A 113,641-nucleotide genomic window follows, 5' to 3' on the forward strand; every position below is an offset into this window, starting at 1 on the left:
GGAAGTTGCACCTGGCGAGCATAAAACTCTTCCCGCTCTCCCCGGGTACGCGGGCCCCATACTGGCGTGCCTCGGACCGGAAGGCGGGGTCGGCGATCCCGCGCGCAGCATCACCGAATGGCGCCTGCCCCTGCCCGAGCCGGAGGAGCGCGCGGCGCTGTGGCAGGCTGGCTTCGCCGACGCCGAGCTTTGCGCGGAATTGGGGCGTGAGCATTTGCAGAGCGCCGGGCGGATCGCCGAAATCTGCCGCCATGCCCGCTCGCAGGCTCTGATCAGCGGCAAGGCCGAGCCTGACCGGGAGGCGTTGCGCGCGGCTATCTGGTGCGCCGATGGCCCCGGCCTCGGCGCGCTCGCGCAGCCGGTCCATGACGTGATTTCAGACGACAGCATGATCACTACCGCGGGATTGCGGCGCGATCTCGGCCATCTGCTCGCCCGCTGCCGTGCGCGCGAAAAGCTGACCGCCAACCTCGGCGGGGCGATGCAGGCGCGCTACAAGACCGGGGTCCGCTCGCTCTTCGCAGGGCCTTCGGGGACCGGCAAGACGCTGGCGGCGAGCTGGCTGGCCGGGCAGCTTATGCTGCCGCTCTACCGGGTCGACCTGGCGGCGGTCAGCTCGAAATACATCGGCGAAACCGAGAAGAACCTCGCCACCCTGCTGGCCAAGGCCGAGGAGCAGGATCTCGTCCTGCTGTTCGACGAGGCGGACTCGCTGTTCGGCAAACGGACCGACATTTCCGACAGCAACGACCGCTTCGCCAACGCGCAGACCAATTACCTGCTGCAGCGGATCGAGACCTTTACCGGCATCGTTCTGCTGACCTCCAACGCCAAGAACCGCTTCGACGAGGCCTTTACCCGCCGGATCGACGCGATCGTCGATTTCAACCAGCCCGAGGTCGAGGAGCGCTATGCGCTGTGGCTGGCGCATCTCGGCACGGCGCATGTCCTGACACCGTCCGACCTCGGGCGGCTGGCGGCCTTTGCCGATCTCACCGGCGGACATATCCGCAATGTCGTGCTGATGGCGGCCGTGCTGGCCCGCTCGCAATCCGGTCAGGGCGGCGGGGTGATCGGCTATGGCGAAGTGCTCGAAGGCTTGCGCTCCGAGTATCGCAAGCTCGGGCTGACTGTCCCGCCCGAATTGATCATGCGCGGGCAAGCGGCATGAGCGCGCGTCCGCACGCGCCCACGCGGCACAGGGGGCGGCGCAAGGGCAAGCGCGGGAATGCGAGCGAACAGGGGCCGTCGCGGTCGGGGATGGGCCGGGGCATGCCGCGCTATCTCGCCCGGCCCAAGCCGAGCGAGGCCGACATCTCGTCGTCATCCGAACACGAAGCGCGCAGCGGCGATGTCCGGCAAGTTAGCGAAGCGCCGGTCGCGACCCCGATGGGCCGCGCGGCCGCGAGTGCGATGCAGGCGGGTGAGGAGCGGGGGCGGACGCTGGGCGAGGGCGAGCGCGCCCCGACGGAAAAGCGCCTTGGGATGGATTTCGGAGACGTTCGGGTGACCGAAAACAGCGAATTGGTCGCTGCTTTCGGAGCCAATGCCATGACTTTTGGCAACGCGATCCACTTCGCTCCGGGTTGTCGTCTATCCGGCGAGCTGCTCGGGCACGAGCTGACCCATGTCGCTCAGCAACGCCGTTTCGGTGCCGAGGGTGCGCAGTTCGATGTCAGCATCGGCGCGGCGGGCGAGGAAACCGGGCTCGGCCTGATGGATATCTCGCTCGTCACTGCAACCCAGGGCAGCGGGGCTTCGATTTCCCACGGCATGCTGGCCGATATCGAGTTCATGCCCCACACCACGGCGCCCTATGCCAACCGCATCGGCTTCATCCAGACCGCCGATCTGGAACAGACCTCCGTGCCGGGCGACCCGGATTTCACCTGGACCGGCGCCGAGGCCAATCGCGAGCACGTCAAGAATTCCGAAGGCAGCTTCGTCGATATGCTGCACGGCAATCTGCCGGCCGATCGCAACACCGAACCCTGGTACTGGCAGGGCTTCACAGGGAATGATGCCGAGGACCCGAGTTCGCGCCATCGGTTCGGCTGGAACAGGGCCGACAACGACCAGCATTCGGCGCATCTCGGCGACTTCCCGCGGGCCAATTTCCCTGGACGATTCTCATTCGAGACGGTCGCCTACGGGCGGGACAGCCAGGTGGCCTACGGTGCGGTGCGCTGGGGTTTCGAGACCGATGGCACCACCGGAACCAGCAACGAATGGTTCGATGTGCAGGAGATCACCACCTCGGGTGGCGACGAGAGCTTCCGGTCGGAGGCTTTCGACGAGGCACTGGGCAACTTCCGCGCCTTCTACGTCCACGATCCGGTGATCGTCTATTTCGGCTACAACGAGTCCGTCGCGACCGAAAGCGAAATGGGCAAGCTGAGCGACGCGGCCAGTTACATGACCGAGAACCCGGAAGTCGACATCACGCTCACTGCTTCGGCCGACATGCAAGGGGGGGGTGGCGCAAGCAATCGCAGACTGGCGCTGGAACGGATGAATTCGGTCCACACGCAGCTGTTGTCGATGGGCGTCCCGGCCGACCGGATCCACCGCGACGAGACGGGCGCGAATGCCTCGCGGGCTCGCGGCAGCACCGATCCGACCCTGCGCGACACGGAAGGCAGCTTCCACGCCAACCGGCAGGTCACGGTGACATTCGAGAATGTGCGGAGCCTGCCGCCATGAGTGCGGCCGCGGCCCTGAAGAAGAAGCCGGCGGAAACCAGCGAGCAGGCGGGCAAGGCTGCAAGGCCGGACGCTGACCCGGTCGCCAACGTCGGCATGCCCGCCTATCTGGGCGGCATCGCGGGCGGAGGCGGCGCGCCGGCCTTCCTCCAGCGCGCTCCGCTCGACGGCAAGCCGGAGATCGAGGAAGAGGAGCCGCTACCCGACGCGACGATCCAGCGACTGCCGCAGGACCCTTTCCCTGCCGAGGATGAGGAAGAGGAGCTTCAGGACAAGGCGGGTGCCCCGGTCCAGGCCAAGCTGGAGATCAATACGCCCGGCGACAGCTTCGAGCAGGAGGCGGACCGCGTTGCCGCGGCGGTGATATCAGGGGGGCCGTCTGCGCCTGTCTCGAAAGGCAGCGCTGCACCCCCGGTCCAGCGCAAATGCGCCAGCTGTGGCGGTGACAGCGAGGACGGCGGCACTTGCCCGTCGTGCGCGGCCAAGGTCCAGCGCAAGGAAAGCGGCAGCACCACGCCCAAGCCGACCGCAAGCGTCGTTCAAGCGGTGGCCAGGCCGGGATCGGGCTCGCCAATCCCAGACAGCACCCGCGCACCCATCGAAACTGAGCTGGGCCAGGACCTCGGTCATGTCAGGGTCCACGAAGGTGGCGACGCGGCGGCAGCGGCCAGCTCCATCGGTGCCAAGGCCTTCACCCACGGCAACCACATCTGGCTCGGTCCGGGCCAGAGCAGCAGCGATACGGCGCTGATGGCGCATGAAGCCACTCATACCGTTCAGCAAGGCAGCGGTGGAGGGACCGGCCCGGCGCTGGTCCAGCGGGCGCCGGCCGACTATCGCCATCCGGAGGACGGTGCCGCCCCGCAAGCACGCATCGATGGCGAGCTCGAGTCCGAGCGCGAGGATCAGGGTGAGCGCGACGAGGACGAGCCTGTCCCCGAGATCGATCCAGCGGAAAAGCGCGCCAAGGCAGCACCGCTCGAAAGCCAGGCCAAGCCCGATACCGACCGCGCCACGCAGGAGGCACCCGGCATCGCCCAGGCGGCAGGCGAGGTCCAGGCCGAAGTCGACAGCCCGTCCGAACCGATGGTCGAAGGCCAGAGCGAAGCCCCCGACGCTTCCTCTGCCGAAGCTGCTCCCCCGCCCGCCGCCGCCGATCCGGTGGGCGAGGCCGTGGCGCAAGTCGCCAGCCTGCCCGAGCCCGAAGCCCCCGAACCCGTCGAAGCGCCGCCGATTGCCCAGCCGGTCGATGGCGACGGCAACCCGCTTCCGCCCGAGGCGCAGGCCGAAGCGATGGTGCAGGCCACTGCGGCCATGCTGCAAGTCTCCCGCGAGGCGGCCTATGGCCTGCGCCGCAAGGCCAAGCAGCAGCGCGCCAATGCCATCGTGCTGCGCGGCAATCTGGCGCTGGTCGACCAGCATGTCGCCGAAGCGGAGACGGGGCTGACCACTGCGCACGGCCATATGGAGGTCCGCCACGAAGCGCTGAGTGAAGCCGACAATGCCCATGCGACGTCCGAAGCCAAGGCGCAGACCGTGGCTGCCGAGGCACCGGGCGTGCAGGCGCAGTCCGAGGAAGCGCAGGGCGAAAGCGGCCCGATGGCCTCGGAAGCGTCGGACACGGCGGCGCAGGCCTCGGCCAACCAGTCGTCCGATCCCGATGCCGCTGCCGAGCAGCAGCAGAACAGCGGCCAGATGAATTCTGTCGCGGGCGATGCCGCCTCGATGGATCAGGCCACCACCGGGACCCAGCAGCGCGCGGTACAGTTGCAGGACGACGCAGCGCAGGCGTCCGAAAAGAACGCCGAGGCCCGCGCGACCATCGACGAGGCGCGCTCGTCGGCGGAGCAAACTGATGCCAAGCTGGTGGAGATGGACGGGCAGGCCGAGCAGGCGCGCGGCGAACTTGCTCCGCTCACCGGCACACCCGATGCCGCCGAGGCCGAAGCACAGCGGCTCGACGATGCTGCTGCCGCCGCCGACCAGCGAGTCGACACCATGGCCGCGCGGCTGCTCCAGGTGCAGGACCAGTATGTCTCCGACATGGGCCGGGTGCCAGGATCGGAAACCCTTGCCGAACAGAACCAAGGCCAGGCGCAGGGAGCCATCCAGCGCACCGAAGATCCGGCAGCGCCTGCTCCCGCCGCTGCTCCGGCAGCCGCTGCCCCGGCCTTCGCCCCGCGCGGGTACGAAGGGCGCCGCAAGGTCGAACTGCCGACCTTCTCCATGGGCCCGCCGCTGACCGAGGCGCAGCGCGCCGAACAGGCCGCTGCCGCTGCCCGTGCGGAAGAGGCCCGGCGCAACCGCATCCGTGCGATCCAGGACGGTACCTACGGCAATTTCAACGAGATGGACGGGCTCGACAAGGCCGGCCTTGCGCTCGATTTCATGATGCAGGACGCCTTCGCCAGCGCCTCCAATATCAAATGGCCTGACTTCTCGGCAGGGAGCGTCGGCACGGCGTTGCTCAACATCATCGATCCGCGCGGGCCGCTCAACGGGATCATGGGCGGGTTGTCGCGGGTCGCTTCGGGCACGCTTAACCTGTTCGATATGGACCAGTGGTCGCGCGATCCGCTCGGCAATCTGCTCAAGTCGGCGGCAGATATTGCCACCGGGATTACTGTGATCCTCGGCTCGATTGTGGCGCTGCTCGGGGTCGCGGTGGCGATCATGGCGGCGGCCATCGTGCTCAGCTGGTTCACGCTCGCGCCGGCGCTGACGCCGATCATTGCGTGGTGTACCAGCACCGGCATCACTGTCGGCGGCTGGACCATTGCCGTCGGCAAGCTGGCGCTGCTGTTCCAGGGTCTGTTGATCATCAAGAACATCGTTGATGTGATGACGGCAGAAACAGCCGAGGAACTGGTCGTCAACACCGAGCAATTGGGCAGCGATTTCAGCCAGGTGGGCGAGATCGGGATGCAGATGGGCACGGCCTATCTGGCGGCCAAGGGCGGACCCGGCATGCTCGATGATATCGCCACCAATGGCATGCGCACCGTGGCCCAGCAGGAGGTGCTTGAGGGGCTCAAAGGTGCGGCCATCGAGGTCGTCACCGGGCCTGATATCTCAGGCGTCATTGGTGTGGCGAGGATGGCCCACGGCGTCCACGCCCATGCCACAGGGGGAGGGGGTGGGAGCACACCGCGAGCGGAGGACGGCAGCGCGCCCCGGCCTGCCGATGCCGACGCCGCTCCCGCATCCCCCGCTCCCGACGCGGCCCCGCGTACGGATGCGGCGGCACCCGAAGCGCCTGTGGTCAGGGACGATGGCGGCGCGCCGCCGCCTGACACGCCGACGCCCGACGCGCCGACTCCCAATACCGATGCTCCCGCCGCTGAAGTCCGCCCGCCCGCGCCGGTCGAGGGTCCGCCGCCCGAGCCCAGCCGACCGCTGGACACGACACCGCCTGAACCTCCGCAGCCGCGCTCCGACGCGACCGGCGACAGCGACGCCAGTGCAAGGACCGATCCGGGTGAGCCGACCGCCGCGCCGACCCCTTCGCCAACGGTCGATGGCGGCGGTGCGGTCGCGCGGCCCGATACGCCCGAGCGCGTGCCGACGGCCGACGCCGAAGGTGGCCGCGCGCCGGTTGGTAGTGATCCGGCAACTCCACGCCCCGATGGCGAGAGCGGCCCTGCACCTCGGCCCGATGGCGAGGGACCTGCTACCCCCAGACCCGATGGCGAAACGGAGGGAGCGCGGCCGCAGGAAGGCTCCGACCCCGCCGCTCCGCGTCCCGACGGTGAAGACCCCGCGTCGCTGCGCGAGAGCGCGGGCAGCAAGCCGATGGAGGATATGTCCCCCGCCGAACGCCGCGCCGAGGCCGATCAGGCCAACAGCGCCCCGCGCGAAGATGTGACCGACCCGGCGCTGCGCGATGCGGGCTTCGACGACATCACCCGTCTCGACAACGACATGGCCTACATCCGCTCCGAAGAAATGGGCTCGGCCTGCCGGATCTCGAACAACACCTGCGGCCCGACGGATGGTGACGGTACCATCCCACCTGAGGGGCTGGCAGGCGACCCCAAACTCGAAGCAGAGGTCGACGCGGTGCTCGCCGGCGGCGACGGCACGACGCCCAAGACCGGCGGCGAGGATGGCCCGGAAGCCAACCCGCCGCGCGGCGACTCTGGTGAGGAAACCGCCCCGCCCAAGAACGGCACAGATGGCGAAACCGACGTCAACCCGCCACGCGACGGGGCCGAGGAAAGTGTTGTTCCGAAGCCTGAAGGCGAGGTGGAACCGGCAACGCCGAAGCCGGAGGGCGAAGTGGAGGCTTCGACACCCAAGTCGCCGGAAGATCAGGTTCGGGAGACCGCCGATGCCATCGCACGGAGGATCGACGAAGCCAAGGACACCGGGAATCAGGATGCCTTGATCGCTGAACTTGAGGCGTTGGGCTACACCGTGGTGCGCAAGGGTGGAGGCGACACCGGACCGATCGCGCGGGTCGACCGGCCACGTGGGGCAACCGAGACATTGCCGCCCGTCAATGTGCGCGGCGGCACGATTGTCGGGGTCGAGGGCACGACACCGCGCCGAATCGATGTCGATCCGGAGAACATGACGCCCTTTACCGAGCGCTATCTGAGGGAAACCGGAGGGCGCTGGGGCAACGCCGAAACGCGTCGGCAAAACTATGATATCTCGCAGGCCTTGGCCGGTGAAAACTGCACCTTCCCCGAACGCTGCGGTGGCGGTCTCGGACCCGAAGAGTTCATTCCCGGTATCGGCGATGGCTCCGCAACGTTCGTTGATATCACGGCTATCGACTCCACCGGCAGAACAGTTAGGGTTCAGACGGTCGATACGACTGATGGCAAGACACCGACTGATCGCGAGAGTGCGGCAGCAGACCGGATACGGGAAGCCTTCCCCAACGATGTGCTGATTATCGTGCCCAAGGGTGGCCGCTATCCACAGGATGCCATCAGGATCGAGCCGAAAGGAGATGAATGATGAAGGTGCATTTCTTTGCCACCCCGGCAGATATCTCCCCGGCGCTGGCGGAGTTCGAGAGCAAGCTCGATGTAAAATTTGTCGAGATGGGCGTTACAACCACCCCCAATCGCGCGATCTATCTTGAGTCGGATGAAATCCCCGAGCCGGGTCTTGCCACCCACGAGACCGCCAGCCGCTCCAAGGCCTATCTTGTTTCTCGCCGTGATACGAAGAACAACATCCGCAGCGACGCCGCCCCGGACGGTCAAAAGCGCTGGAACCTGGTCAGCGCCGACAATGAAGAGGCCGTTATCCTGAGTCTTGGCGGCCTTTGGACGACCGGCACACTCCTGCCCGGCCTGATGGACAGCATGCATGACAACCCAGTCGTCAAGGAGCTGCTGAAATCCTTCGCCGCAGCGTTGAAGAAGTCAGGCTTCAAGAAAGTGAAGCAGTGGTGGGTGGGACCGGAAGCCATGGAAATGCTCAAGGCGGGCAAGCGCCTCGCTACGACCGCCGAACAATCACCCCCTGCATACGACCTGAAACTGCCCGAAAAATGACCCCCCGCAAACCCATCCACACCCGCGACAAGGACGGGCGACACCGCATCGACCTGCGGCAACTGCCTCCGTTCCCACGCTATGCCATCGCTGTGGCGGTGGTGATCTTCGTGTTCGGTCTTGTCGTTCGCGTCGGGGGTGGGGATCGCGTCTCGTCCGAGGATGTAGCACCGTTCATCCCCTGGGTCGGAGGCGGGGTTATCCTAATCGTGGCCGTGGCAGTGGTGCTTATCCTAAAGGACCGCCGCTGACCGGCGCACGGCGCGACACACCTCTGGCATTTGTTGCAATGGCCATGACGGGGGCGATGCCCTAGGGTCCAGCCATGTTCGATCAAGCCGACGCGCTGGTGCTCGCCCGGATCCAGTTTGCCTTCACGGTAAGCTTCCACTTCATCTTCCCGGCTTTCTCGATCGGGCTGGCCAGCTTTCTGGCGGTGCTCGAGGGACTGTGGCTCAAGACCGGCAAGCAGCTCTATCTCGACCTGTTCAAATACTGGCTCAAGATCTTCGCCATCGCCTTTGCCATGGGCGTGGTGAGCGGGATCGTGATGTCCTACCAGTTCGGTACCAATTGGTCGGTGTTCTCGGACAAGGCCGGGCCGGTGATCGGGCCGTTGATGGCCTACGAGGTCCTGACCGCCTTCTTCCTCGAGGCGGGCTTTCTCGGCGTGATGCTGTTCGGGATGAACAAGGTCGGGCCCAAACTGCACTACATGGCGACCCTGATGGTGGCGGTCGGGACCTTCGTCAGCGCCTTCTGGATCCTTTCGGTCAACAGCTGGATGCAGACCCCGACCGGGTTCGAGATGGGCGCCAACGGCCAGTTCCTGCCCGGAGAGAGCTGGTGGGACATCGTTTTCAATCCCAGCTTCCCTTACCGACTGCTGCACACGGTTACCGCTGCTTACCTGACCACCGCCTTCGTGGTCGGCGCGGTCGGGGCCTGGCATCTGCTGAAGGACTGCGCCAACCCGCATGCCCGCAAGATGTTCTCCATGGCGATGTTGATGGCCGCGCTGGTCGCCCCGTTGCAGATCTTCCTTGGCGATATGCACGGTCTCAATACGCTCGAGCATCAACCGGCCAAGGTCATGGCGATGGAAGGGCATTTCCAGAGCCACCCCGACGGTGCGCCGCTGATCCTGTTGGGGATTCCCGACAGCGAGGCCAAGACCGTCAGATACGCCATCGAGATTCCAAAGGCTTCGTCGCTGATCCTCAAGCATGATCCCGACGCGCCACTGGCCGGGCTCGATACCATTCCGGATGACGAGGAACCGCCCGTCGGGATCGTGTTCTGGGCCTTCCGCATCATGGTCGGCATCGGCTTTGCGATGCTGGGCATCGGCCTGTGGAGCCTCATCGCCCGCTGGCGCGGCAAGCTCTATGACTGGCGCTGGCTGCACCGCGCCGCGATTGCGATGGGGCCGTCAGGTTTCGTGGCGGTGCTCGCAGGCTGGATCACCACCGAAGTCGGCCGCCAACCTTACGTCATCTACGGCCTGCTGCGCACCGCCGATGCGGCGAGCCCGCTCGATGCACCGGCAGTGGGCGCGTCCCTGATGGCTTTCGTGGTGGTTTACTTTGCGGTCTTCGGTGTCGGCACTTGGTATATCCTGCGTCTGATGAAGAAGCCGCCGCACTTTGGCGAGCTGGGGGTCAAGCGGACCGAGAAGGGACCTGTCCGCACGGCGGGCATCACCCCGGGGCCAACCCAGAATCCCGGCCATGATCCCGATGTCCTGCCCTCTGGCAAGAAGGAGGCGACCGATGGCAATTGATCTCACCGTCGTCTGGGCCTTCATCATCGCCTTTGCCGTGTTCGCCTATGTGGTGATGGACGGGTTCGACCTCGGCATCGGCATCCTGTTCCCGACCTTCGAGGTCGGGCCGGAGCGGGACAAGGCGATGAACTCGATCGCCCCGGTGTGGGACGGCAACGAGACCTGGCTGGTGCTCGGCGGCGGCGGCTTGTTTGCAGCGTTTCCGCTGGCCTATGCCATCATCCTGCCCGCGACCTATCCGCTGATCACTGCCATGTTGCTGGGGCTGGTATTCCGCGGGGTGGCGTTCGAGTTCCGTTGGCGTGATCCGGGCCATCGGGCGATCTGGGATTTCGCCTTTACCGCCGGATCCTTCATCGCCGCCATGGCGCAGGGAATGACGCTTGGCGCGCTGCTGCAGGGGATCGAGGTCGTGGGCCGCGCCTATGCCGGCAGCTGGTGGGACTGGCTGACGCCCTATACGCTGCTGACCGGACTTGGCACGGTGGCAGGATATGCGCTGCTCGGCAGCACCTGGCTGGTGTGGAAGCTCGAGGGCGAGGGACAGGCGCATGCCCGCAAGCTCGCCGTACGCGCCGCCATCGCCACGTTGGCGCTGCTGGGAGCGGTAAGCCTTTACACGCCGTTCCTCGAGGCCGAATATTTCGCCCGGTGGTTCACAATGCCCAGCATATTGTTCGCCAGCCAGGTGCCGCTGCTGACCGCCATCGCCAGCTATTTCCTGTTCCGCGGGCTGGCAAAGGGGCAGGACGCCATCCCGTTCCTGATGAGCCTCGCGCTATTCCTGCTCGGCATGGCCGGGCTGGGGGTCAGCATGTGGCCGCATGTCGTGCCCGACAGCGTGACCATCTGGGACGCTGCCGCGCCCTATCGCAGTCAGGTGTTCATGCTGATCGGCGTCGGGCTGACCCTGCCGCTGATCCTCGGCTACACCGCGTGGAGCTATTGGGTGTTCCGCGGCAAGGTCGGGGTGGAGGGTTATCATTGATGGAGCAAATCGAACCACAAACGCCGCTCTGGAAACGCCTCGCGTGGATGGCGGCGATCTGGGCCATGAGCGTCGTCGTGCTGGGAGCTGTCGGATATATCCTGCGGTTGTGGCTGGCACCGTGAGCGGACAGGCTCTAGGCACCTCGCATGGAGAGCTTGGGGCCTTGGCGTTTCGCGATTGATCGCGGGGGGACCTTTACCGACGTCGTAGCGGTAACCCCGCGCGGGCGGCTGGTAACGGACAAGCTGCTGTCGGAGAACCCCGGCCGGTACGATGACGCCGCCAGCGAAGCCGTCCGCCGCTTGATGGCGGCCCATGGCGCAGGGCCGATTGCGGAGCTGCGCATCGGGACCACGGTCGCCACCAATGCCCTGCTCGAACGCAAGGGCGAGCGGCTGGCGCTGGCGATCACGCAGGGCTTCGGCGATGCGCTGCGGATCGGGACTCAGGCGCGGCCCGAAATCTTCGCCCGGCATATCATCCTGCCCGAGCAACTGCCCGAAAAAGTGGTCGAAATCGCCGAGCGCGTGGCGGTCGATGGCGAAGTGCTGTTGCCGCTCGACGAAGATGCGGCGCGGGCGCAATTCGCGGCGCTGAAGAGCGATGGCTTCGATGCCGTTGCCATCGTTCTGATTCATGGCTGGCACCATTCCGCGCATGAGGCGAAATTGGGGGCCATAGCGCGTGAGTTGGGCTTCGCGCAGGTCAGCGTCAGCCATGAAGTCGCGCCGCTGATACGTCTGATCCCGCGCGGTGATACCACGGTAGTCGACGGCTATCTTTCGCCGGTGCTGGGTCGCTATGTTGCCGGACTGCAAGCGAACCTGCCGCCGCATGAGCGGCTGTTCTTCATGCAGTCCAACGGTGGGCTGGCCCATGCCGGATCGTTCCGTGGCAAGGATGCGATCCTGTCGGGTCCGGCGGGCGGGGTGGTCGGCATGGTGGCGGCGAGTGCGCCGCTCGGTTTCAACAAGCTGATCGGCTTCGACATGGGCGGGACCAGCACCGATGTCGCACATTATGCCGGCGAATACGAGCTGACCGGTGACAGCATTGTCGCAGGAGTCCGCGTCGCCGCGCCGATGATGCAAATCCACACCGTGGCGGCGGGCGGCGGTTCGATCTGCCGCTTCGACGGCACCCGCTTCCGCGTCGGGCCGGAGAGCGCCGGGGCCGATCCGGGGCCGGCCTGCTATCGCAAGGGTGGGCCGCTGACGGTGACGGACTGCAATCTGTTCCTGGGGCGGATCGACCCGGCGCTGTTCCCGGCGGTGTTCGGGCCCGGCGGTGACGAGCGGCTCGATCCGGCGGCATCGCGGGCAAGGCTCGAAGCGGTCGCAGACTCGCTGCCCAACACCATGACTCTGGAACAGATTGCCGAAGGCTTCCTCGCCATCGCGGTCGACAACATGGCCAACGCCATCCGCAAGATCAGCGTCGCGCGCGGGCATGACGTGACGCGATATGCACTGGCCTGCTTTGGCGGGGCTGGGGGGCAGCACGCTTGCCGCGTCGCCGATGCGCTGGGGATGTCGACCGTGCTGGTGCACCCGCTGGCGGGCATGCTCAGTGCCTATGGCATCGGCATCGCCCCGGTGAAGGCGATCCGCGAACAGAGCGTGGTGCAGCCTTTGGGAGCGGACTACTCTGCAGTGCTCGAAGCGCTGGAGGCGCAGGTCCATGCCGCCATGGCGGAACACGGGCTTGACGCCGCGCAGGTCGATCTCGCCCGCCGCGCCCGGTTGCGGCTTGCCGGCAGTGACAGCACGCTGACGCTCGACCTCGATGACGATACCGCGCTTGCGGAGCAGTTCCGCGCCGAGCACCGCCGCCGCTTCGGCTATTCCGATGCCGAGGGGCAGATCATCGTCGAGGCCCTGAGTGTCGAGGCAAGCGGCTTGCCGGGCGCGTTCGATGCCGATGCGCTGGTGCTGGACGAAGGGAGTGTCGCGGCTTCGGGCGAGTGGCCGGTGTTCCAGCGCGGCCAGATCGGCGAGCCGGTCCCTGGACCCGCTCTGGTAGTCGATCCCGGTTCCACCACCGTCATCGAACCGGGCTGGTCGGCGTCACGTGCAAGGGACAACAGCCTGGTTCTCATTCGCACCACGCCGCTCGAGCGTGCCCATGCCGATGGCACGGCGGTCGATCCCGTCCGGCTTGAGATCTTCAACAATCTGTTCATGGCGATTGCCGAAGAGATGGGCGTGGTGCTGCAATCGACAGCCACGTCGGTGAACATCAAGGAGCGGCTCGATTTCTCCTGCGCGCTGTTCGATGCCGGGGGCGCGCTGATCGCCAATGCGCCGCATATCCCGGTGCACCTCGGCAGCATGGCCGACAGTATCCGGCGTATCCTGGAGGCACGAGGCGATGGAGCGGACGGGCGCGGGATCCGGCGCGGCGATGCTTATGTCCTCAATGATCCCTATCGCGGCGGGACGCATTTGCCCGATATTACCGTGATCGTGCCGGTGTTCTATTCTGACGTACGCGAAGCGCCCGACGCCTTCGTCGCGGCCCGCGGGCACCATGCCGATATCGGCGGGATCGCTCCAGGCTCGATGCCGCCCGAAAGCGCGACCATCGAGGAGGAGGGCGTGCTGCTCGACAATCTGCTGATGGTCGATGAAGGCACTTTCCGCGAGGCTGAAATCCGCTCCGCACTGGCGTCAGGCCCATGGCCCACGCGCAAGCCCGACCGCAACCTGTCCGACCTGCGGGCGCAAGTCGCGGCCTGCACGCGCGGTGCGGAACTCCTGACCGGGGCCGCGCGCGACAATGGCGGGGACGTTATCGCCGCCTACATGCGCCACGTCCTTGCCAATGCCGAGGAGAGCGTACGCCGACTGCTTGACCGGCTCGAGGACGGGGAGTTCACCTGCGCGATGGACAATGGCGCGCAGGTGACGGTCGGCATCCGCATCGACCGCGGGAGCCGCTCCGCCGTGTTCGACTTCACCGGCACCAGCGCGCAGCAACCCAACAATTTCAACGCCCCGCGCTCCATCGCCCGCGCGGCCTCGCTCTACGTGCTGCGTACGCTGATCGACGATGCGATCCCGATGAACGACGGCTGCCTGCGCCCGGTCGAACTGGTGGTGCCTGAGGGCTCGATGCTTAATCCGGCGCCGCCTGCGGCGGTCGTGGCGGGCAATGTCGAGACCAGCCAGGTCATCACCGATGCGCTGTTCGCCGCCACCGGCAAGCTCGCGCCGAGCCAGGGGACGATGAACAACTTTACCTTCGGAAATGCGGCGCACCAGTATTACGAGACGATTTGCGGCGGCTCTGGCGCGGGGCCGGACCATGACGGGACCAGCGCGGTGCAGACGCATATGACCAACAGCCGCCTGACCGATCCCGAGATATTGGAGACTCGCCTGCCGGTTCGGCTCGACAAGTTCGCCATAAGGCGCGGGTCGGGCGGCGAGGGCAGGCATTGCGGCGGCGACGGGGTCGAGCGGCGGATCACCTTCCTTGAACCGATGCGCGCCAACATTCTCGCCAACCGCCGCGCCATCGCGCCGAGCGGGCTGGCAGGCGGCGGCGACGCGCTGCCGGGCCGCAACTGGGTCGAGCGGGTCGATGGCACTATCGAGGAATTGAGTGCCACCGCCTCGGCGCAGATGCAGCCGGGCGACGCGTTCGTGGTCCTGACGCCGGGTGGCGGCGGATTTGGAATTCCTCCCCAGAATGGGGAGGGGGACCATTCGAAGAACGGTGGAGGGGCGGATAATGCGTGAATGCACGCATAGTGCCGGGTGGATGGCGGCTCGCCCCTCCACCCCGAGCCTGCGGCTCGCGGTCCCCCTCCCCGGTTCGGGGAGGAAAGCATGAACTACTGGCCGCTGGCGGGGATCGCCATTGTCGTGGTCGGCTTTGCCTTGCGGTTCAATCCGCTGCTGGTGGTGGTCAGCGCCGCTGTGGCGACCGGCCTGCTCGCCGGTCTCGATATCGTCGCGGTGGTCGAAGCGCTGGGCAAGGCGTTCAACGACAACCGCTACATCTCCGTCACCTGGATCATCCTGCCGGTGATCGGGCTGCTGGAGCGATACGGCTTGCAGCAACGTGCACGGGCGGTGATCGAGACCATGCGCGGGGCGACCATGGGGCGGCTGCTGGTGGCCTATCTGGCCTTTCGCCAGATTACGGCTGCCATCGGCATGAAGGATATCGGCGGTCACCCGCAGGCGGTCCGCCCGCTGGTCGCGCCAATGGCCGAAGCCGCGGCGGAAAAGACCCACGGCACGCTGCCCGAGGACGAGCGCCAGAAAGTGCTCGCCATGGCCGCGGCGACCGACAATGTCGGGCTGTTCTTCGGCGAGGATATCTTCTTCGCCATAGCCTCGATCCTGCTGATCCAGGGCGTGTTCGAAAGCGCGGGCTATCCGCTCACCCCGCTGCAGCTGTCGGTCTGGGCTATCCCGACCGCGATCTGTGCCTTCCTGATCCACGGCTGGCGCATCACCGCGATGGACCGCCGATTGGGGAGAATTCCTCCCCTGACCGGGGAGGGGGACCATGCAAAGCATGGTGGAGGGGCGGCAGATCTCGCAAGGCCTCTCCACCCCTCGCTGCGCGAGCGGTCCCCCTCTCCCAAGGGAGAGGAATGATGATCACCTACGAATGGCTCTATATCCTCGCCGGGATGTTCTTCGCTGCTTGGTCACTGCTGAGCCTGCGGGACAAACGCTGGGGCAACGCCGCCTTCTGGGGCGTGCTGGCGGCGAGTTTTTTCCTCGGCAGCCATATCGGTGATTTCGCCAATGGGGTGCTGGTGCTTGCCTTGGTCGGCATTGCCGGGTTCGGTGGGCTGAGGCGGAGCGATCCGCAGACGACGACGGCGGAGGAGCGCTTCAACTTCTCGGCGTTGCTCGGTAACAGGCTGTTCCTGCCCGCGCTGATCGTGCCAATCACGGCGGTCGCGGGCACGCTGCTCTATAACTACACTCCGCTCAAGGAAACGGGTCTGTTCGAGGAGCGGCGTGAAACGCTGCTGCTCTTCGCCGTCGGCGTGCTGCTGGCCCTGGCCTATGCCTGTGCATGGCTCAGGCCGCCCGCGCTCGCGCCGATGCAGGAAGGACGGCGGCTGCTCGATTCCATCGGCTGGGCCGCGATCCTGCCGCAGATGCTGGCGGCGCTCGGCGCGGTCTTTGCATTGGCCGGCGTCGGTGACGTGATCGGCGCGCTGGCAGGGAACATCATCCCGCAAGGCAATGTGCTGGTGGCGGTGGTGGTTTATGCGCTGGGCATGGCGCTCTTCACCATCATCATGGGCAACGCCTTTGCCGCGTTCCCGGTGATGGCGGCCGCGATCGGCATCCCGCTGCTGGTCGAGGGCTATGGCGGCAACCCGGCGGTGATCGGGGCAGTGGGCATGCTGGCGGGTTTCTGCGGCACGCTGATGACCCCGATGGCGGCGAACTTCAACATCGTCCCCGCCGCCTTGCTGGAGCTCAAGGATCAGAACGGGGTGATCCGCCAGCAGATCGGTACCGCAGTGCCGTTGTGGGTCTGCAACGTCGCGATCATCTATGTCGGGGCGTTCCTGCTGTGGAATTGACGGAAGAGATCGCAGGCAACTTCGCCCGGATCGCGCTGGGGCATGTCGCGCGGCCGTACCCGTACAAGGATGACCACGTCTTCGAGAGCGAGCAGGATGTCCGCGCCCCGCGCGCAGCACATCCGGTATTCTTCGGCAGCTTCGACTGGCACAGCTGCGTCCACGGCTGGTGGACCCTGCTGACGCTACGGCGGCTCTTTCCGGATATGCCCGAAGCGGCACAGATCGAGCAGCTGGCAGAGGCGACCTTCACGGAAGAGAAGCTGGCAGTCGAACTGGCCTATCTCGACCGGCCGACCTCGCGCGGGTTCGAGCGGCCCTATGGCTGGGGCTGGCTGCTCTATCTCCAACTCGAAGCAGAACGGCACGGCGACCGGCAATGGGGCGAGCGGCTGGCTCCGCTGGCGCAAGCCTTCGCCGCACGGCTCGGCGATTATCTGCGCGTGCTGACCTATCCGATCACCGTCGGCACGCACTTCAACACCGCCTTCGCGCTGACATTGGCGCGGGCGTGGGCCGAAGCGCATGATGCCCGGCTGCTCGCCACCATCGACCATTGGGCGCTCACCGCCTTTGCGGGCCGCAGCGACTATCGCGGGTGGGAGCCGGGCGGTGATGAGTTCCTCTCGCCCGTCCTCAGCGTGGCGATGCTGATGGGCCGGGTCATGCCGCAGCTGCAATTCGCGCCGTGGTTCGAAGCGCTGGTGCTCGCCAATAGCTGGGTCGAGCGTGAGTGCCGCCCGGTCACCGTGTCCGATCGCAGCGACGGCAAGATTGCCCATCTCGACGGGCTCAACCTCAGCCGCGCCTGGTGCCTGCGCGGCGCTGCCCATGCGCTGGGCGAACATCCGGCCCTGCCGCTGATCGAAGCGCGCGCCACCGAGCATCTCGACGCCGCCATGCCGCATGTGGCGGGTGACTATATGGGCGAACACTGGCTCGCCAGCTTCGCACTTCTGGCCTTGCTGTCCGCGCTGCCGGGTGACACAGTTGCCGAATAAAACCTGTCGGAGAGGGCAGCCATGAACATCGATTTCGCGCCCGAGCTGGAGGCCTTCCGCGCCGAAGTGGCGGAATTCTTCGCCACCGCGCCGACGCCCGCCATCCGCGAGGCCGGGCGCAAGACTACCAGTGTCTTCGCGCCGTTCGACCAGTGCATGGAATGGCACCGGATTCTCTATCGCAAGGGCTGGGCCGCGCCGCACTGGCCGGTCGAATATGGCGGTACCGGCTGGAGCGTGGAGCAGCGTTTCATCTTCGCCGAGGAATATCGCAAGGCCGACCTGCCGCCGCTGCTGCCGCAGGGCCTCGGCATGGTCGGGCCGTTGCTGATCGATCTCGGCACGCAGGAACAGCGTGATCGCTACCTGCCCGGTATCCTCAAGGGCGAGGATTTCTGGGCGCAGGGTTACTCCGAACCCAATGCCGGGTCGGACCTCGCGTCGCTCAGCTGCCGGGCCGAGCGCGACGGGGACGACTACATCATCAACGGCTCCAAGATCTGGACCACTTATGCCCACCACGCCAATCGCATGTTCATGCTGGTGCGCACCAGCAACGAGGGCAAGAAGCAGCAAGGCATCACTTTCCTGCTGCTCGACCGGTCCGACTATCCGGGCATGGAAATTCGCCCGATTATCGGCCTCGACGGTTTCCCGGAGCAGTGCGAGGTGTTCTTCACCGACTGCCGCGTGCCGCAATCGGGCCGGGTCGGCGAGGAGAACGACGGCTGGAGCGTCGCCAAGCACCTGCTCAAGCACGAGCGCGGCGGCGGTTCGGCGGCGAGCCCGACGCTGATGCGCTATCTCGAACGGGCGCGGCAGGCGGCAGCGGAAACGCCATCGCCGTTCGGCGGGACTATGGCCGAGGACCCGGTGTTCCAGCGCGACTTGGGCGAGCTTGAGGCGGACGTTGCCTCGATGGCGCATTTCGAGAAGCTGGCGATCAGCGGCCATGAGATCGCCCGCGACCCGGCGTTCCCGTCGATGAACAAGACGATGAATTCGGAGCTGGTCCAGCGTGCTTCGGTGCTGATGACAAGAGTCTCAGGGCTCGACGGGATGGCGCGGCAGCTTGAAGCGCTGCGGGTCGGCTCGAATATCGCGCCGCTAGGAAGCGAAATCGACCTGATCTCCATGCCGCTTTACCTCAACAGCCGCGCGACGACGATCTACGCGGGCGCAAACGAGGTCCAGCGCGACCTGATCTCGCGCACCGTGGTTGGGGGCTGAGGCGATGGATTTCGGCTTTACCGACGAACAGCAGATGCTCCGCGATGGTGTCGCCCGCTATCTGGAGAAGGAATACCACTTCGACGCCCGGCAGAAAATCGTGCGCGGTGAAGCGCCATGGTCGGCCGAGGCCTGGGCGCAGTATGCCGAATTCGGCCTGCTGGCATTGCCCATTTCCGAGGACGCAGGCGGGCTTGGCGGTTCGATCAGCGACTGCGTGGCGGTGGCCGAACTGTTCGGCAAGCATCTGGTGGTCGAACCTTATCTCGGCAGCGTGATGCTGGCAGGCGCGGCGCTGGCGGTGGGCAACTCCGGTAACGAATGGCTCGACAGGATCATGGCGGGCGAGGCTGTTGCGGCTTTTGCGTTCGAGGAGGGCAAGGGCACGCCTTCGCTGGATCACGTCACCATGGTCGCGACAGCACAAGGCGATGGTTTCGCCATAACGGGCGAGAAGCGGTTGGTGCTGGCAGGCAAGCAGGCTGACGTTCTGGTTGTTGCCGCACGCAAGGGCGAAGGTGGGCCGGTTGGTCTGTTTTTCGTGCAATCGGATGGCGTCGAGGCGCAGGACTTCACCACCATTGACGGGTACAGTGCGGCGCACCTCGCCTTCGAGAACGCCGCTGCCACCCTGCTGACCGAAGACCGCGCCATGATCGACCGCATCATGACCCACGCGATCATCGTCCAATGCGCCGAAGCGGTCGGGGCGATGGAGGCGCTGCTGGCGATCACCGCCGACTATGCCATGACCCGCAAGCAGTTCGGCACGCCTATTGCCGCGTTCCAGGTCGTGGCGCATCGCCTCGCCGACATGAAGATCGCCTGCACCAAGGCGCGCGCGACGCTGCTCTACACCACGGCGCTGGCGGAGGCAGGGCAGGTCGGACCGCGCGAACTGGCGACACTCAAGGGTCAGACCGGCAAGCTTGGCCGCATGGTCGGTGAGGCGGCGATCCAGACCCATGGCGGGGTCGGCATGACCGACGAACTCAGCGTCAGCCATTATCACAAGCGGCTGCTGGCGCTCGATGCCCGGTTCGGCAGCCACGAATACCACCTGCGCACGCTGGGGGCGCGCTGAGCCGGTGCGGCTGCTCGGCGCGATCCTCGCCGGCGGGCAGTCGCGGCGGTTCGGCAGCGACAAGGCGCTGGCGCTGGTGGATGGCGAGCGGTTGATCGACCGGGTGGCGACGGCGCTGGCTGAGCAATGCGAAGCAGTCGTCGTCTGCGGTCGCGAGGAAGCAGACTTTGCTTGTCTTGACGACATGCCGGAGCAGGGACTTGGTCCGCTCGGCGGCCTGAACGCGGCGCTGCACCACGCCCTTACGGCCGGTTACGACGCGGTGCTCAGCAGCGGTTGCGATGTCCCCAACCTCCCTGCGGACCTGGCGCAGCAATTGGCCGGAGACGGCGCAGCCCATGCTTCCGAGCAGCCCGTCGTCGGGCTCTGGCCGGTCGCGCTGGCCCCGCAGTGCAACGCGTTCCTGCAATCGGGCGGACGCTCGCTCTACGGCTTCGGCGAGCATGTCGGGGCGCGGCTGGTGGCGGTCAGCCCGCCCTTGCGCAACGTCAATGCACCTGAGGATCTCGGTCTGCCGGAGATTCAGTAGCAATCGAAAACTTGGGGGCGACAAACCCCGCCGCGCCCTGCTATCCCGCGACTCAAACGAGAGGAGAGACCCATGGCAAAAGACTATACCAATCTGATCGATGGCGAATTGATCACCAACGGGCAGTGGATGGACGTCGTCAATCCCGCCAACGAGGAAGTGATCGGCCGCGTCCCGGCTTGCGGCAAGGACGAGCTCGATCGCGCCGTTGCAGCCGCCCGCCGCGCCTTCAAGACCTGGTCCAAGACCAGCCCGGAAGAGCGCCAGAAGGTCGCCCAGGGCATCGCCGCCGCGATCAAGGACAATGCCGACGAGCTGTTTCGCCTGCTCACCGCCGAACAGGGCAAGCCGCATGCGCAGGCCCAGGGCGAGATCTACGGCGCGGCCGGGCTCGCCGCGGCGCAGTCCACTCTCCGTCTGGAAGAGGTCATCAACCAGGACGATGACGAGCGCCTCAGCCGCACCCGCCGCGTGCCGGTGGGCGTGGTCGGCGGGATCGTGCCGTGGAACTTCCCGGTCATGATGGCGATCCAGAAGATCGTCCCGGCGCTGATCTCGGGCTGCACCATCGTGCTCAAGCCGTCCCCCTTCACCCCGCTGACGACGCTGCGGATCGCCGAACTGATCAAGGGCGTTGTGCCTGCCGGCACTGTCAACATCATCACCGGCGAGGACAGTCTCGGCCCGCTGATCACCCAGCACCCCGATATCGACAAGATCACCTTCACCGGCTCGACCGCTACGGGCAAGAAGATCATGGAAGGCGCCAGTGCCGACCTGAAGCGCATCACCCTCGAACTCGGCGGCAACGACGCCTCGATCGTGCTGCCCGATGCCGATGTGCAGAAGGTCGCCGAACAGCTGTTCTGGTCCAGCTTCACCAATGCCGGGCAGATCTGCGTCGCGGCGAAGCGCATCTATATCCACGAGGATATCTATGACGAGCTGAGCGCAGCGATTGCCGAATATGCCAAGACCGTGAAGGTCGGCGACGGTTCCGAACAGGGCACCGGCGTAGGGCCGATCCAGAACAAGAAGCAGTACGACCGCGTGCTGGAGTTGATCCAGGATGCCAAGGACAACGGCTACAAGTTCCTGGTCGGCGGTGAAGTCGATCCCTCGGGCTCGGGCTATTACGTGCCGATCACCATTCTCGACAATCCGCCGGAAGACGCGCGGATCGTGGCCGAGGAGCAGTTCGGTCCGGTCATGCCGCTGATGAAGTTCTCGACCGAGGAAGAGGTCATCGCCCGCGCCAACAATTCCGAATACGGCCTCGCCGGCGCGGTCTGGACCGGCAACCCGGACAAGGGCGTCGAGATCGCCGAGCAGCTCGAAACCGGCACGGTCTGGGTCAACGAGTATCTCCACCTCTCGCCCTTCGCGCCGTTTGGCGGGCACAAGCAGTCGGGCTTCGGGGCCGAGTACGGAATCGACGGTCTGAAGGAATTTACATATCCGCAGGTGATAACCGTCAAAAAGAACGCTATGGCATAAGTCCTCAAGGGTCGTTGAGGTCAGCAGGGGCGGGGGTGCGAACCTCCGCCCCTTTGCTTTGGGCCGTCAGGCTTGCACCACTTGCTGCTCGATCGCACCGAAGATCGAGTGGCCGTGATCGTCATCCATCCAGATACGGACAGAGTCGCCGGGGGCCATGAAGCGGGTCTTGGGCTCGCCGCTGGCGATGGTCTCGATCATGCGGATTTCGGCGATGCAGCTGTAGCCCAGTCCGCCTTCGCTGCACGGCTTGCCCGGCCCGCCGTCGGGGTCGCGGTTGGAGACGGTGCCCGAACCGATGATCGAACCCGCGCCGAGATTGCGGGTCTTGGCCACATGGGCGACAAGATCGGCCAGGCTGAAAGTGGCATCGACCCCGGCATTGGCGCGCCCGAAGGGCTGGCCGTTGTAATCGACCTTGAGCGGCAGGTGGATGACATTGCCCTGCCAGGCGTCGCCCAGCTCGTCCGGCGTCACGCAGACGGGCGAGAAGGCGGTGGCAGGCTTGGACTGGAAGAAGCCGAACCCCTTGGCCAGCTCGCCCGGGATCAGCCCGCGCAGGGACACATCGTTGACCAGCATCAGCAGCTTGATGTGCTCAGCCGCCTGCTCCGGCGTCGTGCCCATCGGCACATCGTCGGTGATGCAGGCGATCTCGCCCTCCATGTCGCAGCCCCAGGCGGTGTCCTTCAGCGGAATGGGGCTGCGCGGCGGCAGGAAGTCGTCGCTGCCGCCCTGGTACATCAGCGGGTCGTGATAGAAGCTCTCCGGCACCTCGGCCCCGCGTGCCTTGCGCACCAGTTCGACGTGATTGATGTAGGCGCTGCCATCGGCCCACTGATAGGCGCGGGGGAGCGGCGCATGCGCCTCGCGCTCGTGGAAGCGCTCGCACGGCACGACCTGATGCTCGACATCGGTGTAGAGCGCTTGCAGCTGCGGCGCGATATGCTCCCAATCGTCCAGTGCGGCCTGCAATGTCGGAGCGATATGCGCGGCCGAGGAGTAGCGGGTGATGTCCTTCGAGACGACCACCAGCTGACCGTCGCGGGTGCCATCGTTCAGTGTGGCAAGCTTCATCCTTTGTACTCCGGGCTGTCAATCTGGTTGTCGGGATAGGCGCGCTGGAACGCCGGCAGCGCCAGGCAGGCGGCCTCGATCCGGGCGATATGCGGCTTGTCGTCGAAGCCATAGGCGAACTTGCGGGCGTTATAGACCTGCGGCAGCAGCACGATCTCGAACAGGCCGGGCCTGTCGAACAGGAAGTCGCCCGTCCCGATCTCGGCCAGTCGCCGCTCCAGCGGGTCGAGCGTGCGAGCCAGCCAGTGGCGGTACCACACGTCGATCTCGTCCTGCGAATGGCCCAGCGGATCGGCGAGGTACTTGAGCACCGGCAGGTTGTTGACCGCATGGATCTCGGTCGCGACAGCATAGGTCAGCTCGCGGCAGGTGTAGCGATCCTCGATATCGCGCGGCAGCAGTGCTGGCTCGGGATAGGCCTCGTCGAGCCATTCGAGCAGTGCCATCGACTGCGCCCGGTCGCGGCCGCCCGCCTCCAGCATCGGCACGCTGCCATAGGGATTGCGCGCGGTGAAGCCCGCGTCCTTCTGTTCCGAGGTGCGCAAGTCGACCGGGATCACCTCGTAGTTTAGCCCCTTGAGATTCAGCGCGATTCTAAGGCGATAGCTGGTGGAGCTGCGGAAGTAGGCGAAGAGGCGGATCATTGCCCGGGTCGCCCCATGTCACACTTGTCACACTGTCCTGGAGCAAAAATGCGGGGCACTGAAATGCCATCGTTCGGCCGCACGAAGAAGCACAAAATCATCATGCCGCCGTCATGCCACAATGACGCCCTGTAGGACACCCGGCTCGCCATCGATCGGTCAGAATGCCGCAATCCCCGTTACTGCCCGGCCCAAGATTAGCGCATGGACGTCGTGCGTGCCTTCGTAGGTGTTGACCGTCTCGAGGTTCACCATGTGGCGGATGACCTGATACTCCTCGCTGATGCCGTTGCCGCCGTGCATGTCACGGGCGTGGCGGGCGATCTCGAGCGCCTTGCCGACATTGTTGCGCTTGACGATGCTGATCATCTCCGGCGCGAAGGTGCCTTCGTCCATCAGGCGGCCGACCCGCAAGCTGCTTTGCAGGCCCAGCGCGATCTCGCTCATCATATTGGCGAGCTTGAGCTGGTAGAGCTGCTTCGATGCCAGCGGCACACCGAACTGGTGCCGGTCGAGCCCGTATTGCCGTGCGGCGTGCATACAGAACTCCGCCGCGCCCATCGCGCCCCAGCTGATGCCGTAACGGGCGCGGTTGAGGCAGGAGAAGGGACCCTTCAGCCCCTGCACATCGGGCAGCAGAGCGTCGGCCCCGACTTTCACCTCGTCCATCACGATCATGCCGGTGGTGCTGGCCCGCAGCGAAATCTTGCCTTCGATCTTGGGCGCGCTGAGGCCCGGCATGCCCTTTTCCAGCACGAAGCCGCGAATGCCGCCGCCATGGGCCTCGCTCTTGGCCCAGACCACGAAGACATCGGCGAAGGGGGCGTTGGAAATCCAGGTCTTGGAGCCGGAGATGACGTAGCCGTCGCCATCCTTCTTGGCGACGGTCTTCATCCCCGCCGGATCGCTGCCGGCGTCGGGCTCGGTCAGGCCGAAGCAGCCGATCAACTGGCCCGAAGCGAGGCCGGGCAGGTACTTGCGCTTCTGCTCCTCAGAACCGAAGGCATGGATCGGGTACATCACGAGGCTGGACTGGACCGAGGCCATCGAGCGATAGCCCGAGTCGACCCGTTCGATCTCGCGCGCGATCAGGCCGTAGGCGACATAGCCCGCACCCGCGCCGCCGTATTCCTCCGGCACCGTCGCGCCCAGCAGCCCGGCCTGGCCCATCAGGGGGAACAGCTCGGGCGCATCGATCTCCTCGGCAAAGGCCTTGATGACGCGCGGTTGCAGTTCGGATTGCGCGAAGCCGTGCGCGGCATCGCGGATCATCCGCTCTTCTTCGGTCAGTTGTTCGTCGAGCCGGAACGGATCGTCCCAGGCGAAGGGGGTCATGCCCGAATTGGCACCTGCCATGGTAACTCCTGCTTATGGCCTGCTTGGCCTTGCAGGTGCTTTGTCAGGACTGGCACGAGGCTTCAAGCCCGCTCTTGGCCGTGGGTCTCCAGCACCCTGTGAACTGTCGCCAGCAGCGCGCTCGGCGGACAGGGCTTTCCGACCATTACCGCGTCGGGGAAACGCTCCTGCACCTCCTCCGAAAAATAAAGGGCCGAATGGAAGATCACCTTCACGTCCTCGGCCAGCAGTTTCTCTGCCAGGGGGTAAACTTCTTCGCGGCCGAGGTTGATATCGAGGATGGCGAGGTCCGGCTTGCGCCGCTGACAGGATAACATGGCGGAGGAAACATCCGGCAGCGGCCCTTCGACCTCGCAGCCGGCTTCCTCGACCGTAAGGCACAGGTCGTAACCGATGATGGGCTCATCCTCGGCAATCATGACAAACGGTTGATCCACTGCATCCTCTCCCAAGGAATTCCCCAACGGAACAAACGGAAGAGGGCAGGATTGGTTCCCGCCTGGGGATCAGCCTTCGAGCTTGCCGAACCGGGCCTCGTATCCGGCAGTATCGCCGCTGGCGAGCAGCTTCGCCTGTGCCACCCAGTCGTCACGCCGGATACGGCCCTGGAAGCGACCGAGCTCGGCATCGATCCGGTCGATGTCGGCATCGCTCCAGTCGGCAATCTGCTGGAAGCTGGTGACGCCCAGCCCGCGCAGCATTTCGACCAGCTTGGGGCCGACGCCCTTGATCCGCGTCAGGTCGTCACCGCTGATTGCCTCGACCGCCGCAGCCTGGGCGGCAGCGACCGCGGTTCCGGCCCCTGCGACCCCCATAGGCGCGATGGGCATGACGGGCGCAGCAGCAACCGGTGGCGCGTCGATCAGGGCCTGGTTGCGCGCGGCAGGCTTGCCTTCAGTGTCATCGCTTTCGCGCAGGACGGTGGTCCGCCGGCTGCCCTTGAACAGGAACCAGGCGACGGCAAGACCGATCAGCAGGGCAACGAGGAACAGCGGCCAGTTGGCTTCGACCAGCTCGATCATTTGGCGGAGTCTCCCAGAGGTTCAGGCGCAGGTTCGGCAGGGGCGGCAGGGTCTCGTCCCCACAGCAGCCAGCCGATACCTAGGCCCACTGCATAGGTGAATAACATCAGCAAGACGAGTTCGAACCAGATCGGTATCATCGGCAATCCATTACCTGGGACCCGGCGTATCGATGGGGCTTGGCTTGACCTGTAGGCGAGCCACGACCTTGAATTCGATCCTGCGATTGGCGGGATCGGACGGATCAAGGCCAGCCACAGGGACGGATGAACCGAGACCCTTGGTTTGCAGGCTGGCTTCGGGAATGCCGCGCGCGACGAGGGCGCGCTTCACCATGTCCGCGCGTTCCAGAGAGAGGACCTTGTTGGCCGGTTCATCGCCGGAGCCATCGGTATGCCCGGTAATCGCGATCCTCGCCCCGAAGCACGGGCGCAATGCGGCAGCGACCTCGTCGAGCAAGTCGGTGCCGCCGGCAGCAAGTTCCGCGCTCGATTCTTCGAAGCGGATGGTGCGGGCACCGAGGATAGCGGCGACATCGTCCTGGCATTGCAGCGCCTCGAGCGGGACTTCGCCCGCATCGGCCAGCATGGTGCCATCGGTCCAGTGGACTCCGCCCACGCCGGGTATGGCGGCGACTGCCCCGGCCACTTGGGCGCGGATCTTTTCCGGCACATCACCGCGCGGGGTCAGCATGGCATGGCGGCTGGGCGAGCCGCCTTCGGATGTAAAGCGGGCGGTGACCGGGCGGCCGTCGATCGCCGCCTTTGCTTCGGCCGAAAGCCGCTCTGACAGCTCCTGCGCACTCATCCCCGCACCTACTAGGGCGAGAGCGACGGTGAGCAAGGCACCGGCAAGGATGGCGATGGCAGGGCGGAACATGACTCCGCCCCTCTAGCCAAGTTGGTGCGGATTAGGAAAGGGGGCTACTGGCCGCCCTGTCCCTCGTCACCACCCATCGTCCTCAGATCGGTCATGCCGCCGGCAACACCAGCCAGCTTGACGAACTCCTGGCGATAGAAATCGTCCTGCTTGCCGGCGAGGCTGGCGAGCTGGTCATAGCTGAAGCCATTGAGCAGCGGATCGCCGCGCAGTTTCTGCCCGAACCCGGCGACCGCAGCGGCAAAGGCGAAGTCACCTTTGGGCGCCCCGGCAGCCTTGAGCTTGCTCGCGGGCAGGACGAAATCGATCAGCTTCGACGTCTCGCCATCGGGCAGCTTGTAGCGCAGCTTGACGTAAGCCGCTTCATCGGCCTGGTCGAGCGCGCTGGCGGGCAGCTTGTCGCCATAGCGGCGATCGGGGATCCAACCCTTGCTACCGTTCAGCACGACCTCGTAGATTGCGGTGACCTGGTGCCCGGCACCGATATCGCCGGCATCGACCGCGTCATTGTCGAAATCCTCGTTGCGCAGAGCGCGGTTCTCGTAGCCGATCAGGCGGTACTGGCTGACCACGGCGGGATTGAATTCGACCTGGATCTTCACGTCCTTGGCGATGGTGAAGATGGTCGAGCCCATTTCCTCGCCCAGCACCTTCTTCGCTTCGATGGCGCTGTCGATATAGGCGTAGTTGCCGTTCCCCTTGTTGGCGAGCTGCTCCATCAGCGCTTCGTTGTAATTGCCCTGGCCGAAGCCGAGCGTGGTCAGCGTAACGCCGCTCTCGCGCTTCTTCTCGATCATTTCGATCAACGCATCGGTGTTCGACAGGCCGACATTGAAGTCGCCGTCGGTGGCGAGGATCACGCGGTTGACCCCGCCCTTGATGAAATTGGCCTCGGCCACGCGGTAGGCGAGCTCGATCCCGGCCCCGCCCGCAGTCGAACCGCCGGCTTCGAGATCGTTGATCGCGTTGCGGATTTCGGCCGGGTTGCTGGTCGCGTCGAGGACGAGGCCTGCCGCGCCGGCGTAGACCACGATAGAGACCTTGTCCTTCTTCGTCAGCTGGTTGGCGAGGCCGATCAGTGCGGTCTTGACCAGCGGCAGCTTGTCGGCGGCGAACATCGAGCCCGAGACATCGATCAGGAACACCAGATTGGCCGGCGGTCGGCTGTCTTCGGGCAATGTGTATCCGGCCAGGCCGATACGGACGAGCCGGGTCTCGGCGTTCCACGGGCTCTGCGCGGCGTCGAAGCTGACGCTGAAGGGCTGCGCCTCGTCCGCCGGACGGGTGTAGTCATAGCGGAAGTAGTTGATGAACTCCTCCGTCCGCACCGCATCCTTGGGCGGCATCTGGCCCTGGGTCAGGAACCGCCGGGCGTTGGCATAGGCCCCGGTGTCGACATCGACCGAGAACGTCGAAAGCGGCTCGGCTGCGGCAATCTTGACCGGCGAGACTTCCTTGCCGTCGTAGCGCTCGGTGCCGGGATCGGTCGGGACGATCACCGGCGGAACATAGCGGTAGTCGGACTTGGCCTGTGCCTGCGAGGCATCGACGACCGATACCGGGGAAGCCCACTCCTGCACTGCGCCTGCCATACGCGATCCCGTTACGACGATGCCAGAGGGCGGAGGTGGCGGAGCCATCACCACGGGCGGCGGGGAAGGGGCGATGACGAGATCTTCGGAGGCGGGAGAGCTCTGGCACCCGGCGACCGCCACGGCGAGCACACTTACGACAGCAAATCCGGCAACACGCATGGCAGTCCCTCCAATCACTTCAACCCCTGCTCCAGCATCGACCAAACGCGTGAACACCTTCTGAATGTATGCGTCAGAGTGTCGTCAGGATTGGGGGGTGGGGGGTACCTCCGGGGTCGCATCGCCGCCGATATTCTTGCGGAACAACACCCGGTCCTCCGGTCCGAATCCGCGATGCCAGATGACATAGCCATAGGTGCCGAGGATCAGCGGAATCCCCACCACCAGTTCCACCCATTCGAACGAGCGCGGCAGCCGGGTAATCAGCCACCCTACAACGACGGCCGGGGCGGCCGCCCAGACCAGCGCCCAGCGCCAGTTGTTGATCGGATGGCCGAGGATGCGGCCGAGCAGCAGCGCCTTGATGATCGAAGCCAGTCCCAGCGCCGCCATCAGCGAGATCGCCGCCCCTGCGGCCATGTAGCCTGCTCCCCAGTCCAGCCGGTCGATGGTCGTCAGAACCGTTACCGTAAGCGCGCCTTGCAGCAGGATCGTGCCGATGGAGATCCAGAAATTGCGGATGCGGGCGACATAGACCAGCGCCGCTTCGGAGACGACGGCGGTTGCCGCCACAACCTCGGCGGCGAGCAGGAAAGCCAGCGCCCCGGTTCCGCCGACGAATTCGCCGTCACTGCCGAACAGGCCCATCAGTGCTTCGCCCGGGATGCCCAGCGCCAGCGCGATCCCGGCCTGCGCGGCGATGATCCAGAAGCCGACCTGGCACACCTGAGCGGCAATGGCGGCGTAGTTCCTGGTCTGCAGGTTCTTGGTGATCACCGGGCCCAGCACCGGTTCGAAACTGGTTTTCAGCTTCTGCGGCAGGCTCGCGACCTGCTGCGCCATGTAGTAGATACCGACCGCCACCGGCGAGGCGAACAGGCCGAGAATGAAGATATCGAGCCGCCGCGTGCCCCACTCGATCGCATCGGCGGTCGCCAACGGCAGCGCGCGGGCAACCAGCTTGGCCATGTAGACCGGGTGCGGCCGCCAGCCCTGCGGCGGGCCATAGGTCTTGAGGAAAGGCCATAGCGCCGTCACCAGCCCGGCATAGATCGAGGCGAGATAGGCCATGGCCAGCCCGCCGTCCGGGTGCACGAAATAAAACACCCCGGCCATGATCGAGATCGTCCACGGTTCCACCACGGCGCGGGCGCGGACGGTGGTGGCGATGTCGAACTTGTAGGCCTGCGCAGCGAGCGCGATTTCGGTCAGGGCAAAGCCGGGGATGGCCAGCACGAGGAAGATATCGAGCGGGCTGCTCATCCCGTTGGGAAACATCGGCGCGGGGAAGAACCACAGCACGGCAGCTGCCATGCTGGAGAAGACCAGCGCCAGCAGGAAGCCGTCGAGCACCAGGTTCGATTGCGGGCCTTCGCCTTCTGTAAGCCGCTGGGCGAGGCCACGCTTCTCGCCCATCGAACAGATCATGGCGAGCAGTTCGACCACCACCAGCGCCGAAGCGAAGCGCCCGATGGCTTCAGCACCGTAGAGCTGGCCGGCAATGAACAGGAACGGGATGCGCGCCAGCAGGCGCAGCAGGAAACCGATGAAGTTGGTCCGACCGCCCTTGGCGAGCGCGGCCATGTCCTCGGCATCGTCGCGCGCCGGGGGCTCGGCTGGTGGCAACGTGCTCAAACGCCGGTTGCCTGTTCGGCGCGCAGAGGGCGAGCCAGCAGCTGCTGCACGACCCGTGCTGCGGGCTCGCCGCCCAGCAGCGCGCCAACCGCCTCGACTATCGGCATGTCGACGCCGTGGTCTGCCGCCAGCTTTGCCAGAACCGGGGCAGTATGCGCTCCCTCGGCCACGGTGCGTCTGTCGGCCATCAGTTCAGCCGCCGAACGGCCTTCACCCAGAGCCTTGCCGAGCGAGAAATTGCGGCTCGAGGTAGAAGAGCAGGTCAGGACAAGGTCCCCCAATCCGCACAGCCCGGCGAGCGTTTCCGGACGCGCGCCCAGCGCTTCGCCAAAACGCAGCATTTCGGCATAACCGCGCGCGATCAGCGCGGCGCGGGCGTTCTGCCCAAGGCCAAGCCCGTCCACCACCCCGCAAGCGATCGCGAGCACGTTCTTGACCGCGCCGCCGATCTCGGCCCCGGTCACATCGTCGCTGTAATAGGGGCGAAAGGAAGGCCGCGCGATGACGGGCTTCAAACGCTCCCACTGGCTCCGGCCGCCACCGCAGGCCAGCGTCACGGCGGTCGGCAGGCCAGCGGCGACCTCGTGCGCAAAGGTCGGGCCCGACAGGACCGCGACTTCGCTGCCGGGGCAGGCTTCGCCCGCGACATGGTTCATCAACCGGCCCGAGGCCTGCTCGATGCCCTTGTTGCAAAGTACCAGGTCCTGCGGCGGGGCTGGCAAGGTCGAGAGCACGCCCGCGCTGTGCTGCGCCGGGCTGACCACCAGCACCACGGGAACGCCTGCAAGCTCTGTAATATCGCCCGTCGCGCGGATAGCGGCTGACAGTTCCGCGCTCGGCAGGAATGGGGTGTTGCGGTGGCTGGCGTTGATCTCTTCCACCACCTCCGCCTCGCGCGCCCACAGCAGCACGTCGCGCCCGTCGCTCGCCAGCATCTGGGCGAGCGCGGTGCCCCATGCGCCTCCGCCGATCACTGCTACCGAGTAACTCAAGCCCACCTCGTCACGCCTTGTACCCCGCGCCGCGCACCGGCTCGGCCTCCGGATCGAGCGGCCAGCGCGGCCGTGCCTGGAAATCGAGCGGATCGTCCTGCCCGCTTTCTAGCCGCTCGCATCCGGCCCAGCCAATCATCGCGGCATTGTCTGTGCACAACGCCAGCGGCGGGGCGACAAAGTGCATCCCACGAGCGGCGGCGAATTCCTCGAGCGCGGCGCGGATGGCCTGGTTTGCCGCGACGCCCCCGGCCACGACCAGCGAAGGCATCGCTGCGGAGTTGTCGAGCGCCACCTGCAGCCGGTCGAGCACACAATCCAGCGCTGCCTGCTGGAAGCCGGCAGCGATATCGGCGTCGCTATGCCGGCCGCTATCCTTCGCTCGCAGCACCGCGCTCTTCAGTCCTGCGAAACTGAAGTGCGGCTCGCCACTGCCCACGAGCGGGCGGGGCAAGGGCACGGCCATCGGATCGCCCTCGCGCGCCAACCGCTCCACCGCCGGACCGCCGGGATAGCCGAGGCCGAGAATCTTGGCAGTCTTGTCGAAGGCCTCCCCCAGCGCATCGTCGATGGTGGTCGCAAGCCGCCGGTACTGCCCGACGCCCTCGACCCGCAGGATCTGGCAATGGCCGCCCGATACCAGCAGCAGGGCATAGGGGAACTCCAGATCGCTATCGGCCAGTCGCGGGCTCAGCGCATGCCCCTCGAGGTGGTTGATCGCCAAGAGCGGCTTGCCCGCCGCCATCGCCAGCGCCTTGGCGCTGACCAGCCCGACCATGACCCCGCCGATCAGGCCCGGGCCGGCGGTCGCGGCAACGGCAGCGAGATCCCGGTATCCGAGACCTGCATCGGCCATCACCGTTTCGATCATGGGGGCCAGCCGTTCGGCATGGGCGCGGGCGGCGATCTCCGGCACGACCCCGCCATAGGGCGCATGCGCCTCGTCCTGCGAGGCGATCCGCTGGGCGAGGATCTGCCGATCCGTGGTCACCAGCGCCACCGCCGTCTCGTCGCAGCTCGATTCAATTCCGAGGACAACCGCCATCAAGGCTCTCTGAAGCCGCCAGTCGTAAGCATGGCTTCCCCTTAGACGAAGCCCCCGCTAGAGCAAGCAAAGCCGATGCCTACTATGCCCATCCTGAAACTAGGGACCCGCAATTCCCCGCTTGCCATGGCGCAGGCCGAGGAAACCCGCCGCCGCCTGTGCGATGCCCACGGCTGGCCTGACGGCGCGGTCGAACTGGTCCCTGTGGTGGCCAGCGGCGACAAGGTGCTCGACCGTCCGCTGGCCGAAATCGGCGGCAAGGCGCTATGGACCAAGGAGCTCGACGGCTGGCTCCACGAAGGCCGGATCGATGTCTCGGTCCATTCCATGAAAGACGTCGAAACCATCCGGCCAGACTGGCTGACCATCGCCGCGATCCTGCCCCGCGCCGACAAGCGAGACGTGCTGGTAGGGGCAGAGAGTATTGCGGGGATCCCGCAAGGCGCGGTTGTCGGCACCAGCGCGCCGCGCCGGGCCGCGCAGATGCTGCATCACCGGCCCGATGTGACCGTGGTAACCTTTCGCGGCAATGTCGCCACCCGTCTGCGCAAGCTGACGGAGGGCGAGGCCGATGTGACCCTGCTCGCCGCTGCGGGTCTGGAACGGCTGGGCCAGAGCGAGATTGGCGTGTTGCTGGACGAGGAAGCATGGCTGCCTGCCCCCTCGCAAGGGGCGATCGGGCTGGAATGCCGGGCCGGCGATGCGCGCGTGCGGGAACTGCTGGCCCCGCTCGACCATGCGCCCTCGCGCGCGGAAGTGATGGCGGAGCGGGGATTGCTCGAGGCGCTGGAAGGCACCTGCCATAGCCCGATTGCAGTCCTGGCTTCGGCGCAGCGAGGAACCATCCGCATGCGCGCCGCGATCTACAGTCCCGACGGGCGCGAACGGATCGAGGCCGAAGCAACGGTCGCTCCGGGCGATAATGCGGCATTGTCGGCCTTGGCAGCGGACCTGCTGTCGAGCGCAAGCCCCGCTGTCCGCGCCGTGTTCGGGGGCGGCGATTGAGCAAGGCGGTTTACGTACTGCGGCCCGAACCGGGGCTGACGTCCACCCTTGTCGGAGCCTTCGGGCACGGCATTCCTGCACGCGGTATGCCACTGGCCAAGGTCGAACCGGTCGCCTGGAAGGCCCCCGCCGAACCGTTCGACGCGATCCTGATCAGCAGCGCCAACGCGATCCGCCATGGCGGCAAGGAGCTCGACAAGGTACGGCACTTGCCGGTGCTGGCGGTTGGTGGGGCGACCGCGCAGGCCGCGCGCGAGGCGGGTTTTCGCGTCGATTGCGTGGGGGAAGGCGGGTTGCAGCGTCTGCTCGACAGCCTCGACGATGCGCCACGCCGGCTATTGCGTCTCGCTGGCGAAGCCCATTTGCCGGTGGATTCGCCTGCATCGACCACAACAGTCACTGTCATTGCCTATGCCGCGCATTTTTTGTCGCTGACCCCTGCGCAAGGAGAATTGCTGGAGCAGGGTGGAGTGGCGATGCTCCATTCAGGCGAGATGGCACGCCATTTTGCAGAGCAATGTGAATGGCTTGGCATCGACAAGGTGAAGATCGCGCTGGCCGTGCTGGCACCACGCATTGCCGAAATGGCGGGCGGAGGCTGGAACTCTGTCCACATCGCACCGGCCCGCAGCGACGCAGCACTGTTGGAAATGGTCGCCGGACTGTGCCAGAAACAGCACTGGTAAATATTGATTGCGCGAGAAAGCGCGACAGCGGGTCATGAACAAGACGGGACGGACGGTTTGACAGGCGAGTCGACGGCTAGTGGATCCTTCAAGGGCATCCTCGGGATAGCCCTCTTGGTGCTCCTGCTCGGCGCATCGGTGGCGGGCTATATGTGGTGGCGCAGCGGTTTTGACGGCGCGCAGGATGGGGCTGGAGCGCTGCAGGATGTGCCACCGCCCGAACAGCAGGCGCTGGCGGGTGCACCGGCGTCACCCACTCCCGAAGCCTCGGCCTCTGCGGCGGCCGAGGCAGTCGAGCGGGTTGCCGAGCAGCAGGGCGGCATCGACGCGCGCCTGGCGGCGGCAGAGCAGCGACTGACCAGGCTCGACCTTCAGGCGCAGGCAGCGGCAGGTAATGCGGCCCGGGCGGAAGGCCTGTTGATCGCTTTTGCTACCAGGCGGGTGATCGAAAAGGGTGGGGAGCTGGGCTATCTCGCTGACCAGTTGCGGCTGCGGTTCGGTGATGGCTGGCCCAATGCGGTCGAAACGATCATCTCGATGTCGCGCAATCCTGTCACCCTGGATTCCTTGATAGCCCGGCTCCAAGGGCTTGAACCCGACCTCCGAAATGCCGAAACCGAGCCGAGTTTCGCCTGGTTGCGTCGCGAAATCGGCGAGCTGTTCATTGTCCGCCGCGAGACTTCGCCATCCCCGCAACCTTTGCGGCGGATGGAGCGAGCGCGGCTATTTCTCGAAAGCGGGCGCTACAATTCGGCGATCCAGGAGGTGGAGGCCATGCCCGGGGCGGCTGCGGCCAAGGGGTGGCTCCAGGATGCCAAACGTTATGCCGCAGCCCAACGTGCGCTTGACCTGATCGAGACTGCGGCGCTGGTGGAACGCCGCCGCCTGCGGGACGGGGTGGGCAATCCCATCGGCCAGCCGAGCCCGCTCGACCAGGTGCCGCAGACCGAGGTACCCGCCCGGCGCTGACCCTTAATGCCGGAGCAATTCCGGCCGCTGACCGGTTACACCGCGCGCCTCGTTCATGAAGAAATCCTTCAGCATCGGCGTGCGCTGGACCGCACCCATGCCCAGCCGCCGCACCGCGCTGGCCGCCTTGCCCGGCACGCCGAACAGGCGGGTGAGGCCATCGGTCGCGCTCATCACCATCAGCGCATCGAGCGCGCGCCAGTCCTCGTATTTCTTGAGCATCTGCGCATCGCCCGGATCGAGCCCGAGCCGCCGCCCCTCGGTCAGTACCTCGACCAGCGCCCCAACATCGCGCAGCCCGAGGTTGAAGCCTTGCCCCGCAATCGGATGCATCCCGTGCGCCGCATCGCCCACTAGCGCCAACCGCTCGCCGACGAGCTTGGAGGTATGCTGGAAGCTCAGCGGATAGGAAGACCGCTTGCTGTTGAGGGTGATCGTGCCGAACAGCCCGCCCATGCGTTTCTCGACCTCGGCGAGGAATGCACGATCGGACAGTTTGAGCACACCGGCCGCGTCGGATTCGTCCACCGTCCACACCAGCGCGCTGCGATGCCGGCCATCCGGCCCCTCGAGCAGCGGCAGCAGGGCGAAGGGGCCATCGGGATAGAAGATTTCCCACGCGACATTCTCGTGCGGCTTCTCGTGATCGAGCCCGACGATGATCGCGCGGTGGCTGTAATCCCACTTGGCGAGGTTTAGCCCTTCCTCGTCCCGCGTCGGCGAGCCGCGCCCTTCGGCAGCGATCATGAGGCGGCCCTTGAGCATCGTGCCATCTGCCAGCGTGGCCGAAACGCCGAAGGCATCGCGGTGCCGCTCGATCACCTGCACCGGGGCGTGCCAGGCGATGTTCGTTTCAGCGCGTGCGGCTTCGAACAGTGTAACCCTGAGCGTGCGATTGGCGAACATCCGCCCGAGCGAATCCTCGTGCGGTTCGGGCCGGAAGTCGATCCGGCCGGGCTTCATCTGGTCGGAGACGGCAATGGCATCGATCGGGCAGCCATGCGGCTCGAGCGTATCGGCAAGGCCGATATGGCGGAACAGGTTCCAGCTGGCGGTGGAGATGGCCGTGGCGCGTCCGTCGAAGCCATCGGCGGTCACGTTTGCCGGATCGGCATTGTCGACCACGTGGCAGGTAAAGCCGCGCCGCGCCGCAGCCAGCGCCAGCGTCATGCCGACCAGCCCGCCGCCCAGGATCAACAGATCGCGTGTCTCGGCCATGGATTCCCTTTGCTTAGCCATCTACAGGGCGCGATAGGACCTTATTGATGCTCTCCGCAAGATCGACCTTCAGCCGCATTGTTGCCCTGTTCGCCCTGATGCTCGCGGCATTGATCGCAGCGCAGCCTGCGCAGGCGCAGGAAACCTATATCCGAGCTTCGCTCCTGGTGGAGGGGCCGGTTGCGCCCGGCGGCGAGGTGATGCTGGCGCTGCGGTTCCAGCCGGTCGCGCCCGAATGGCACGGATACTGGAAGAACCCGGGCGATGCCGGGCTGGGGATGCAGCTCGAATGGGACCTGCCCGATGGCGTGACGGTGGGCGAACCGCTCTATCCGGTGCCCAAGCGGCTGCTGATCGACGGGCTGATGAACCACATCTTCGAAGGCGACTATGCGGTGCTGGTTCCGCTGAAGCTGGCGCAGGACTGGCGCGGCGGGGACCGGCTCAATATCGGCGTCGAGGCCTTCTACCTCGCCTGCACCGACGAAATCTGCGTGCCGCAGGATGCCAAGCTTTCGACGACTGTCCCAATCGGCATTAGCGACAGCGACAGCAGCGACTTCACACAATGGCGCAGTGCGCTTGCTCCTCTGATCGAGAGCAAGGGCACCTTTGAAGTGAAAGGCGAGCTGCTGCGGGTTGCGATCCCGGTCCCGGCCTCGCTCGATGTCGGCATGCCGCACCTGTTCGTCGGCGCGCGCGAACTGGGCGATGGACTGCAACCCGCCTATGCCGCGCCGCAAGGCTTTGCCCGCAAGGGCGACTGGCTGGTGGCGGAAGTGCCGCTCAACCGGTTGGTGCTGCCCGCCGGGTCCAGCGTGGAGTTTGCGCCCGCACCGGATCAGATCGACGGCATCATCGCGTGGAGCGACAGCGAAGGCCTGCGCTTCGTTGCCGAACGCGGCAAGGTGCCGGGCGGGGGCACGCGGCTGATGGCGCGAGACAGTGAAACCCCGGCCCTGTGGCTGCTGCTGGCGGGGGCGCTGCTCGGCGGACTGTTGCTCAATGTCATGCCCTGCGTCTTCCCGATCCTGAGCCTCAAGGCGCTGAGCCTCGCCTGCGCCGGAGAAGGCGAGCGCGAGGCGCGGATCGAGGGGCTCGCTTATACCGCCGGGGTGGTACTGGCCTCCGTCGCGCTGGGCGCGATCATGCTGGCGCTGCGGGCGGCAGGCGAGCAGGTCGGCTGGGCCTTCCAGTTGCAGGAACCGGCGGTGGTCGTCGCACTGCTGGCGCTGGCAGTGCTGATCACGGCCAATCTGTGGGGGCTGTTCGAATTGCCGGGGCTGGCCATTTCCGGCGGCAGCACGCCGCGCGGGGCATTCACGACGGGGCTCCTGGCAGCGTTTGTGGCTACGCCTTGCACCGGCCCCTTCATGGCGGCGGCGCTGGGCGCGGCGCTGTTGCTCCCGACGCCTGTGGCGCTCTTGCTGTTCGCGGCCCTCGGGCTGGGGTTGGCGCTGCCGTTCCTGCTGCTCGGCTTCGTCCCCGCGTTTCGCAACCGCTTGCCCAAGCCGGGGCTGTGGATGGTGACCTTCCGCAAGGCACTGGCGGTGCCGATGGCGTTGACGGCGCTGGCGCTGATCTGGCTGCTGTGGCGGATGGGCGGCGCGATGTTTGCTGGAGCAGCATTTGGCGCGGCGCTCGGAGTTGTCCTCACAGTTGTTGCCATTCAGAAAGGCCAGAGGCCTCTAGCTGCAATCGAGCTGGCTGGTGCATTGATCTTCGCATCCATTGCGTACGTGCAGTTCGCACCGACGGCACCATCAGCCAACGAAAGCGTGCTCGAATCCGCTTCTTTCTCCCAAGATGCACTCTCTGAAGCCCGCGCCACCGGCCAACCCTTGTTCGTCTATTTCACCGCCGACTGGTGCGTCAGCTGCAAGGTCAACGAGAAGGTCGCCATCGAACGCGAGGCGACCCGCGCGGCGTTCGACAAGGCGGGCGTCATCACGCTCCGCGGGGACTGGACCCTGCGCCAGCCGGAGATTACCGAATTCCTCAGCGAACGCGGGGCGGCCGGCGTGCCGCTCTACCTGTGGTACGAGCCGGGAGCTGCTGAGCCGGAGCAATTGCCGCAACTGCTGGGGCCGGACAGCCTTATCGAGCTGGCTGGGCGGGAGCGGTAGCTTCCGCCCCGCTGCGGCAGGCATCGATCAGTTCGCGGGTCAGCGGGCTGGGGGCCATCACCAAAGTTCCTGCGCCCGGTACTGTCGCTTCGACTTCCCGGGTGCCGGTCAGCGCTTCGAGGTCAGGATTGTCGGCCGCAACCGATCCCTGCCACAGCCATGCGCGACCGTTCCAGGTCGAATCCACCGGCAGGCGCAAGGCATGGAAGTTTCCGACCAGCGCCATCATCGCCTGCGCCTCGCGGTCGGCCCGGACGAAGCGGGTGAAGGTGAGCTTGGCCTTCTCGCCCGTCCCCTCGCACTGCATGGCGAGGAGCGGCGTTTCCCCCGGCACACCGAACAGCAACCGCTTCGGCTGCTTGGCCGGGGCCCAGATCGCTTCGGTGGTGTCAGGCGAGGGAATAGGGGCCGAGGCTTGCGGCAGGTCGTCCTTGGCCAACCCGCGCTCCAGATAGTCGTCCGCCGCCGGCGGCTGGCACGCGGCGAGCAGGAGCAGCAATGCGGGGGCAATCCTCATGGCTGCGAAATGCGCGGGGCTGCATCCAGATGCAAGCCGTGTGTCCGCGCTGTCCTCAGCCCCCGCGAATGAACGCGCGGATATCGCGTGACAGCTTGGCCCGGTCTTCGTCGCGGACATACATCATGTGGCCCGCATCGTAGTAATGCCACTCGACCCGGTCCTGCGGGATGCCGGTCCGCTTGAGGGAATATTCGGCCCCGAAGAACGGCGTGGCAAAGTCGTAATAGCCCTGCGCCACGAAGGTCCGCAGGCCCGCATTCTGCCGCATCGCCTCGCCGATAAAGGGTGCGACATTGAGATAGGCCCCGCGGCCGCCGCCCGACAGCGACCATTCCCAATACCGCCCTGGCTCGCGCCCGATCGACTGGTACTCGCGGTCCGTCTGGAAGCCGAGCGTCTCGCGCGCCCAGCTGTTGATCGCGGCGGAATAGCCCGCGTCGATGCCGTAGAAACTGGGGTCGTTGTCCGGCGTTTCCCCGGCATTGTCGAAATCGCGCCCGGTGTAGCGGGAATCGAGCCGCCCGATGGTCAGGCCCCGGTCGCGCAGCAGTTCCTTGTAGAAGCGCTCCGAGGTGACGCGCAGGTTCGCCTGGTCGAGATAGGTTTCGGAAAGGCCGGTCAGCCGCGACAGTTCCTTGCGCACCGCAGCACGCTCGTCGGCAGGCAGGTCCTGCCCTTTGAGGAGCGCAGTGGCGAAGGGACCTATGGCGAACTGCCGCGCCTCCTCGACAATGGCTTCGACCGACGGAGCCTCGACCTTGCCGTGATAGTATGCGGCAGCGGCCATATTGGGCAGGGTGACGATATAGGCCAGCTCGTTGCCCGGCGTCGGCTCGCGCCCGGCGAAATCGAGAATGGTCGAGATCAGGATCAGCCCGTTGAGGCCGACATCATTGTAGGTGTTCCCCTCCAGCTCCCGCGCGACCATGGCGGTGCGGGTGGTGCCGTAGCTTTCGCCGCCGAGATACTTCGGGCTGTTCCAGCGGCCGTTCTGGTTGAGCCACAGCCGGATGACCTTGGCCACCGCGCGGGCATCGGCTTCGAGGCCGTAGTACTTCTTGGGATCGGTCCCCTCGGTCAGATAGCTGAAGCCGGTGCCCGGCGGGTCGATGAAGACGAGGTCGGCGACGTCGAGCAGGCTGTCGGGATTATCGAGCAGCGGATAGGGCGGCGCACCATCGTCGCGCGCGTCGCTGGGAATCGCCACCCGCTTGGGTCCGAAGGCGCCCATCTGCAGCCAGACCGAACCCGAGCCCGGCCCGCCGTTGAAGAGGAAGAACACCGGCCGCGACGGATCGCGCCCGGCCTTCACATAGCTGGTGGTGACGATCACAGCTTCGGGCGTGCCGTCATCGCCGGACAGCAGGTTTTCCTGGATCGTCGCCCGGTAATCGACCCGCTGCCCGCCGAAAGTGCCTGACATGTCGCGGGTGCGGGTCTGGAGTTCGGGGGTGGCGGGCTTGGCCTTTTCGGAAGCTGGCTTGTCCTGCGCGATAGCAACGGACGCGGCGGTGGTCGCAAAGCTGGCCGCGGCCAGAAGCGCAATTTGGCGGACGGATTTCATTCGGATAACTTCCCCTGATCTGACCCAAGAATGGCAGGGTCGCGCGGTCTGCGTCAACGCCTAGCTGGCCGCCCAATGAGTCTGTGAGCTAGCGGATTTCAGGGACAACCCCCGCTTCGGCGAGAAGCGCAAGATGATGATCCGACAGGAAACCATTGAACAGGTCTGGTTGGTCGACCGTTACATAAATGATGCCCCTCTCACCGCGCTCGACCCCGCCGGCTCCACACAACGATTGATCAACCGTACGCAGTTTGAGCTTCGCTCCGGTTCTGGCATCTCCGCGCAAAACCTTGAGTATCCTGAATTTCGCCTTTGAAACATTTGCTCCTGAGGTCGTGAGCGCCTGAACTTCCAGCACGAGAACCGCTGACCGCACGCGCTCGACGAACTCCCGGTCTTTCTGCAAAGCAAGCGCGGCCTTCTCCTCTGCCGTCATGGGCGGCGGAGGCGGTATGGTGCAGGCAGCGGCGGGGACAGCAAACGCCGCCGCCAAGACCAGCAGGACGGGGACAAGAAACCTCATGCCGGATGGCGTAGCACCGCAGGCCCGCAGGTCAATCAACGCATCTTCCGCTGCGTCCGCCCGTACCGCATCTTCCGCGTCCCCGGCTTGCCCTCGTTGCTCCGGCCCACCAGTGGAGCCTTCTTCTCGCCATCGGGGATGCCAAGCTCGTCGGCTTCCAGCCGCCTGATTTCGTCGCGCAGCCGCCCCGCCTCTTCGAACTCGAGGTTCGCCGCTGCATCGCGCATGCGTTTTTCGAGGTCTTCGATGTAAGCGCGAAGGTTATGCCCGACGAGGTTGTTGCGCTCGTCGTCGCCGGTGTCGACCACCACCGCGTCGCGGCTGGCGGCGTGGGCGACGATGTCGGCAATGTCGCGCCGGATCGTCTCGGGCGTGATGCCGTGTTCTTCGTTGTAGGCGCGCTGCTTCTCGCGGCGGCGGTCGGTTTCCGCAATCGCACGCTCCATGCTCCCGGTGACCCGGTCGGCATAGAGGATCACCCGGCCATCGACATTGCGCGCGGCGCGGCCGATGGTCTGCACCAGCGAGGTTTCGGAGCGCAGGAAGCCCTCCTTGTCGGCATCGAGGATGCACACCAGCCCGCATTCGGGAATGTCGAGCCCTTCTCGCAGCAGGTTGATCCCGATCAGCACGTCGTAGACGCCCAGCCGCAGGTCGCGGATCAGCTCGATGCGTTCGAGCGTCTCGACGTCGGAGTGCATATAGCGCACCCGCACCCCGGCCTCGTGCATGAATTCGGTCAGATCCTCGGCCATCCGTTTGGTCAGCGTGGTGACCAGCGTGCGGTAACCGAGTTTGGCCGTGGCGAGGCATTCCTGGATACAGTCCTGCACCTGATCCTCGACCGGGCGAATCTCGACCGGCGGGTCGATCAGTCCGGTGGGGCGGATGACCTGCTCGGCGAAGACGCCGCCCGATTGCTCCATCTCCCAGCCGCCCGGCGTGGCGCTGACGGCGAAGGTCTGCGGGCGCATCGCATCCCATTCGTTGAAGCGCAGCGGGCGGTTGTCGATGCAGCTCGGCAGGCGGAAACCATATTCGGCCAGCGTCAGCTTGCGGCGATGGTCCCCGCGCGCCATGGCCCCGATCTGCGGCACGGTCTGGTGGCTTTCATCGACGAACAGCAACGCGTTTTCGGGCAGGTATTCGAACAGCGTCGGCGGAGGCTCGCCGGGCAGGCGGCCGGTGAGGAAGCGGCTGTAGTTCTCGATACCCGCGCAGCTGCCGGTGGCGGCGATCATCTCGAGGTCGAAATTGGTTCGCTGCTCCAGCCGCTGGGCTTCGAGCAACCGGCCTTCGGCATGGAGCTCCTTGAGCCGTTCCTCGAGCTCGAACTTGATCGCTTCGGACGCCTGTTTCATCGTCGGGCCGGGGGTGACATAGTGGCTGTTGGCGTAGACCCGCACTTTCTCAAGCGTGTCGCCCTTCTTGCCGGTCAGCGGATCGAACTCGGCGATGGCCTCGATCTCGTCGCCGAAGAAGCTGATGCGCCACGCGGTGTCTTCCAGATGACTTGGGAAGATTTCCAGGCTGTCGCCCCGCACGCGGAAGTTGCCGCGCGCGAAGGCGGTATCGTTGCGCTTGTACTGCAGGGCGACCAGCTTGCGGATGATCTCGCGCTGGTCCTCGCTCGCCCCGACCTTGAGGTCGAAAATCATCGCCGAATAGGTCTCGACCGAACCGATACCGTAGAGGCACGAGACCGAGGCGACGATGATCACGTCGTCGCGCTCGAGCAAGGCGCGGGTGGCCGAGTGGCGCATCCGGTCGATCGCCTCGTTCACCGAGCTTTCCTTCTCGATATAGGTGTCGGACCGGGGCACATAGGCCTCGGGCTGGTAGTAGTCGTAATAGCTGACGAAATACTCGACCGCGTTGTTGGGGAAGAAGCTCTTGAACTCTCCATAGAGCTGCGCGGCGAGGATCTTGTTGGGGGCCAGCACCAGCGCGGGGCGCTGCAAGGTCTCGATCACCTTGGCCATGGTGAAGGTCTTGCCGCTGCCGGTCACCCCCAGCAGGACCTGGGTCTGTTCGCCGTCGCGCGCGCCCGCCACAAGCTCGGCAATCGCGGTCGGCTGATCGCCTGAAGGTTCGTAGTCGCTGACCAGCTCGAACCGCTTGCCGGGGAGCGATTTTTCGGGCCGCGCGGGGCGGTGGGGGACGAAATTCTCGCCGGTCTCGGGCTCGTCCAGCCCGCGCCTGATCACCAGTTCTGCCATGCGGTACATATGGAGAACCAAATCGCCCGCCACAAGGACCGGAATTGCGCATGTTACAGCTTCGCAGGTTCCCTTCTGCAGGAAAGGCTCTATCCTGCCGACAGTGGGCTTGAAGGGAGATGTGCGATGCGCAGGATTATTTCATGTGTGGCAGCCGGGGCAATCGTTTCGGTTCTGGCGGCGTGCTCGTCGGAGGCGGATAGCAACAGCGATGGCAAGATAACCGCCGAAGAGGCTCGGGCGGAGATGGCGGACGCGTCAATCAAGCCACTGCCGGGACAATACAAGATGACGATGACCTTCAAGTCGGCCAAGATCCCGGGTGCTCCGGCCAGCATGATCGACATGATGGGCAAATCGATGTCCCAGACCATGGAATATTGCCTGACCAAGGAAGAGGCCGACAAGGGCTTCCAAGATGCGCTGAGCAAGGGGCAGGATGACAACTGCACGATCGAGCGCATGGACATGGACGGCGGCCAGGTCGACATGGCGATGAAATGCAACGATCCCGCGTCGGGCCCGATGGACATTGCTTTTACAGGAGAGGTTACCCCGACCAGTAGCGACCTTTCGATGAAGATGAAGGGCAAGCTGGGCAACCAGTTCGACGCCGACATCGAGATGACAATGCAGCAGGAACGGCTGGGAGATTGCGCCAAGTGATAGCGGTGAGAGCTATCGCGACTGGCGTTCTGGTGTCGGCGGCGCTCGCCGGGTGCAGCGAGCCTGCCCCCATGACCGATGCGGACGTACTGGCCGAAGCAGGCAAGCTCGCAAATCCCGGACCGGGTCTGTATCAGCAGACCACTGAGATTGTGTCTGCCGAGGTCCCGGGTGCGGCGCCGGAACAGGCCGACCGGCTGCGCGACCAGTTGTCCGGCATCGAGAAGAAATCGGCGCGCCTGTGCGTGACCGAGGAACAGGCTGCGGCGGGTTTTCAGCAGCTGCTCAAGGAAATTGCCGATGGGCTCAACGGGATGGAGTGCGGTTTCACGGCGTTCGAAGCCAGCCCGCCGCGAATGAATGCAACCCTGGCGTGCACGGGTGCCGGGGAAGCGAAGGCCGGCCTCAAGATGGCGGGCACGACGTCTGCCGACGGCTATGACGTGACGATGGACCTCGATGCCAGCGGCCCCCACATCGCCGGCGGTTCGATGACCATGCGCATGAAAGTGGTGTCGCAACGAACGGGAGATTGCCCGTCGCCCGGCAGCACGGAACTGCCTCCAGAAGTCGAGCGGTAAAGCCCGCAATTATTCGGCTTGCGTTCAGCGGAACCGTCGCAGAGTGTGACGGTTGCATGACCATGACCGCCCCTCTGACACCAAAACTTCGCATTCCGCTCGATCGGGCGGAGCTTGCGCGGCGCGTTGCCCTGGCACGCGAGGCCGAGGACCAGGCGACGCCGCGCCCGCATATGCGCCATCTCTTGGGCGAGTTCTCGGCTCTCTCTTATCCGTTCCGCAAGCTCTACGCCCGAAAGGTGCAGCGCTATGCCTTACCCAAGGCCAAATCGCCGCAGACGGTCATGTTGCTGCCCGGTTTCGCCACCCATCCGGAGCGGATGCGCTATTTTGCCGAGACGCTCGAAGCGGCGGGACACACCGTCAAACGCTGGGGTCTGGGGTTCAATTTCGGGCCTAGCGAAGAGAATTTCGCCGCGCTTGAGCAGCGGCTGCTCGACCTGCACCGGCGGGCCGGTGAGCCTGTCACCCTCGTTGGCTGGAGTCTCGGTGGCCTGTTCGCGCGCGAACTGGCCAAGTTGCACCCTGATGCGGTGGCCAAGGTGATCACCATGGGGACGCCGTTTTCCTATTCGCCGCGCGCCAATAATGCCTGGCGGATCTACCAGTTTGTCGCCGGTCACCGGGTCGAGGCACCGCCAATTGCCAAGGACATCAGGGCGAAACCGCCGGTCGAGACCGTCGCGCTGTGGAGCGCCAATGACGGCATTGTCCATCCCCGTGCGGCTTGCGGCAAACCTGGCGAACGCGATCGGGCGGTCGCCCTTCGCTGCCGCCACATGGGCTTTGCCCATTCGCACGAAGCCATCGAGGCAGTTGCAAGGGAACTCGATCGGAGCTAGCCCATTGAGCGGGAGAGACAAGGCGACCGCCTTGCGACTTCCTTTGGGGATCCGATGCCAGAAGGGCGCGACTATTTCGATGAGCGCAGCGATAGCGAAGGCGCGATCCGCCCCGCTTACCGCGATTATGACGCCTGGTACCAGTCGCAGGACAATGGCTATCTCCGCCGCAAGCACCTCGAGGCAGAGGGGCAGTTTCGCCGCACCGGGATCACGTTCAATGTCTATGGCGAGGACGAGGCCGAGGAACGGCTGATCCCTTTCGATATGGTGCCGCGCATCATTACCGCGCCCGAATGGCGTCGGCTGAGCCGCGGGATCGAGCAGCGCGTTCGGGCGATCAACGCTTTCCTCTATGATCTCTACCACCGGCAGGAGATCGTCCGCGCCGGGCGCATCCCTGAGCGGCTGTTCCGCAACAATGCGGCCTGGTTGCCGGAAATGGTCGGCTTCACGCCGCCGGGCGGCGTCTATACCCATATCGTCGGGATCGACCTGGTCCGGACGGGCCCTGACGAGTGGTACGTGCTGGAAGATAATGCCCGCACGCCCAGCGGCGTCTCCTACATGCTGGAAAACCGCGAAACGATGATGGGCATGTTCCCCGAGCTGTTCTCCAGCGTCGGGGTCGAGCAGGTTTCCAACTATCCGCGCCGGCTGGCCAAGAGCCTGGCCGATTGCGCTCCCGATTGCGCCAGCGGCAAGCCGGTGGTCGCGGTGCTGACGCCGGGTATCTACAACAGCGCTTACTTCGAACATGCCTTCCTCGCCGACCAGATGGGGGCGGAACTGGTCGAGGGCAGCGATCTCAGGGTTATCGATGGACGGGTGCAGATGCGTTGCACGCGCGGGTTCCACCCGGTCGATGTCATCTATCGCCGCGTGGATGACGAATATCTCGACCCGCTGACCTTCAATCCCGCCAGCGCGCTGGGCGTTCCGGGAATCATGGATGTCTATCGCGCGGGAAAGATCACCATCGCCAACGCCCCTGGTACAGGCGTGGCGGACGACAAGGCGATCTACAGTTTCATGCCGGAGATCGTGGAGTTCTACACCGGCGAGAAGCCGCTGCTGCCCAACGTCCAGACCTGGCGCTGTGCCGACAAGGACAGCCTGAAATACGTGCTCGACAACCTTGCCGAACTGGTGGTCAAGGAAGTCCACGGCTCGGGCGGCTACGGCATGCTGATCGGGCCGACATCGTCGAAGCGCGAAATTGCTGCCTTCCGCAAGAAACTGGAAGCCAACCCGACCAACTATATCGCCCAGCCCACGCTTTCGCTGTCGACCTGCCCGATCTTCACCAAGCAGGGCCTCGCTCCGCGTCATGTGGATCTGCGGCCTTTCGTGCTGGTTTCGCCTGACCGGATCGACATCACCCCGGGCGGTCTCACCCGCGTGGCGCTCAAGAAAGGATCGCTGGTGGTCAATTCCAGCCAGGGCGGCGGGACCAAGGATACGTGGGTGCTGAAGGAATGAGCGACGCTGAAGGCAAGAGGGGGGCGAAAGCGTGCTAGGCCGGACAGCTCACAGCCTGTTCTGGATGTTCCGCTATCTGGAACGGGCAGAGAACACCGCCCGCATCCTGCAGGCAGGCCTGCGGATGGCACTGACCCGCGATATCCAGCTGGCCGAAGCCGAATGGCGCTCGATCCTCCAGACGACCGGCCGGCACGAAGCCTATGAGCTGCACAACGGAACCTACACCGGGATGCAGGCATGGAACTTCATCCTGCGCGACAAGGGCAATCCGTCGAGCGTGATGGACATGCTCGATGCGGTCCGAAACAACGCCCGGACATCGCGCAACGCGATCAGCAGCGAGCTGTGGGAAGTGATCAACGAAAGCTGGATGCTGGTGCGCGACATGCTGGCGCGCCCTGTCACCCAGGGGCAGGTCGGCCATGTCCTCGCCGCGATCCGCCGGGCCGGAACGCTGGCGCATGGCGCCATGGCCGGCTCGATGCTGCGCGACGAGGGCTATCATTTCGCTCGCGCCGGGACCTTTCTGGAGCGGGCCGACAGCACCGCCCGCATCCTCGATATCAAGTACTACCTGCTGCTGCCGTCGCTGTCCTATGTCGGTTCCAGCCTCGACACCGGGCAATGGGAGAACATCCTGCGTTCGGTCTCCGGCGACCGCGCCTATAGCTGGCTCAACGCCGGGCAGATCGAACCGCGCGGGATTGTGCAGTTCATGGTGCTCGACCGACGTTTCCCGCGCAGCCTCGCTTTCTGCCACGACGCTCTGCGTGACGAGTTGGCAGCGCTGGCCAGGCTGCATCGCGAGGAAGGGCGCAGCAACGAACTGATGCGGCAGGCGGATATGCGGCTGACCGACCTGACCGTCGATGCAATCTTCGAACAGGGTCTGCACCAGTTCCTGATCGATTTCATGGCCACCAATGCCGATATCGCCAATGCGATCGGCGAAGACTATCGGTTCCTTGTCTGATGCGCCTCGCTGTTCGCCATACCACGCACTACACCTACGATGTTCCGGCCATACACGGGCTGCAGCGCTTGCGGCTGACACCCAAGTCCACCCAGGGGCAGCAGATCATCGACTGGCAAATGCGTTACGAGAACGCGCGCGAGGAGTTGTCCTACGAAGACCAGCACCACAACACTGTTACCCTGGTGTCTGTCGCGGAGGGGGCTCGCCACGTCGCCATCGAATGCACCGGCACGGTCGAGACCGAGGACAAGGCCGGGATAATTGGCCGCCATTCCGGGCATCTTCCGCTGTGGAGCTTCATGGGCCAGACCCCTCTGACCAAGCCGGGGCCAAGGTTGCGCGGCTTGCTCCGCGAAACTGGTACGGTCGGCGATGACCGGCTCGACTGGCTCCACCGCCTGTCCGCCGCCGTGCGCGAGGGTGTCGCCTACCGCATCGGCGAAACAGGTGTCACCACCACCGCCGAACAGGCGCTGGAGCAGGGCAGCGGTGTGTGCCAGGACCATGCCCATGTGTTCCTTGCCGCCGCGCGCTTGGCCGATGTTCCGGCGCGTTATGTCAGCGGCTACCTGATGATGGACGACCGGGTCGAGCAGGATGCAACCCACGCCTGGGCCGAAGCGCATGTCGACGGGCTGGGGTGGGTCGGGTTCGATATTTCCAACGGGATCAGCCCCGATCGCAGATATGTCCGCGTCGCCACCGGGCGCGACTATCGCGATGCAGCCCCTGTGACGGGCATCAGCGTCGGAGGACGGCAGGCGGGGATGGAAGTGCAGGTGGCGGTGGCACAGCAGACCGCCGAACAGTAGGGCAGACCTGCGGGAACGATTCGGGGAAGCGGACAAATGACCTATTGCGTGGGCATGGTGCTGGACAAGGGACTGGTGTTGATGAGCGACACCCGCACCAATTCGGGGGTCGACAACATTTCCACCTTTCGCAAGATGTTTCACTGGACGGTGCCCGGAGAGAGAGTGATCACCGTCCTTTCCGCCGGCAACCTCGCGACCACGCAGGCGGTGGTGAGCAAGCTGGAAGAGCGGACCAAGCTGCCCGGGGATCGCGAAAATTCGCTGCTGGGCATGCCGACCATGTTCACTGTCGCGACGGAAATCGGCCGCCTGTTGCGCGACACGATCGACACGCGGCAGAAGGCCAATGGCGACACCGCGCGGACCCGGTTCAACGCCTCGATCATCCTTGCCGGCCAGATCGCCGGGATGGAGCCACGCCTGTTCCTGATCTATCCCGAAGGCAATTTCATCGAGGCGAGCAGCGACACGCCCTTCTTCCAGATCGGCGAACTCAAATATGGCCGCCCGATCATCCTGCGCGCCTATGACCGGGGGATGAGCTTCGAGGATGCGGTCAAGCTGCTGATGGTCAGCTTCGATTCCACGCTCAAGGCCAACCTTTCGGTCGGTATGCCGCTAGACCTTATGGTAATCGAACGCGACCGGTTCGAGCCGAGCCATTCGCGCCGGATCACTCCAGAGGACCCCTTCTTCCAGGAAATCTCCTCGCGCTGGGGCGATGCACTGAAAGATGCCTTCCACTCGCTCCCGGCGTTCAGTTTCGACGAATAGGTAAAGTCCCCTAGAAATTCCCCTTATCCGGTCAATTACGATCCGATTCTATACTTAGAATTCGTCCATTTCGGATGGAAAAGCTCGCTGGCTCGCCACTGGCGAATTGTAAAATCATGGCGTCCTAATAAATCGGTTCCGGTTGGAACCCCCGTTCCGTAGCTCGACGTGTTGCGACAACTTGATGTCATGATACGTCGACTGATCCTCCACTGCACCGATCATGACAGCCGAACCCGAGCCGAGTTGTCACGGGCTGCGTTCGCCCTTGGCCACCATGCCGAAGTCTATGGTTCGATCGAGGATCTGGCCGAGTACCATCCGCGTGACGGCATCATCCTGGCACGCGACAATTCGGCCGATGGCGGAATCGCCCAGTTCATTGCCGCGCTGGCCGATGGCGGCATCTGGCTGCCCGTGGTGGCAACGGCTACGCATCCCACCACCGCGCAGATCGTGGCAGCGGTGAAGGGCGGCGCGCTGGATTACTTGACGCTACCTGTCGAGACCGAGCGGCTAGCCGCGATGCTGGAACGCATCGCCGATGATGTCGAACGCGTGCAGGCCGAGCGCCGCCGGATGCTGGAAGCGCGCGGGCGTATCGCCTCGCTTTCGGCCCGCGAGCGCGAAGTGCTCGAATGGCTCGCGGAGGGCAGCAGCAACAAGACCATCGCCCGGGAGCTCGAGATCAGTCCCCGTACGGTCGAAATCCACCGCGCCAACATGATGAACAAGCTGGGCGCACGCCACGCCGCTGAAGCGGTGCGGCTGCGGATCGAAGCCCGAATCGATCCTGCTCCCTTTGACTGACTCCGACCCGAAGTGTGTGCGCGGCTGGCAAGAACCGGTCACCTCCTGTCCCCATGCGGGGTGGCCTGCTCGCAGCATCAGCGGCAGAAGCTGGACGGACCCCATTCCAGGTGCAGATGGTCGTGGTGTGCGGCGTTGTATTCCGGGCTCAGCACGGTGCCGAACCGCTTGCAGGCGCTTTGCTGCACGACGCGAAGGAACTCGCGCTCTTCCCTGCTGCCTCCATGCCAGTGGTCGAGCACACTGATCCGGCGGCCATCCTCGAGAACGAATGCTGCGACATCGACTGCTTCGGCGCGGGCGTGGGCGGAGCGCTTGGAACTGCCTGCGACATTCCGGCAGGCATAGCTGCCCATGGTTTCGATCCGGCGTAGCGGGCTGCCGAGGATCTTTCGCGCCGCGCGATCCACACCGAAGCGAGCCCAGCCGCTCAACGCCTCTGCCGTCGGGCAGGTCACCGGGCCGATATTGGCCAGCTCGAGCGATGAACGGTCACCGGCGAGGCTACTGAGAGATACGGCGTTGATGGCCGAGCAGCCGGCGCCGTAATATTTGTCGGGCAAGGCCTCGAAGCGCGAACCAGTCGCACTCAGCTGCGCGAGGCATTGTTGGCCCTGCGGGCTGATTGCGATGGCTTGCGATCGCGCCGGAGCTGCGGTCGTACGCTGTGACTTGCCGTCGGGCACGAGATTGCCGCAGGCGGCGAGGGCCGGAGCCAGAAGCAAGAGAACGACAAGACTGCGCATACGCGCATTGTCGTGAAAGATGGTTAACAGCGTCCTAAAGCACGCCCGCCCTGCCGCAGATGCGCTTCGTCAGGGCGCTTCCATCTGCTGCCAGAGCTCGATCTTGACCCCGTCAGGGTCGAGGATCCAGGCAAACCGGCCGTAGCCTTCATCGGCATAGCCAAGCACCTCTACGCCCTTGGCCTTGAGCTGTTCGACGATGGCCACGCAGTCATCGACCCGCAGGTTGATCATGAAGCCGCCCTTGCCGGGCCGGACGTACTTGTCATCCGCGAAATGGCTGATGAGCGAATAGGGCTTCTCAGCGGTCTCCTCCGACCAATCGAGCTGTGGGCCGTATTCGCCGTCGATGCCCAGCACCTCACGGTACCATGCCCGCGTCGCTTCGGGGTCTTTCACGACGTAGAACACCCCGCCCAGGCCGGTCACCTTCGCCATGACGTCAGCTCCTTTGCATGGCCCCCGATACCAGCCAGATCGCCAGCCACGAAGCGATGAAGCCGGGGATGATCTCGTACACGCCGGGTCCGCCCATGAAGGCGGCATTCCAGCCGAGCGCAATCCAGACGATGACCACCACCGCGCCCGTGACGAGGCCTGCCAGCGCGCCATCGCCGGTCATGCGGTCCCATGTCAGCGACAGGATGATCAGCGGCCCGAACGCAGCACCGAACCCGGCCCAGGCGTTGGAGACCAGGCCCAGCACCTGGCTGTCCGGATCGCCCGCAATCACGATCGCCACCAGCGCGACTGCCAGCACGCTCAGCCGCCCGATATTGACGCTCTCGCGCTCGGTGGCGTTCTTGCGCAGGAACAGGCGGTAGAAATCCTCGGTCAACGAACTCGAAGCGACCAGCAATTGCGAGCTGATGGTGCTCATCACCGCTGCCAGCAAGGCAGCAAGCAGGAAGCCGGTCACGAGCGGGTGGAACAGCGTTTCGGCCAGCAGGATGAAGATCGTTTCCGGATCCTCCAGCGTCATGCCGTTGCGTTCGACATAAGCACGGCCCGCCAGGCCTACGCCAATGGTGCCGATCAGGCACACGCCCATCCAGCTCATGCCGATGGCGCGCGCCTTGGGCACGTCTGCAACGCTGCGCAGCGCCATGAAGCGTACGATGATATGCGGCTGGCCGAAATAGCCGAGGCCCCATGTCACCGCACTGAGGAACCCGATGAAGGTCAGCCCGTGGGTCAGGCTGAGGAAGCCTTCCTGCGGCACCGCCACGATGCTGGCGCCGGAAGCGCCGCCGGGGCCGAACATCACCACCAGCGGCATCACGACCAGCGCTGTGACCATGATCAGGCCCTGCACGAAGTCGGTCAGGCTGACGGCCAGGAACCCGCCGACCATGGTGTAGGCCAGCACCACGCCGGCAGTAACCCAAAGCCCCGTGGCATAGTCGCTCATCCCGCCGATATTGCCGAACAGCCCGGCAAAGCTGGTCTCGAACAGCTTGCCCCCGGCGACGAGGCCCGAAGCGGTATAGACGCTGAAGAAAGTGACGACGATCACCGCGCTGATCACCCGCAGAGCGACCGCGCGGTTGGGGAAACGGTTGGCGAGGAATTCGGGGATGGTCAGCGCATTGCCCAGGTCCTCGGTCTGCTGGCGCAGCCGCGGGGCGACGACGATCCAGTTGACCAGCGCGCCCGCAAACAGTCCGATCCCGATCCACGCCTCGACCAGCCCGGCTGCATAGAGCGCACCGGGCAAGCCGAGCAGCAGCCAACCCGACATGTCCGACGCCCCGGCAGAGAGCGCCGCGACGGCGGGTGAAAGGTTGCGGCCACCGAGCAGATAGCCTTCGCTGTCCTCGGTCGATTTGCGCCAGGCATACAATCCGATGCCGAGCATGAGGATGAAATAGACGGCGAGTGAAATCAGGGTTCCGGTCTGCATGGGGCAGACGGGTAACAAACCGGCGAACGCTTGGCCACCGCTGTCGTCGGAACCGGAAAGAGGCGGACTTCAGGGGAAGTCCGCCTCTCGGGTTGGGGCCTGCCATTCTTGGAGGCGTGACCGGCAGGCCCGGGGAGCCCGTTACTTGGCTTCGGCAGGGGCGCTTTCAGGCATCGAGCGGGGACCGCTGGCCGCTTCGCCCTGCGCTTGACCGGCGACCAGCGCATTGCCGCTGGCACTGAACATCCCGGCCGGCAGTGTGCGGGTAACCTTGCCCTGCTTGACCACAACTTGCTGCACCTGGCCGCGGCCATCGGCGATCACTTCCTTGACCTTGCCCAGCGAAGCACCGTCGGGTGTCATGACCGGCATGCCGGGGGTGACCGTCGCCGCTCCATTGCCTTGGCCGGCTGCGCTTCCTGCGACTGCAAGCGGCGCCGCCATCAGCGAGCCCGTGGCCGAGCCCGAGCCTTCACCGCCCGCGTTGGCGCCGCCGAGCGCGGGCAGGCCGGGGCTGGGAACCCGGGACAGCGCGCCCTGGGCGGTCGAAGTGGCCCGGCCGCTGGCGTTGCCGGCAACCGTCTGGGCCCGGCCGGCGACGGGGGCGATGGCGCCGGTGACAGCGTCGGTGCCGATCAGCTGCGCACTGGCATTGCCATCGGCCGAGCCGGTGCCACTGGCGGAACCGCTGAACATCGAGGGGATGGGCAGGTCGGCGAGGCTGGCGGTCGAGGCGCTGGCCGAGCCCTTGGCGCTGCGGCGAGCTTCGACCTTTCCGCTCTTGGTGTCGACCGACTGGTTGCCTTCGGTAGACACGCTGTTGTCCACGGTGCTGCGGACACTGCGGGTGGTGTTGTCGACGGTCGAGCCGATGGTGCCGCCGATTTCGCCGCCGAGTGTTCCGCCCAGCGTTCCGCCGATGCCGCCACCGCCACCAAGCAGCTGGGCGCTGGCGGCAGAGGGAACGAGGGCGAGAAGGCTGGCGGTAAGGAGGAGCTTTTTCATGTCGGTTTCCTTTCGTCTGTTCGCAACCGGACGATGATCGTTCGCTTGCTCGAAAGGAAAACGGGCGGGCCTTCGGGTTTAATTCACGGTTCGCGAAATTTTCTCGCTTTTGCTCATTTTTTCCGGGCGCAGGTGCCGCACAGCAGCCCGCGACCATAGGTGGTGTCAGGGCCCTTCTTGCCCAGATCCCTGGCCTCGGCATCGAGCGTGCTGCGCCAGTTTCTCCCGCGCGAAAGCGCAGCGGCAAGCCTGGCGGCGGCGAGCGGCGCGGCGAACGATGTCCCGCGCCATTTCACCCGCTTGCCCCTGGCATCGAGCGCATAGATATCCGCCCCCGGTGCCGCGTAGTCGAGGTTGAGCGCGCGCCCGGCTTCGATCAGGGCGCGGTTGCGTCCGTCCACACCCGTGATGGCGATGACGCCGTCGTAGGAAGCGGGATAGGCAGGTGGCGCGGCCGGACCATCATTGCCGACAGCCGCGACGATCACGACGCCCTTCTTCTGCGCGGCGGCGACAGCCTTCTGGACGACGCTGTTCTTCGGCCCGACCAGGCTGATCGTCACGACCTTGCTGCCGCTCGAAACCAGCCAGCCGAGCGCTTTGGCGATCGCCAGCGCATTGCCGCCCGCCGCATCGGTACCATAGACATCGGCCACCCGCACGCGCGCAACGCCCGCGCTCTTGAGTAGCGATGCCACTGCGCTGCCATGGTTGGCCGCCTTGGGTGCGCCCTTGGCGAAACCCCTGGTGGCGACGGTCGAAACACTCGCGCCCGGTGCGCTGTCGATCACGCCGACTTCGGTGCCGATGCTTGCGCTCTGCAGAGCCATCGGGGCGATCACCGTGCCGGCGACTGCGCCGGACTGGTAGTGCAGATTGTCGGCGCTGATCTCCGCCCCGGGTGCCAGCTCGCGGGCGAGGCGCTCCGCCTTTGCCAAGGGCAGCCGCTCCGGCACGGCGAGCCGGGTGACGATGAAATCCAGCCCCTCGATCTGTTCGCTCGAAAGCACGCTGAACCCTGCTTCATCAAGCACCGCTAGCTGTGCCGCGGTCGCACCATCGACCAGCAATTCGCCGCGCCTGGCAAGATCGCCCCGCGCATCGGCTTCGATGGTCTCGCGGTTCTGGCGCAGCAGCTTTCGTATCGTTCGCTGGCGCAATTCCAGCAGCCTCGCAGCTGTGCGCTGGGTAGTGGCGTCTACGTCCTCGAGCGCAATCCCGACCGTGTCCGTCACGTCGCCCACCACCCCGCCGGGATCCGGCAGCTGCACCTGCGGCAGGGCCAGCTGCGCTGCCAGCGGGCTGGCCAGAATTGCGGCAGCAAGGATGGTGGGGAGAATCCGGCGCATCATTGTTTCTATCCTGTTTTTTGCATTAAGCGTGGATGAAACGCGTAGCCGCGTTCGTTTCATCCATCGAAAGGCACGAAAACTGGGCCAGACGTTCGAACAGCAGGTGCTCGCGCTGCTGCCGCGCTTGCGGCGGTTCGCGATCGGGCTTGCCGGTTCGCCGTCCGATGGCGACGATTTGTGCCAGATGACAATCGAACGTGCGCTGACCCGCCGCGACCAGTGGCAGGAGGGAACACGGCTCGACAGCTGGATGTACCGTATCATGCGCAACATATTGATCGACGAGAAACGCAGCAATGCCCGCCGCAGCCGGACCTTCGTGGACGAGGAGGCGGGCCTTGCCGTGGGTGCGGACGGCGCGCAGGAATCGCAGGTCGAACTCTCCATGGTCGACCGCGCCATGCAGCGTCTCCCTGACGAACAGCGCGAGGCAGTGCTGCTGGTGATGGTCGAAGGCTATGCCTACAAGGAAGCGGCCGAGATCGTCGGATGCCCGGTCGGAACGCTCAATTCGCGGCTGGTACGCGGGCGTGATGCCTTGCTCGAAATTCTGGAGGGCGCGCAATGACTGTCACTCGCGAACAGATTGCCGCCTATGCCGATGGCGAGCTGGGAGGAGCCGAACTGGCCGACGTCGAGGCGGCGATTGCCGCAGACCCTGCGATTGCGGAGCAGGTGGAGAGGCATCGGGAGCTCAAGAAACAGCTGGGCGCTCATTTTGCACCTTTCGCTGAGCAGCCCGTTCCCGAAAGGCTGACGACGCTTCTTCAGACAGGCGCCGAATCCGCCGAGGTCGTCAGCTTCGCCGCAGAACGGCGCCAGCGCGGGCTGGCTCCGATGGTCCGGCGCTGGGCGCCGATCGCCGGTCCCGCGCTCGCTGCTTCGTTGGTATTGGCCCTATGGCAGCCGTGGCGAGGCGGCGACGTGCCGGAGGGCTATGCGCAAGGCGAACTTGCGACCGCCCTCGATACCCAGCTGGTGGCGAGCCAGGGGTTGGCGGTCGAACCGCGCATCCTGCTGACATTCCGCGACCGGGCAGGGCAGTATTGCCGCGTCTACCGCGAAGCCCGGACCGGCGGCATCGCCTGTCACGACGAGACCGGCTGGAAGATCGAGCGGGAGCTCGGTGCGGGGCTGGCCCAGACCACCGACTACCGGCAGGCCGGCAGCGATACCCGGATCCTCGCCGCGGCTCAGGAAATGTCGGTCGGCGAAGCGCTCGATGCTGTGGCAGAAGCGGAAGCGAGAGATCGCGGCTGGCAGTAGGCGACCGAGCGGGGCCATCCGCTCAGCCGCAAAGATGATGGAAAAGGGGCCGACTTTCGTCGACCCCTCCTGCGGCCCTTGGGGCTCTTGTTGTCCCGCATCTAGCCGTTCGGCAGCACCGTCACTTCGCCCATGCGATAGCCGCGCTCGGCCATGTCTTCGATGTAGTCGATCCGCTCGTGGCGCAGTTCCTTGCCGTACTCCTCCCACGCGTCGCGCAGGTCTTCGATGTCGCTGGCCTTGCGCAGGTCGCGCGACAGTTCCTTCTGCGCTTCGGTGACGTCGATGAGGTAGTCGAACCACAGCGAGTTCTCGATCCCGGCGATCGGCGAGGTGATGATCTGCTTCTCTTCCTCGCGAGCGAAAGCCTCTTCATAGAGCATCGGCATGGCGGCCTGCGCGGCAGTGCCGAGGGTCAGGGCAGCGAGGGCGAGGGTGGTCTTGGTGAGTTTCATGGGATGTCTCCTGAATTCGGGCCGGAGCCTCCAGCGGTCCGGTTGACAAGGAAACGGGTGGCCTGCGAGGTTTAATCCTTGGCTCAGGCGATTTTCTGGCCATTGCCAGCGCGCCGCCTTCGCGCCATCACCTGGTGGACATGCACCGAGAGAGGATTTCGCCATGACATATGCCAACCGTTTCGCCGGCAAGACCGTGATCGTCACCGGCTCCTCCATGGGCATCGGCGAAGCGATCGCCCGGCGCTTTCATGCCGAAGGGGCCAATGTCGTGATCAATTCGCGCAAGCAGGCCGATTGTGATGCGGTGGCCTCTTCGCTTGGGGATCGGGCCATTGCGGTGGCGGGCGACGTGTCCTCCTCTGCCTTCGCGACAGAGATTGTCGAGAAGACCGTCGCCGCCTTCGGCGGCCTCGACGTGCTGGTCAACAACGCCGGGGTCGGTTTTTCCGGGCGGCTGAGCAAGGCGAAGGACGAGGACATCGACCGCATCATCGACATCAATCTCAAGGGCATTCTCTACCTCACCCGCGAGGCGTTTCCGCACCTGCTCGCGGCCAAAGGCAATGTCATCAACATATCCAGCGTCTCCGGCCTCGGCGGCGACTGGGGACTGGGCATATACAATGCCAGCAAGGGCGGGGTCTGCAACCTGACCCGGGCGATGGCGCTGGAGTTCGGGCGACAGGGCGTGCGGGCCAATGCGATCTGTCCGTCGATGACCCGGTCCGACATGACCACCGGCGTTACCGAGAGCGAGGCAGCGCTCAAGCTGCTCGCCAACCGCATGCCGCTGGGCCGCCCGGCCGAACCCGAGGAAATCGCCGGCCCGGTGCTGTTTCTCGCGAGCGACGACGCCTGCTTCGTCAACGGCGTGAACCTGCCGGTCGACGGCGGGGTGACTGCGTCGAACGGCCAGCCGAACTTCTTCGGCGGCTGAGGGAATGACGAGGGGGAGAAGCAGGATGAGCGTCGCCGCCTGGACGGGCGCTGCATCGCTGGCATTGGCCGCTTGCGCCACAACCCCGCCAGCGCCCGAAGCGGCGACCGGTTTCGCACCCGATTGCGCGGCTGTCGCCGGCTTCCTCGATAGCGCGGTCGAACAGGGGCGCACGGTCGGCGCATCGACGCTGATCTGGCACGAGGGGCGCGAGGCCTGCTTCCATGCCTCAGGCCTGGCATCGCGTGAGGAGGGCCGGGCTTTTGCGCGGGACACGCTGGTGCAGATCTTCTCCATGACCAAGCCGGTCACCGGCGTGGCGTTGATGCAGCTGTGGGAGCAGGGCAAGTTCGGACTCGACGATCCGCTGGCTTTGCACTTGCCCGAATACGCCGGACTCCGGGTCGTTACCGGGCGCGATGCCGACGGCCAGCCGATCCTGCGCGATCCCAAGCGTGCGCCGACGATCCGCGATGTCCTGCGGCATACGGCGGGCTTCACCTATGGCGACGGCGATGCGCCGGGCGACGTTGTGTGGAACGAGCTGCAGCCGCTTTCCTCCGACAACACGCTGGCCGAGTTCTCGCAGAAGATGGCGCAGGTGCCGCTGATCGCCGATCCGGGCACGCGATGGCACTATTCCGCCGGGGTCGATGTCCAGGCGCGATTGGTGGAGGTGCTCTCCGGCATGGCCTATGCCGACTATGTCCAGCAGCACATCTTCGGCCCGCTCGGCATGAAGGACAGCGGGTGGACACGACAGTCGGCCGATTTGGCGCGGTTGGCCCGCATCTATGTCGCCGACGAGACGGGCAAACTCGAACCAATGGAACGGGGCACCTGGCTGGAGGCCAACTTCGCCGGCAAGCCGATGACCATGGGCGGTTCGGGCATCGTCACCACGGTGGACGACTATATGCGGTTTGCCCGGATGCTCTTGGGCGAGGGGGTGCTCGACGGGGTGCGCATCCTGCGTCCGGCGACGGTGCGGCTGATGTCGACCGATGTGCTCGATCCGAGGATCACGCCGGAAAACCGCTCATGGCTCGTCGGCAAGGGCTCGGGCGGGTTCGGGATCGATTTCTTCGTCCGCACAGCACCGCCACAGTCGCCGGAGGAGAACCGCGGCACCGTTGGCGAATTCTTCTGGGACGGCTATCCCTCGATGCTGTTCTGGGTCGATCCGGGGCAGCGCATGGCGGTGGTCTTCGCCACGCAGAAGATCCCCTTCGACAACGCGCTGCACCACGATATCCGCGATGCGGTCTATGGCGCGGAGTACGACGGGTTGCCGTCGGAATAGAGCCCGGCCCTAGAACTCGTTGCTCGGGCGATAGAACTCCAGGATCAGGATATCGAGATCCTGCGTCGGTTCGAAATCGGTCTTGCGCACTTCGAACCGGGTGGGGCTGATCTTCGTCACCCCGTCCATGCAGAAGCTGACGAGGTTGTCCGGATCGCCCTTGTCCACCACCAGCCGGAAGTCCTTGATCGGCCCTGCCCAGTTGGCCCCGCTGCCGAGGACATAGCCGAGCCAGGTCTCGCCGTAATAGACCGGGTCCTCTTCGGTCCCGGCGCCCAGCTTCCTGTCGACGCCCGCCAGGAGGCCGTCATCGACACACCACTTGTCGCGATATTCCTGCATGCTTTCGGGATATTCCGACCGGATGGCCGGATAAAGCATTCCACCGACGCTGCCTCCTGTCCACGGCCGATAGACATGGCTCACCGTCACGGCAGACTTGGCCGGGAACAGCTGCGTGCGAACGAGATTGCGTTCGACCTGCCAGGCCGGATAGACCCAGCTGACTTCGCCGGTCAGCTCGGCATCGTCATCGGTCCGGAGCAGTCCCGCGGCGAGCAGCCGGTCGCGATCGGCCACGGGCAGGTCCTGCAGCCTGTCGGGAAAGCCCTCTTCGCGGAACCAGAACAGCGGGAAGCCTTCTGCCGCCACCGCGTCGGTCACATCGCGGTCGCCCACCAGGGCCCGGTCGGCGACTTCATATTCCACCGGCACGCCATCGACCTTGGTGGTGAATTCCAGCTCGTCCCAATCGGGCATGGACCAGGTGTCATAGAACCCGTCAGCCGCCGGGACGCGCGGCAGGGGGAAGGTAATCATCACCTCGCGCTCTTCCGGCGAGTGGTTGGTATAGACATAGTCCACCCGCACTTCGGTGGCGGAAATATAAAGCTCCTCCTTGTCCATCGAGATCGCTGCATTGGTCTTGAGCACCAGCCCGCCGATGGCCCACTCGGCCTCGCTGTCATTGGCGAGCGCGGGCGTGGCCGGCGGCGCGGCGAGCAGGGCCAGTGCGGCAAGCCAAGGGCGGTGCGTCATGGGCGGGAGATTACGCCGGGCGGTGGGGGTTGCAAGGGGCATGCACGGGGGGTGGTGTGGGGGTGTTGGTGTGGGAGTGGAGCGCGAAAGGTAACACAAAAATCCGACGGTTGCGGGGCGGCAGAGAACGCCATTGCGCGACCCTTGCGGGTGGCTGCAGGAAAGGTGAGGAGTTCAGACGATGATTGGCGCCTTCACATGGCATTTTAATGAGGCGGGGACCGGGACACCAATGAACTGATACCGTAATTGCGTGTCGTTCCCTTGTCGAAAATGGGAACCATGCCGGTTCTCGAGTTTTCAGGTAGGGAACACCGCAATCGAAAACCCCGTATCCCCCAAACCGATAAGGACATCACCTATGCTGCAATTGACCAAGGTTTCCTTGGCTGCCCTGGCTATTACGTCCAGCGGCGCCGCTATTGCCCAGGACAGCGAAGGCCCGTTTTTCGATGGATTCTACGTTGCCGGATCGATTTCGCTCGACGCGCCGGAAGGCGACGACGGCACGGTGGTATTCGACACCAACCGCGACGGCGAGTACAACGAAACCGTCCGTACGGTCACCGGTGCCAATGCCTTCAGCCCGGGCTTCTGCGATGGTGCGGCCATCAATCGCACGGCAGCGGGCGGATGTACCCGCGACGACGACGATCTCGGTTACGGCATCCGCCTCGGCTACGACCAGCGCATCGGTTCGAACTTCGTCGGCGGCATCCTGGTCGAAGGCACGAAGTCGGATATGCGCGATTCGACGACCGCGTTCAGCACGACTCCGGCCAACTACGTTTTCACAAGGGAACTCGACTATGCCGTTTCGGCCCGCGGCCGCCTCGGCTTCTCGCCGGGCGAAGGGCGCGGTCTGCTCTACGTGACCGGCGGCGTGAGCTACGCCAAGCTCGACCAGAGCTTCAGCTCGTCGAACACGGCCAACGCCTTCACCATCGCCAATGACGGTGACATGGTGTGGGGCGGCCAGGTGGGTGGCGGCGCCGAGCTGATGCTGAACAACAACATCTCGATCGGCCTTGAATACCTCTACAACTCGTATGACGCCGGCGACTCGTTTGTGGAAGTCGGACCGGGTACTGCGGGCGCCACCAACCCGTTCCTGCTGGTCTCGGGCGGCACCAACATGCGCCCGGCGAACAACAATTTCGACTTCCATTCGTTCAAGGCGACTATCGGTTTCCACTTCTGATGAAGTGACGACGGACCGCCAGCCGCAAAACCAAGGGGCGCCCGGTGGGGCGCCCCTTTTTCGTGTCAGGCTTCAAGTTTCCGCTTTGCCTTCTTGCGCTCGTGCGGATCGAGGATCGCCTTGCGCAGACGGATGCTCCTGGGCGTCACTTCGACCATCTCGTCATCGTCGATGTACGCAATCGCCTGTTCCAGCGTCATAACGCGGGGCGGGGTGAGGCGGATGGCGTCGTCCTTGCCGGTGCTGCGGAAGTTGGTCAGCTGCTTCGACTTCATCGGGTTCACTTCGAGATCGTCGGGCTTGGCGTTTTCGCCGATGATCATGCCTTCGTAGATCTTGGCCCCGCCGCCGATGAACAGCTCGCCGCGTTCTTCCAGGCTGTTGAGCGCATATGGCACCGCCTCGCCCGGGACCATCGAGATCAGCACGCCGTTCTGGCGGCCTTCGATCGGGCCCTTGTAGGGGCCGTATTTCTCGAACAATCGGTTCATGATGCCGGTGCCGCGCGTGTCGCTGAGAAACTCGCCGTGATAGCCGATCAGGCCGCGGCTGGGGGCGGAGAAGGTGATGCGGGTCTTGCCCTGGCCGCTGGGGCGCATCTCGGTCATCTCGGCCTTGCGGCGCTGCATCTTCTCGACGACCGTGCCCGAATGCTCGTCATCGACGTCGATGACGACGGTTTCGTACGGCTCGGTGCGCTTGCCGTCTTCCTCGCCGAACAGCACGCGCGGGCGGCTGATGCCGAGTTCGAAGCCTTCGCGGCGCATGGTTTCGATCAGCACGCCGAGCTGCAGTTCGCCGCGCCCGGCGACTTCGAAGCTGTCCTTGTCGGCGCTTTCGGTCACGCGGATGGCGACATTGGTTTCCGCTTCGCGCAGCAGGCGGTCGCGGATCATGCGGCTCGTTACCTTGTCGCCCTCGCGGCCCGCCAGCGGACTGTCGTTGACGGCAAAGCGCATCGCCAGCGTCGGCGGATCGATCGGCTGTGCGGCGATCGGCTCGCTCACCGAAGGATCGGCGATGGTGTTGGAGACGGTCGCCTTTTCCAGACCGGCGAGCGCAATGATGTCGCCCGCCTGGGCGCTATCCACCGGCACGCGCTCGAGCCCGCGGAAGGACATCAACTTGGTCGCGCGGCCCGTTTCGATAACCTTGCCGTCGCGGTCGATGGCGTGGATCGGATCGTTGAGCTTGATCGTACCCGACTGTACCCGGCCGGTGAGCACGCGGCCCATGAAGTTGTCGCGGTCGAGCAGCGTCGCGAGGAAGCTGAATTTGCCGGTGGTGTCGAGCCCGGGCGAGGGGACATGGTCGACGATCAGCTGGAACAGCGGGTTGAGGTCGCCGCTGCGGGCAGTCTCGTCGTCGCTGGCATAGCCGTCGCGGCCCGAAGCCCAGAGCGAGGGGAAATCGAGCTGTTCGTCATTGGCGTCGAGCGAGGCGAACAGGTCGAACACTTCGTCGAGCACTTCCTGCGGGCGGCCATCGGGGCGGTCGATCTTGTTGACGACGACGATGGGCTTGAGGCCCAGCGCCAGCGCCTTGCCGGTGACGAACTTGGTCTGCGGCATCGCCCCTTCGGCGCTGTCGACCAGCAGGATGACCCCGTCGACCATGCTCAGGATGCGTTCGACCTCCGCGCCGAAGTCGGCGTGGCCCGGGGTGTCGACGATATTGATGCGGTAGCCGTTCCACTCGACGCTGGTGCACTTCGCCAGGATGGTGATCCCGCGTTCCTTTTCGAGGTCACCCGAATCCATCGCCCGCTCTTCGACGCGCTGGTTTTCGCGGAACGTGCCGGACTGGCGGAACAGCTGGTCGACAAGGGTGGTCTTGCCGTGGTCGACGTGGGCGATGATCGCCACGTTGCGGAGGTCTGCGGACATGGGGTTCTCTGGTTAGGGGCCAAGGCGTTCGAGCGCGCGATTGTGCGCCGCAACATTTCGAGCGCGCCCCTAGCGGAGAGTTGCGCGCGCGGCAACTGTGTCTGGCAGTCAGCTTTGCAGGATGCGCGTTCTATTCGGGAGTTTGTGCGTCATTTTCGGCATCGCTGACAACATCCATGCGCGATTCGAACCAGTCCCGGTCGCGCTCAAGCAAGGCAGAGGTGACACCTTCCTTGCGGAACGCCACCTTGAACCTGTCCTCTCCCTTGAGCTGCTCGAGCTTGTCGGTGTAAGCGATGGCTGATGCGAGATCGTCGGCTTGCGAAGCTTCGATTTGCTGGTCTTTCAGGTTCGAAACCTGCAAACGCGCGACAAGCTCGCCGTTGATCCGGGCAGCGGCGAAGCCATCCTGCCATTCGGGGTCATCCACCTTCAGCAACAGCTCATCGATCAGGGTCTGCGCCTCAGCCGGGGAGGCTCTTTTTGCCAGTTCCCACGCCTTTGCAACGTCCGTCTTGAGCCCACGACCCCTGCAATCGTTCAAGGTGCTTCTTTTTTGCGGGGAATCAGGCAGGGCACGAAACCGTTCGCTAGCGTCGCGATGGATCGCGAAGAACGTATCCGGATCCCCCGCCAACGAGCAACTGGCGCCATAATAGGCCCGAACCAGCTTGGCCTGCTCGTTGGCCAATCCTGAACATAGATCGATCAGCCGGCGGGCCTCGATCAGCAGCTTGAGGCGCTCGTCGATCGTGCCGGTGAACCGGGCCCCTGCGACCCGCATCACATCGGCCCGCTCGCATCCGGTGAAGGACGGGCCCTGCACCGCGAAGCTGATATTGCCCGAACGCCGCGGGCTGACAATCAGACGTAGGGGCACCTCGAACTGGTCGAAGCGGATCGAGACATCGCGGGTGACCGAACCATCGGTGATCGACACGGATGTGACATAATTGCCCGATTGGGCACTGAAACTGTCGCCACCATCGAACTTCACTTCCTTTGCCAGCGGCTGACGTGTCTGGACCGTGATCGACTTCTTGGCATCCTGCGCCAGCGCAACCGATGGCATCGCTGCGGTTGCCACGGCGGCCATCATGAGTGCCTTCATGGTGTGCATCGTCAGTTCGCTCGCATTGCCCCGCATCCGCCCAGTCCCCGCCCTAGTTCCGATCGACCAGGTCGTGCAGGGTGCCCTTCTTGTCCATCAGGCTGATGCCCAGCACCGCCGCAAGAAAGCCACCGAACCAGCCGATCAAGCTGCCGAAAAAGCTGTTCACCCAACGCTCCGACACTTCCGCCGAGACCGGTCCGAATTCGCCGTAATAGTCGAGCAAGACCACCGGGGACGTCTGGTCGCCAACTGCGGGCTGGCTGACTTCGATCATCGCCATCGTGGCAGCTCCGATGCCGGTCAGGCACAGGATACTGATCGCTGCGATTTCCCATTGCCGAGAGTGGACTTCTGTCACCTTGGCGACTGCAACCGAGACCACGGTCAGGAAGGCGGCGAAGACGGTCGTCGCCAAGGCCCCGTTTCTCATGAAGAATGCAGCCGAACGCCAGAGCCTGCTCAAGCCCACATCCTCGCCGGTTCCTGCCGGGACCAGATAGCTGCCATTGGCTGCCGATGCCGCCAGTGCAATGGCATAGGCGACGGCCAACGCCAGCAGGCCGACTGCTATCCAAGCGGCGACGCGTTTTTGATAAGGTGTCATCATTCCCCACCCCCGATCACCACACAATAGCAAGCCGACAATACTATACAATGCCGTCAATCCGGGGTGGTTTGTATCCCTTGGTCATTCATTGCCGCATCCGGGCCAAAGGATACTCAGGGACACGGATTTGCCGGGGCACCGTGTGTGACCGCACTGCAACAACTCGCACGGAGATATTCTGCAATTCCCTTCGTCGCTTGAGGGACGCCCGCATGCCAAGTAATCGCGTAACTTAGCCGTAGCGTCCCCACTCCAAAAACCCCCGCGACGGCTCAGGAAGAGGAACGACCTTCATGAAGTTTACTGCTTTTGCAGGCGGCGCTACCACGCGCCTCGCCCTGCTGGCCGGTGCCGCCACGATTGCTATCGCCCCGACCACCGCTTTCGCGCAGGACGCCGAAGAGCCGGTTGAGGACGGCACCGAAGCCGTCGACAGCAACATTATCGTCGTGACCGCGACCAAGCGCGAACAGACGCTGCAGGAAACCCCGATCTCGGTTTCCGTGACCAGCGGCGAAACGCTGGAGCAGGCGCAGATCCGCGACGTGCTCGACTTGCAAACAGTCGCTCCGTCGCTGCGCGTCAGCCAGCTGCAGAACTCCTCGTCCTCGACCTTCATCATTCGCGGCTTCGGCAACGGCGACAACAACTTCGGCATCGAACCGTCGGTCGGCGTGTTCATCGACGGGGTGTTCCGCTCGCGTTCGGCCTCGTCGCTCAACGACCTTGCCAACGTCCAGCGCATCGAAGTTCTGAACGGACCGCAGTCGACCCTGTTCGGCAAGAACGCGTCGGCCGGGGTGATCTCCGTCATCACCCGCGCCCCGCAGTTCCAGTTCGGCGGCTCGATCGAAGCTGGCTACGGCGAATTCAACGACATCCGTCTCAAGGGCGACATCACTGGTCCGATTACCGATACGGTCGCCTTCGCCCTCGACGGCAGCTATAACAAGCGCGACGGTTACGGCCGTATCGTCAACCTCAACAATGCCGACATCAACGATCGCAACCGCTACACTGCGCGAGGCCAGCTGCTGTTCGAACCGTCGGACTCGCTGCGCATTCGTGCGATTGCCGACTATTCGAAGATCGATGAAGCCTGCTGCGTTGTCAGTACGCTGGTGGCCGGCCCGACCGCCCCGGCGGTGTTCGCTGTCGGCGGCGCGCTCAGCACCGATTTCTTCAGCTACGACATCTTCCTCAACAAGGTTCCGGTCAACGAAGTCGAGAACTACGGTGGTTCGGTCCAGGCCGATCTGGAATTCGGCGCATTGTCGCTGACTTCGATCACCGCCTACCGCGAACTGAAGAACTTTGTCGACCAGGACGTCGATTTCACCAGCGCGGATATCGTCAGCGAAGTGCGCGACCAGCAGGTCGAAACCTTCACTCAGGAACTCCGGCTGACTTCGGACTTCGACGGCCCGCTTAACTTCCTGCTTGGCGGCTTCTTCTTTGACGAAAGCGTCACGCAGAACAGCGCGCTGACCACCGGCCCGCAGGCGCGGCCGTTCTTCTCGCTGCTGGCCGGCAATCCGCTGGTCTTCAACGGGGTCGAGGCCGCGCTGGGTCTGCCGCAGAACAGCATCTTCTCGCCCGGCCTGCTGACCAGCGAAGTCTATTCGATGGACAACCAGTCGTGGTCGGTCTTCGGGACGGTCGATTTCGAGCCGTTCGAAGGCCTCGTCCTTACCGGCGGGTTCAACTACACCGACGACAAGAAGGACTTCGCTCTCAGCGGCGTGGCCTTTGACGAACTGGCCAACATCAATCTGGTCGATGCCTTCATCACCGGCGCGACCGGCGGCACGGTGACCACCCGCGCCCAGTTCCGGGCGCTGCCGCTCGCGACCCAGCAGGCATTGGCTGCCGCTGCGACCAATCCCGGCGTCAATCCGCTGCTGGCTCTGGCTCCGTTCCAGTTCCAGCCGCCGTTCCTCAACACTCCTAACGCGGTCGAGAATGGCAAGACCCGGGACGACGATCTCAGCTACACGCTGCGGGCGGCCTATCAGTTCAACGACAACATCAACGCCTATTTCAGCTATGCCACCGGCTTCAAGGCGAGTTCGGTCAACCTGTCGCGCGACAGCCGCCCTTCGGCAGTCGACTTCACTCCGGGGCCGCGTCGTTCGACCTTCCTCGCTCCGTCGTCGCCGATCACCGACGCGGGTCTGATCGTGCCGAACCTGACCACCGGTTCGCGCTTTGCCGGCCCGGAAAATGCCGAAGTGTGGGAACTGGGCTTCAAGGGCCAGTGGGACGGGCTCAGCGTCAATCTGGCGCTGTTCGACCAGACGCTGAAAGGCTTCCAGTCGTTCCTGTTCACCGGCACGGGCTTCCAGCTCAACAACGCCGGTGAACAGTCGGTGACGGGCTTCGAACTCGACACCCGCATCCAGCCGACCGATGGCCTGGTCTTCACCTTCGCGATGACCTATCTCGACCCGCTGTTCGACAGCTTCACGGAAAGCCCGGTGGGCGATCTGTCGGGCCTGCGTCCGGGCGGCATCCCCGAGTTCAACATCGCGACTTCGGCGACCTATACCCACGAATTCGGTGACAGCGGCAATCGCCTGATCACCCGCGTGGACTACAGCCACGAGAGCAACACCGACATCAACAACGGCCTGCCAACCTTCAACGCGGCCCTGGGCAACACCCAGATCTTCCGCCGCGAAGTGAACCTGGTGAACGCGTCGATGACCTTCGCCATGGAGAATGGCATCGAACTGGGCGTCTATGCCCGCAACCTGCTCGACGACCAGTATATCATTACGGTCTTCGACGGCGTGGCGCAGGCTGGCACGGTCTCGGGTTACCCGAGCGCACCGCGCACCTGGGGCGGCCTCGTCCGCTTCAAGTTCTGATCACAGGATCGTCACGGCCCGCTCCAGGGGATGGAGCGGGCAACGACGCCAAATATCTGAATGTGGGAAGGGGGCCGCTCGGCCCCCTTTTCTTTGCGTCGAAGCGATTTCGCTTGATACGGCCCGCAATCTATTGCCACTTGGCATCCGCTTTTAATGGGGAGCCTGAAATGCACTGGATGCTGTTGCCATTCAAACGTTATGCCGATTTCGGCGGCCGGTCGCGCCGCATGGAATTCTGGATGTTTTCGCTGCTGGGTTTCCTGGTGGCCGTGGCGACCGTCGGCCTCGCCATGGCCGTGGCGCCGGGCGCTGGAGAATCCGAAATGATCTCGGGCGACGGCGGCTTTCAGGCATCGGCTGCCTTTAATAGCGACTTCTCCGGCAGCCCGCTGGCAATGGTCCTTGTCGGCGTCTACGGCCTATTTGTTCTTGCTGCCTTCATTCCCGGAATCGCGGTAACGGTTCGCCGTTTGCATGACCGCGACATGTCGGGCTGGTGGTATCTGGGCGCGGTCGTTGCCGGCCTGCTCCCGCTGATCGGCATTTTCGTGTGGCTGGCCTTTTTTGTCCTCATGCTTCTGCCCGGCACCACAGGTCCCAATCGCTTCGGCCCCGACCCCAAGGGTGACGATCTGGAGGAAGTTTTCGGCTAGGTTCTAAAGCGTCCTCAGCGCCTGTGCCGGTTTCGCCCGCAGCAGCGGTAGCGACCCGGCCAGCGCGAAGGTGACCACCAGCACCAGCCCCGCACCGAGCACGGCGAGCACGGTGGCCCAGTCAGGGAGCCAGTCGAACTCGAACAGCTGGGTGATCACCAGCCATGCCAGGCCGCTGCCGATTGCGAGCGCCAACACCGCCAACACCGCTGCCAGCAGCAAATACTCGACCAGTTGCATAGTAAGGATCTGTCCCCGGCTCGCGCCCAGTACCCGCAGCACGACAGTGTCATAAGTCCGCGCCGCGCGGGCGGCGGCAATCGCGCCGAGCAGTACGGCGAGGCCGGCCAGTACCGCCACGGAGGCCGCCGCCAGCGTTGCAACGCCGACTTGCGACAGGATCGTGCGCGCCTGAACGAGCACCTGGCCGACCTCGATCACCGAACTGGAAGGGAAAGCCTGCACCAGCTCGCGCAACAGCGGCCCCGTGGGCGTGTCGCCCTTGAACTCGATCGTCGCGGCATAATTGTGCGGGGCATCGGCGATGGCGTTGCGGCTGAACACCAGCGCATAATTGAATCCCATGCTCTCCCAGTCGATTTGCCGTGTGTTGGCGACGCGCATGGTCCGCTCGACCCCGAGCAGGGCGATGGTCAGGTAATCGCCGGGCCTGAGGCCGATGGCGTCGGCAAGTTCGACATCGACCGAGACCGCGGGCTCGCCTTCGTAGAACGGCCCCCACCATTCGCCGTCGACGATGGTGTTGCCCTCCGGAACTTCGTCGGCATAGGTCAGGCCGCGTTCGCCCCGCAGCGCCCAGGCACCGTCGGGAATCTCCTCGAGCTCGGCAACACGGGTCATATCGTCCTTGGGCCCATAGGCGATGATCGAACCACGCATGGCGGGTAGCGCGCGGATCATCGCCTTGTCGTCCTGCGCCCAGACGATCTGTTCGAATTCGCCGATACGGTCGCGCGGGATGTCGAGCACGAAATAGTCGGGGGCCTCCTGCGGCACCCGGCTCTGGATATTGCCGTCGATCGAGGTCTGGATCGCCGCCAGCAGGACGAAGGCGCTGAGGCCGAAGCCGAGCGCGGTCACCAGCGCACCGGTCGAGGTGCCAGGGCGGCTGAGGTTGGCGAGGGCGTTGCGGATCAGGGGATTGGCGGGCCGACCGACCCTGGCCGATACTTTACGGATCGACCAGCCGAGCAGCGCCAGCACCGCCAGCATGGCGGCTGCGCCAGCCAGGAATCCCCCGGCCAGCAGTGGCTGACGCGAAGTGAGCAGAGCGAGCGCGACGATGCCGGCGAGGCCACCACCGACCCACAGGAACGCGGTCCTATCGCGGGCGAGGGGCGTCACGCGTGATCGCATCAGCGCCATGGCAGGAAAGCGCCGGGCGCGTAGCAGCGGCGTGGCGGCGAAGACCAGTGCCACCAGCAGGCCGTAGCCGCTCGCCAGCAGCAGGGCCAATGGTTCGAAAGTGAAGCCGCTCTGGACAGGCAGCAGCCCTTGCAGCGCCACACCCAGCAGCGGGGTGACCGCCAGCCCGACTATCAGTCCGGCGACACTGCCGACCAGCGCCGCCAGCCCGATCTGCAACGCATAGATGCGGGCGATATCGCCGCTGGTCGCGCCCAGCACCTTGAGCGTGGCGATGCTCGAACGCCGTGCTTCGAGATAGGATGACACACCGCCGCCGATGCCGATCCCGGCAATGACCAGCGCAGCAAGGCCGACCAGCGTCAGGAACTCGCCCATCCGCCCGACAAACCGGTCGGCCCCGGGGCTGGCGCGGTCACGGTCGCGGAAGTCGAACCCGGCGAGCGGAAAGCGCTCGGTCAGCTGCTCCTGCGCCGTTTCCGGATTTGTGGCCGGATTGGCGAAGGCGATACGGGTTTTCGACTGGTACATCGCGCCTGGCTGGATCAGCCCGGCGTCATAAGGCGTCTGCAGATTGGTGATGACCGTGGGGCCAAGCTGGAAGCCTTCGGAGAGCTTGTCCGGCTCATCCTCGATCACGCCGGCCGCCTTCAGCGTCAGCGTGCCCAGCTCGAATGTGTCGCCGACTTGCATGTCGAGCCGGTCCATCGCCCCCTGGCCGACCCATGCCTCGCCCGCGGGCGGCGGGCCGACGGTACGGCCGTCGGTCAGGGTCAGCTTGCCATACAGCGGGTAATTGTCTTCGACGGCTTTCAAACCGACGGGCGCGGTCCGTTCGCCCTTGCGGGCGACGACCTGCATGCGGGTGCCCTGCGAGACTTCGCCCAGCACCTTGAGCGCGGCCAGCTCCTCCTCGTTGGGGCTGCGCTGCCAGATCTCGACTTCAAGGTCGCCGCCGAGGAGTTCTTGCCCGCGATTGGCCAGTTCCCGTTCGATTGCCGCGGTCAGCGTGCCGATGGCGGCCAGCGCCCCGGTGCCGAGGAACAGGCACACCAGCAGAAGCCGTAGCCCCTTGAAGCGCAGTGACAGCTCCCGCCGCGCCAGTGTCCAAGCGGTGCCCCAGGGGATCGTATGGCTCATGCGGCGGTGTCGCTCGCAATCTTGCCGTCGGCTAGGGTGATGATGCGGTCGCAGCGTTCGGCCAGGCTCGGATCATGGGTGATGATCACCAGCGTCGCCCCGGTCTCGGCGCGGCGCGCGAACAGCATGTCGATGATCTCGGCGCCCGTCGCGGCGTCGAGATTGCCGGTCGGCTCGTCGGCGAAGATCAGCGTCGGGCGCGGCGCGGTGGCGCGGGCGATGGCGACGCGTTGCTGCTCGCCGCCGGAAAGCTGGGTCGGGTAATGGTCGAGCCGGTGGCCGAGGCCGACCGCCTCCAGCTCCGCCTTGGCGCGAGAGCGGACATCGCTAGCGCCGGCCAGTTCCATCGGGGTGGCGACATTCTCCGTCGCGGTCATGGTCGGTAGCAGGTGGAAAGCCTGTAGCACGATGCCGATGCGGCCACGGCGGGCGCGGGCAAGGCCGTCCTCGTCCATACCGCCGAAATCGGCCCCGCCGACCTGCAACGTGCCCGAGGTAGCACGTTCGAGGCCGGAGAGCACCGCCATCAGCGAGCTCTTGCCCGAACCCGACGGACCGAGCAGCGCCAGCACCTCGCCCCGCTTCACATCGAGGTCGATCCCCTTGAGGATCTCGACCGGATGCTTGTCCTGGCCGAGCGTCAGGGTGAGATTGCGGGCGGAAATGGCGAGGCCTACGGAACCCGATGCGGGCGAAGGCGTGTTGGGGGTATCAGTCACAATAATCCGATGGCATAGGCAAACCCATGGAACAAGTAAGGTGGGCGAAAGCCCTAAGTCGTTTGTCGATGGCGCCGCTGGCGTTGATGCTGGTTTCCTGCGGGTCGGAGGCTCCTGAAGCAGCTGCTCCTGTGGCGACAGAGGCCGCAGCCGAGGCTGTGGGTGAGGTGCCGGTGATGGGTCCCGAACGGCATATCCTGGCCTTCGGCGACAGCCTCTTCGCCGGGTACAACGTCGCCAAGGAGGACAGCTATCCCGCCAAGCTGGAAGCCGCCCTGCGCGCCCGGGGCATCAATGCGCGGGTGACCAACGCCGGGGTTTCGGGCGATACCAGTGCGGCGGGGGCACAAAGGTTCGACTTCACGCTCAAGTCTATGGAGCGGACGCCCGACCTGCTGATCCTGGAACTGGGCGGCAACGACTTGCTGCGTGGGCTTTCGACGGAGCAAGTGAAGGAAAACCTACGCGACATCATCACCAAGGCACAGCGCGAAGGGATCGACGTGCTGCTGATGGGGATGCAAGCCCCGCCCAATGTGGGACCCCGATATGCCGAGGAGTTCAAGGCCGCTTATGCCGACCTCGCCAAGCAGTACGGGGTCGATTTCATCCCCTTCTGGGTCGAAGCGGTGGCGGACAAGCCCGAACTGATCCAGAGCGACCGGGTGCACCCGACCGAAAAGGGCATAGAAGTGCTGGTCGGCGATACGGTGGACGAAGTGATCGCGGCGCTACCGAAGAGCTAGCTTAGCCGCTCCAGCTCGCCGCCGCTGACGCGCCAGACCGCAGCCTCGCCTTCGATGGCGGTGAACGGGGAAAGCTCGGTCCCTGTCATCCAGACCTGCGCGCCGGTTTCCCGCAACCGTTCGAACAACGCCTCGCGGCGGAGGGGGTCGAGATGCGCGGCGACTTCGTCGAGCAGCAGAATGCTCGGGCGGCCTTGGGCCGCGAGCGCGCCGTGGGCGAGGGTGATAGCGATCAGCATGGCCTTCTGCTCGCCGGTCGAGCAGGTGGCGGCCGGGGCCTGCTTGCCCGCCATGGTTACGCTGAAGTCATCGCGATGCGGTCCGACCAGCGTGCGCCCGGCGCGGCGATCCTGCCGGCGGTTGGCGCGAAGGGCTTCGCGCAGGCTTGCTTCGTTCGAAGGCGAGGCAGTTTCGATGGCGAGCAACGGGCGGGCGAAGGGTTCGTCGGGGTGATCCGCCAGCGTCGCTGACAGCGCCTCGACAAGCCGCGCACGGCCTTGCGCCAGCGCGCTGCCATAGCGGCCAAGGTGCGATTCGACCCCGTCGAGCCATGCCGCTTCGGGCTCGCGTTCGTCCGCCAGCAACCGGTTCCGTTCGCGCAGTGCCGCTTCGTAGCGGGTGGCATTATGCGCGTGGGCGGGATCGAGCGCCAGCGCCATGCGGTCGACGAAACGCCGCCGGTCGCCCGCCGCGCCCATGAAGATGCCGTCCATTGCCGGGGTCAGCCAGCCGACCGCGAGCCATTCGCCGAGCGAGACCGCGCTGGCCTCTGCCGCATTGATCCGCACCCGCCTTCTCCCGGGCCGCGCCGGATCGACCGTGGTGCCCAGTTGCACCGGCTCGCCACCATCGGCGGGCGTGAGACTCGCACCGACCGTGAAGCCTCCCGGAGCTCCGTTGCGCCCGATTTCGGGCAGGGCGGCACGGCGCAGGCCGCGACCGGGCGCGAGCAACGAAATGGCTTCGAGGATGTTGGTCTTGCCCGCGCCGTTCTCTCCCACCAGCAAGTTGAACCGCGCGGCCCCGTCGAGGCGGGAACGCGCGTGGTTGCGGAAGTCGGACAGGGTGATGCGATCGAGCGCCATGGACCATCTAGCGCCTAGCTTGGAGCGCGTTTCACTTCCACGAAAAAGCCTAATCCCACCAATTGGGAAAAAACCCCAACCTTTCGCTTCGGTGAACAGCTTGTAATCCGAGGTTTCACGCGAAAACGGCAGAATTCCGTCATTTTCTGAAACTGGCACACCTCATGCATTACTTCGTTCGTCCAGCGGGATGGCCCCGCTCTGACAGAAACACAGAAGGAAACACAGACCATGACGTTCGAATTTGCCGCCAACCGCTTCTTCGCCGCCGCTTTCGCAGTTGCCCTTTCGGCTGTTGCTTTCGCGACCGCGATCGTCCCCGCCAGCCCGATGCTGGTTGCCTGATCCCCAGGCAGTAACCCCCGACGCAAGGAACACCCCCATGTTCGATCTCAACAACGCCGGCAGCCGCCTCTTCGCAGCCCTCTCGGCCCTCGCAATTTCCTCGCTGGTGATGGCTTTCGCCATCATCCCGGGTAGCCCCGCAGGAGTTATCGCATGAACCAGCTTTCGAACAACCGCAGCGGCCCGCCGGCCAAGAGCTTCCGGCTCGACCGCAGCAACGGCAAGATCTGGGGCGTTTGCGCCGGGATCGCCAACTACTTCGGCATCGACCCGATGCTGGTCCGGATCGGTTTTGCCGGTGCCGTGATCCTGGGTGTGGGCGCGCCGATCCTGATCTACGCCGCGATCGCTTTGATTGCCGATTGACGGACCCCCGAAAGGGGGCCGTCATCCCAGCGAAGGCTGGGATCTCCATCCACCGGGTGGAACCTGTTTGAAACCGATCCCAGCTTTCGCTGGGATGACGAAGGAGCAGGAACCTCCTTCGTCACATGGCCGAGATACCGCCGTCGAGCTTGAGCTCCGCCCCGGTCATGAAGCGGCTTTCGTCGCTGGCGAGATAGAGCACCGCATTGGCGATATCGCTCGGCTCGCCGACGAATTTCAGCGGTATCTGCCGCGCCAGCTTTTCCAGCAGCACGCCCTTGTCGAGATTGTGATTGCGCGCGGTCCCGTCGAGGATCGGCGTATCGACGAACGTCGGATGGACCGAATTGCAGCGGATCTGCATGTTGTTCTTCGCACAGTGCAGCGCGATCGACTTGGTCAGCATCCACACCGAAGCCTTGGAGGCGTTGTAGGCCGGCATGGTGTCGCTGGCGATCAGCCCGGCGATGCTCGAGATATTGATGATCGAACCCGGCGCATGTTCGCGCATCAGCGGCAGGGCTGCCTGGCAACCGTGGAAGATGCCATCGACATTGATCGCGAAGCAGCGCTTCCAGTCATCGAACTTGCAGGTCTCGATATTGCCGCCGACGCCGATCCCGGCATTGTTGACGAGGACATTGAGCCCGCCCATCGCCTCGCGTGCCAGCGCCACGGCGGCGTCCCACTGCGCCCGGTCGGTCACATCGTGCTGGATCGAGAAGGCGGTTCCTTGCCCATAAGCGGCGTTAATGGCAGCGGCGGTCTCGGCTGCGCCCGCCCCGTTGACATCGGTGCACAGCACTTTCGCCCCTTCGGCTGCCAGATGATGGCAATGCGCCGCGCCCAGGCCCTGTGCCGCGCCGGTAACCAGCGCCATTTTTCCTGCAACACGTCCGGTCATTTGATGTCCTCTCCCAGAAAATTCGGTGCCATCAGCATGGCGATCCGCACATCCACCCCGTGCCCCCTTGCGCGCCAATCTGCAACGAATTGCGACAACTCGCTCAGCGGGACGCGGTGGACGGTGATGTTCTCGCCCTCGGTCCCGCCACCGGGGCCGACTTTGGTCAGCCCGCGGGCTCGCATCAGAGTGAAGCTTTCGCTGACCATGCCGGGGCTGGAATAGAAGTCGCCGATTACCTCGATGCTTTGTGCGGTGTAGCCGGTCTCTTCCTCAAGCTCGCGGATGGCGGCCTCGATGGCGTCCTCGTCTTCCGCCCCGTCGTGGTCGCCGATCAGCCCGGCGGGAATCTCCAGCGTGACCGTGCCCAGCGGAATGCGGTATTGCTCGACCAGCAGGACATGGCCCTCGTCATCGATGGCGATGATCGCGGCGGCGCGGATCCCGCGCGAACGGCTGGCATATTCCCACCGCCCGCGGCGCTTCATGGTGACGAACTTGCCCTGCCACATCACTTCTTCGGGCAGGCTGGCATCAGGGTTCATTATCTAATCCCGTTCGGGCTGAGCTTGTCGAAGCCCATCACATCGCACTCGGGTCCTTCGACAGGCTCAGGGCGAATGGGTCAAGGGCGCAGATGTGCGGATCAGACCTCGATCAGGCGATCCGGCAACTCGTTATGGTCATCCTCGCCGCGCGGAAAGTGCTCGCTCAGCACCTTGCCGACATCGCGCACGCCCGCCGCCATGCCCTCGGCGATGGCTCCCTTGCGGATTTCGACCAGCATATCCGCCATCGCCTCGCCCCACACCTCTGCCGGGACCAGCCTGGCAATCGGTTCGTCGGCGACGATCTCGGCCCGGTGCTCGCGCATCGAGAGATAGATCAGGATTCCGGTCTTGCCGGTGGTGCGGCTCTCTGCGCCGACCTTGAAATGCTTGACCGCTTGGGCATGGACCCGCGCGGTCTTGAGTGGGCCGGGAATACACAGGAACCGCAGCGGGTCCCAGCTCAGCGCCAGCCAGCTCAGCGCGAAGGCGATCACGCCCAGCGCAATGGTCATGCTGGCGAGTTCGCCGGTGGTCCAGGCATGCCGCCAGCCCCCTGTCAGGCTGTCCCACAGTTCCATAAAGGGTTGCGGCAACAGCGCGAACAGGCTCATCGCTGTGAAGGCGAGGGCGACGGCCCACACCAGCACGACATCGGAGTAACCGTCCGAGCGGTCGGCGATGACCGTGACAATCTCGCCCGAGGTATGATCCTCGGCCGCAGCCACTGCGTCGGTGACAATCTTGTGCTGGGCTGCATCAAGCCAGGCCATGGCTCACCACCCCCCGGAGGCGCCGCCGCCCCCGAACGAACCGCCACCGCCGGAAAAGCCTCCGCCGCCGCCGAAACCACCGCCTCCGCCCCAGCCGCCACCGCCGCGTCCACCGCCGTCGACCAGCGATCGCGCGATGGCCGTGCCGGCTTCCCACAGGATGATGTCGCCGACGGTCCGGCCCAGGCCGCTATGGTATTTGCGGCGCCGGGCACCGCCCGAAACGATCGGCAGGATGAAAAAGAAGAAAGCGAAGGCGACCCAGATGATCGCGCCGACCGGAAATCCCCCGTCGCTTTCTCGCGCTTGGGCAGCTTCGGTGGCGATCTGGGCGGCTTCCTCGGGTGGCAGCTGCAGTTGCTCGATGATCGCATCGGTTCCCGCCACGATCCCGCCCGGCATATCGCCTTCCTTGAAGCGGGGGATGATGGCGTTGTTGATGATCAGCGAGGAGATCGCGTCGGTCAGATATCCTTCTAGACCATAGCCGACCTCGATCCTTACCTTGCGATCATTGGGCGCGACCAGCAGCAGTGCGCCATCGTTGCGCCCGGCATCGCCGATTCCCCAGGCGCGGCCCAAGCGGTAGCCGTAGTCGGAGATATCGTATCCTTGCAGGTCGGCGACCGTCGCGACCACCAGTTGCCGCTGCGTGGTCTGCTCGAGCGTTTCGAGCTTTGCCGTCAATTCCGCCTCGGTGGCATCGGGAATGATGTTGGCCTGATCCACCACCCGCCCGCTCAGCGCAGGGAAATCCTGCGCCGAGACGGGAACGGCCAGCAGCGCCGCAATGGCGGCGATGACGAGCGCAATCGAACGCATCGGGTTACTCGTCCGGCTCACTCGCCGGAGGTCATGTCGATCTTGGGCGCTTCCTCGGCGCCTTCGGTCGTGGCCTTGTAAGGCACCATCGGCTCGGCGCCGTGAATGATATTGGCGCCGATGCTGTCGGGGAAGGTGCGGATGGTGGTGTTGTACTGACGCACCGCCTCATTGTAGTCGCGGATGGCGACGGCGATGCGGTTCTCGGTCCCTTCGAGCTGGCTCTGCAGCGTCAGGTAGGCCTGGGTCGACTGGATGTTCGGATAGGCTTCAAAGCTCGCTAGCAGGCGGCCGATGCCGGCGCTCATCTGCGACTGGGCGGCGGCGAATTCTTCCATCTTGGCTTCATCGCCCAGATCTTCGGCCGTGACATTGACGCTGGTCGCCTTGGCGCGGGCCTCGGTCACTTCGGTCAGGATCGCGCGTTCGTTCTCGCCCGCGCCCTTGGCCACTTCGGCGAGGTTGGGGACGAGGTTGGCGCGGCGCTGGAACTGCGCCTCGACATCGGCCCACTTTGCCTTGGCGTTCTCTTCCGCCGTCGGCACGGAATTGATGCCGCAGGCGGCCAGCGAAAGCGCGCCCAGGCCGATCAGGGCCGAGCGAAACAGGGTGTGAAGATTCATCGACGTCTCCCGAGAGAAATACTGTGTTGCGAATATAGGACAGTTGGAGGCCGGATCAAGCGGCTTCGCATGGGCCGACTGGACCCTTGGCAACTGCCCGAGGCCATGACAGACACACAGCAGGAGACACCCCAGGGGAGTGCAGCCATGCTGAAGGAATTCAAGGAATTCATTGCCAAGGGCAATGTCATCGACCTGGCCGTGGCGGTCATTATCGGCGCTGCGTTCAGCACCATCGTCAAATCGCTGACCGACGATGTGATCATGCCGCTGGTCGGCTATCTGTTCGGCGGGGCTGATTTCTCGCGCTATTTCATCCTATTGAGCACGCCGGAAGGCTATCGAGGATCGCTGACCGACTATGCGGCACTCAAGGAAGCGGGCGCGGCGATGATCGGCTACGGCGCGCTACTGACGACGATCGTCAACTTCCTGATCCTCGCCTTCATCATCTTCCTGCTGGTTCGCTATGCCAGAAAGGTCGAAACCCAATTCGCCAAGCCGGCCGAGGAAGAGGCCGCGCCGACGGGTCCGAGCGAGATCGACCTGCTGGTCGAAATCCGCGACGCGCTCAAGGCCAGGACATAATTTTGACATTTTCAGGAACCTTCGCCCGATCCGGGGTTTGAGTACACAGTCCGATTTTCGAGGCTGAGAGACTCTAACGAGAGGGATTGAAATGCGTAAAATCGCTTTGTTCGCTGCTGCGGCCGCATCGCTGACGCTCGTCGCCTGTGGCCCCGGTGCCGAGACGGAAACCGAAGCCCAGGCCGATGCCATGGAAGAGCAGGCCGACGTGACCGAGGAAATGGCCGAGGAAGCCCCGACTGAAGCGCAGGAAGACGCGCTCGAGGCCAAGCAGGATGCCCAGGAGAACAAGGCTGACGCACTGGAAGACCAGGCCGACGCCGAAGAGGGCGCCACCGGCATGTAATTTCCAGCCTCAAGCTGGATTGGGAAGAGGGCGGGCCTGCGGGTCCGCCCTTTTTCTTTTGCGGCAGCCGTTATGGCACCTGCTCACTTCACATTAATCCGGAAACGCCTATATCGGTCGGGCCCGTTTCGGCGGGCTATGGTGATAAATTGCGGCGTGCAATAGGCACAACGGACCCGGGGGCAGTACCCGGCGGCTCCACCAAAAGCCCCTGAGCATTCGGGGGTTCCTGACGGGGCCGAACCAGGATCGACGTGTGTTGAAAGACGTTGTTTTCACCCGGGCTGAGTAACCCGTAAAACTGTTCACAAACCATAAGTGCCAACGATAACGAAGCACTCGCTCTCGCTGCGTAATGTGACGGGCTAACGCCCTGAAGTTACAAAGCTAAAGCGCGGTTGGACCGACCGGGCAACAGAACGGATACCGGGGGCCCGGGGGAGCCTAGCAACAGAATCCCCCACCCGATTTCCACTTAACGCCGATTTAACTGTGTCGGCGAGCAAACCGCATAAAAGCAACAAATAGTGCTGCTGCACCGAGCCATCCTAAAATCCTCGGTAGTGGCGATACAAAGTAGCGGCCAACCAACTCTCCGAGGCCGACCGTAGCCATGCACAGCACAATGGTTCCTGCCATGATGCCGCAACCTGCCACGGTTGATGACATGTAGTGCATGCCCCCAGACATCCGGTCGAAAAGTTTGTGCCCTCGGGGCTTCAAGCCTTGTTTGACTTTAGTCGGAGTGACTCGGCCTCGCGCCTTTCGCGTTCGAAGCGCAGCGCGTCGAGGATCTTTGCCCCTGCCAGAAACACTGCGCCGCTACAGGCCCAGAACAGCATCTTGCCGGGAAAGCCCGGATACTGGTGCAGATAGGCGGTGCCGCGCTCCATCGCGCCGAGGGCCAGCGCATAGATGATCAGGAACGCCTCAAAGCGGTTCTTGATCACGAACAACCGGCCAACCTTGCGTAGCATGCACCCTCTCTTTTCTTAACCTTTGTATCTGCACAGGCCGTGCCAAGCACGGTTCCCTGCGGGATGCGATGGTTAACATGAGAGAGATTGTAAAGCCTGCCGACTAGGCGGCAAGCGCGTTAACCCAGAATTGTGAGGTCCAGCGATTCCAGCAGCTTGTACCGAGCGGTTCGCACGGTTTCCGCCAGCGCTTCCGAGCCGATATCGGACGGATCGATCTGCTCTGGCCAGTATCGCCCGATCACCTGCTCGAGCAGTTCTGCGCGGGTTTCGCTCAGCATGAAGCGTTGGTCGACCGTCGCCGGATCGGCCACCACCCGCAGCCGCAGGCAGGCCGGGCCGCCGCCATTGGCCATCGACTGGTGCACATCGACCGGGATCACCTGGCGGATCGGGCCGTTGCCGACGAGCATCGACTCGCACCAGTTCCACACGCTGGCACTCTCGCGGCATTCCTCTGGCACCACCAGCGCCATGCTGCCATCCGGCAGGGTCAGCAACTGGGCGTTGAACAGGTAGGTCTCGATCGCTTCGGCAAGGCTCACCGCGCTCGACGGCACTTCGACCACTTCGAGCGCCGGGAAGACGGCGCGGATCGCGGCATAGGCCCCTTGCCGGTCGGCGAAGGCTTCCTGGTGGGTGAACAGCACCCGCTCGTTGGCAACGGAGACGACATCGTTGTGGAACGCGCCCGCCTCGATCGCGGCGGGATTCTGCTCGATGAAGACACAGCGCGCCGGGTCGAGCCCGTGCAGCCGGGCAACCGCGCGGCTGGCCTGTTCGTGCTGGCGCGCGGGGAACCGGCCACCTGGCTTGCCATAGACGAACACTTCGACGCCTGCTGCGCCATGCCCCTCGCAGAAGCGCATGTGGTTGGCCGCGCCTTCGTCGCCGAAGCTGGGCGGCACCGCCTCGTGCACGGTAAAGTGGTCGCGGTTGCCGAAGGCCACGTCGAGCTGCGCCTTGGTGTCGCGCCATTCCTGCGCCCGGTGGACCATGGTGACGAGGTTGGCCGGGGTCAGGTGGCACTTGCCGTCGGCGGTGTCGGGCGCGGGGCTGACGGTGGCGGCATTGGCGGTCCACATGCTCGAGGCGGACCAGGCGGCTGCCAGCAGCGCGCGGTCTTGCGCGGGATCGACCGCCAGCCGCCGCAGCGTCTCGGTGTTAGGGCGAGGGAGGGGCAGCAGGTATCCCTGCGCCAGACCCCGCGCAATATTGCCGCGCATCTTGGCGACGCCCTGCAAGGCGGCAGCGCGAGGATAGGACGGATCGCCCTTGTGGCTGGCGCTGGCGATATTGCCGAGGCTGAGCCCGGCGTAATTGTGCGAGGGGCCGACAATGCCGTCGAAGTTGATTTCGACCAGGGTCATGCAATGGCCCTCGTCGCCCCGGACTTGATCCGGGGCCTCGTGCCACAAGTTCCGGACTTGGCGAGAGCGATCCCAGCTTTCGCTGGGATGACGAATTGAAGTCCATTCACCGCGCCACGCTCCACACTTCGTCGCCTTCTTTTACCCCCAGTGCTGCAGCGCTGCGAGCGTCGATATGCACGCTCCCGTCATCCTGGAAATCGCGCATGCCGAATGCGCTGCGGAAGCCGGTCAGCGTGCCGGTGGCGATGATCGCGCGTTCGCCGATGTCGAGATCGGCGTAGGAAACCGTCGCCGGCCGGGCCTGGGCGATGCTCTTCACATCGTCGGTCCGCGCAACCATGGTCGGGCCGCCGTCGAAGATGTCGACATAGCCGTCGAAGCGGAAGTTCTCGTTCTCCAGCATCCGCATCGCCGCGCGGCCGGTGGGGTGGGGCAGGCCGATGACCTTGGTCGCTTCCTCGTCCAGCATGGCGACATAGACCGGGTGTTTGGGCATCAGATCGGCGATGAACTGGTTGCCGTTGATGGCGTTGAAATAGTCCGCTTCCTGGAACGTCATGCCGAAGAAACGCCCCGCGACCCCGTCCCAGAAGGGCGAGCCGCCGCGCTCGTCGATGATCCCGCGCAGCTCCGCCAGGATGCGGTCGGCAAAGCGGCTCCGGTGCATGGCGATGAAGAGGTAGCGGCTGCGGGCCAGCAGCAAACCGAGACCGCCGGCGCGCTCGTTGGGATGCAGGAACAGCCCGCCGACCTCGCTCGATCCCTCGAGGTCGGTGACGAGGCTCAGCAACTCGGCCCGCACCGTGCGGTCGAGTTCCTTGGAATACTGCGTCAGCGTGTTGAGGCGATAGGAGTAGAACGGCCAGCGCTGCCCCACCTGGGTCATCATCTGGCAAGTCCCGCGCACAGCGCCGGTCTCTGTGTTCTCCAGTACCAGCACGAATTGCTCGTCGCACAGTTCGTCATCTTCGTTGGTGAAGGCCTTCTCGGACCGAGCCAGCTTGGCGGCGAGCGCATCGCGGTCGGCCGGCAAGTTGGTGAACCCGCCGCCCGTCAGCTTAGCCATTTCATAGAGCGGTTCGATATCGTCGGTATGCGCGGCGCGCAGGCGGAAACTCAAAGCTCTTCTCCCCTCGCCAGCCGGTGGAGGACGAGCGCGGACAAGGCCGCCCGCTCGCTGAGGCTGGACACGATCATGAATTCTTCCGGCGAATGGATCTTGCCGCCGCGTACGCCCATGGTGTCGACCACGGGGACGCCGCAGGCGGCGATATTGTTGCCGTCGCACACCCCGCCGGTCGCCTGCCAGTCGATGCTGAGGCCCAGCCGGGTGCCGCAATCGCGGACCAGATCGAACAGCTTCTGCGCGCGGCGATCGACCGGCTTGGGCGGGCGGGTAACGCCGCCGTGCAGGTGGACCGAGACGTCATGCGCCTGTCGCACCTCGCCCATCAGCGCGTGGAGCCCGGCCTCGAACCGCTCGCCCGCGCTCGGCTCTTTCGGGCGGATGTTGAAGCGCAACACGGCATTGTCGGGCACGACATTGTTGGCCGCGCCGCCTTCGATTCGCGCCGGGTTGACCGGGCAGTCCTCGGTCTGGAGTTCCTTGAGCCCCAGCGCCAGCGCGGCTGCGGCGACGATGGCATTGCGGCCGTCCTGCGGGTTGCGGCCGGCATGGGCCGAGCGCCCGCGCACGATCAGCGAATAATTGCCTGTCCCCCCGCGCGCATGGGCGAGATTGCCTTCGGGCGTGGCCGAGGGCTCATAGGTCAGCGCCGCGTATTTGCCGGCCGCCAGTTCCTCGATCAGCTTCGCCGAGGAAAGCGAGCCGGTTTCCTCGTCCGAATTGATCAGCACATCGTAGCCGATCGCTTGGCCCGCCTCGCTCCGCTCCAGCGCCATGAGCGCATGCAGCATCACCGCGATCCCGCCCTTCATGTCGGCGGTGCCGGGTCCGTTGACGGTGTCGTCGTCGAGCCAGCTATTCGCCTGGAACGGATGATCGACCGGATAGACCGTGTCCATGTGCCCGGTCAGCAACAGCCGCCGCGCTGCTTCGGGCCGGACCCGGACAACCAGGTGTTGGCCATGCGGTTTCTCGAACTCCTCGCCGTCGGCGCTGATGGCGGTGACGGGGGCAGGGTCGACCAGCGAGACTTCGCCGGGCAGCACTGCAAAGGCGTCGGCCAGCATACCCGCAACAGTCTTCAGCCCTGCCAGGTTGGCGGTGCCGGAATTGATCGCGCTCCACGCCAGCGCCTGCTCGGTCATGCCGGCCTGGTCGATCGCATCGAGAAAGTCTGAGGTTTGTTGCATCTGCAACCGCCTCTAGCCGCCCCGCCGCGCAGTTCCAACCCGTTGCAATTGCCCGTCCACTTCGCCATAGCGCGCCTCGTCCTCCCCAGACAGACATTGCCATGATTCCCGCGCGGTGGTTCTATTGCGTGGTGCAAAGAGTGAGGACGCATGCCCGAATATGTTCTGCGTGACCGTTTGAAGGTCGATCTGGCGCTCGCGGAGTTTGTCGAAAGCAAGGTGCTCGCGCCGCTCGGCATCGACGCTGGCGCATTCTGGGAAGGCTTCACCGACCTGTGCCAGGACTTCGTGCCGGAGAACCGCGCCCTGCTGAAGAAGCGCGACGAGCTGCAATGGCAGATCGATGACTGGCACAAGGAGCGTGCCGGGCAGCCGCACGACCACGAGGCCTACAAGGAATTCCTGCATCAGATCGGCTACATCGTCCCGCAGCCGGGTGACTTCGAGATCGGAACGCAGAATGTCGATCCCGAGATCGCCACCATGGCCGGGCCGCAGCTGGTGGTGCCGATCCTCAACGCGCGCTTCCTCCTCAACGCCGCCAACGCGCGCTGGGGAAGCCTGTATGATGCGCTCTACGGCACCGATGCGCTCGACGCGCCGCCTGCGCGGCCGGGCGGTTACGACGAGGAACGCGGCGCGGCGGTGATCGCGCGGGCACGCCAGTTCCTCGACCAGGCCTTGCCGCTGGTTGGCCAGAGCTGGGCCGATATCGCCGACGAACACGACGGGAAACTGCAGGACGAAAGCCAGTATGTCGGCAAGACCGGCAAGGGCCTGCTGTTCAGGAACAATGGCTTGCATATCGAAGTGCAGTTCGACCGTGAGCATCCGGTCGGCCGTACCGACAAGGCGGGGATCAGCGATGTCGTGATCGAAAGCGCGCTGACCGCCATCGCCGACTGCGAGGATTCGGTTGCCGCCGTCGATGCCGAGGACAAGCTGCTGGCCTATTCCAACTGGCTCGGCGTGATCCGCGGCGACCTGGAGGAAAGCTTCGAGAAAGGCGGGCGGACGATGACCCGCGCCCTTTCGCCCGACAAGACCTACACCGACCACGACGGCAATGCGCAGACCCTGCCTGGCCGCAGCCTGCTGTTTGTCCGTAATGTCGGACACTTGATGACCAATCCTGCCATCCTGCTGGAGGATGGTAGCGAAATCCCTGAAGGGATCATGGACGCGGTCATCACCAGCGCGATTAGCGCGCATGATGTGCGGAGGCTCGGCAAGTTCGGCAACAGCCGCACGGGCAGCATCTATATCGTGAAGCCCAAGATGCACGGGCCGGAGGAATGCCGCTTTACCAACGACTTGTTCGATGCTGTCGAGCGGTTGCTCGACATGCCGCACAACACGATCAAGGTCGGGGTGATGGACGAGGAACGCCGTACTTCGGCCAACCTCGCCGCGTGCATCCATGCGGTGAAGGACCGGGTCGTCTTCATCAACACCGGCTTCCTCGACCGCACGGGGGACGAAATCCACACCTCGATGCAGGCCGGCCCGATGGTCCGCAAGGGTGCGATGAAGAACAGCACCTGGCTGAAGGCTTATGAAGACCGCAACGTCAGCATTGGCCTAGCGCACGGCCTTTCGGGCAGGGCGCAGATCGGCAAGGGCATGTGGGCCGCGCCCGACATGATGGCCGAGATGATGGTGCAGAAGATCGGCCACCTGCGCGCCGGAGCCAACACTGCCTGGGTCCCGTCACCGACCGCCGCAACACTGCACGCGCTGCATTACCACCAGGAAGACGTGTTCGAAGTGCAGAAGGGGCTGGGGAATATCCCCCCGCTCGATCTGCTGCTGCAGATCCCTCTCGCAGAGGGAGCGAACTGGTCCGAAGAGGAAGTGCGCGAGGAGCTCGACAACAATGCGCAGGGCCTGCTCGGCTATGTCGTGCGCTGGATCGACGCGGGGGTCGGCTGCTCGAAGGTGCCTGACATCAACGATGTCGGTCTGATGGAAGACCGCGCCACGCTGCGCATCTCGAGCCAGCATATGGCCAACTGGCTGCTCCACGGCGTCGCCACCGAAGATCAGGTGATGGACAGCCTGCGCCGCATGGCCGCCAAGGTCGACGCCCAGAACGCGGGCGATCCGTTCTACGAGCCCATGGCCGGCAATTGGGACACCAGCCTCGCCTTCCAGGCCGCCTGCGATCTGGTGTTCAAGGGCACCGAGCAACCGAGCGGCTACACCGAACCTCTGCTGCACCAGTGGCGGCTGAGAAAGAAGGCGGGGTAGGTACCCTCATCCAACAGCGCCTGACCACCATCATCACTTGGCTCGCGACGTTCCGCAGCAACAGGCTGGTGCTGCTGGTTTGGGTACTGCTTTTCGCTCCGTTGCTGTTTGTGGAGATGATTCCGCTGTTCCTTGGCCTGCTGGTGGCACGGCGGGTGCCGGGGCACGTGAAATGGCATCTCAATCGCCGGGCGGTGATGGCGACTTGACCCGAAAATGTCGATTTCAGCCAAGGCATTGTGCTGCCGTGCGGAATATGCTTCGTACCAATCTGGTCGGAAGGAGTAATCCAATGCGTATAGGCAGAGTTTTCGCAGGTCTGGCAGCGGTGGGACTGGCGATGACGCCGGCCACGGTCTCGGCGCAGGATATCGCGGCACAGTCGATCTTCAAGAGCGGTCAGCAATTGCTCAACGAATGCGGTTCAAGCGACTCGAACGCGCTCGCACGTTGCGACTGGTACATCATGGGCATCTGGGATGCGTTCGGCTTGCTGGCGGATCTTGAAATCACCGAGCGCTACATGTGCCTCGAAAACGGGACGACGGTTGACGTCCTTCGCAGTGATGTGATCCGCTATCTTAGAAATGGCAGCACCGACCTCAACAAGTCGGCTGTCAGCGCTGTCGCCAACGCCATCATGGAAGCGCATCCCTGCTGACGATCAGTCGGCGCGGGTGAGATCCCGCGCTAGCGCGACGAACTCGTCGACTGACACGGTCTCGGCGCGGCGCGTGTCATCGATGCCGAGCCTGGCCAGCGCCTCCACTGCGCCCGACACGCCCTTGAGGCTCTGGCGCAGCATCTTGCGGCGCTGGCCGAAGGCGGCCTCGGTCAGGCGCTCCAATACGCGGGCCGAGACACCATCGGGCATGGTGGCCGGGGTTACATGGACAATGGCGCTCATCACCTTGGGCGGGGGAGTGAAAGCGCTGCGGTGCACCTTCATCGCCATGGTCGCCGCGCTGCGCCACTGGGCAAGCACTGCGAGGCGGCCATAGGCCGAGCTGTCAGGGGCGGCCACGATGCGCTGGGCGACTTCCTGTTGAAACATCAACGTCAGCGAAGTCCACTGCGGCGGCCAGCTTTCGCCGCTGAGCCATCGTACGAACAAGGCGGTCCCGACATTATAGGGCAGGTTGGACAGCACCGCGAAGGGCTCTCCGCCCATCACTTCGCAATGATCGAGCTTGAGGGCATCGCCGTCGATCACCTGCAGCCGGCCCGGGAAAGCCTCGCCGAGTTCGGCGAGCGCAGGCAGGCAGCGCTTGTCCATCTCGATCGCGGTCACCCGGGCCCCTGCCTTGAGCAAAGCGCGGGTCAGCCCGCCCGGGCCCGGTCCTACCTCGAGCACGGCCTTGCCCTGGAGATCGCCGGGAACGGCCGCAATCCGGTCAAGCAATTGTGCGTCGAACAGGAAGTTCTGCCCCAGCGCCTTTGTGGCGAAGAGGCCGTGCCGGGCAATGACTTCGCGCAGGGGTGGGAGATCAGCCATTGGCCCGCCGGACTGCACATTCGCCCGCCATGCGGATCGCCGCGATCATCGCGCCGGGATCGGCAATGCCCTTGCCCGCGATATCGAACGCCGTGCCATGGTCGGGGCTGGTGCGGATGATGGGCAGGCCCAGGGTGACGTTGACACCCGCGTCGAAGTCGAGCGCCTTGACGGGGATCAGCGCCTGGTCGTGATACATGCACAACGCCGCATCGAAGCTCGTACGACCGCGCGGCGTAAACAGCGCATCGGCGGAATGCGGACCGGTGATATCGATACCTTCGGCGCGCAACTGCTCGATGGCCGGACCGATAATCTCGATTTCTTCGCGCCCGAACTGCCCGCCTTCGCCGGCGTGCGGGTTGAGCCCGGTCACGGCGAGGCGCGGACCGGCAATGCCGAAGTCGCGATGAAGTGCGGCGGCCGTTATGCGGCCCCTTGACACAATCAATTCGCTCGTCAGCATGGAACTAACAGCCGCCAGCGCGACATGCACTGTCAGCGGAACGGCGCGCAGGCTTGGTCCGGCCAGCATCATCGCCACGCGGTCATGCCCGAGCCCGCAGAGGTCAGCGAGCATTTCCGTCTGACCACAGAACCCGGGGGCGATCTCGGCAATCCCGGCCTTGCTCACCGGTGCGGTGACGACGCCCGATGCTGCACCTTGCAGCGCCCTGGCGATGGCACGTTCAAGCGCACCATAGGCCAACTGCGCTGAATCAACGCCCGGCCGGCCCGGACGGTAAAGGTCGGTCTCCTGCCCGATCACAGGGAGCGCGCGTGCAAAAGCGGTCTCGACTTGCGTAAGTTGCGCGACGGTTTCGACCGGACAGGCAAGGCCCAGCGTGTCAGCCGCCGCTTGCAGCACGCCGTCACCGTCCACGACACAGAAGGGCGGCAGCCCCTCTGCCTCGCGCGCCAACCAGGCCTGCACAATGATTTCGGGTCCGATCCCCGCCGGATCACCGATCGAGACGACCAACGGCGGCAAGCGTGGCGGAGGCATGTCGGCCGTCAGTTGTACTCGATATAGGCGTCGTTGCGCAGATCGCGCAGGTAACGCTGGGCGCGCTTCTGGATCCGCTCGTTCTCGAGGAGCTCGATCACCTCGTCTACCGTCGGCAGGCCCGCCACTTCAGGATCGTCGCGACCGCACAGCAGCAGCACGCGGACACCATCTTCCAGCGAGCCGAATGGCGGAGTAGCCTGGCCGACCTGGAGGCCGAGCATGGTTGGCTGGAGCTGTTCGGGGAGGTCGCGGACGGCGATATCGTCATTGACCACAACTTCCGCATTCACGGTTGCCGCGGCCCGCTCGGCATCGCCGCAGCCGCGGATCGATTGCACCGCCGCCTGGAAGGCGTCGAGCTGCTGGCCGGCCTGCTCCTCGGTCACGTTCGGAGCGAACTGGATCGAAATCTGCTTGAGGCTGAGTTTCGCATCGCGCGGGTCGGCCATCAGGATCCGGCGCTTGTCGCGCAGGTAGATGATCACGAACCCGCCCGGAATTTGCACCGGTCCGGTCAGCTGGCCAGGCTGCATCGACTGGATCGCAGCCGCCATCGGCGCCGGCAACGTGCCCGGCTGGACATACCCAAGGTCACCGCCGACTGCAGCGGTCGAAGCTTCCGAGAATTGACGGGCATAGCCCTGGAAACTGCCGCCTGCCCGTAGCTGCTCCATGATCTGGCGCGCGTTCTCGACCACGGCGGCTTCGGTCTCGCTGGTCGCCGAGAGGTAGATTTCCATCACATGGAATTCTTCCTCGCCACGCGATTCCTCGAGCCGCTTGATGTATTCCTGCGCCTCGGCTTCCGAAACGTTGACGAAATTGCCGATGTTGCGACGGATCAGCCGCTGCCAGGCGATTTCGCCCTGGATTTGCCGCTTGAGCGAGGCCGGCGAGGAACCGATCGAAAGCAGGTATGCGTCCATCGCGTCCTTCTGCCCGAAATTCTGCACCGCCAGCTGCTCGTAACGCTGGTTGACCTCCGCGCTGGACACTTCGATTTCCTGCGCTGCCGCTTCCTGCACCTGCAGCGTCTCGTCGATAAGGTTGCGCAGCACCTGCATCTTGACCCGGGCGACTTCCTCTTCGCTCAGGCTCCCGCGCGATGCGGAAACGATCAGCGCGGTCCGCTGGTCGACGTCGGTTCCGGTGATGACCGTACCGTTCACCACGGCGGTGGCGACACGCACGTTCGGATTGGCTTCGCCCAGCAGCGAGAAGTTTTCCGGAATGCCGAGCGGGTTGAGCGCCGAAGGTGGCGTCGCAACCGCATCGGGTGTTTCGGCGTCCTGCGCCGAAACCGCCACCGGGGTGACAACCAGACTGAACATCGCCAGCGCAGCAGTAAAACGACCGGCCAGCGTGGAAACGGAACTTGTGATCACATTCGATCCTGTCTTGCGCCCCATGCGAAGAGTCCTCCGGGGCAAGTCAACGGCGGGTGCGCCGCTTCGCAAATGGCGGCTTAACCTCGGCTGAGTGCCGCCTAGCGCACTTGCCGCGCCAAGCCAATCGCACATTGCCCATGCTCGCACGGAGGCGGTGGATACTCAGCGGAAGCCGAGGTTGCGGAGCGAGAAATAGATCTGGAAGGTGTCGCCGCGTTCGGCGTCACCCTGGTCGACATAGTCCCGACGCCAGGTGAAGCCGAATTCGAGACAATCGTCTGAATAGGCTATGCCGAGTCTTGTGCGCAGCGGCTCGAACCCGTCGGAAGTCAGCGTCGGGTCCTCGTTGCGGTCGGTCAGGTTGACCACACCGGCGCCGAAGATCGACCAGTTGTCGGCAATGGCGAAGCGGGCCGCGGCGCGCACTTCCTCGCGGTCCTGCAAATCCTCGATCCCGAAGGCGATGTCGCGGTTGAGCCGCAGATAGCCGATTTCGACATAGTTGCGGCGGCTGCCGACCGTGGCGTCGATCTCGTTGCGGCGGATCGCGAAATTGTCCTTGTCGAGCCGGTAGCGATGGGTGAAGGACACGAAGTCCTTGAACCGCACTTCCGTGCGCCCGACGAAGTCGCTGACCCGCTCGGAGATCCCGGTCCCGTCGATCAGCACATCGGGATCGCGTCCGACGCGGTAGGACTGGCCGATGGTGGTCTTGACCCGCCAGCCGGGGCGGTTGAGTTCCCAGTCGAAACCCCAGGTGATCCGCACCCCGTCCTCGATCCGATCGTACCCGGGAAAGCGGTTGAGCGCGAACAGGTTGGAGTCCTCCAGATCGATCGCGCGGGCATCCTCGTTGGGGACTGCGAGATTGCGGATCGGCGGGCTGGCAACGATCTGGACGCGCGGCGTGAACACTTGCGTCCCGCCAAAAGCCGGCCCGGCGAAGGGCCACTGCATGTCCGCTGCCACCAGCGCGATCCCGCGGGCTTCCCAGCCGGGATTGCCGCGATAGATAGCGGTCGCCGTCAGCCCGTTTTCGTCCGAATGATAGACGTCCCCTCTGGCAAGGGCGGTCAGTTGCAAAATCTGCCCAAGGCCGGTGACTCGCCGCAAATCCCACCGGGCGCTGGCGAAGGCACGCTGGGTGTCCTGACCTTCGTCGCGGGTGATGGCCAGCGTGTTGACCTGCAGTTCGACCTTGCCGCCGATGATCGGATCCGCCAGGCGGCGACGATAATCGAACACTGGTAACGCAACCGGCACCTGCCCTTGCGGCTGGTTGAGGCGCAGCGTCTGCGTGGCGTAGCCTGCCAGTTGCAGATAGCTGTCCTGGTCGATCCGCTCGATCTCGACCAGCGAGCGCAGCCGGTCGTCGCGGCTGATGTCATAGCGGCGAAGGAAGGTGCGGTCGCTGGCGCGACGGATCGAGGCCGTGACACTCCAGTTCGGATCGAGTTGGAACTTGCCATTGGCAAAGATGTAGCCGCGAAAATCCTTCTGTGCGGTCGGCGTGCCGGTGATGTCCGAAATGCGGCGCGAATGGGTGGCGTAGGCGGTGATCTGGTATGCGCCCTCGTCCATCAGGTGACGCCACTTGGCCGAAGCCATCGGCGGGGCATCGGTGTAAAGATAGGCCCCCAGCGTCAGGTCCTTGTTGTCTGCCAGGCGCATGTAATATTCGCCTGACAATTCAAGCCCGTTGGACTGCGACACACGAATATCGGGAATGAGGAAGCCCGAACTCGCCCCGCCATCGGTGCGGATCGACAGGCCGGGCATGGGCAGCAGGCGGGCGCCGAAAATCTCGAGATAGGCCCCACGAAACCGGACGCGCTTGTTGTCGGGATCATATACCACCCGATCGGCGGTGATGCGCCAGCTTGGGTTCTTGGCGCAGCCTTCCTCGTCCACCACGGCGCAGCCGCTGTAGGCGGCGCGGGTCAGGATGATCGAGCCATCCTCGTTGCGCTCGCCCGACACCGCCGCCAGCCGCCCGCCTTCGCGCAGTGCAAGCAGCAAGTCTTGCATCGCCCCTGCTTCGAACTTGTCGTTGAGCTCGATACTGCTGGAGAAAACCTGATTGCCGTCGGCATCGACAAAGCGGACGTCGCCGGTGGCGGTGATAATGCCGGTCTTGCGATTCCACGATACGACATCGGCGCGGACCGACTGGTCCTCGCTGCGCAGTACCACATTGCCTCGTGCATTGATGGTGTCGTTTTGCGAATCATAGTCGACCGCATCGGCTTCGAAGTCGACCTGGCGCGGTTCACCCGGGGTGGCTGGACCGGGTTCGTCCGTGACCGGCAATTCCTGCGCCGCGGCAGGTGCCGCCAGAATTGCGCAGGCAAGCGCCAACAGTCCCGGGCGAGCCGCATGGTGCAATAACCGAAGACATGGCGAAGCCGGGGCGGGGCGCATGGCTTGCCTATTGCACTTAGGACTCCTAATCGCAATCGCGCTTCAACGCTTTGCCGAACCATTCCAGCCGGATGGACGGCGAAGAGACAAGAATTCTCCCGGAGAGACCATGGATATTACCTTCGCCAGTAGCCTTCCCGCCGACGCCATGCTGGTGGCGCACGTCGTCAATCGGGGCGATGCTCCTGCCGGATTGGAGCCCGTTTTGGTCGAAGGCGCGCGTGCAGCCCGCTTCAAGGGTGGGGCTGGGCAGCTGTTCGAGGGTTTCGTAGAGCGCGGCGGCAAGATCGTGCGCGTCGCGCTCAGCGGTGCCGGCGAGGGCGATGCGGCAGATCGTGGCATCAATTGCGAAAAGGCCGGGGCGGCGATCGCTGGCAAGTATCTGTGCTCCGGCGAAACCGCCGTGGTGCTCGACCTGACAGGTTCGGGCCTGTCGGCGGCAGAAGCAGCATCGGTCCTGTTCGGCCTGCGGCTGCGCAGCTGGCGCTATGACGCATACCGCACCCGGATGAAGGACGAGCAGAAGAAGACCCTTGCCGGTGTGACCGTGGTCGGCGCGCCTGACGGGACGGAAGACGCCTGGGCCAAGGAAGCCGCGCTGGCGGAGGGTGTCGAATTCGCCCGCGTGCTCGCGGCCGAGCCGCCGAACCTGCTCTACCCGGTCGAGTTCGTGGCTCGCTGCGAGAAAGCGCTGGCCGGCACCGGGGTCGAAATTGTCGTGCTGGACGATGCCGAGATGGAAAAGCTCGGCATGGGCTCGCTGCTCGGGGTCGGGCTCGGATCCGAACGCGATTCGCGGCTGCTGTGCATGAAGTGGATGGGCGGCAATCCGGGCGATCGGCCGACAGCCTTCGTCGGCAAGGGCGTGACCTTCGACACCGGCGGCATCAGCCTCAAGCCCGGTCCCGGCATGGAAGACATGAAGTGGGACATGGGCGGCGCCGGCGCGGTTGCGGGCGCGATGGTGGCGCTGGCCCTGCGCAAGGCCAAGGCCAACATCATCGGCGTGTGCGGTCTGGTCGAGAACATGCCCGACGGGCGGGCACAACGGCCGGGCGACATCGTTACCTCGATGTCCGGCCAGACCATCGAGGTGCTGAACACCGATGCCGAAGGGCGGCTGGTGCTGTGCGATGCGCTGACATGGACGCAGCAGCAGTTCGATCCGGTGGCCGTGGTCGATTTCGCCACGCTGACCGGGGCGATGATCATCGCGCTCGGCAATGAGCACGGTGGCCTGTTCTCGAACGACGATACGCTGGCGGAAAGGCTGCTCTCCGCAGGCCAGGCGACGGGCGACAAGCTGTGGCGCTTCCCGCTCTCTCCGGCCTACGACAAGCTGATCGACAGCCCGATCGCCGACATGAAGAACGTCGGTCCGCGCGGGGCCGGTTCGATCACGGCGGCGCAGTTTCTGCAACGCTTCATCGACAAGGATCGCCCCTGGGCGCACTGCGACATCGCCGGCATGGTCTGGGCCGACAAGCCCGGCCAGACCTGGGACAAGGGCGCAACCGGTTATGGTGTGCGGATCATGGACCGGTACGTCCGGGACGTGCTGGAAGGCTGATCAGTGCCTATCCGACCTCAAATTGCGAAGCGGTAGGTCAACCAATGCCCAAAATGCGCAAGAAGTCGGATCTCCCGACCAAGACCTGCGCATCCTGCGGCCTGCCTTTTACCTGGCGCAAGAAGTGGGAGCGCGACTGGGACAATGTGAAGTATTGTTCCGACCGCTGCCGCCGGAATGCCAAGGGGGGCTCGCCTGCCTCAAGCAGCGGAGCGGTAGGTCAACAATGACAGCCTCCAGCAGCGGAGAGGTAGGCCGACCATGAGAGTCGATTTCTGGCAACTCTCGCGCGATCCGGCGGAAAAGGTGGTGGCGCTGATTGCCGCCCGCGTTTTGGGCGAGGGCGAGCGGCTGCTGGTCGTGGCTGCCGAGGCAGAACAGCGCGCGGCAATCTCGCGCGCTTTGTGGGAGGCGAAGCCTGACGCTTTCCTCGCCAATGGCGGTGCCGGCGAGCCCCATGCAGATCGCCAGCCAATCCTGCTCTCCGATGCCTGCGAACCACTAAACGGGGCCAACCACGTGATTTTCGCCGATGGCCAGTGGCGCGCGGCGGAAGGGTTCGCCCGCGCCTTCCTGCTGTTTGACGACGCGACGGTCGCGGCTGCGCGTGGGGTGTGGCGCTCGCTCGACGGGGGCGAAGGGCTGGAACGCGCGTTCTTCCGGCAGGATGACGGCAAATGGGTCAAAGTCGCCTGAGGCATTGCCCCCGGCGGCAGCTTCTGGAATCATCGTCCTACCAGATGGGAGACCTGACCATGCGCCTTGTCCTGCCGATTGCCGCCGCGATTGCCCTTGCGGCCTGTAGTTCCGAAAAATCGGGTAGCTTCGAAACCGAAGGCGGGGAGAGGGGCGAATACACCGTCGACAGCATCGATGGCGGGATGAATGCCACCATCACCACCAAGGACGGCACAGCCACGATGCAATCGGGCGAAAACGTCAAAGCCGACTTGCCCGACGGCTTCACGGTCTATCCTGGCGCCAAGGTGGTCAGTGCCACCAATGTCGACTCGCCCGAGAGCAAGGGATCGCTGCTGATGATGGAAACCAGCGACTCGCCGGACAAGGTGGCGGCGTTCTACCGCAAGCAGGCCGAAGCGGCCGGCATCAAGATCGAGATGGAAATGACCGTCAACGGCGGCAAGATGATCGGCGGGAAGGGGCCCGATGAGCGCGTGTTCTCGCTCAACACCACCAACAATGACGGCAAGACCGGCATCCAGCTGACCGTGGGCCAGGGCAAACTGGGTAGCTGACCCACCTGCCGGGTAGTCTCCGGCTCAGCCTGACGCTTGGGCTTGCCCGCCGCGTATGGCGGCGCTAAGGGCGCGCGCAACATTCTCCCCCTACCATCGAAGGATATTCCCATGGCGGTTACCCGCACATTTTCGATCATCAAGCCGGATGCCACCAGGCGCAACCTGACCGGCGCCGTCACCAAGATGCTGGAAGAGGCCGGCCTGCGCGTCGTCGCCAGCAAGCGCATCCGCATGACCCGCGAGCAGGCCGAAGGCTTCTACGCCGTCCACAGCGAGCGCCCCTTCTTCGGCGAACTGTGCGATTTCATGATGAGCGAGCCGGTGGTGGTGCAGGTGCTCGAAGGCGAAGACGCCGTGAAGCGCAACCGCGACGTGATGGGCGCAACCAACCCGGCCGACGCCGCCGAAGGCACCATCCGCAAGGAATACGCCCTGTCGATCGGTGAAAACACCGTCCACGGCTCGGACAGCGAAGAGAACGCAGCGATCGAAATCGCCTTCTTCTTCAACGACGACGAAATCGTCGGGTAACGCCCGCGATCAAGCGAATGCAGGAAGGGCCGCTCCGGTTGGGGCGGCCTTTTTCGTTTGCCGGTTCAGAATTCGTCGGCGATGTCGAGCAGCCCCGTCAGCCGTTTCGGAGCTACGGCGCGCCAGCTGCGCTGGAGCCAGTAGTCGACCTGGTCCCAGTCGCAGCCAGGGCGGTTGAGGATCACGCCGACCCAGCCGCTCGCGCCGTAATAGGCGGGTCGATAGAACGCATCCGGATCGCGCTCGACCAGCTCGGCCAGTTCGTCCTGGCCGCTGGTCTTGGCGATCAGCGCGATGTGCTGTTCGCCGTGATGCTGGTCGCTGAAATAGGCGAAATACTTGCCGCTATTGCCGCCGGTGCGCCAGCCGGGGGCGCCGTGGCTGGGGCGCTCCTCGGCTTCGGGCAGGGCCAGGGCGCGCTGGCGGACCTGCTCCAGCAGCCAGTCGCGATTGTACGGACGAGAGACGAAATCGGCGAGCACGCGCGGGTAGAGCTGGTGCTCGGCCAGCTTGACCCGGTAGGCAAGTGTTTGCTCGGTATCGCCGGGGATGATCGCGACCTTGACCTGCCCCAGCACTTCCCCTGCATCAAGATCGCCGGTGACGAGATGCACCGACGTACCTCCAAACTCATCGCCTGCATCGAGCGCACGCTGGTGGGTGTGGAGCCCCTTGTACTTGGGCAGCAGCGAGGGGTGGATGTTGAGCATCCGGCCTTGCCAACGCGCCACCATCTCTTCGGACAGGATGCGCATATATCCGGCCAGCGCGATGAATTCGGCCCCGGCCTTGCGGATCGCGGCGTCCATGGCGCGGTCGTGTTCCTCGCGGGTCATTCCCTTATGGCTCAGCGCGAAGGTCGGGATGCCTTCGGCCTCGGCCACGGTCAGCCCGCCCGCATCGGGATCGTTGCTGGCGACGAGGACGATTTCGTAGGGGCTGTCAGGCAGGCGGCTGGCATAGAGCAACGCGGCCATATTGGTGCCGCTGCCGGAGATCAGCACGGCGACTTTGGCCAGCCCGCTCTCAGCCAAGGTGGACCGCCTCCCAGTCCTCCTTCGCCGACCAGGTCCCGGCCGATCCGCGCACGGTGCAGCCCTTGTTCCCGGCCTCGATCATGCCGATCCGCAGCACCGTCTCGCCTGCTTCGTTCAGCGCCTGCGTGACGGTTTCGACCTTGCCCGGCGCGACTGCCAGCACCATGCCGACGCCGCAATTGAAGGTGCGCGCCATTTCGCCCGGCTCGATTCCCCCCTGCGCCTGCAGGAAGGCCATCAGCCGCGGCTGTTCCCACGCATCGGCATCGATCACCGCGTGCGCGCCTTGCGGCAGGACGCGGGGGATATTCTCCAGCAGGCCCCCGCCGGTGATATGCGCCAGCGCGTCGATATGCCCGGCGCGCACGACAGGCAGCAGGCTGGCGACGTATATGCGGGTGGGTTCGAGCAGATGCTCGACCAGCAGCCGTTCGTTGTCGAACACGGCCGGGCGGTCGAGCTTCCAGCCCTTGTCCGCCGCCAGCCGCCGGACCAGCGAATAGCCGTTCGAGTGTACGCCTGACGAAGCCAGGCCGAGCAGCACATGCCCCGGTGCAACTTTCTCGCCCGTCAGCTGCTCGCCGCGCTCGACCGCGCCGACGCAGAAGCCCGCTAGGTCGTAGTCGCCCGCGGCATACATGCCCGGCATTTCTGCTGTCTCGCCGCCGATCAGCGCGCAGCCGGCGATCTTGCAGCCATTGGCGATGCCGGCGATGACCCGCTCGGCGACGCCGTTCTCCAGCTTGCCGGTGGCGAAATAGTCGAGGAAGAACAGCGGTTCCGCGCCCTGGACGATCAGGTCGTTGACGCACATGGCGACAAGGTCGATCCCGACGGTGTCGTGCCGCCCGGTGTCGATCGCCAGCTTGAGCTTGGTGCCAACGCCATCGTTGCCCGCCACCAGCAACGGGTCCTTGTAGCCCGCCGCACGCGGGTCGAAGAAACCGCCGAAGCCGCCGATCTCGCCATCGGCGCCGGGGCGCATGGTGGCTTTCACGAGCGGCCCGATGGCCTTGACGAGAGCATTGCCGGCGTCGATCGAGACGCCGGCATCGGCATAGGTGTAGCCGGTTTTTCCAGAACTATCCGCAGACATGGCTGGCCCTTTACCTATTCGCGCTTGGAATCACACCATCCTTTGGGCAAAAGGCGCGGGATTTTCCCCGATGGCACTGAACGCACTCCTCCCTCGCCCGCAGGGCCTCCTCGCCGCCACCCCGGCACGGCTGGCTGTGTTGGCATTCGTGGTGGCTTTTCTCGCAGGACTGGGGTTGGCTATTGCCCAGGTCGATGGCGAGCGCGGTATCCCTGTCATCTCGGCCTCGAGCGATATCGATGTGGCCGGTATCAAGGTCGATGTCACTGCCGACAGCGACGAGGAGGCACGCCGCAAAGGCTGGCAGGAAGCGGTGCGCAAGGGGTGGGAAAAGCTCGGCGGGCCGAAACTGGCTGACGGGCAACTGCTGTCGCTGGTTTCCGCCGTGGTAATCGAAAACGAGCAGCTCGGCGGCAACCGCTACATCGCCACCCTCGGTGTGACATTTGATCGCCAGCGCGCGGGTGGATATCTCGGCGGACTGGCACAGAAGGCACGCTCCGGTCCCATGCTGCTGATCCCGGTGACGATGTCCGGTGGCAGCGCGATGGTCTATGAGCAGCGCAATCCGTGGCAGAGGGCCTGGGCCGAGTACCAATCGGGCACCAGCCGGATCGACTACGTCCGCCCTTCGGGCGCAGGAAGCGATTCGCTGCTGGTCACCTATGGCCAGACGGGGCGCCATAGCCGCGCCTGGTGGAACACGGTTCTCGACCAGTTCGGGGCTGCCGATATCCTCGTGCCCATTGCCGAGCTGCACTACCAGTATCCGGGTGGTCCGGTGCAGGGCGAGTTCACCGCCCGCTATGGCCCGGACAATGCCTATCTCGACAGTTTCACCATGACCGCTGCCTCGCCGGATGAACTGCCGCAGATGCTGAGCAAGGCGGTGCTGCAGTTCGACCAGATCTTCACCAAGGCGCTGGAAGAGGGCAAGCTGAGGCCCGACCCGACGCTCAGCCGCAGTGGCATCGAAGTCAGCCCGATCATCCAGCGCCTGATCGAAGCCAGCCGCGCCGCGCAGGCAGCCGAGACTGCCGCTGCGAGCGGTTCTGAAGCCTCGACCGACGCCTCTTCGCCGACACCCGCTCCCAGCACTTCGGTGGTGACCGCGAGCGGCACATATGTCGTCCAGTTCGCCACACCGGATGGTGGATCCTTCGATGCGACACTCTCGGGTGTACGGGCGATCCCGGGTGTGCGCGGGGTCGGTGTGTCGAGCACGGCCATCGGCGGAACCTCTGTGATGCAGGTGACCTTTGCCGGGACGCTCGACCAGCTCGCCGCCGCGCTGCGTGCTCGCGGGTTCAACGTGACGCAGGGCAGCAACGCGCTCCGCATCAGCCGCTAGGACACTCGCGTGGGCGAGCCTTCGCAATTCGCATTGCCATTGTCGCAAGGGCTCCCGGCCGATCCTTCGAGTATCGTCGTCGGCAACGCCAATGCGCGGATCATCGAAATCCTCGCCGAACCCAGCGCATGGCCCTTCGGTACGGCGATCCTGATGGGCCCGCCGCGTTCGGGCAAGTCGCTGCTGGGCCGGTGGTTCGCCGGCAAGGGGCTGGGCACAGTGATCGACGGGGCCGACCGTCAGGACGAGACGGACCTGTTCCATCGCTGGAACCGGGCGCAGGAAAGCGGCGAGAAGCTGCTTCTGATCGCCGATGGCGAGGGCTGGGAGATCGCGCTGCCCGATCTGCGCTCGCGACTGGGGGCGGCGCAGCATCTGGAAATCGGCACGCCGGACGATGCCATGGTGGGCGAACTGATGCGCAGCCATGCCGCGCGGCTGGGGCTTGTGCTGGGCGAGGATGCGCTTACCTATCTCGTACCGCGGGCCACCCGCAGCTTTGCCGAGATCGAGAAGCTGGTCGCCGCCATCGACCGCCTCAGCCTCGAGCGCAAGTTGCCGCCGACCCTCGGTATCTGGCGCGACGCGCTGGAGGCAGTCCAGGGTCCGGAGCAGGCACGCTTGCTCTGAGTGAAAAAAAGTGGGAGAATCCGGCCAATGCTGAAAGGCCTGATCGACTATCTGGACTCAGTCCACGCCCGCGATCCCGCGCCGCGCACGCGGTGGGAGATTCTGCTGTATCCTGGCGTCCTGGCGCTCGGCCTGCACCGCGTGGCCCACTGGCTGTTCGAGGCGAGGATGTTCTTTCTCGCCCGTTTCGTCAACCATTTCAGCCGCTTCCTGACCGCGATCGACATCCATCCGGGTGCCAAGATCGGTAAGAATTTCTTTATCGACCATGGCTTCACGGTGATCGGCGAGACGGCCGAGATCGGCGATAATGTCACCATCTACCAATGCGTCACGCTGGGCGGGACCAACCCGACCAATGGCGTCGGCGGAAAGCGCCACCCGACCATCTGCGACAATGTCATCATTGGCTCGGGCGCGCAGGTGATCGGGCCGATCACGGTGGGCAAACGGGCGCGGATCGGGGCCAATGCGGTGGTGATGGACGAAGTGCCCGAAGGAGCGACCATGATCGGCATGAAGGCCCGCTCGACGCTCGTCCCGGCCGAGGAATGGGCCCGCGAGTTCATCCCCTACGGCACGCCGTGCGAGGATGCCGAGGGCAACCGGATCGACTGCTTCGAGAAGCTCGAAACCGAACTCAGGGATCTGCGCGGTGAAATCGCTGCCTTGCGCGCGGAGCGTGAAGGCGAGCGGCAGGACGAAGTGGCACGCCGCAGCGGGACCGATAGCTGATGAAGTCGGGCTTCGGCGACACCGTCGTCGCGTTCCCCGGCAGGCAGCCCAACCAGGTCGGTTTCGCCCGCGAGGAACTCCAGCGCATTCTCGATCTCTACGGCCGCATGGTCGCCGCCGGCGAATGGCGCGATTACGCGATGGACTTCACCCGCGACGCCGCCAGCTTTGCCGCCTTCCGCCGCACCGCCGAACGGCCGCAAGCCCGGGTCGAGAAGCGCCCTTCGCTGCGAAACAAGCAGGGCATGTGGACCCTGTTCGGCGAACACGGCCAGGTGCTGAAGCGCGGTCATGACCTGGCGGGTGTGCTCGCTCCGATGGAGCGGCGGCTGGTCAAGGCGGTGGGGGACTAGCGGTCAGGCGCGCCTGTAGAGAAACGCGGTTGTGACGATCGAAGGCATGATCAGGCCCTTGAGGTAAGACAACGGATGGCGGCCGATGGTGAAGTCTGCCTCCACCATGCCGAAATGCGCCCAGTAATGGGTCCCGATCAGACTGCCGATGCAGAGCCACATCGTCCAAAGCGCAAAACGCTTGCCCAGAGCGACCAGGGTGAGGCTGACAATGATTCCCACCCGCAGCGAGGCCTGAACACGATTGTAGAGCGCGCTGCTGGACTCCTCAGATCCACGCGCGAATTCGATCAGCATCGTGACGTGGTAGAAAATGAACAGGCCTGCCAAGGCGAGAATGATCAAGCGCGGGACCAGATGCGGTAGGCTTTTGGGCCGCGCGGCAAGAGTGTTCATCGTCCGTGCCTCCTGCTCCATTGTCTGATGACCGGAGGGCTACATCTAGTGTATTGCTGTGTCAATGCACTAGATGACATGGGTAGCTGGTTGCAAAAAAGGGCTCCACCGCGTTGCTGCGGCAGAGCCCCTCTTGAAGATGGTGGCGAAAGCTTACCCCCGCGTGCTGGTCGGGACGCCTGCGCCCAGTACCTTCTGCATGGCCTTGAGGATATTGCCCGACTGCTCGCTGCCGCTCTGCGGGGCGGTGAGGTTGGAGAAGTCGCTGATCTTGTCCCAGTTGGCGGCGAAGCCTTCGACCGTGCGGTCTTCCTCGCGCAGCCAGACGGCGTCGTTCATGACGGTCCAGGCGCTGTGATAGCCGCCCGCGCCCGCGCCAACGATGGCGTTGGTCGGCGCATCCTCGCTGACGAGGAACAGCGCGGCCGGCACGACATTGACCGGGTCGAACAGCTTGAAGGCTTCTTCGGGGAACAGGTCCTCGGTCATGCGCGTACCGGCGACCGGGCTCAGCGTGTTGACCTTGATGTTGTACTTCGCGCCTTCGAGCTGCAACGTCTTGGTCAGGCCGGCGAGACCGAGCTTGGCCGCACCGTAGTTGGCCTGGCCGAAGTTGCCGAACAGGCCGGTGCTGCTGGCGGTCATCAGGATGCGGCCATAGGCCTGCTCGCGCATCAGTTCCCAACATGCCTTGGTGACCATGGCCGAGCCGGTCAGGTGGACCTTGAGCACGAATTCGAAGTCTTCCGGGGTCATCTTGGCGAAGGTCTTGTCGCGCAACACGCCGGCGTTGTTGATGAGGACATGCACGCCGCCCCACTTCTGCTTGGCGTCGGCGACCATCTTTTCCATCTGCTCGAATTCGGTGACGCTGCCGCCGTTCGACATGGCTTCGCCGCCCATCGCCTCGATCTCCTCGACCACCTTCAGCGCCATGTCGGAATGGCCGGTGCCGTCGCGGGCGCCGCCGAGGTCGTTGACCACGACCTTCGCGCCGCGGCGGGCGAGTTCGAGCGCATACTCGCGGCCCAGGCCGCCGCCGGCACCGGTGACGATGGCAACCTTGTCCTTGAACGAAATGGTCATGGCGATGTCCTCCTGAAAGACGTTGAAAGGGGTTTTGCGGACTTTACGTGTCCGTCAAGCTGGCGGCTGGGTGGCACTTTCGCTGGTGCGTTGCAACACGCAATTCGGTTACCTAGCGTGCCGTAGGGGCAGGGCGGTTTCTCGCTGTTACAATCGTTCGAGCGCGGGCAACAATTGGTCGAATCGCTCGATCACCGCGTCCCCGCCGAGCTCGTGCGGGGCCATGTCGCAATAGCCATAGGCGGCCACCACCACCGGCACATCGGCGCCCTTGGCCGCTGCCACATCATAGCTCGAATCGCCGACGAAAGCGAACGAGCCGCCTCCGCACCGCTTGCGCGCCTCGATGACGGCATCGGGTTTGGGCTTCGCATTCCCCTTGCCCATGGTGTCGCCGCCGATGATCGTGACGAAGCGATCGGCGAGGCCCAAAGTGGCGAGGACGCCGGTGGCGAATTCCTCGAACTTGTTGGTCACCACCGCCATCTGCACGCCCCTGGCGGCCAGCTCCTCCAGCGCCTGCTCGACCCCCGGATAGGGCCGCGAATGGACCGCATTGTTGGCGGCGTAATATTTGAGCATTTCCTTGTAGAGCGGCTTGAACTCGTCTTCCGGCATGCCGCCCTGCTGTTCCACGGCTCGGGCCAGCATGATCTTGGCCCCGCCGCCGATCAGGTCCTTGGAACTGTCCACCGGCACCGGCTTGAACCCGCCGAGTTCCAGCGCATGGTTCACCGCCATGCCGAGGTCGCGATAGGTATCGAGCAAGGTGCCGTCGAGATCGAAGCCCACGGCGCTGAAGCGGAAATCGGTCATGCGGCACGCGATGCCGCCATGCTCTGGAAACTGCAACACATTGCTGGCAAAGGGCAGTGCCATGACCAGAACCCGCGAATTCGCCGCCGTCATCCTCGCCGCAGGCAAGGGCACCCGCATGAAATCCGACCTGCACAAGGTCCTCCACCCGATTGCCGGGCGGGCGATGCTCGATCACCTGATGGCCTCGGTCGACGCGCTGGCTCCGGCGCACAAGATCGTGGTTGTCGGCGCCGGGCGCGAACAGCTCGAGGCCGCGGTCCAGGGGCGGGCGAAGACCTGCCTGCAGGAACCGCAGCATGGCACCGGCCACGCGGTGCAGCAGGCCGAGGGCGATCTGGCGGGGTACGACGGCGATGTGCTGATCCTCTATGGCGATGTGCCCTTCGTGCGCACAGCGACGATGGAGATGATGCTCGACCGGCTCCATGCCGAGGATGCCCCCGCCGTGGTCGTGCTCGGCTTCGAGCCGGACGACGCGCTGCAATATGGCCGCGTGATCGCCGACGATGCCGGGCGCATCGCCAAGATGGTCGAATTCAAGGACGCCAGCGACGAGGAACGCGCCTGCCGCCTGTGTAATTCCGGCCTGATGGCGGTGCGCGGAAAGGACCTGTTCGACCTTCTTCGCCGGGTCGGCAACGACAATGCGCAAGGCGAGTACTACCTCGTCGATATCGTCAACATCGCCCGCGGCGACGGCCGCCACAGCGCGGTGGTGGTGACGGACGACCCGGGCGAGGTGATGGGCATCAACTCCCGCGCCGAACTCGCCGCCGCCGAAGCGCAGTGGCAGCAGTTCAAGCGCGAGGAAGCTATGGCCGCCGGGGTCAGCCTCAAGGCGCCGGAGACGGTGTTCTTCAGCTGGGACACCGAACTGGGCCGCGATGTTGTGGTTGAACCAAATGTGGTCTTCGGCCCCGGCGTGAAAGTCGCCGATCACGCCAGAATCCGCGCCTTCAGCCATCTCGAAGGGGCGACCGTGGGCGAGGGCTGCGAGGTCGGCCCCTATGCCCGCCTGCGGCCCGGCGCGGTGCTGATGAAGGGCAGCAAGATCGGCAATTTCGTCGAGATGAAGAAGGCCACGCTGGGCGAAGGGGCCAAGGCCAACCACCTCACCTATCTGGGCGATGCCACGATCGGGGCGGGCGCCAACATCGGCGCGGGGACCATCACTTGCAACTATGACGGCTATTTCAAATACCAGACCGTGATCGGCGAGCGGGCCTTCGTCGGCTCCAACAGCGCGCTGGTTGCCCCTGTCACCATCGGCCGCGATGCGATTGTCGCGGCAGGCAGCACCGTCACCCGCGATGTGGCGGACGGCGAACTGCGCATGGAAAGGGCCGAGCAATCCGTAAAGCCGGGCTGGGCCGACCGCTTTCACGATGCGATGAAAAAGAAGAAGGCGGCAGAGAAGAAGTGACCCCCCCTTCGTCAACCCAGCGGAAGCTGGGATCTGTCTCCGGCATGGCACAGCCCCGTCAGCGCTCCCGGCTTTCGCTGGGATGACGGACACCTCGACCTGCTGGCTCTGCCATCGTCCGTTCGAGACGTTGCAGCAATGGCACCACACCGTGCCCAAGGCCAAGAAGGGGCGTGACACCGTCCCGGTCCATCCGATCTGCCACAAAGCGATCCATGCCTGCTTTACCAATGCCGAACTGAAACGCTTCGGCGCTGATCGCGAGCGCTTGCTGGAAAGCGATCAGCTGGCGCGGTTCGTCAACTGGGTCGCGGGAAAGCCGCCTGATTTCAACGCACCCTATCGCTGAAAAAGTCGGTTGCGTTACGAGATGTTAATTTTCGGAGGCTAAACGTTCACCCAATTATCCGAGGGTTCCTTCCGGTCGCACGGAACTGACAGTTGGACACCAAACGGATTATGGAACGACGCACTTATCCCCGCATCACGATTTTTTCCAAGGCTGGATTGCGCGATGGCAAGACGCCACAGGACATCCTGCTGCTCGATATGTCGCGCACCGGGGCAAGGATTCTGGTGGGAGAAGGGCAGTCGCTCGCGCTGGGCCAGCTGATTGCCATCAAGCTGGGCGTGCTGCCCAGCTTTGTCGGGCGGGTGACACGGACCGAGGGTCGGGTGTTCGGCATAGCCCTGGTCGACAAGCTTCACCCGACGGTGGTGGAAAGCGCTCGGCAGTATTGCCGTGGCGGAGAACTGGGCGAGCTCGCACGCGCACCTTGAGTTATCGCCGAATTGCAGCATAGCCGCCCGCTTCCGTTGCGCCGTACCGAACAGGGGGGACGGGGCAGCGCGGGGAAACGGGCGACCAGCCGGGTACCGAGCGGGTCCGCCCAGGAATGCGGGTCAACTCGGTTCGAACTCCCTTTTGCGTTTGGACGGGGTGGCTTCGGCGCGGTCGAACTTCTGTTCCCAGGTGTCGAATTCCTTACGGCTCAGCAGATAGCGCCAGCGTGCCTCGTCAAAGGTAATCAGCCTGTCGCGCACCGCCTTGACGACCTCGCGCTTGCGGCTGTCGGACCAATGGATGTCATGGCTTTCCGGCAGGCCCGCGCGCTTGATGCGAGAGGCGATGGTTTCGTGTGGGGGATAGGGCATTTGTCATCTCCTGCGTTGGCCCCCTGTCCGAGCCGAATCTTGCTGAGTTGACTTAATTTCGTCTTTCCAAGTGGAGTCAGCGCCGGGTTTACCATCCGGGTTGAGGCTGGGATGCGATGAAACGAGAAAGGGCGGCCCATTTGGACCGCCCTTCCATGTATTTCACCGATCGCGCGGGGAATCACTCGGCTTCTGCGGCCCCCTCTGCCTGGTTGTCCATCAACTGCTGCATCAGATAGACCCACTGCATCGCCTGCAGCATGGCGCGCTGTTCGTTGTCGACGCCGCCCGAGTGGCCGCCCTTGGTTTCCTCGAAATAGAGGTAGGGCTGGCCGTTGGCGGCCATCCGCGCCGCCGCCTTGCGGCCGTGGCTGGGGTGGGTACGGTCATCGGCGGTCGAGGTGACATACATGATGCGCGGGAACTGCTTGTCCGCCGTCAGCTTCTGATAGGGCGAATAGCCGTCGATCCAGGCCTTCTGCTCGGGGATGCGCGGGTCGCCATATTCGCCGATCCAGGATGCTCCGCGCCCGATCAGGTGATAGCGCAGCATGTCGAACAGCGGGATCTGGACGATGGCCGCGTTGAACAGGTCGGGCCGCTGGGTGAAGGCCGTGCCGACCAGCAGGCCGCCCTGGCTGCCGCCCTGGATGCCGAGATGCTCGGGCGAAGTGAAGCCGCGCTTCACCAGATCGTCGCCGATGGCGATGAAGTCGTCCCAGGTGCGTTGCTTGTTCTCGCGGATCGCCGTCTGGTGCCATTCGGGGCCGAACTCGCCGCCGCCGCGCATATTGCCCAGCACATAGGCGCCGCCACGCTCCAGCCACAGCTTGCCGGTCGAGCCGAGGTAGCCGGGCAGGCGCGGGACCTGGAAGCCACCATAGCCGGTCAGCAGGGTGGCGGTGGTGCCGTCCATCGCCATGCCCCTGGGCTTGACGATGAAATAGGGGATCTTGGTCCCGTCCTTGCTTGTGGCCTCGTACTGTTCGATCTCCATGCCGCTGGCATCGAAGCGTTCCGGGCTTTCCTTGACCACTTCCAGCGTCACCCCGTCGTTGGCGTAATACCAGGTGCCGGGGCTGAGGAAATCGGTCGAGGTGAACATGATCTCGTCGGTTTCGTCCGAGGAGGTGGCGATGCCGACGGTAGCGTTTTCCGGCAGGGCGATCTGCTGGCTGACCCACTGGCCGCCCTCGTAATCGAACTTGAGCACCTTGCCGCGGACGTTGTCGAGCAGGCTGACATAGAGGCTGGATTTGGTCGAAGTCGCGCCGCTCTTGGTCTGGCGCTCGCCCGGGGCCCAGACCAGCGTCATCTTCGCGCCGTTGGGGTCGGCTTTCCATGCCTCCAGATCGGCCGAGACGATCGAGTCCGCCGGAAAGGTCACGCCGTCGCGGGTCCAGTCGACATCGGTCGAGAACAGGATCTGTCCGTCGATGATGCCGTAGGGCCCGGCCTTGGTCGGCAGGTCCAGCTGCAGCCACGCGCCGTCCTTCTCGAAGAAATAGAGCCGTTCGTGGAACGAGATGCCGCGATAGGCCATGCGGCCATGGATGGTCGCCTCACCGTCGCGCAACAGATAGGCCCCGGCGGAAACGTCGGTCTTGTCGCCGCGGAAAATCTCCGGCGCATCCTCGATCGGCGTGCCGCGTTTCCACAGCCGCGTGGTGAAGGGGTAGAAGCTCTCCGTCACCGTGTCGGGGCCGAAATTGCGGCTGACGAGCAGCGTATCCTGGTCCACCCAGCTCGCGCCGCCCTGGCTTTCGGGAAGTTCGAAGCCGCCTTCGACAAAGCTCAGCGTCTCGAGGTCGAACTCGCGGGCGACGCTGGCATCCTTGCCGCCATCGGACAGCGAGACCATGCAGCGGGTGCCGTCGGGCGGGAGGCAGCTCATCCCGCCATAGACCCACTCCTTGCCCTCGGCAGCGGCGAGCGCGTCGATATCGAGAATGGTTTCCCATTCGGGGCTGTCGGTGCGCCAGCTTTCCATGGTGGTGCGACGGACGATGCCCTTGGGATTCTTGGCATCCTGCCAGAAGTTGATCAGGCCGTAATGGGTGAAGGCGACGCCCGGCACCCGGTCATCGGCGTTGAAGATCGCCAGCGCTTCGGCCTTGAGCTGTTCGAAGCGCGGATCGCTCTGCAGCGCGGCGATGGTCTTCTCGTTCTCGCCCGCGACCCATTCCAGCGCGCGGTCGCTGCGGGTTTCCTCGAGCCAGATGAAGGGATCGTTGTTGGCTTCCCATTCGGTATCGGTCACGGTGTTCCCATCTTGTGCGGCAAGCGGCGCGGCTGTGAGAGTGGCGAGCGCAAGGCCGGCGGCCAGCGCGCGGGTGGAGACGAGTTTCATGGTAGCAGCCCCTTTGCAATGCAATGGGCGCAGTCTGGCGGCTGGGGCGGGGAAGGCAAGGCCCTTTGCAGGGCCGGGTGCGCGGTTCGTCGATACGAAAAGGGCGGCCCTGGCGGACCGCCCCTTGCGTTGTGCGTTCCCGCGAAGGCGGGAACCTCAGGCGATGAAGCGCCTGCCGACTGAGGCCCCTGCCTTCGCAGGGGCTCGCGGTTTACCCCTCGACGTGCTCGGCAAGGACCGTCAGGCCGTTCTCGCCGACTTCGGCAAAGCCGCCACGGACTTCGATCAGCTCGGGCTGGGCGTTTTCGGTCTTGTAGACCTGCACCGCGCCGTCGCGGATGGTCGACATGAAGGGCGCATGGCCTTCCAGCACGCCGAACTCCCCTTCCGTACCGGGCACGACCACCATGTGGACGTCCTCGGACCGGACCTGACGCTCGGGCGTGACGAGTTCGAAATGCAGTGCCATTGTTCTTTCCTTACCCCCTCCTCTTCAGAGGAGGGGCAGCGAGACTTGGTGAGCGCAGCGAACCTAGTCGCAGCGGGGTGGTGCCTGGCTCGCGCTCGCTTCGCTCGCCACCACCCCCCGGCCCCCTCCTCTGAAGAGGAGGGGGAGGGTGATTACGCCTCTTCCGCCAGCTTCTTGGCCTTCTCGACCGCCTGGTCGATGCCGCCGACCATGTAGAAGGCGGCTTCCGGCAGGTGGTCGTATTCGCCGTCGACGACAGCCTTGAACGACTTCACCGTGTCCTCGAGCTGGACGAACTGGCCCGGGATGTTGGTGAAGACTTCGGCGACATGGAACGGCTGCGACAGGAAGCGCTGGATCTTGCGCGCGCGGGCGACGGTCAGCTTGTCCTCTTCGCTCAGTTCGTCCATGCCGAGAATGGCGATGATGTCCTGCAGCGACTTGTACTTCTGCAGCGTTTCCTGGACCTTGCGGGCGGTTTCGTAGTGCTCCTGGCCGACGACGCGCGGTTCGAGAACGCGGCTGGTCGAGTCGAGCGGGTCGACCGCCGGGTAGATGCCCAGCTCCGAAATCGCGCGGCTCAGCGTGGTCGTTGCGTCGAGGTGAGCGAACGAAGTGGCCGGGGCCGGGTCGGTAAGGTCGTCCGCCGGGACGTAGATCGCCTGCACCGAGGTGATCGAGCCCTTGGTGGTCGAGGTGATGCGTTCCTGCAGGTTCCCCATGTCGGTCGACAGGGTCGGCTGGTAGCCCACGGCTGAAGGAATACGGCCGAGCAGCGCCGACACTTCCGAACCCGCCTGGGTGAAGCGGAAGATGTTGTCGACGAAGAACAGCACGTCCTGGCCTTCCTGGTCGCGGAAGTATTCGGCCATGGTCAGGCCCGACAGGGCGACACGGGCGCGGGCACCCGGAGGCTCGTTCATCTGGCCGAACACGAGGGCGACCTTCGAGCCTTCGCTGGTGGCATTGCCGTCGGCATCCTTGGCGATAACGCCGGCGTCGAGGAATTCGTGGTAGAGGTCGTTGCCTTCACGGGTCCGCTCGCCGACGCCCGCGAACACCGACACGCCGCCGTGACCCTTGGCGATGTTGTTGATCAGTTCCTGGATCAGCACGGTCTTGCCCACGCCAGCGCCGCCGAACAGGCCGATCTTGCCGCCCTTGGCGTAGGGAGCGAGCAGGTCGATGACCTTGATGCCGGTGACGAGAATGGCGGCTTCGGTCGACTGGTCGACGAAAGCCGGGGCCTCGGCGTGGATCGGGGCGGTCATTTCCGCGCCGATCGGACCGCGCTCGTCGATCGCTTCACCGACGACGTTCATGATGCGGCCGAGGGTCTTGGGGCCGACCGGAACCGAGATCTGCGCGCCGGTGTTGACCACTTCCTGGCCGCGGGTGAGGCCTTCGGTGGCGTCCATGGCGATGGTGCGGACGGTGTTTTCGCCGAGGTGCTGGGCAACTTCGAGAACCAGCGTGTTGCCGCCGTTCTTGGTTTCCAGCGCGGTCAGGATCGCGGGCAGCTCGCCCGGGAACTGCACGTCGACGACGGCGCCGATGACCTGGCTGATGGTGCCATTGGTGGTCTGGTTGAGGGCAGGTGCGGTGGCCATTGTATCAGTCCTTGCCTTTGCTCTATTTCGTCATCCCAGCGAAAGCTGGGATCTGGTTCAGATATGTCGTCGGTGCCGAGGGAGATCCCAGCTTTCGCTGGGATGACGGCGGATTAGAGGGCTTCCGCCCCAGCAATAATTTCAATCAGTTCAGTCGTGATCGCGGCCTGGCGGCTGCGGTTGTACTGGATGGTCAGCTTGTTGATCAGGTCGCCGGCGTTGCGCGTGGCGTTGTCCATCGCGGTCATCGACGCACCCTGTTCCGACGCTTCGCGTTCGAGCAGCGCACCGAAAACCCGCGTCTTGACGTAACGCGGGAGCAGCGCTTCGAGGATTTCCTCTTCGCCCGGCTCGTATTCGACGACAGAATCGGTCGCAGCGGCATCGGCCGGTGCGGGGACTGGGATCAGCTGGACCGTGGTCGGGTCCTGCGCCAGCGCGCTCTTGAAGGTCGGGTAGATCAGATGCGCGACATCGAACTTGCCGGCCTCGAACATCGCCACCAACTCGGCAGTGATTGCTTCAGCTTCGCTGTATCCGGGGGTGCGGACCGTCGAGGTGTCGAACCCGTCGGCGATCTGCTTCTCATAGTCGCGCTTGATCGGCGCACGGCCCTTCTTGCCGACGAGGTAGAAGGTCACGTCCTTGCCTTCGGCGATCAGCTTCTTCGCCTGCAGCTTGGCTTCCTTGACGATGTTCGAGTTCAAGCCGCCGCACAGGCCCTTGTCGGTGTTGACCACCACCAGCAGATGCTTCTGGTTCGAACCGGTGCCTGCGAGCAGCTTCGGCGCGCTGTCGCCGCTGACCTTGCGCGCGAGCGAGGCCATGACTTCGGCCAGCCGCGCGGCATAGGGGCGCGCGGCTTCGGCCGAGGCCTGGGCACGGCGCAGCTTGGCCGCGGCGACCATCTGCTTGGCCTTGGTGATCTTCTGGGTCGACTTGACCGAGTTGATCCGACCTTTGAGTTCCTTGAGTGAAGCCACTCTCGTTTCTCTTTCTCGTCATCCCAGCGAAAGCTGGGATCGGGTTCAATAAGTTCCGGCCAGGAGGCCAGCGACCCCAGCTTTCGCTGGGGTGACGGTTACGCGAACTGCTTGGCGAAAGCGTCGAGCGCGGCCTTGGTCTTGTCGGCCGCTTCGCCTTCGAACTTGCCGCTCTCGCGGATTTCCTTGAGCACGTCGGCGTGTTCCGAACGCATGAAGCTCAGCATCTGGGCTTCGTATTCGGTCACGCGGTCGGTCGGGACGCTGTCGAGATAGCCGTTGGTACCGGCATAGATCGACACGGTCTGCTCTTCGAACGGCATCGGCGAGAACTGCGGCTGCTTAAGCAGCTCGGTCAGGCGCGCACCGCGGTTGAGCAGCTTCTGGGTCGAAGCGTCGAGGTCCGAACCGAACTGGGCGAAGGCCGCCATTTCGCGGTACTGCGCCAGCTCCAGCTTGATCGAGCCCGAGACCTTCTTCATCGCCTTGGTCTGGGCCGCACCGCCCACGCGCGACACCGACAGGCCGACGTTGATGGCCGGACGGATGCCCTGGTAGAACAGGTTGGTTTCGAGGAAGATCTGGCCGTCGGTGATGGAGATCACATTGGTCGGGATGTAGGCCGAGACGTCGCCGGCCTGGGTTTCGATGATCGGCAGAGCGGTCAGCGAACCGCCGCCCTGGCTGTCGTTCATCTTCGCCGCACGCTCGAGCAGGCGGCTGTGGAGATAGAACACGTCGCCCGGATAGGCTTCGCGGCCCGGCGGGCGGCGCAGCAGCAGCGACATCTGGCGATAGGCGACGGCCTGCTTGGAAAGGTCGTCATAGACGATCACGGCGTGCATGCCGTTGTCGCGGAAGAATTCGCCCATCGCGCAGCCGGTGTAGGGCGCGAGGTACTGCAGCGGAGCGGGCTCCGAAGCGGTCGCGGCGACGACGATGGAGTATTCCATCGCGCCGTTCTCTTCGAGCTGCTTGACGATTTGCGCCACGGTCGAGCGCTTCTGGCCGACGGCGACGTAGATGCAGTAGAGCTTCTTCGACTCGTCGCCGCTCGCATTGACTTCCTTCTGGTTGATGAAGGTGTCGATGGCGACGGCGGTCTTGCCGGTCTGGCGGTCGCCGATGATCAGCTCGCGCTGGCCGCGACCGACGGGGACGAGGGCGTCGATGGCCTTGAGGCCGGTCTGCACCGGTTCCGAAACCGACTGGCGCGGGATGATGCCCGGGGCCTTGACTTCAACGCGGCGGCGCTCGGTCGATTCGATCGGGCCCTTGCCGTCAATCGGGTTGCCCAGTGCGTCGACGACGCGGCCCAGCAGGCCCTTGCCGACGGGGACGTCCACGATGGTTTCGGTCCGCTTGACGCTGTCGCCTTCCTTGATTTCGGCGTCCGAGCCGAAGATCACGACGCCGACGTTGTCGGCTTCGAGGTTGAGGGCCATGCCCTGCACACCGTTGGCGAATTCGACCATTTCACCGGCCTGGACATTGTCGAGGCCGTGGATGCGGGCGATACCGTCACCCACCGAAAGCACGGAACCGACTTCGCTGACCTGCGCTTCGGTGCCGAAACTGGCGATCTGGTCCTTGATGACCTTGGAGATTTCTGCGGCGCGGATATCCATTGTTTAGCCCTTCATGGCCTGAGCAAGAGTGTTGAGACGGGTGCGGATTGAGCCGTCGATGCGCTTCGAACCGATGGTGACGACAAGGCCGCCCAAGAGGTCCGGATCGACGGTCGAGGAAACTTTCACGGTGCGGCCTTCGCGCTGCGTCAGCTTCTGGCGCAGCGTTTCGAGCTGCTCCGCACTCAGCGGATGGGCGCTGGCGACTTCGGCGGTCACTTCGCCGCGCTGGGCAGCGGCAATGGTGCGGAAGGCGCGGATCATCGACGGCAGTTGCGACAGGCGGCGATTGTCCGCCAGCACGCCGAGGAACTTGGCGGTGAGGTCGCTGAGACCCAGCACCTTGGCCACGGCACCGACGGCATCGGCCTGCTGGCCGCGGCTGATCTGCGGGTTGGTGGTGACTGCGGCAAGGTCGCTCGATTCGGCGAGCGCGGCGCTCAGCTTCTCGAGGTCGCCTTCGACGGCGCTGACGTTACCTGCCTCGGCGGCAAGTTCGAACAGAGCCGAGGCGTAACGCCCTGCCAGGCTAGCCTGAATACCGGCGGAAATATCCACGCGCTTGAGGTCCTCTTCGGGTCCGGAAATAACGATGCATCGCTTAGGCCGAATGGGGCGCACGCATGGCACCCCGGCAAAGCTGGCGCGCGCCTAGCATTGGCCCTTGCGAAGTGCAACCCGAGTCGGGTGCAGAAATTGGAACGGGTGTTGTTCTTCTCTCTCTCTCCCCTTGCGGGAGAGATACGGAGACTTGGCGGCCTGCCGCCTAATCGAAGTTGAGAGGGGGCTGCGAGGTTGCCGGTCGGAGCTGCGCTCCGAACCCCTCTCCCAGTCTCTCCCGCAAGGGGAGAGGAGTTGATGCGACCAGCAGTCTGGCGCGCCACCTGCCGCCGAGCGGGGGCGACACCATGTGGGCGCATATGGGCGAGGCCAATGACGCGCTGCCCGATGATCTGAAGGCAGAGATCGTGGGGCTCGAGGCGTTCCACACCGCCGACCATATCTATGAGGAACGCGGCCTCCATGCCCAGACCGACATGGGCGGAGACCTGCGCGGGCAGGGCCTCAAGACCTGTGCGGTCCACCCGGCGCTCGGCGGCGAGACGCTGGCGGCGT

109 protein-coding genes and 1 other RNA gene (2 of these 110 only partly in view) are annotated in these 113,641 nt (G+C 64.9%); 57 read left to right on the top strand and 53 right to left on the bottom strand.

Going from position 1 to position 113,641, the window contains the following annotated elements; translation table 11 throughout:
- From LY632_RS05475 to LY632_RS05550, 16 genes are all read left to right on the top strand, one after another.
- Positions 1–1,171: the 3' portion of an ATP-binding protein gene (locus tag LY632_RS05475; RefSeq protein WP_234092797.1), read on the top strand. 749 nt of this gene lie to the left of the window's left edge; 1,171 of the gene's 1,920 nt are visible here — the last part of the coding sequence; the start codon falls outside the window, past its left edge; the stop codon is at positions 1,169–1,171.
- Positions 1,168–2,703: a DUF4157 domain-containing protein gene (locus LY632_RS05480; protein ID WP_234092798.1), complete on the top strand. Its 1,536-nt coding sequence runs from the start codon at positions 1,168–1,170 to the stop codon at positions 2,701–2,703. The genes LY632_RS05475 and LY632_RS05480 overlap by 4 nt, the downstream gene beginning before the upstream one ends.
- Positions 2,700–7,670, top strand: a complete 4,971-nt coding sequence (locus tag LY632_RS05485) for a DUF4157 domain-containing protein (protein WP_234092799.1) — start codon at positions 2,700–2,702, stop codon at positions 7,668–7,670. Before LY632_RS05480 ends, LY632_RS05485 begins: the two co-directional genes overlap by 4 nt.
- Positions 7,667–8,215 carry a hypothetical protein gene (locus LY632_RS05490; RefSeq protein WP_234092800.1) on the top strand — a complete coding sequence of 183 codons (549 nt, stop codon included), beginning with the start codon at positions 7,667–7,669 and terminating at the stop codon, positions 8,213–8,215. Before LY632_RS05485 ends, LY632_RS05490 begins: the two co-directional genes overlap by 4 nt.
- The gene (locus LY632_RS05495; protein WP_234092801.1) at positions 8,212–8,466 is read left to right on the top strand and encodes a hypothetical protein; all 255 of its coding nucleotides are present in this window, start codon (positions 8,212–8,214) and stop codon (positions 8,464–8,466) included. Before LY632_RS05490 ends, LY632_RS05495 begins: the two co-directional genes overlap by 4 nt.
- A gap of 74 nt (positions 8,467–8,540) precedes the next feature.
- Positions 8,541–9,998 (top strand): cytochrome ubiquinol oxidase subunit I, encoded by a 1,458-nt coding sequence (locus LY632_RS05500; protein ID WP_234092802.1) that lies wholly within the window; start codon positions 8,541–8,543, stop codon positions 9,996–9,998.
- Complete coding sequence (gene cydB / locus LY632_RS05505; RefSeq protein ID WP_234092803.1) at positions 9,988–10,989, top strand: cytochrome d ubiquinol oxidase subunit II; 1,002 nt, start codon at positions 9,988–9,990, stop codon at positions 10,987–10,989. Before LY632_RS05500 ends, cydB begins: the two co-directional genes overlap by 11 nt.
- The gene (locus LY632_RS05510; protein WP_234092804.1) at positions 10,989–11,114 is read left to right on the top strand and encodes a DUF2474 domain-containing protein; all 126 of its coding nucleotides are present in this window, start codon (positions 10,989–10,991) and stop codon (positions 11,112–11,114) included. Before cydB ends, LY632_RS05510 begins: the two co-directional genes overlap by 1 nt.
- Positions 11,115–11,138: 24 nt before the next feature.
- Positions 11,139–14,735: a hydantoinase B/oxoprolinase family protein gene (locus LY632_RS05515; protein WP_234092805.1), complete on the top strand. Its 3,597-nt coding sequence runs from the start codon at positions 11,139–11,141 to the stop codon at positions 14,733–14,735.
- Positions 14,736–14,825: 90 nt separating this feature from the next.
- A complete protein-coding gene (locus tag LY632_RS05520) occupies positions 14,826–15,605 on the top strand; it encodes a DUF969 domain-containing protein (RefSeq protein ID WP_234092806.1) in 780 nt (259 codons plus the stop codon).
- Positions 15,605–16,555, top strand: a complete 951-nt coding sequence (locus LY632_RS05525) for a DUF979 domain-containing protein (protein WP_234093146.1) — start codon at positions 15,605–15,607, stop codon at positions 16,553–16,555. The genes LY632_RS05520 and LY632_RS05525 overlap by 1 nt, the downstream gene beginning before the upstream one ends.
- Entirely contained in the window at positions 16,546–17,556 is a 1,011-nt protein-coding gene (locus LY632_RS05530; protein WP_234092807.1) for a DUF2891 domain-containing protein, read from the top strand. The genes LY632_RS05525 and LY632_RS05530 overlap by 10 nt, the downstream gene beginning before the upstream one ends.
- Positions 17,557–17,577: 21 nt before the next feature.
- Positions 17,578–18,786, top strand: coding sequence for an acyl-CoA dehydrogenase family protein (locus LY632_RS05535; protein ID WP_234092808.1), 1,209 nt, complete (start codon positions 17,578–17,580; stop codon positions 18,784–18,786).
- 4 nt (positions 18,787–18,790) lie between these two features.
- Positions 18,791–19,870 (top strand): acyl-CoA dehydrogenase family protein, encoded by a 1,080-nt coding sequence (locus LY632_RS05540; RefSeq protein WP_234092809.1) that lies wholly within the window; start codon positions 18,791–18,793, stop codon positions 19,868–19,870.
- A gap of 4 nt (positions 19,871–19,874) precedes the next feature.
- A complete protein-coding gene (locus LY632_RS05545) occupies positions 19,875–20,399 on the top strand; it encodes a molybdenum cofactor guanylyltransferase (protein ID WP_234092810.1) in 525 nt (174 codons plus the stop codon).
- Positions 20,400–20,471: 72 nt separating this feature from the next.
- Positions 20,472–21,896, top strand: a complete 1,425-nt coding sequence (locus LY632_RS05550; protein ID WP_234092811.1) for an aldehyde dehydrogenase family protein — start codon at positions 20,472–20,474, stop codon at positions 21,894–21,896.
- Positions 21,897–21,962: 66 nt separating this feature from the next.
- Here LY632_RS05550 and LY632_RS05555 read toward each other — a convergent pair whose 3' ends face one another.
- From LY632_RS05555 to tsaD, 10 genes are all read right to left on the bottom strand, one after another.
- Positions 21,963–22,973: a fumarylacetoacetate hydrolase family protein gene (locus LY632_RS05555; RefSeq protein ID WP_234092812.1), complete on the bottom strand. Its 1,011-nt coding sequence runs from the start codon at positions 22,971–22,973 to the stop codon at positions 21,963–21,965.
- Positions 22,970–23,617, bottom strand: coding sequence for a maleylacetoacetate isomerase (gene maiA / locus LY632_RS05560; protein WP_370636559.1), 648 nt, complete (start codon positions 23,615–23,617; stop codon positions 22,970–22,972). Before maiA ends, LY632_RS05555 begins: the two co-directional genes overlap by 4 nt.
- Before the next feature lie 159 nt (positions 23,618–23,776).
- Positions 23,777–24,952: an acyl-CoA dehydrogenase gene (locus tag LY632_RS05565; protein ID WP_234093149.1), complete on the bottom strand. Its 1,176-nt coding sequence runs from the start codon at positions 24,950–24,952 to the stop codon at positions 23,777–23,779.
- 83 nt (positions 24,953–25,035) lie between these two features.
- Positions 25,036–25,410 carry a response regulator gene (locus tag LY632_RS05570; RefSeq protein WP_234092813.1) on the bottom strand — a complete coding sequence of 125 codons (375 nt, stop codon included), beginning with the start codon at positions 25,408–25,410 and terminating at the stop codon, positions 25,036–25,038.
- A 69-nt stretch (positions 25,411–25,479) separates the two neighbouring features.
- Positions 25,480–25,995, bottom strand: a complete 516-nt coding sequence (locus tag LY632_RS05575; RefSeq protein ID WP_234092814.1) for a hypothetical protein — start codon at positions 25,993–25,995, stop codon at positions 25,480–25,482.
- 150 nt (positions 25,996–26,145) lie between these two features.
- On the bottom strand, positions 26,146–26,874 hold the full coding sequence (locus tag LY632_RS05580; RefSeq protein ID WP_234092815.1) for an OmpA family protein: 729 nt from the start codon (positions 26,872–26,874) through the stop codon (positions 26,146–26,148).
- 44 nt (positions 26,875–26,918) lie between these two features.
- On the bottom strand, positions 26,919–28,628 hold the full coding sequence (locus LY632_RS05585; RefSeq protein WP_234092816.1) for a VWA domain-containing protein: 1,710 nt from the start codon (positions 28,626–28,628) through the stop codon (positions 26,919–26,921).
- 84 nt (positions 28,629–28,712) lie between these two features.
- Positions 28,713–30,212: a lipopolysaccharide biosynthesis protein gene (locus LY632_RS05590; RefSeq protein ID WP_234093150.1), complete on the bottom strand. Its 1,500-nt coding sequence runs from the start codon at positions 30,210–30,212 to the stop codon at positions 28,713–28,715.
- 47 nt (positions 30,213–30,259) lie between these two features.
- Positions 30,260–31,255, bottom strand: coding sequence for an NAD(P)H-dependent glycerol-3-phosphate dehydrogenase (locus LY632_RS05595; protein WP_234092817.1), 996 nt, complete (start codon positions 31,253–31,255; stop codon positions 30,260–30,262).
- A 10-nt stretch (positions 31,256–31,265) separates the two neighbouring features.
- The gene (gene tsaD, locus LY632_RS05600) at positions 31,266–32,300 is read right to left on the bottom strand and encodes a tRNA (adenosine(37)-N6)-threonylcarbamoyltransferase complex transferase subunit TsaD (protein WP_234092818.1); all 1,035 of its coding nucleotides are present in this window, start codon (positions 32,298–32,300) and stop codon (positions 31,266–31,268) included.
- A 126-nt stretch (positions 32,301–32,426) separates the two neighbouring features.
- Here tsaD and hemC point away from each other — a divergent pair, with 126 nt between their 5' ends.
- From hemC to LY632_RS05615, 3 genes are all read left to right on the top strand, one after another.
- Positions 32,427–33,305, top strand: a complete 879-nt coding sequence (hemC, locus tag LY632_RS05605) for a hydroxymethylbilane synthase (RefSeq protein ID WP_234093152.1) — start codon at positions 32,427–32,429, stop codon at positions 33,303–33,305.
- Positions 33,302–33,991: a uroporphyrinogen-III synthase gene (locus tag LY632_RS05610; protein WP_234092819.1), complete on the top strand. Its 690-nt coding sequence runs from the start codon at positions 33,302–33,304 to the stop codon at positions 33,989–33,991. Before hemC ends, LY632_RS05610 begins: the two co-directional genes overlap by 4 nt.
- Before the next feature lie 117 nt (positions 33,992–34,108).
- The gene (locus LY632_RS05615; RefSeq protein ID WP_234093154.1) at positions 34,109–34,960 is read left to right on the top strand and encodes an MICOS complex subunit MIC60; all 852 of its coding nucleotides are present in this window, start codon (positions 34,109–34,111) and stop codon (positions 34,958–34,960) included.
- A 3-nt stretch (positions 34,961–34,963) separates the two neighbouring features.
- Here the strand turns inward: LY632_RS05615 and LY632_RS05620 are convergent, their stop codons facing one another.
- Positions 34,964–36,178: an FAD-dependent monooxygenase gene (locus LY632_RS05620; RefSeq protein ID WP_234092820.1), complete on the bottom strand. Its 1,215-nt coding sequence runs from the start codon at positions 36,176–36,178 to the stop codon at positions 34,964–34,966.
- A 47-nt stretch (positions 36,179–36,225) separates the two neighbouring features.
- Here LY632_RS05620 and LY632_RS05625 point away from each other — a divergent pair, with 47 nt between their 5' ends.
- Positions 36,226–38,304 (top strand): protein-disulfide reductase DsbD, encoded by a 2,079-nt coding sequence (locus LY632_RS05625; protein WP_234092821.1) that lies wholly within the window; start codon positions 36,226–36,228, stop codon positions 38,302–38,304.
- On the opposite strand, the gene LY632_RS05630 is transcribed toward LY632_RS05625, so the two are convergent.
- From LY632_RS05630 to uvrB, 4 genes are all read right to left on the bottom strand, one after another.
- The gene (locus tag LY632_RS05630; RefSeq protein ID WP_234092822.1) at positions 38,276–38,821 is read right to left on the bottom strand and encodes a hypothetical protein; all 546 of its coding nucleotides are present in this window, start codon (positions 38,819–38,821) and stop codon (positions 38,276–38,278) included. The genes LY632_RS05625 and LY632_RS05630 overlap by 29 nt on opposite strands.
- Before the next feature lie 55 nt (positions 38,822–38,876).
- Positions 38,877–40,388, bottom strand: a complete 1,512-nt coding sequence (locus LY632_RS05635) for a S10 family peptidase (protein ID WP_234092823.1) — start codon at positions 40,386–40,388, stop codon at positions 38,877–38,879.
- A gap of 88 nt (positions 40,389–40,476) precedes the next feature.
- Complete coding sequence (locus tag LY632_RS05640; protein ID WP_234092824.1) at positions 40,477–40,914, bottom strand: hypothetical protein; 438 nt, start codon at positions 40,912–40,914, stop codon at positions 40,477–40,479.
- 35 nt (positions 40,915–40,949) lie between these two features.
- Positions 40,950–43,133, bottom strand: coding sequence for an excinuclease ABC subunit UvrB (uvrB, locus tag LY632_RS05645; RefSeq protein WP_234092825.1), 2,184 nt, complete (start codon positions 43,131–43,133; stop codon positions 40,950–40,952).
- Positions 43,134–43,259: 126 nt separating this feature from the next.
- On the opposite strand from uvrB, the gene LY632_RS05650 reads away from it, so the two are divergent.
- The 8 genes from LY632_RS05650 to LY632_RS05685 all read left to right on the top strand — a co-directional run bounded on the left by LY632_RS05650 (position 43,260) and on the right by LY632_RS05685 (position 50,082).
- Entirely contained in the window at positions 43,260–43,799 is a 540-nt protein-coding gene (locus LY632_RS05650) for a DUF3617 domain-containing protein (protein ID WP_234092826.1), read from the top strand.
- A 71-nt stretch (positions 43,800–43,870) separates the two neighbouring features.
- On the top strand, positions 43,871–44,380 hold the full coding sequence (locus tag LY632_RS05655) for a DUF3617 domain-containing protein (protein ID WP_234092827.1): 510 nt from the start codon (positions 43,871–43,873) through the stop codon (positions 44,378–44,380).
- A gap of 56 nt (positions 44,381–44,436) precedes the next feature.
- Positions 44,437–45,222 (top strand): triacylglycerol lipase, encoded by a 786-nt coding sequence (locus LY632_RS05660; RefSeq protein WP_234092828.1) that lies wholly within the window; start codon positions 44,437–44,439, stop codon positions 45,220–45,222.
- A 54-nt stretch (positions 45,223–45,276) separates the two neighbouring features.
- Positions 45,277–46,704, top strand: coding sequence for a circularly permuted type 2 ATP-grasp protein (locus LY632_RS05665; protein ID WP_234092829.1), 1,428 nt, complete (start codon positions 45,277–45,279; stop codon positions 46,702–46,704).
- A gap of 31 nt (positions 46,705–46,735) precedes the next feature.
- Positions 46,736–47,680, top strand: a complete 945-nt coding sequence (locus tag LY632_RS05670) for an alpha-E domain-containing protein (protein WP_234092830.1) — start codon at positions 46,736–46,738, stop codon at positions 47,678–47,680.
- Positions 47,680–48,495: a transglutaminase family protein gene (locus LY632_RS05675; protein WP_234092831.1), complete on the top strand. Its 816-nt coding sequence runs from the start codon at positions 47,680–47,682 to the stop codon at positions 48,493–48,495. Before LY632_RS05670 ends, LY632_RS05675 begins: the two co-directional genes overlap by 1 nt.
- A 36-nt stretch (positions 48,496–48,531) precedes the next feature.
- Entirely contained in the window at positions 48,532–49,272 is a 741-nt protein-coding gene (locus LY632_RS05680) for a proteasome-type protease (protein WP_234092832.1), read from the top strand.
- Positions 49,273–49,461: 189 nt separating this feature from the next.
- Positions 49,462–50,082 (top strand): response regulator transcription factor, encoded by a 621-nt coding sequence (locus LY632_RS05685; RefSeq protein WP_234092833.1) that lies wholly within the window; start codon positions 49,462–49,464, stop codon positions 50,080–50,082.
- Between the two features lie 77 nt (positions 50,083–50,159).
- On the opposite strand, the gene LY632_RS05690 is transcribed toward LY632_RS05685, so the two are convergent.
- The 5 genes from LY632_RS05690 to LY632_RS05710 all read right to left on the bottom strand — a co-directional run bounded on the left by LY632_RS05690 (position 50,160) and on the right by LY632_RS05710 (position 55,088).
- A complete protein-coding gene (locus tag LY632_RS05690) occupies positions 50,160–50,828 on the bottom strand; it encodes an extensin family protein (RefSeq protein WP_234092834.1) in 669 nt (222 codons plus the stop codon).
- A gap of 69 nt (positions 50,829–50,897) precedes the next feature.
- Positions 50,898–51,266: a VOC family protein gene (locus LY632_RS05695; protein ID WP_234092835.1), complete on the bottom strand. Its 369-nt coding sequence runs from the start codon at positions 51,264–51,266 to the stop codon at positions 50,898–50,900.
- A gap of 4 nt (positions 51,267–51,270) precedes the next feature.
- Positions 51,271–52,731, bottom strand: coding sequence for a sodium/proline symporter PutP (putP, locus tag LY632_RS05700; protein WP_234092836.1), 1,461 nt, complete (start codon positions 52,729–52,731; stop codon positions 51,271–51,273).
- A 141-nt stretch (positions 52,732–52,872) separates the two neighbouring features.
- Positions 52,873–53,736, bottom strand: coding sequence for a hypothetical protein (locus tag LY632_RS05705; RefSeq protein ID WP_234092837.1), 864 nt, complete (start codon positions 53,734–53,736; stop codon positions 52,873–52,875).
- Between the two features lie 113 nt (positions 53,737–53,849).
- Positions 53,850–55,088, bottom strand: a complete 1,239-nt coding sequence (locus LY632_RS05710) for a S8 family serine peptidase (protein WP_234092838.1) — start codon at positions 55,086–55,088, stop codon at positions 53,850–53,852.
- Positions 55,089–55,167: 79 nt separating this feature from the next.
- On the opposite strand from LY632_RS05710, the gene LY632_RS05715 reads away from it, so the two are divergent.
- Entirely contained in the window at positions 55,168–55,656 is a 489-nt protein-coding gene (locus tag LY632_RS05715) for an RNA polymerase sigma factor (protein ID WP_370636567.1), read from the top strand.
- Positions 55,653–56,354, top strand: coding sequence for an anti-sigma factor (locus LY632_RS05720; protein WP_234092840.1), 702 nt, complete (start codon positions 55,653–55,655; stop codon positions 56,352–56,354). Before LY632_RS05715 ends, LY632_RS05720 begins: the two co-directional genes overlap by 4 nt.
- A 101-nt stretch (positions 56,355–56,455) precedes the next feature.
- On the opposite strand, the gene LY632_RS05725 is transcribed toward LY632_RS05720, so the two are convergent.
- The gene (locus tag LY632_RS05725) at positions 56,456–56,809 is read right to left on the bottom strand and encodes a hypothetical protein (protein WP_234092841.1); all 354 of its coding nucleotides are present in this window, start codon (positions 56,807–56,809) and stop codon (positions 56,456–56,458) included.
- Between the two features lie 163 nt (positions 56,810–56,972).
- Here LY632_RS05725 and LY632_RS05730 point away from each other — a divergent pair, with 163 nt between their 5' ends.
- Both LY632_RS05730 and LY632_RS05735 read left to right on the top strand, forming a co-directional pair.
- Positions 56,973–57,749, top strand: a complete 777-nt coding sequence (locus LY632_RS05730) for an SDR family NAD(P)-dependent oxidoreductase (protein WP_234092842.1) — start codon at positions 56,973–56,975, stop codon at positions 57,747–57,749.
- A gap of 25 nt (positions 57,750–57,774) precedes the next feature.
- Complete coding sequence (locus tag LY632_RS05735; protein WP_234092843.1) at positions 57,775–59,052, top strand: serine hydrolase; 1,278 nt, start codon at positions 57,775–57,777, stop codon at positions 59,050–59,052.
- Between the two features lie 9 nt (positions 59,053–59,061).
- Here the strand turns inward: LY632_RS05735 and LY632_RS05740 are convergent, their stop codons facing one another.
- Complete coding sequence (locus LY632_RS05740) at positions 59,062–60,090, bottom strand: DUF4424 family protein (protein WP_234092844.1); 1,029 nt, start codon at positions 60,088–60,090, stop codon at positions 59,062–59,064.
- Between the two features lie 361 nt (positions 60,091–60,451).
- Here LY632_RS05740 and LY632_RS05745 point away from each other — a divergent pair, with 361 nt between their 5' ends.
- Positions 60,452–61,291, top strand: a complete 840-nt coding sequence (locus LY632_RS05745) for an outer membrane protein (RefSeq protein WP_234092845.1) — start codon at positions 60,452–60,454, stop codon at positions 61,289–61,291.
- A gap of 65 nt (positions 61,292–61,356) precedes the next feature.
- Here the strand turns inward: LY632_RS05745 and typA are convergent, their stop codons facing one another.
- From typA to LY632_RS05760, 3 genes are all read right to left on the bottom strand, one after another.
- Positions 61,357–63,177 (bottom strand): translational GTPase TypA, encoded by a 1,821-nt coding sequence (gene typA, locus LY632_RS05750; RefSeq protein ID WP_234092846.1) that lies wholly within the window; start codon positions 63,175–63,177, stop codon positions 61,357–61,359.
- A 130-nt stretch (positions 63,178–63,307) separates the two neighbouring features.
- Positions 63,308–64,288 carry a hypothetical protein gene (locus LY632_RS05755; protein ID WP_234092847.1) on the bottom strand — a complete coding sequence of 327 codons (981 nt, stop codon included), beginning with the start codon at positions 64,286–64,288 and terminating at the stop codon, positions 63,308–63,310.
- A 52-nt stretch (positions 64,289–64,340) separates the two neighbouring features.
- A complete protein-coding gene (locus LY632_RS05760; protein ID WP_234092848.1) occupies positions 64,341–64,898 on the bottom strand; it encodes a hypothetical protein in 558 nt (185 codons plus the stop codon).
- Positions 64,899–65,191: 293 nt separating this feature from the next.
- On the opposite strand from LY632_RS05760, the gene LY632_RS05765 reads away from it, so the two are divergent.
- Together LY632_RS05765 and LY632_RS05770 are read left to right on the top strand one after the other, a co-directional pair.
- The gene (locus LY632_RS05765; protein WP_234092849.1) at positions 65,192–67,768 is read left to right on the top strand and encodes a TonB-dependent receptor; all 2,577 of its coding nucleotides are present in this window, start codon (positions 65,192–65,194) and stop codon (positions 67,766–67,768) included.
- Positions 67,769–67,938: 170 nt separating this feature from the next.
- On the top strand, positions 67,939–68,424 hold the full coding sequence (locus LY632_RS05770; protein WP_234092850.1) for a DUF805 domain-containing protein: 486 nt from the start codon (positions 67,939–67,941) through the stop codon (positions 68,422–68,424).
- 3 nt (positions 68,425–68,427) lie between these two features.
- Here LY632_RS05770 and LY632_RS05775 read toward each other — a convergent pair whose 3' ends face one another.
- Both LY632_RS05775 and LY632_RS05780 read right to left on the bottom strand, forming a co-directional pair.
- Complete coding sequence (locus LY632_RS05775; RefSeq protein WP_234092851.1) at positions 68,428–70,950, bottom strand: ABC transporter permease; 2,523 nt, start codon at positions 70,948–70,950, stop codon at positions 68,428–68,430.
- Positions 70,947–71,669: an ABC transporter ATP-binding protein gene (locus tag LY632_RS05780; RefSeq protein WP_234092852.1), complete on the bottom strand. Its 723-nt coding sequence runs from the start codon at positions 71,667–71,669 to the stop codon at positions 70,947–70,949. Before LY632_RS05780 ends, LY632_RS05775 begins: the two co-directional genes overlap by 4 nt.
- Positions 71,670–71,737: 68 nt before the next feature.
- Here LY632_RS05780 and LY632_RS05785 point away from each other — a divergent pair, with 68 nt between their 5' ends.
- On the top strand, positions 71,738–72,415 hold the full coding sequence (locus LY632_RS05785) for an arylesterase (RefSeq protein WP_234092853.1): 678 nt from the start codon (positions 71,738–71,740) through the stop codon (positions 72,413–72,415).
- Here the strand turns inward: LY632_RS05785 and recF are convergent.
- A complete protein-coding gene (gene recF, locus LY632_RS05790) occupies positions 72,412–73,500 on the bottom strand; it encodes a DNA replication/repair protein RecF (protein ID WP_234092854.1) in 1,089 nt (362 codons plus the stop codon). The two genes, LY632_RS05785 and recF, sit on opposite strands and share 4 nt — an antisense overlap.
- A gap of 382 nt (positions 73,501–73,882) precedes the next feature.
- Here recF and LY632_RS05800 point away from each other — a divergent pair, with 382 nt between their 5' ends.
- Both LY632_RS05800 and LY632_RS05805 read left to right on the top strand, forming a co-directional pair.
- Positions 73,883–74,002 carry a recombination protein F gene (locus LY632_RS05800; protein WP_234092856.1) on the top strand — a complete coding sequence of 40 codons (120 nt, stop codon included), beginning with the start codon at positions 73,883–73,885 and terminating at the stop codon, positions 74,000–74,002.
- Positions 73,999–74,211, top strand: a complete 213-nt coding sequence (locus LY632_RS05805; protein ID WP_234092857.1) for a PspC domain-containing protein — start codon at positions 73,999–74,001, stop codon at positions 74,209–74,211. Before LY632_RS05800 ends, LY632_RS05805 begins: the two co-directional genes overlap by 4 nt.
- Positions 74,212–74,332: 121 nt before the next feature.
- Here LY632_RS05805 and LY632_RS05810 read toward each other — a convergent pair whose 3' ends face one another.
- The 5 genes from LY632_RS05810 to LY632_RS05830 all read right to left on the bottom strand — a co-directional run bounded on the left by LY632_RS05810 (position 74,333) and on the right by LY632_RS05830 (position 77,881).
- Positions 74,333–75,115 (bottom strand): SDR family oxidoreductase, encoded by a 783-nt coding sequence (locus LY632_RS05810; RefSeq protein WP_234092858.1) that lies wholly within the window; start codon positions 75,113–75,115, stop codon positions 74,333–74,335.
- Positions 75,112–75,660 carry an NUDIX hydrolase gene (locus LY632_RS05815; RefSeq protein WP_234092859.1) on the bottom strand — a complete coding sequence of 183 codons (549 nt, stop codon included), beginning with the start codon at positions 75,658–75,660 and terminating at the stop codon, positions 75,112–75,114. The genes LY632_RS05810 and LY632_RS05815 overlap by 4 nt, the downstream gene beginning before the upstream one ends.
- A gap of 101 nt (positions 75,661–75,761) precedes the next feature.
- On the bottom strand, positions 75,762–76,436 hold the full coding sequence (locus tag LY632_RS05820) for a TPM domain-containing protein (RefSeq protein ID WP_234092860.1): 675 nt from the start codon (positions 76,434–76,436) through the stop codon (positions 75,762–75,764).
- A 3-nt stretch (positions 76,437–76,439) separates the two neighbouring features.
- Positions 76,440–77,258, bottom strand: a complete 819-nt coding sequence (locus LY632_RS05825; protein WP_234092861.1) for a YgcG family protein — start codon at positions 77,256–77,258, stop codon at positions 76,440–76,442.
- 17 nt (positions 77,259–77,275) lie between these two features.
- A complete protein-coding gene (locus LY632_RS05830; RefSeq protein ID WP_234092862.1) occupies positions 77,276–77,881 on the bottom strand; it encodes a LemA family protein in 606 nt (201 codons plus the stop codon).
- 147 nt (positions 77,882–78,028) lie between these two features.
- Here LY632_RS05830 and mscL point away from each other — a divergent pair, with 147 nt between their 5' ends.
- The 3 genes from mscL to ssrA all read left to right on the top strand — a co-directional run bounded on the left by mscL (position 78,029) and on the right by ssrA (position 79,243).
- Positions 78,029–78,469 carry a large conductance mechanosensitive channel protein MscL gene (gene mscL / locus LY632_RS05835; protein WP_234092863.1) on the top strand — a complete coding sequence of 147 codons (441 nt, stop codon included), beginning with the start codon at positions 78,029–78,031 and terminating at the stop codon, positions 78,467–78,469.
- Between the two features lie 91 nt (positions 78,470–78,560).
- Positions 78,561–78,815 (top strand): hypothetical protein, encoded by a 255-nt coding sequence (locus LY632_RS05840; RefSeq protein WP_234092864.1) that lies wholly within the window; start codon positions 78,561–78,563, stop codon positions 78,813–78,815.
- Positions 78,816–78,898: 83 nt separating this feature from the next.
- Positions 78,899–79,243: a transfer-messenger RNA gene (gene ssrA, locus LY632_RS05845) on the top strand.
- Between the two features lie 291 nt (positions 79,244–79,534).
- On the opposite strand, the gene LY632_RS05850 is transcribed toward ssrA, so the two are convergent.
- The 4 genes from LY632_RS05850 to LY632_RS05865 all read right to left on the bottom strand — a co-directional run bounded on the left by LY632_RS05850 (position 79,535) and on the right by LY632_RS05865 (position 83,481).
- Positions 79,535–79,792, bottom strand: coding sequence for a hypothetical protein (locus LY632_RS05850; RefSeq protein WP_234092865.1), 258 nt, complete (start codon positions 79,790–79,792; stop codon positions 79,535–79,537).
- 119 nt (positions 79,793–79,911) lie between these two features.
- Positions 79,912–81,162, bottom strand: coding sequence for an N-succinylarginine dihydrolase (locus LY632_RS05855; RefSeq protein ID WP_234092866.1), 1,251 nt, complete (start codon positions 81,160–81,162; stop codon positions 79,912–79,914).
- Positions 81,163–81,268: 106 nt separating this feature from the next.
- Positions 81,269–82,285 (bottom strand): arginine N-succinyltransferase, encoded by a 1,017-nt coding sequence (locus LY632_RS05860; protein ID WP_234092867.1) that lies wholly within the window; start codon positions 82,283–82,285, stop codon positions 81,269–81,271.
- Positions 82,282–83,481 carry a hydrolase gene (locus tag LY632_RS05865; protein ID WP_234092868.1) on the bottom strand — a complete coding sequence of 400 codons (1,200 nt, stop codon included), beginning with the start codon at positions 83,479–83,481 and terminating at the stop codon, positions 82,282–82,284. Before LY632_RS05865 ends, LY632_RS05860 begins: the two co-directional genes overlap by 4 nt.
- A gap of 150 nt (positions 83,482–83,631) precedes the next feature.
- Between LY632_RS05865 and LY632_RS05870 the strand changes: the two genes are divergently transcribed.
- The 3 genes from LY632_RS05870 to LY632_RS05880 all read left to right on the top strand — a co-directional run bounded on the left by LY632_RS05870 (position 83,632) and on the right by LY632_RS05880 (position 86,392).
- The gene (locus LY632_RS05870; protein WP_234092869.1) at positions 83,632–85,731 is read left to right on the top strand and encodes a malate synthase G; all 2,100 of its coding nucleotides are present in this window, start codon (positions 83,632–83,634) and stop codon (positions 85,729–85,731) included.
- On the top strand, positions 85,704–85,940 hold the full coding sequence (locus LY632_RS05875) for a hypothetical protein (RefSeq protein ID WP_234092870.1): 237 nt from the start codon (positions 85,704–85,706) through the stop codon (positions 85,938–85,940). The genes LY632_RS05870 and LY632_RS05875 overlap by 28 nt, the downstream gene beginning before the upstream one ends.
- Positions 85,941–86,023: 83 nt before the next feature.
- Positions 86,024–86,392 (top strand): Rap1a/Tai family immunity protein, encoded by a 369-nt coding sequence (locus tag LY632_RS05880; protein WP_234092871.1) that lies wholly within the window; start codon positions 86,024–86,026, stop codon positions 86,390–86,392.
- Positions 86,393–86,395: 3 nt separating this feature from the next.
- On the opposite strand, the gene rsmA is transcribed toward LY632_RS05880, so the two are convergent.
- From rsmA to LY632_RS05900, 4 genes are all read right to left on the bottom strand, one after another.
- A complete protein-coding gene (rsmA, locus tag LY632_RS05885) occupies positions 86,396–87,226 on the bottom strand; it encodes a 16S rRNA (adenine(1518)-N(6)/adenine(1519)-N(6))-dimethyltransferase RsmA (RefSeq protein WP_234092872.1) in 831 nt (276 codons plus the stop codon).
- The gene (gene pdxA, locus LY632_RS05890) at positions 87,219–88,232 is read right to left on the bottom strand and encodes a 4-hydroxythreonine-4-phosphate dehydrogenase PdxA (RefSeq protein ID WP_234092873.1); all 1,014 of its coding nucleotides are present in this window, start codon (positions 88,230–88,232) and stop codon (positions 87,219–87,221) included. The genes rsmA and pdxA overlap by 8 nt, the downstream gene beginning before the upstream one ends.
- 8 nt (positions 88,233–88,240) lie before the next feature.
- A complete protein-coding gene (locus tag LY632_RS05895; RefSeq protein WP_370636560.1) occupies positions 88,241–89,644 on the bottom strand; it encodes a peptidylprolyl isomerase in 1,404 nt (467 codons plus the stop codon).
- Between the two features lie 141 nt (positions 89,645–89,785).
- Positions 89,786–92,044, bottom strand: a complete 2,259-nt coding sequence (locus LY632_RS05900) for an LPS-assembly protein LptD (RefSeq protein ID WP_234092875.1) — start codon at positions 92,042–92,044, stop codon at positions 89,786–89,788.
- A 109-nt stretch (positions 92,045–92,153) separates the two neighbouring features.
- On the opposite strand from LY632_RS05900, the gene LY632_RS05905 reads away from it, so the two are divergent.
- The 5 genes from LY632_RS05905 to ndk all read left to right on the top strand — a co-directional run bounded on the left by LY632_RS05905 (position 92,154) and on the right by ndk (position 95,404).
- On the top strand, positions 92,154–93,614 hold the full coding sequence (locus LY632_RS05905) for a leucyl aminopeptidase (RefSeq protein WP_234092876.1): 1,461 nt from the start codon (positions 92,154–92,156) through the stop codon (positions 93,612–93,614).
- Positions 93,615–93,658: 44 nt separating this feature from the next.
- Complete coding sequence (locus LY632_RS05910; protein WP_234092877.1) at positions 93,659–93,844, top strand: DUF2256 domain-containing protein; 186 nt, start codon at positions 93,659–93,661, stop codon at positions 93,842–93,844.
- 31 nt (positions 93,845–93,875) lie between these two features.
- On the top strand, positions 93,876–94,310 hold the full coding sequence (locus tag LY632_RS05915; RefSeq protein ID WP_234092878.1) for a DNA polymerase III subunit chi: 435 nt from the start codon (positions 93,876–93,878) through the stop codon (positions 94,308–94,310).
- A gap of 59 nt (positions 94,311–94,369) precedes the next feature.
- The gene (locus LY632_RS05920) at positions 94,370–94,870 is read left to right on the top strand and encodes a hypothetical protein (RefSeq protein ID WP_234092879.1); all 501 of its coding nucleotides are present in this window, start codon (positions 94,370–94,372) and stop codon (positions 94,868–94,870) included.
- A gap of 111 nt (positions 94,871–94,981) precedes the next feature.
- Entirely contained in the window at positions 94,982–95,404 is a 423-nt protein-coding gene (gene ndk / locus LY632_RS05925; protein ID WP_234092880.1) for a nucleoside-diphosphate kinase, read from the top strand.
- A gap of 65 nt (positions 95,405–95,469) precedes the next feature.
- On the opposite strand, the gene purN is transcribed toward ndk, so the two are convergent.
- Both purN and purM read right to left on the bottom strand, forming a co-directional pair.
- Complete coding sequence (purN, locus tag LY632_RS05930) at positions 95,470–96,381, bottom strand: phosphoribosylglycinamide formyltransferase (RefSeq protein ID WP_370636568.1); 912 nt, start codon at positions 96,379–96,381, stop codon at positions 95,470–95,472.
- Between the two features lie 49 nt (positions 96,382–96,430).
- Positions 96,431–97,537 (bottom strand): phosphoribosylformylglycinamidine cyclo-ligase, encoded by a 1,107-nt coding sequence (gene purM / locus LY632_RS05935; protein ID WP_234092882.1) that lies wholly within the window; start codon positions 97,535–97,537, stop codon positions 96,431–96,433.
- Positions 97,538–97,607: 70 nt separating this feature from the next.
- Here purM and LY632_RS05940 point away from each other — a divergent pair, with 70 nt between their 5' ends.
- Genes LY632_RS05940 through LY632_RS05955 form a run of 4 tightly spaced genes read left to right on the top strand, consistent with a single transcriptional unit; the run spans position 97,608 to position 100,606 of the window.
- Entirely contained in the window at positions 97,608–98,888 is a 1,281-nt protein-coding gene (locus tag LY632_RS05940) for a heavy-metal-associated domain-containing protein (RefSeq protein WP_234092883.1), read from the top strand.
- Positions 98,889–98,897: 9 nt separating this feature from the next.
- Positions 98,898–99,518 (top strand): ATPase, encoded by a 621-nt coding sequence (locus LY632_RS05945; protein WP_234092884.1) that lies wholly within the window; start codon positions 98,898–98,900, stop codon positions 99,516–99,518.
- Between the two features lie 27 nt (positions 99,519–99,545).
- Positions 99,546–100,253 carry a serine O-acetyltransferase EpsC gene (epsC, locus tag LY632_RS05950; protein WP_234092885.1) on the top strand — a complete coding sequence of 236 codons (708 nt, stop codon included), beginning with the start codon at positions 99,546–99,548 and terminating at the stop codon, positions 100,251–100,253.
- Complete coding sequence (locus LY632_RS05955; RefSeq protein ID WP_234092886.1) at positions 100,253–100,606, top strand: DUF2794 domain-containing protein; 354 nt, start codon at positions 100,253–100,255, stop codon at positions 100,604–100,606. The genes epsC and LY632_RS05955 overlap by 1 nt, the downstream gene beginning before the upstream one ends.
- 3 nt (positions 100,607–100,609) lie before the next feature.
- On the opposite strand, the gene LY632_RS05960 is transcribed toward LY632_RS05955, so the two are convergent.
- From LY632_RS05960 to LY632_RS05970, 3 genes are all read right to left on the bottom strand, one after another.
- A complete protein-coding gene (locus LY632_RS05960; RefSeq protein ID WP_234092887.1) occupies positions 100,610–101,002 on the bottom strand; it encodes a hypothetical protein in 393 nt (130 codons plus the stop codon).
- Positions 101,003–101,155: 153 nt separating this feature from the next.
- Entirely contained in the window at positions 101,156–102,088 is a 933-nt protein-coding gene (locus LY632_RS05965) for an SDR family NAD(P)-dependent oxidoreductase (RefSeq protein ID WP_234092888.1), read from the bottom strand.
- Positions 102,089–102,235: 147 nt separating this feature from the next.
- Positions 102,236–102,904 (bottom strand): HAD-IA family hydrolase, encoded by a 669-nt coding sequence (locus LY632_RS05970; protein WP_234093156.1) that lies wholly within the window; start codon positions 102,902–102,904, stop codon positions 102,236–102,238.
- Between the two features lie 61 nt (positions 102,905–102,965).
- On the opposite strand from LY632_RS05970, the gene glmU reads away from it, so the two are divergent.
- The 3 genes from glmU (at position 102,966) to LY632_RS05985 (ending at position 105,110) form a co-directional block, all read left to right on the top strand.
- Positions 102,966–104,330: a bifunctional UDP-N-acetylglucosamine diphosphorylase/glucosamine-1-phosphate N-acetyltransferase GlmU gene (gene glmU / locus LY632_RS05975; RefSeq protein ID WP_234092889.1), complete on the top strand. Its 1,365-nt coding sequence runs from the start codon at positions 102,966–102,968 to the stop codon at positions 104,328–104,330.
- Positions 104,331–104,412: 82 nt separating this feature from the next.
- Positions 104,413–104,679, top strand: a complete 267-nt coding sequence (locus LY632_RS05980; protein ID WP_234092890.1) for an HNH endonuclease — start codon at positions 104,413–104,415, stop codon at positions 104,677–104,679.
- Between the two features lie 110 nt (positions 104,680–104,789).
- Positions 104,790–105,110 carry a PilZ domain-containing protein gene (locus LY632_RS05985; RefSeq protein ID WP_234092891.1) on the top strand — a complete coding sequence of 107 codons (321 nt, stop codon included), beginning with the start codon at positions 104,790–104,792 and terminating at the stop codon, positions 105,108–105,110.
- Between the two features lie 123 nt (positions 105,111–105,233).
- On the opposite strand, the gene LY632_RS05990 is transcribed toward LY632_RS05985, so the two are convergent.
- From LY632_RS05990 to LY632_RS06020, 7 genes are all read right to left on the bottom strand, one after another.
- Entirely contained in the window at positions 105,234–105,485 is a 252-nt protein-coding gene (locus LY632_RS05990; protein WP_234092892.1) for a DUF1153 domain-containing protein, read from the bottom strand.
- 181 nt (positions 105,486–105,666) lie between these two features.
- Positions 105,667–107,835 (bottom strand): prolyl oligopeptidase family protein, encoded by a 2,169-nt coding sequence (locus LY632_RS05995; RefSeq protein ID WP_234092893.1) that lies wholly within the window; start codon positions 107,833–107,835, stop codon positions 105,667–105,669.
- A gap of 211 nt (positions 107,836–108,046) precedes the next feature.
- Positions 108,047–108,304, bottom strand: coding sequence for an ATP synthase F1 subunit epsilon (locus LY632_RS06000; RefSeq protein WP_234092894.1), 258 nt, complete (start codon positions 108,302–108,304; stop codon positions 108,047–108,049).
- 152 nt (positions 108,305–108,456) lie between these two features.
- Complete coding sequence (atpD, locus tag LY632_RS06005) at positions 108,457–109,914, bottom strand: F0F1 ATP synthase subunit beta (RefSeq protein ID WP_234092895.1); 1,458 nt, start codon at positions 109,912–109,914, stop codon at positions 108,457–108,459.
- 113 nt (positions 109,915–110,027) lie between these two features.
- Positions 110,028–110,897, bottom strand: a complete 870-nt coding sequence (locus LY632_RS06010) for a F0F1 ATP synthase subunit gamma (protein ID WP_234092896.1) — start codon at positions 110,895–110,897, stop codon at positions 110,028–110,030.
- Positions 110,898–110,995: 98 nt separating this feature from the next.
- Positions 110,996–112,525, bottom strand: coding sequence for a F0F1 ATP synthase subunit alpha (atpA, locus tag LY632_RS06015; RefSeq protein WP_234092897.1), 1,530 nt, complete (start codon positions 112,523–112,525; stop codon positions 110,996–110,998).
- A gap of 3 nt (positions 112,526–112,528) precedes the next feature.
- Entirely contained in the window at positions 112,529–113,083 is a 555-nt protein-coding gene (locus LY632_RS06020; protein ID WP_234092898.1) for a F0F1 ATP synthase subunit delta, read from the bottom strand.
- A 350-nt stretch (positions 113,084–113,433) separates the two neighbouring features.
- Here LY632_RS06020 and LY632_RS06025 point away from each other — a divergent pair, with 350 nt between their 5' ends.
- Positions 113,434–113,641 carry the 5' portion of a hypothetical protein gene (locus LY632_RS06025; protein WP_234092899.1) on the top strand. It continues 2 nt past the right edge of the window, so the window shows 208 of its 210 coding nt (coding positions 1–208); its start codon is at positions 113,434–113,436; only part of the stop codon is in view: it crosses the right edge, with 1 base visible at position 113,641.

It is taken from the genome of Erythrobacter sp. SDW2 (genome assembly GCF_021431965.1).
In the GTDB taxonomy this organism is placed as follows: domain Bacteria; phylum Pseudomonadota; class Alphaproteobacteria; order Sphingomonadales; family Sphingomonadaceae; genus Parerythrobacter.

Coding starts and splice junctions, on each gene's coding strand:
- LY632_RS05970 (WP_234093156.1), bottom strand. CDS start 102,904: ATGACCGATTTCCGCTTCAGCGCCGTGGGCTTCGATCTCGACGGCACC.
- LY632_RS05995 (WP_234092893.1), bottom strand. CDS start 107,835: ATGAAACTCGTCTCCACCCGCGCGCTGGCCGCCGGCCTTGCGCTCGCC.
- LY632_RS05665 (WP_234092829.1), top strand. CDS start 45,277: ATGCCAGAAGGGCGCGACTATTTCGATGAGCGCAGCGATAGCGAAGGC.
- LY632_RS05720 (WP_234092840.1), top strand. CDS start 55,653: ATGACTGTCACTCGCGAACAGATTGCCGCCTATGCCGATGGCGAGCTG.
- LY632_RS05660 (WP_234092828.1), top strand. CDS start 44,437: ATGACCATGACCGCCCCTCTGACACCAAAACTTCGCATTCCGCTCGAT.
- LY632_RS05810 (WP_234092858.1), bottom strand. CDS start 75,115: ATGACCGGACGTGTTGCAGGAAAAATGGCGCTGGTTACCGGCGCGGCA.
- LY632_RS05880 (WP_234092871.1), top strand. CDS start 86,024: ATGCGTATAGGCAGAGTTTTCGCAGGTCTGGCAGCGGTGGGACTGGCG.
- LY632_RS05555 (WP_234092812.1), bottom strand. CDS start 22,973: ATGAAGCTTGCCACACTGAACGATGGCACCCGCGACGGTCAGCTGGTG.
- maiA (WP_370636559.1), bottom strand. CDS start 23,617: ATGATCCGCCTCTTCGCCTACTTCCGCAGCTCCACCAGCTATCGCCTT.
- purN (WP_370636568.1), bottom strand. CDS start 96,381: ATGGCCGCGTTGCTCTATGCCAGCCGCCTGCCTGACAGCCCCTACGAA.
- LY632_RS05695 (WP_234092835.1), bottom strand. CDS start 51,266: ATGGCGAAGGTGACCGGCCTGGGCGGGGTGTTCTACGTCGTGAAAGAC.
- LY632_RS05535 (WP_234092808.1), top strand. CDS start 17,578: ATGAACATCGATTTCGCGCCCGAGCTGGAGGCCTTCCGCGCCGAAGTG.
- mscL (WP_234092863.1), top strand. CDS start 78,029: ATGCTGAAGGAATTCAAGGAATTCATTGCCAAGGGCAATGTCATCGAC.
- LY632_RS05740 (WP_234092844.1), bottom strand. CDS start 60,090: ATGACGCACCGCCCTTGGCTTGCCGCACTGGCCCTGCTCGCCGCGCCG.
- LY632_RS05905 (WP_234092876.1), top strand. CDS start 92,154: ATGGATATTACCTTCGCCAGTAGCCTTCCCGCCGACGCCATGCTGGTG.
- LY632_RS05820 (WP_234092860.1), bottom strand. CDS start 76,436: ATGGCCTGGCTTGATGCAGCCCAGCACAAGATTGTCACCGACGCAGTG.
- LY632_RS05910 (WP_234092877.1), top strand. CDS start 93,659: ATGCCCAAAATGCGCAAGAAGTCGGATCTCCCGACCAAGACCTGCGCA.
- atpA (WP_234092897.1), bottom strand. CDS start 112,525: ATGGATATCCGCGCCGCAGAAATCTCCAAGGTCATCAAGGACCAGATC.
- recF (WP_234092854.1), bottom strand. CDS start 73,500: ATGGCGCTCGATCGCATCACCCTGTCCGACTTCCGCAACCACGCGCGT.
- LY632_RS05685 (WP_234092833.1), top strand. CDS start 49,462: ATGATACGTCGACTGATCCTCCACTGCACCGATCATGACAGCCGAACC.
- LY632_RS06000 (WP_234092894.1), bottom strand. CDS start 108,304: ATGGCACTGCATTTCGAACTCGTCACGCCCGAGCGTCAGGTCCGGTCC.
- rsmA (WP_234092872.1), bottom strand. CDS start 87,226: ATGGCTGATCTCCCACCCCTGCGCGAAGTCATTGCCCGGCACGGCCTC.
- typA (WP_234092846.1), bottom strand. CDS start 63,177: ATGTCCGCAGACCTCCGCAACGTGGCGATCATCGCCCACGTCGACCAC.
- cydB (WP_234092803.1), top strand. CDS start 9,988: ATGGCAATTGATCTCACCGTCGTCTGGGCCTTCATCATCGCCTTTGCC.
- purM (WP_234092882.1), bottom strand. CDS start 97,537: ATGTCTGCGGATAGTTCTGGAAAAACCGGCTACACCTATGCCGATGCC.
- LY632_RS05490 (WP_234092800.1), top strand. CDS start 7,667: ATGATGAAGGTGCATTTCTTTGCCACCCCGGCAGATATCTCCCCGGCG.
- LY632_RS05765 (WP_234092849.1), top strand. CDS start 65,192: ATGAAGTTTACTGCTTTTGCAGGCGGCGCTACCACGCGCCTCGCCCTG.
- LY632_RS05755 (WP_234092847.1), bottom strand. CDS start 64,288: ATGAAGGCACTCATGATGGCCGCCGTGGCAACCGCAGCGATGCCATCG.
- LY632_RS05575 (WP_234092814.1), bottom strand. CDS start 25,995: ATGATCGAGCTGGTCGAAGCCAACTGGCCGCTGTTCCTCGTTGCCCTG.
- pdxA (WP_234092873.1), bottom strand. CDS start 88,232: ATGCCTCCGCCACGCTTGCCGCCGTTGGTCGTCTCGATCGGTGATCCG.
- LY632_RS05630 (WP_234092822.1), bottom strand. CDS start 38,821: ATGAGGATTGCCCCCGCATTGCTGCTCCTGCTCGCCGCGTGCCAGCCG.
- LY632_RS05735 (WP_234092843.1), top strand. CDS start 57,775: ATGAGCGTCGCCGCCTGGACGGGCGCTGCATCGCTGGCATTGGCCGCT.
- LY632_RS05500 (WP_234092802.1), top strand. CDS start 8,541: ATGTTCGATCAAGCCGACGCGCTGGTGCTCGCCCGGATCCAGTTTGCC.
- LY632_RS05510 (WP_234092804.1), top strand. CDS start 10,989: ATGGAGCAAATCGAACCACAAACGCCGCTCTGGAAACGCCTCGCGTGG.
- LY632_RS05565 (WP_234093149.1), bottom strand. CDS start 24,952: ATGACCCCCTTCGCCTGGGACGATCCGTTCCGGCTCGACGAACAACTG.
- LY632_RS05980 (WP_234092890.1), top strand. CDS start 104,413: ATGACGGACACCTCGACCTGCTGGCTCTGCCATCGTCCGTTCGAGACG.
- LY632_RS05675 (WP_234092831.1), top strand. CDS start 47,680: ATGCGCCTCGCTGTTCGCCATACCACGCACTACACCTACGATGTTCCG.
- LY632_RS05850 (WP_234092865.1), bottom strand. CDS start 79,792: ATGCTACGCAAGGTTGGCCGGTTGTTCGTGATCAAGAACCGCTTTGAG.
- LY632_RS05785 (WP_234092853.1), top strand. CDS start 71,738: ATGGCGCCGCTGGCGTTGATGCTGGTTTCCTGCGGGTCGGAGGCTCCT.
- LY632_RS05990 (WP_234092892.1), bottom strand. CDS start 105,485: ATGCCCTATCCCCCACACGAAACCATCGCCTCTCGCATCAAGCGCGCG.
- atpD (WP_234092895.1), bottom strand. CDS start 109,914: ATGGCCACCGCACCTGCCCTCAACCAGACCACCAATGGCACCATCAGC.
- hemC (WP_234093152.1), top strand. CDS start 32,427: ATGGCGCAGGCCGAGGAAACCCGCCGCCGCCTGTGCGATGCCCACGGC.
- LY632_RS05635 (WP_234092823.1), bottom strand. CDS start 40,388: ATGAAATCCGTCCGCCAAATTGCGCTTCTGGCCGCGGCCAGCTTTGCG.
- LY632_RS05730 (WP_234092842.1), top strand. CDS start 56,973: ATGACATATGCCAACCGTTTCGCCGGCAAGACCGTGATCGTCACCGGC.
- LY632_RS05480 (WP_234092798.1), top strand. CDS start 1,168: ATGAGCGCGCGTCCGCACGCGCCCACGCGGCACAGGGGGCGGCGCAAG.
- LY632_RS05525 (WP_234093146.1), top strand. CDS start 15,605: ATGATCACCTACGAATGGCTCTATATCCTCGCCGGGATGTTCTTCGCT.
- LY632_RS05895 (WP_370636560.1), bottom strand. CDS start 89,644: ATGGGGCGCAAGACAGGATCGAATGTGATCACAAGTTCCGTTTCCACG.
- LY632_RS05840 (WP_234092864.1), top strand. CDS start 78,561: ATGCGTAAAATCGCTTTGTTCGCTGCTGCGGCCGCATCGCTGACGCTC.
- LY632_RS05710 (WP_234092838.1), bottom strand. CDS start 55,088: ATGATGCGCCGGATTCTCCCCACCATCCTTGCTGCCGCAATTCTGGCC.
- LY632_RS05770 (WP_234092850.1), top strand. CDS start 67,939: ATGCACTGGATGCTGTTGCCATTCAAACGTTATGCCGATTTCGGCGGC.
- LY632_RS05965 (WP_234092888.1), bottom strand. CDS start 102,088: ATGACCATTTCGTTCAAGGACAAGGTTGCCATCGTCACCGGTGCCGGC.
- LY632_RS05775 (WP_234092851.1), bottom strand. CDS start 70,950: ATGAGCCATACGATCCCCTGGGGCACCGCTTGGACACTGGCGCGGCGG.
- epsC (WP_234092885.1), top strand. CDS start 99,546: ATGCTGAAAGGCCTGATCGACTATCTGGACTCAGTCCACGCCCGCGAT.
- LY632_RS05705 (WP_234092837.1), bottom strand. CDS start 53,736: ATGAAAAAGCTCCTCCTTACCGCCAGCCTTCTCGCCCTCGTTCCCTCT.
- LY632_RS05920 (WP_234092879.1), top strand. CDS start 94,370: ATGCGCCTTGTCCTGCCGATTGCCGCCGCGATTGCCCTTGCGGCCTGT.
- tsaD (WP_234092818.1), bottom strand. CDS start 32,300: ATGGCGGTTGTCCTCGGAATTGAATCGAGCTGCGACGAGACGGCGGTG.
- uvrB (WP_234092825.1), bottom strand. CDS start 43,133: ATGGCAGAACTGGTGATCAGGCGCGGGCTGGACGAGCCCGAGACCGGC.
- LY632_RS05870 (WP_234092869.1), top strand. CDS start 83,632: ATGCCCGAATATGTTCTGCGTGACCGTTTGAAGGTCGATCTGGCGCTC.
- LY632_RS05940 (WP_234092883.1), top strand. CDS start 97,608: ATGGCACTGAACGCACTCCTCCCTCGCCCGCAGGGCCTCCTCGCCGCC.
- LY632_RS05625 (WP_234092821.1), top strand. CDS start 36,226: ATGCTCTCCGCAAGATCGACCTTCAGCCGCATTGTTGCCCTGTTCGCC.
- LY632_RS05985 (WP_234092891.1), top strand. CDS start 104,790: ATGGAACGACGCACTTATCCCCGCATCACGATTTTTTCCAAGGCTGGA.
- LY632_RS05680 (WP_234092832.1), top strand. CDS start 48,532: ATGACCTATTGCGTGGGCATGGTGCTGGACAAGGGACTGGTGTTGATG.
- LY632_RS05640 (WP_234092824.1), bottom strand. CDS start 40,914: ATGAGGTTTCTTGTCCCCGTCCTGCTGGTCTTGGCGGCGGCGTTTGCT.
- LY632_RS05760 (WP_234092848.1), bottom strand. CDS start 64,898: ATGATGACACCTTATCAAAAACGCGTCGCCGCTTGGATAGCAGTCGGC.
- LY632_RS05815 (WP_234092859.1), bottom strand. CDS start 75,660: ATGAACCCTGATGCCAGCCTGCCCGAAGAAGTGATGTGGCAGGGCAAG.
- LY632_RS05540 (WP_234092809.1), top strand. CDS start 18,791: ATGGATTTCGGCTTTACCGACGAACAGCAGATGCTCCGCGATGGTGTC.
- LY632_RS05745 (WP_234092845.1), top strand. CDS start 60,452: ATGCTGCAATTGACCAAGGTTTCCTTGGCTGCCCTGGCTATTACGTCC.
- LY632_RS05805 (WP_234092857.1), top strand. CDS start 73,999: ATGAACCAGCTTTCGAACAACCGCAGCGGCCCGCCGGCCAAGAGCTTC.
- LY632_RS05590 (WP_234093150.1), bottom strand. CDS start 30,212: ATGGCCGCGCTCGCCAAGGGCGGTCGGACCAACTTCATCGGTTTCCTG.
- LY632_RS05955 (WP_234092886.1), top strand. CDS start 100,253: ATGAAGTCGGGCTTCGGCGACACCGTCGTCGCGTTCCCCGGCAGGCAG.
- LY632_RS05585 (WP_234092816.1), bottom strand. CDS start 28,628: ATGCGTGTTGCCGGATTTGCTGTCGTAAGTGTGCTCGCCGTGGCGGTC.
- LY632_RS05620 (WP_234092820.1), bottom strand. CDS start 36,178: ATGGCCGAGACACGCGATCTGTTGATCCTGGGCGGCGGGCTGGTCGGC.
- LY632_RS05550 (WP_234092811.1), top strand. CDS start 20,472: ATGGCAAAAGACTATACCAATCTGATCGATGGCGAATTGATCACCAAC.
- LY632_RS05800 (WP_234092856.1), top strand. CDS start 73,883: ATGTTCGATCTCAACAACGCCGGCAGCCGCCTCTTCGCAGCCCTCTCG.
- LY632_RS05865 (WP_234092868.1), bottom strand. CDS start 83,481: ATGCAACAAACCTCAGACTTTCTCGATGCGATCGACCAGGCCGGCATG.
- LY632_RS05830 (WP_234092862.1), bottom strand. CDS start 77,881: ATGAATCTTCACACCCTGTTTCGCTCGGCCCTGATCGGCCTGGGCGCG.
- LY632_RS05495 (WP_234092801.1), top strand. CDS start 8,212: ATGACCCCCCGCAAACCCATCCACACCCGCGACAAGGACGGGCGACAC.
- LY632_RS05915 (WP_234092878.1), top strand. CDS start 93,876: ATGAGAGTCGATTTCTGGCAACTCTCGCGCGATCCGGCGGAAAAGGTG.
- ndk (WP_234092880.1), top strand. CDS start 94,982: ATGGCGGTTACCCGCACATTTTCGATCATCAAGCCGGATGCCACCAGG.
- LY632_RS05655 (WP_234092827.1), top strand. CDS start 43,871: ATGACCGATGCGGACGTACTGGCCGAAGCAGGCAAGCTCGCAAATCCC.
- LY632_RS05855 (WP_234092866.1), bottom strand. CDS start 81,162: ATGACCCTGGTCGAAATCAACTTCGACGGCATTGTCGGCCCCTCGCAC.
- LY632_RS05580 (WP_234092815.1), bottom strand. CDS start 26,874: ATGTTCCGCCCTGCCATCGCCATCCTTGCCGGTGCCTTGCTCACCGTC.
- LY632_RS05900 (WP_234092875.1), bottom strand. CDS start 92,044: ATGCGCCCCGCCCCGGCTTCGCCATGTCTTCGGTTATTGCACCATGCG.
- putP (WP_234092836.1), bottom strand. CDS start 52,731: ATGCAGACCGGAACCCTGATTTCACTCGCCGTCTATTTCATCCTCATG.
- LY632_RS05515 (WP_234092805.1), top strand. CDS start 11,139: ATGGAGAGCTTGGGGCCTTGGCGTTTCGCGATTGATCGCGGGGGGACC.
- LY632_RS05725 (WP_234092841.1), bottom strand. CDS start 56,809: ATGAAACTCACCAAGACCACCCTCGCCCTCGCTGCCCTGACCCTCGGC.
- LY632_RS05650 (WP_234092826.1), top strand. CDS start 43,260: ATGCGCAGGATTATTTCATGTGTGGCAGCCGGGGCAATCGTTTCGGTT.
- LY632_RS05485 (WP_234092799.1), top strand. CDS start 2,700: ATGAGTGCGGCCGCGGCCCTGAAGAAGAAGCCGGCGGAAACCAGCGAG.
- LY632_RS05690 (WP_234092834.1), bottom strand. CDS start 50,828: ATGCGCAGTCTTGTCGTTCTCTTGCTTCTGGCTCCGGCCCTCGCCGCC.
- LY632_RS05960 (WP_234092887.1), bottom strand. CDS start 101,002: ATGAACACTCTTGCCGCGCGGCCCAAAAGCCTACCGCATCTGGTCCCG.
- LY632_RS05825 (WP_234092861.1), bottom strand. CDS start 77,258: ATGCGTTCGATTGCGCTCGTCATCGCCGCCATTGCGGCGCTGCTGGCC.
- glmU (WP_234092889.1), top strand. CDS start 102,966: ATGACCAGAACCCGCGAATTCGCCGCCGTCATCCTCGCCGCAGGCAAG.
- LY632_RS05520 (WP_234092806.1), top strand. CDS start 14,826: ATGAACTACTGGCCGCTGGCGGGGATCGCCATTGTCGTGGTCGGCTTT.